The sequence below is a fragment of the Lysobacter korlensis genome, from assembly GCF_042434515.1.
In genome coordinates, this window is sequence record NZ_JBHLTG010000007.1 from 221,686 (window position 1) to 321,559 (window position 99,874).

Here is a 99,874-nt window from a genome sequence, read left to right on the forward strand (position 1 = left end):
ATGTGTCACCCGCTCGCGTAGCGCGGGTCTCTCGTCGGCGACCCGACGCTCCAGGCCCTCCAGCAGCAGCTCCAACCCGTAGTCGAACTCGTCCGCGAACGCGTAACCGCCATCGCCGAACAGTTCGGCGCGCGAGCGCGCGATGTGCGGATACAGCTCCGCCGACGCCGCGACCTTGACTGCGAATGCCTCCTCGGCGCCGTCCCCCGGTTCGAACGGCAGGCTCGTCTCGGTCAGCGCGAACCCGTACACGTAGGCGTCGATCGCCGAGAACGCATGCGTTGCAAGCGCCGCGCTGAAGCCGTCGGTCATCAGCACGCCGAGCAGCCGGTCGTGGTGCTGCAGCAGCGCTGGGCCGGGGTTGGGGCGCGATTCCATCATCCCGAGCGCCCACGGATGAGCAGTGAGCACCGACCGTGCCGATCGTGCCCGGCGGGTCAGCGCCTCCCGCCAGGTATCGCCGACCTCGGGCAGCTCGATCCTCTCGAATACCCAGTCGGCGAGGTCGTCGAGCAGCGCGTCCTTGCTTGGGACGTGATGGTAGAGCGACATCGCCTCAACGCCGAGCTCCTTCGCGACACTGCGCATGCTCACGGCGGCGACACCTGCGCGGTCGGCGACGGCGGCGGCCGCGGCGATGATCGTTTCCCTGCTCAGTGGTGTGCGCCGCGTCATGCTCCCATCCTTGCGCACTTACGGGCGTAAGGCTAGGCTTGCGCGGCGTCCTTACTACCGTAAGGCGAAACCAACCCGTACGTATGCACGCCCAGACCGGCCGCCATTCCGGCGGGCGGACCGCTCCGCTCGAAAGAAGAACCATGACCAACCAAACGATCGTCCCGGCCAACCCCCTGAGTCCGCTCGGGCCCGTCGACCGTCGACTGCTGCGAGGTGCCGGCCTCACCGGCACCGTCGGCAGTCTGCTCATGGTGGCCACATTCGTGTTCGTCGGGGTGCTTGGCCTACCGGACCCCTCCGCCCCCGAGAGCCTGCTCCGCTTCCCCGAGATCCAGTACGCTCGGGCGGCGGAGAACCTGGTCTACCTCGCCGCCATCGTGCTGTGGGCCGTGCATTACGAGCTGCTGCACGGATTGCTGCGCGTCACCGAACCGGTGCTGTCCGCCGCCGCTCGAACCGTCGGCACCCTCGGCGCAGCCGTGCTCGCAGCCAACGCCCTGCTCAACGTCGCCACCGCGACGATGTCGCAGGCCTACCAGCAGGCCGCCGAGGCCGAACGGTCGGTCGTAGTACTGACCTGGCAGGCCGCGCAGGGCGTCCAGGACTCCTTGCTGGCCTCCGGCGCTCTGCTGCTGCCCGCGGCAATCATGCTGTTCGGGATCGCGCTGCTCCGCGGCCTGAGCCCGATCCTGGGCTGGGGCGCGGTCGTCGTCGGCACCGCAGGCATGGCCTCCGTCGTCGTCGTCGTCGCGACCACCTCGACGTCCACGCTGATCGCCGCCAGCATCCTCGGCGCGCTGGTCTTCCACCTGGTCGCAGGCATCCGCTGGCTCCGGCTCTCGCGCAGCTGACCGCCGTCGAGCTCGCCGAGCCGAACCCGACGTTCGAGCTCGCCTGGCAGCTGCGTAAGCAGCGTTCGCGCTGGCGCTGCCAGGCGCTCGGCACCGCTTTCATCGGCGCTGCGCTGGCGGCGCATGTGAGCCGCCTGGCTCGTGTGGCTGCTTGCGACCGGCATACGGCTGGTGCGCGCTCGCACAGCCGACCGGGCAACGCATCGACCTCCACGCGCTGAACGGCGGTCCGGTCGCGAAGCGAGCGGCGATGCGCCATCCACACGTGCTCGACACGGTCAGCGGCGCGGCGCTGAGTTCGGCGCGCGAGTGCGCGATGTGCGGATACAGCTCCGCCGACGCCGACCTTGACGGCGAATGCCTCCTCGCGGTTCGAACGGCAGGCTCGTCTCGGTCAGCGCGAACCCGTACGCGTAGGCGTCGACCGCCGAACGCGTGTGTTGCGAGCGCGACGCTGAAGCCCTCGGTCATCAGCACGCCGAGCAGCCGGTCGTGGTGCTGCAGCAGCGCGGGGCCGGGGTTGGGGCGCGATTCCATCATCCCGAGCGCCCACGGATGAGCGGTGAGCACCGACCATGCCGATCGCGCCCGGCCGGCTCGCATCCTTGCGCACTTACGGGCGTAAGGCTAGGCTTGCGGCGCGCCCTTACGACCGTAAGGTCCGGATCTCACAAATCAAGCCAAGGAGCATTGTGATGAGAACGCCTCAAGCCCACACCCCGCTGGAGAACCCGCCGTCCCAGAGCACGCTGGACGATCGGCGCATGCCAGTGCAGGCCAAGCTCGCCGCCGCATGGACGAGCCTCATGTTCTTCATCATCTACATCGACTACTTCCACCTCTACCAGCCCGGCGAAATCGATGACATCCGCAATGGCGTCATCTTTGGGCTCGACATCAGCGGGAATCTCATGTCCATTTTCTTCGTGATCATCGCGATCCCGACCCTGATGATCATGCTCTCCATGACGCTGCCCGCCCGTGTGAACCGCGTCACGAACCTCGTCGTTGCGTCCCTGTACAGCCCCCTCCTGATCCTCAACTTTGTGGGGGCGCCCTCGGGCTATGGCTTCTACTACGCCCTCACCATCGGAGTCGAGGTGCTGATCGTGGCCTTCATCCTGCGCTCCGCCTGGACCTGGCCAAGCCGCACCGCATCACCGGCGACCATGGCAGCCGACCTCGACAGAGAGGCACACCGCACGCCGCAGCAGGCGTAACTACCCACGCGCCCGACCATCCTTCGCTCGCGCCACCCGCGAGCACGGTGACCTGTCTCAGCGTTCGCTGTTGCGCAGCGTCCCATCCCATCCCATCCCATCCCCGAGAGGTTCACCATGACCAGAACCAGCACACCCACCCAGTCAAGCCAGGGAGCATCGCAATGAAAACGTCTCAATCCCACACCGCGCCAGACAAGGGCGATCTCATGACGACCCTGCGGCGTTGGGCGCGCCTGACCGCTCTGGCCTACCTGGTGCTCTTCGTCGCGGGCACCGTCGGCTTCCTCCTGATTCGGCAGCCGCTCTACGTGCCGGACGACGCCATGCGGACCGCGGCCAACTTCGTGGCCCATGAGGGGCTCGCCCGACTCGGCATCTCCCTGGACCTCGTCACGGTGCTCGCTCAGGCTCTGGCGGCGATCGGGTTCTTCGTCGTCTTCCGGCGCGTGAACTCCGTCGGCGCAGCCTCGATTACGGCGTTCGGGCTGTTGAATTGCGCGGTCGTGCTCATGGCCGCCGCGTTCTCAGCGACGGCGCTCCAGGTGGCCCTACGTGGCGGGCCGACGTCGGCGAGCGAGGCCCTCACACTGTACGACCTCAACGCCGGGACGTGGACTGCGGCGGGCCTGTTGTTCGGGCTGTGGCTCATCCCGATGGGATGGCTCACTGTGCGCTCCGGAATGCCCCGCGTACTCGGATGGATCCTTGTCGTCGGGGGCGTCGGAGGCGTTCTGAGCACCTTCGTGAGCGTCCTCGCGCCTGATGCCTCCGGTCTCGCTGGTGTGCTGCCGCTAGCCGTCGTCCCCGGGGAGGTTTGGTTGATCGGCTATCTGCTGATCAAGGGGATGCCGGAACGGCCCCAGGGGCCGGATGACGAGCTTCCGAGGGTCCCGGTCGGCGAGTCATCGCGATGACTCGCCGGGCCGGGGTCGCGACCAAGCGCGTCGGAGGGTTCTCCCTCGGCATGGGCCAGCGCCTGGGCATCGCCGCCGCCCTCCCAGGCGACCCCAGAACGCTCATCCTGGACGAGCCGGTCAACGGGCTCTACCCCGAGGCTCGCTGAGAGCGATGAAGGCGATAACCCAACACCGCTACGGCGGACTTGACACTCTCGAATACGAGGCTGTTGCCCGGCCCGTACCGGCGAAGGACGAGGTCCTCATCCGGGTTCAGGGAGCATCCATCAACGCGGCCGATTGGCTGCTCATCCAGGGTGAACCCTTCGTTGCGAGGTTGGCGTTCGGCCTGCGGCGGCCAAAAGTCACTACGCGGGGCAGGGATGTGGCCGGTGTGATCGAGGCTGTGGGCGACAACGTGCGCCGCTTCAGCGTGGGCGACGAGGTGTATGCAGAGGTGGAGGCCGGCAGCTTCGCCGAATACACCGTCGCCCACGCGAAGCGCCTCGCTCACAAACCCTCGCGAATCAGCTTCGGCGAGGCGGCTGCCGTGCCGATCGCCGCAACAACGGCGCTGCAGGGCGTGCGGGATGTCGCGAAGATCAAGCCGGGCGACACGGTGCTCATCAACGGAGCGTCCGGCGGAGTCGGCTCCTTCGCCGTGCAGCTGGCCAAGGCTTACGGAGCCGAAGTGACCGGCGTCTGCAGCACCGCAAATCTCGAGTTCGTGCGGTCGTTGGGCGCAGACCATGCCATCGACTACACGCGTGAGAACTTCGCGACGGGCGAGTGTCGCTACGACGTGATATTCGACCTCGTCGGCAACCGATCGCTGGCCGAGTGCAGGCGGGCCCTCACTCGTCGCGGAACACTGGTGCTGGCGTCGGGAAACGGGGGACGCGTGCTCGGCCCGATCCGACGCATGCTCGCAGCGATGCTGCTGGGCATGCTCGTGACCCAGCACCTTCGACCCCTCACCGCGGTCGCGAGCGGCGCCGACCTCGAGGTGCTTCGCGAGCTCATCGAGGCCGGCACCATCACGCCGCCGGTCGACCGCAGCTACCCGCTCGCTCAGACGCCTGAGGCGATCCGCTCCTTCGTTGAGGAGCACCCCAGGGGAAAGATCACCATCACCGTTCCCAGCCTGAACACCACCAAGGAGCAGCACCAGTGAACACCACCGCCACAAGTCTCACCCCGCCCGTGCTCGCGGCCCGCGACATCCGCAAGTCCTACGGCAAGGGCACCGCCCGCTTCGACGCGTTGGCTGGTGTGTCGCTGTCGGTGCATGCCGGGGAGTCGATCGCGATCGTGGGAAAGAGCGGGTCGGGCAAGTCGACCCTGATGCACCTGCTTGCGTTGTTGGACCAACCGGATGAGGGCACCCTGATGGTCGGCAACACCAACGCCGATGAGTTGTCGGTGCGGCAGCTGAATCGGTTACGCAACCAGGACTTCGGGTTCGTGTTCCAACAGTTCTTCCTCACCCCCAACGCCACCGTGCTCGACAATGTGGTGCTGCCCCTGAAGATCGCCGGTGTTGGGGCCCGGGAACGCAAGACCCGCGGCATGGCAGTGCTCGAACAACTCGAAATGGCGGACAAAGCCAAGAACAAGGCAGTCGCCCTCTCCGGCGGACAAAAACAACGAGTCGTCATCGCCCGCGCCCTGGTGAACAACCCGAAGGTCATCTTCGCCGACGAACCCACCGGCAACCTCGACACGGTGACCGGTGCCCTGGTCGAGAACATCCTCTTCACCCTCAACCGCGACCACGGCATCACCTTGGTGATCGTCACCCACGACCCCGAACTGGCGGCGCGATGCGACCGCCAGCTCTTCATCCGCGACGGACGCGCTGTGCGCTCCCTCGACACCCAGGAGTAGCCGCATGAATCCCCTTGACATCACCCGAGCTGCCATCGGCAACACCTTCCGCAGCAAAACTCGCACCGCCCTTACCGTCACGGCCATCTTCATCGGCGCCTTCACCCTCACCATCACCAGCGCCATCGGAACCGGCATCTCCACCTACATCGACAACCAGATCTCCTCCGTTGCGGCATCCGACGCGCTGTCGATCACAAAAGCTTCGGATGAGGCTCCCGGTTCGCAGTCGGGGCCGGCCCCATACGATCCGGAGTCCGCTGTGGTCGGCGGACGGTTCGAAGGTGACGGGTCGGAGTTCGCGAGCGGCATCATGACAGTTGCGGATGTGGACGCCGTTGCCGGTGTGGATGGCGTACTGGAAGTTCATCCGATCCTCCATCTCGCTCCGCTGTATATCGAGCACGACAGCACCGGCAAGTATGAGCTGGACATCAATCCCAGCATCCAGATGATCACTCCGGATCTGGCCGCAGGCTCCCCGATGCCCGAAGACGGCAATCATGTTCTGCTCACAACCGCTTACCTCGAGAGCCTCGGATTTGCCGACGCGAAGTCGGCCGTCGGGCAGCCCGTGAGCATTGGCATTGCCGACCACAGGGGCGAGATCCACGAATTCGAGGCAATCATCTCCGGCGTGCAGAACGAGACGCTGTTCGACAGTGGGATTGGGCTCAACCAAACGCTCTCCGACGCGCTGCGGGAGGCACAAGCCATCGGCAGTCCCGCGGATACCGAAGTCGGCTTCTTCTCCGCCACTGCGCGATTCGATCCGCGCATCGGCGAAGAAGCGGTCAGCGCGCTGAAAGCGGATCTGGCGGAACTCGGCTACGACGCTATGACGGCTGCCGACCAGATCGGCATCTTGCGGGCTGTCATCGGCGGCATCATCGGTGTGCTGAACGCCTTCGCCGTGATCGCGCTGATCGCAGCCGGGTTCGGCATCATCAACACGCTGCTGATGAGTGTGCAGGAGCGCACTCGCGAGATCGGGCTCATGAAAGCGATGGGGATGGGCGGCGGCCGGATTTACACGCTGTTCAGCGTTGAGGCGGTCTTCATCGGCTTCCTCGGCAGCGTGATCGGTGCACTCGGTGCGATGGGCGTCGGAGCCGTCGCGAACGTGATTCTCGCCGAAACGGTGATTGCCGACCTCGAGGGGCTCGAAGTACTGATCTTCGCACCCATCCCCATGCTCGCAGTCGTGCTCCTGGTGATGGGGATCGCCTTCCTGGCCGGAACGATCCCAGCCCGGCGCGCAGCGCGCCAGAACCCGATCACCGCGCTCAGGTACGAGTAGCTGTCATGAGAACGGCTGGCCATCGTCACGACACCCTCTATCGTCCCCGAGTTCCCTTCACCATCTGGCTGCTCCGCACGGGCTTCAAGCGATCAGCCGCGGTGCAGCGCTGACCGGAGACTGAAAGGACGAAAAACATGCGAACCGTGAAGCAAGCCAAGCGCACACAGCGCCGGACCAAACGCGATAGCCGGCCGACGCCCATCACCGCAGCGATGCAAGGCCGCCACCTCCGGCTGACCCTGACAGGAAGCGGTGAGTCGTTCCTGGTACCGCCGCTGCCGGCGAAGCGCGGGCAAGCGCTCGCGCGCACGCTTCTGCAACTCGGGAGCCACGACGAGCCGGGCAGACGGAGCCAGGTGTTCGCTGAGGCCCTTGGTCCAGGAAACTATGCACTCATCACTGGAGACCACGTTCAGGAGTTCGGTGAGCTCGGAAACTACGTGCACACCTGGTTGCCAGGCGCTCGCATGATCGAGCCCGCAGAGGCCGTGCCGGCCCCGGCTGCGGGAGAACGCATCCGCATCATCCCGGCGCCGTGGGACGGCCTCAACCTTCGGGAGGAGGAAGTGGAAGCTCTTGCCCTGGCGGCCTATCGCTGGCAGAGTCCAGCGGGCTGGCGTGGACTCGAACTGCTCCTGCGTGGCCAAGCGAGCCAAGAGGCGACCGCTATGGCCCCTCTGCTGCTCTTGGCTCCATAGAGTTTCGCGGGGCCGCGCTGCCTCAACACCGGACCGCCTCGTCGAGACCGACCAGCACACCAACGACAGGATCAACGACGCGCCAGCCACGATGCTGGTCACGCTCGTCTGGCGACCCGAAATAGCTGTCGTGCCCGGAGCGCGAGCTGGATGCCCTTGCGGCTGACCGAGGAGGACAGGTCCGTATCCGAAATCGCTTCGACGCTGTACCTGGCGTCGGGGACCGTCCGCAACTATCTGTCCTCAGCGATGCAGAAGAGGAGGCACTCACTCGCCTCACCTCGCGGCTCGCCACGCACGGGAACGCGGCTGGCTCTGAGAGCACGACTCTGCGCGGTCCTCCCCGTCCTTCGACCGCTCAAACAGCATCGACGAGCCGGCGTCTGTAGTGCCTACCGTTCGATCGCTATGGCGCATCAGCCGCCGAGGCGAGTCGCGACGGGAGGGCTGAGCTCGCCGAGCAGGACCTGCAGAGCGGCAACAGTCCCGGCCCTGCCGGCACCGGCCTCCAAGTAGCTGTCAACCGCCTTCAATCCCCCGACGCTCTGCCAGTAGAAAGCAGAAAGGCAGAGCGCTTCCACCTCCTCCGCGCGAAGACCGATGTCCTCCCAGGGTGAGGCGATCACGCGGAGACGCTGGCCAGGCGCAGCCGGCGGAATATCTCCCGGAGGTTCCACCATGAGAGTCTCCGACATCCACGTGCGGATGTAGCGGCCACCCTCATCGAACTCCTGAACGTGTTCGCCGGTGATCAGGGCGTAGTTCGCTGCTCCGATCGCCTCGGCGAACAACTCCTCCGAAGTGCTTGTCCCCGTGAACCCAGCCGCAAGCTCGATGAAGGACCACGTGAGTGCCCTTCCCCGCTTCGCGGACAACGGTTCGACGAGGAACACCTGATCGGCGCCCTCCACAACGAGTCGAAGGCGCCGATCGATCTCGACTGCTGACAACCACATCTCCGCGTAGCTCCGATCTGCCCTCAATGGACGAGCGCGTTCTGTCTCGGTACGTTTCAGCCCTCGGCGATTGCGTCCAGGACGCGGATTCTGGCCGCGTTTTCGGCCGGCCATATCCTCGCGGCCAGGCGGCAGCTACTGATCCGAGCGGGGCCCAGCGCCCGGTTGCAGGCGCCGAGGTCTGCGGACCAGGAGAAGGTAGAAGACGGCGCCTCCCACGACCATGCTCAGGAACGCGTACACGGGGTCGAGACCGACGACCTCCCAGATCCCGACCGTCGCGAGCGAGCCGCTTGCCTGCGTGACGATCAGTGCTGCGAACAGATTGTTGGCTGCGTGTGCGCCGAGCACCAGCTCGAGTCCGCCGTCATGGATCGTGATGACGGTGAAGAGGGCGCCGACGGTGAAGTAGAACGCGATGACGATCGGGTTGGTCGCAACTTCAGGGTTGAGCAGGTGCGGGAGGGTGAAGAGGACTCCGCCGACGATCGACTGGATCCAGGTTCGACGGAGGAACAATCCGGCGGTCTGCAGCAGGTAGCCGCGAAACAGCACCTCCTCCGAGGTCGTCTGGATCGTGGTGAGCACCAGGATGAGCGGAAGCGTCATGAGCCATCCGGCCGGGTCGAAGACCAGGCGGAAATCGGTCGGGTCGATGAGCGCGGCGATCAGGGCAGACGCCACATACACCCCGAAGTACACGGCGAAGCCGAGCAGGATGCGCCTGAACCGTACCTTCGGGAAAGCGGTGAAGAGGGTGCGCAACGGTCGCCGGTGAATGAACCGCACGGCGACCAGCACGGAGATCAGAAGGAACGGGAACGAGATGTTCTGGACCAGGTAGCCACTCGCTGTCCGGGTGACGCCGGCGGGGGCGTTCGGGTCCAGCGCATCGGGAAGCAGGGCCACCGTGACCATTGCAGCGGCGGCTCCGACGACGACGAATCCGAACAGGATGGTGACCGCCGCTGCGAGGTGCCGCTTCCAAGACGTTCGTCCCTTCCGCGCCAGCTGGGTGAAATCCTCGGGAGAAGCCGAGGACCGTGGGGAACGAGCCGGGTTCTGCTGGTCGGATTTGTGAGTTGTCAATGGTTGTCTCCTGTCTTGGATTCGGATCTCGGATCGGTTTCGCCGCTGCGGGGGTCGCGGTCAGGGATGTAATGCTTGGAGGGGCTGAGGGCGACGCCAGCCAGAGCTGCCGGCCGGAGGAACAGCGTCACGACCGCTCCCCCGTCTCATAGCCGCGGCGTGCGCGGCGAAGCGCTTTGCGCAGCCGCGTCCGAGGGTTTGCGATCATCCAGGTGGCGATTCCTGCCCCGGCGCCCAGCAGGACGATCGCAGCGGTCAGCACGACGAGCCTTCCCGGGAAGGCTGCACTGGCAGTCACGTCGCGGACCGGGTACTCGATGTACTTGGCCAGCGTTCGCGCAGTCGCCGCGTCGGTCGTGTCCGCAAGGTCTCTCAGGAATGGGGCGAACGACGACTCGGACGCGGAGGGGTGCTTGGACACGAACACCGGGATCGAGTTGGCCTCGATCCAAACCTTGAGGGGCGCGAGGGACGGCGTGTCCTCGCCCGGGACGACGACCCGATCCGGGTGCGCTTCGAGGTCGGCGGGTGTCGCTGCAAGCAGGGTCAGCCCGTTGTGCGTCTCGACAACCGGTGCCGTGCTGATCGGCACGAGCTTCGTCGCGAATGAACTGCCGGAGTAGACCTCGAACGCGGCTGCGATGTCGATCTCGTCGGATGCCTCGGTGATCGCGACGGCATACGTGGGCTTGAACCATGGCACGGCAGCGCCGAGCAGATACGGGTAGTCCTCCGGGCCGATGGTGTTGACCGGGATGGTCGTGTCGTCGAAGTCCTGCCACTCGTGCGCTCCCACCTCCTGGCCGATGCGTTCCGCCTCCGCACGGCCGGCGAATCGCTCGACGAGATGCAGCGAGGCCGCGATGCCGGAGGTGACGCCGGCTGTGGTCGTGATCCGACCGTCGTCCACATAGCGGTGGCCCCGGACCCAGGTCGTTTCCGGATGATTGCTGCTCAGGCTCCCGAGCTCTGCGAAGTGCGAAGTGGCGGTCCTCCCCTCCAGCACTCCCGCAGCAGCCAGGACCTGCGCCCCTGCGCATACCCCGAGAATCGTCGCGCCGGCCGAGTGCGCCTCCTGGATCCACTTCCGCACCGGCGCGTTGGCGGCGCCGGCCGGGTCGGCGAAGGCAGGGACCACCACGATGTCGGGCTCTGGCGCCCTGTTGGATCGAAGGTCGGCGATTGAGTAGTCGGGAACTGCGGTGAGGCCACCGGAGAGGCCGACGGGCGCGCCGTCGCTGGAAACCGTGAACACGTTGAACTTCTCGGACTTGGCGAAGACGCCGTATGGCGCAAGCGCATCGGCGACCACCGAGCCGCCCACCCCGAACGCGACCGCCACCTGAAGTTTGTCGCCACTGTCCGGCCGGGCATCCGCGGGGGGCAGCTGGAGATCAGCGGCCGCCCGGGTGGCGAAGCTCTGCGCCATGGTCTGTAGGACGCCGAGCCCGATCACCGAGCCGACGACGATCGCTCCGACCAGAACCCCTGCGGCGACGCTGAGCAACGCACTCAGCCGTACCCGCGGAGCCCCCGGGGGCGGGCCGGACTTTCTGGTGGACCTGAGATTGACGCGGCTTCGGTCGTTGGACACGACACTCCATTCGTTGGTGGGGATGGGGAGGGGACGTTGCTTCAGTTGGTCAGCAGCTGGTGGGCCGCGAGCGAGCGGTAGAGCGCTGTGGTGTCGAGGAGTTGCTCGTGCGTGCCGATGCCCACCACTCGTCCGCGGTCGAGCACGATGATCTGGTCGGCGTCGACAACGGTGGCCAGACGGTGGGCGATCACGAGAAGCGTTCGGCCTTCAGCGACAGCGTCGATCGCTTGCCGCATCCGTTGCTCGCTGAGACCGTCGAGGTTGGAGCTCGATTCATCGAGGAGGAGGATGGGAGGTGAGGCGAGCAGGCACCGCGCGATCGCCAGCCGTTGCCGTTCTCCGCCGGACAGCAGCACTCCCCCGTCGACGACCTGCGCGTCGAGCCGCTCGGGATCACGCTCGAGCACGTCGTTCAGGTTCACGGAGGCGAGTGCGTCGACGCACTCCTCGTCGGTGGCGGTCGGGTTCCCGAGCAGCAGGTTGTCACGGAGCGTTCCGGCAAGCACCGGTGCGTCCTGTTCGACGTAGCCGAGTTTCTCCCGCAGCTGTTCCCGTCCGAGACTCCGGATGTCCACACCGCCGACTCGCACCGCGCCTTCCGACGGATCGTAGAAGCGCTCGAGCAACGAGAAGACGGTCGACTTCCCCGCACCGGACGGTCCGACGATCGCGGTCCGCTTGCCCGCCGGCGCGGAGAACGTGAGCCCGTGCAGCACCTCCCGTGTCTGCAGGTCCCCTACCTCCGAGTCCGGAACTGACCCGTCGTTCTCGTCGCTGGTCTTCCCGGCGCTCAAAATCTCGGGGGCCGACGTGTACGCGAAGGTCACGTTCTCGAACTCGACGCTGAGGCCCTGGTGCCGGCTTACGGGATCCGGCGTCATTCCCGGGAGAACGGCGGGCGCCGCAACGTCGAGGTCGGTCTCGCTCGGGAGGTCGAGCACCTCGTGAATGCGACCGAGCGCACCGAAGGCCTCGTTGAGCGCGGTGATCGCGCTGAAGAGTTGGACAAGCGGAAGCAGCATCAGGAAGAGGAAGAGCACGAAGGCCACGAGGTCGGCGACGGCGATCGCTCCGCTCGCCACGCGGTAGCCGCCGACGCCGAGGATCACGAGGATCGAGACCTGGAGAGCGATCCCGCCGACCGGGACGACCAGCGCGGAGATCTTCGCCACCTTGACCCCGACCCGCCAAGCGGCTCTCGCGCGCCCGTCGATCTCGGACAGTTCCCGGTCCGTTGCGTTGGCGGCTCGGATCGTCCGGATCGCGCGGATCGCCCGTTCGAGGGCGGACGTGAGGGCGCCGACCTCGACCTGTGCCTGCTCGATAGCCGGCCGGATGCGGGCGGACAGGACGATCACGATCACGCCGGAGATTGCGACGACGGCCGCCGTCAGCCCGAGCAGGACCGGGTCGAGAATGAGCATGGCGATGAACGCGCCGAGCACGGTGATGGCGGCGCCGACCGACTCGACGACGCCCTGGCTCAAGACTCCTCGAAGCAGGGTGGTGTCGGAGCTGACGCGAGCGATTAGGTCACCGGTGCGGCGCCGGTCGAACTCGCTCACCGGCAGCCGCAGGAGCTTGGATGCGAGCCTCCGCCTCGCGGTCAGCACGACCCCTTCTCCGGCGCGCTGGAGCAGGTAGGCCTGCACTCCAGCCGCGGATCCCGCCGCCACCACCAGTCCGGTTAGCAACCAGACGAGCGATCCCGGCTCCCCGCTCGCCTGTACTGCCGAGATCAGCGCGCTGACGAGCAGGGGCTGGGTGAGGGATGCTGCCGCGCCGAGCAGGCTGAGCAGCACCGCCGCGAGAAGCGCCTTCCAGTGCGATGAGATGTAGGGGGTGAGGTGTGACAGCTTCGGCCGTGGACGGGCGGGCAGCTCCTCGATCCGGTCAGACACGGGGCTCCCAACGCAGCAGCGCACGGCCGGCCAGGACCGCGACGACGGCCCAGATGAGGCTCGGCGCAAGCATGCCGGCGAGGCCATCCAGCTCTCCGCCGTTCCAGGCGAGCATTGTCAGCTCGGCGACCGCGCCACCCGGCAGTGCGAGCTTCAGCCAGGAGAGCCACTCGAAGTCGGTGGTGACCACCAAGAACGCCGCCCCGATGGCGGTGAACAGGAGCGGCAGTGTCGTCACCTGCGCGTGTTCCGGCGAGTTCGTCGCGCCGGCGGTGGCGAGCGCTAACCCGGCGAACATGAGCTGCGCGCTGACCACGGCGACGCCCAGCAGCCATGGATGCGTCGGCGGCGAGGCCAGGAACCCCAGCGCGGCGAGGACGACGGTGACCTGCGCTGTGCTGAGAAGCACGACGGGCAGCACGAGGCCAGCGAGGATGCCGCCGTCGCGAACGGCTCCGCTGCGGAGCCGCTTGAGGAAGAGCGTCTGCCGGCGAGCCGCAAGTGTGGTGGTGCCGGTCAAGTAGACCCCCATTGCGCTCATGATCACGACCTGCAGCACGGCGATCACGCCTGTGGCGTCGCCTGAGGGTTCGTTGAGCAGCAGCACCGCGCCGAGTGCGAGCGGTGTGACGATTCCCAGGAGGGCGACGAGGCGGTTGCGCAGCAGCATGCGGAATTCGGCCGCGGCGATGGAGAGCATTGTGTTCCTTTCCGGCCGGGTGATCAGGAGTTCGTGAGTGCTCGGAAGACGTCGTCGAGCGTCGATGTGCTGGTGCTGAGCCGCTCGAGACGGTGGCCCCCCAGGTCGGCCCAGCGGAGCAGGATCGCCATGTCGCGTTGCACGTCGGTCGTCTCGATCCGGGAGAGGCCGTTGACCGTCGACGTGACCGGAAGTGGGAGCGAGACGCCTCGTGGGGCGAGGAACTCGATCCGGGAGGAGAGGCCGGCGAGGAGCTCGGTCACCGTTCCTTCCCGGCGCAGCTCGCCCCTGTGCAGGAACCCGATTCGGTCGGCGTGAAGTTGCGCCTCCTCGAGGTAGTGCGTGGTGAGCATCACAGTGGCACCGTCTCGGCGCAGTTCCGCGACCGCATCCCAGAGGTCTTCGCGTGCGCTCAGGTCGAGCCCGGTGGTCGGTTCGTCGAGGAACACCAGATCGGGCCTTCCCCAGATGGCCATGCCGAACTCCAGCCTGCGCTTCTCGCCTCCGGACAGCTGACCGACCCGCACATCGCTCTTCGCGTGCAGACGCACCCGCTGGACGATCCTCCGGACGTCGTCGTCGCGGCCGGACAGTCTGCCCGCGAGGCCGAGCGTCTCAACGACGGTGAGGTCGGCGGCGAAGCCGGTTTCCTGCAGCATGATGCCCACCCGGGGTCGCACGCCTCTCCGGTCGAGCGGGCTGCGGCCCAAGACGGCGACGCGGCCGGACGTCGGTGAGCGATGCCCCTCCAGGCATTCCAGGGCCGTCGTCTTCCCCGCACCGTTGGTGCCGAGCAATGCGTACAGCTCGCCCTGACCCACGTGCAGAGTGAGGTTCCGCAGCGCCGAGAACCTCCCGTATGAGTAGGAGAGCGCCTCGACGCTCACGATTTGCGTCGACGCGGCTTCGGCCCGATTGCTTGCCATGCCTCAACCCTGATAACGCCGATGGACCGGCTGTAGTGCCGCGAAGCACGACCCGCGCGTGACATTTGTCACGTATCAGCGTTCATTCCCCGGTGGAGTCCGCACACCCGGGCTGACCGGCGCTATCGTGAGCCGTGGCCACCGAAAACCCGGCCAGAACGGCCGACGGGGAACGCGCACTCCGGCGGATGCGCTATTACACGACGTTCTCAGGATGCATTCTCGCCGGTGGGGCGGCAGGCCTGGCCGCGCTCGGCAATCTCTCCCCCATCACGCTCATCGGCACCCTGATATCCGGGGCCCTGGCCACCTGGTTCGCCGCGCACTGGGAGCGGCGACCTCCGGTGGCGCTGACCGCCGCAACGCTGTTGCTCTCCTTCGCCAACTGGCTGGCGACACTGGTGCTCTTCGAGTCGCCGATGAACGCCGTACCCCTGGCCGTGACGATCACGCTGCTGGTCTCGCAGGCGAGGCACCTGCTTCGGGCGGCCGCCGCTGGACTCCTCTTGATGCTGCCGCCCGTGGGCGTCGCGGCCGCCGTGGCTCCTTCTCTCAACTGGTCGGACCATGTGCTCATGGCGGTGGTGACGTACGGGATCTGGCTCGTCGGATTCCTGCTGAACAGGTACGTCTGGAACCTCACCGTCGAGATCGATGCGGCGCGCCGCGCGAGCGCTGATCTGGCGATCGCGCAGGAGCGCTACCGGTTCGCGGCGGATCTCCACGACATCCAAGGCCATACCCTGCATGTGACTCAGCTCAAGCTGAAGCTCGCACGCCGGTTGCTGGACAAGGATCCGGACGGCGCTCGGGTGCAGCTTGAGGAGGCACAGGAGCTGATCGCGGAGACATTGGCGAATACCAGGAGCCTGGCGTTCGGGGATCGCACCGTCAGTTTCGCCAGTGAGCTGGCGAATGCGGAGGCGCTTTTCAGCGCCGCCGGCATCGACTGCTCGGTGATCCCGGATCACGCCGACAGTCCCGATGACGAGCTCTTCGGGCTGGTCATGCGCGAGGCGACGACGAACATCCTCCGTCACAGCCAAGCAAGGTCCGTCACCGTGTCGGTGACGCCGACCCGACTGACGGTCACGAACGACGGGGCTTCAGGCCCACCTGGTTCCTTGAGCGGGCTCGCGCGTCTCGCGAACCGTTTCCAGGCGGCAGGCGGCGTGCTGCGCACCTTCTCGAACGACGGAACGTTCGTGACCGAGGCGGAGAAGCGATGATCCGAGTCCTCATCGCAGACGACGAGAAGCTGCTGCGGTCGGCCCTCGCGGCTCTGCTCAACCTTGAAGACGCCATCACCGTCGTCGCTCAGGCAGACAACGGCCCAGAGGCGGTCGCGCTTGCGGCATGTCACCAGCCCGATGTGGTGCTGCTCGACCTCGAGATGCCGGGACAAGACGGGGTGGAGGCCGCCGGCGAGATCCTCCGGCAGCGGCCGGATCAGGCTGTAATCCTGCTCACACGCCACGGCCGCCCCGGCGTGTTGCGCCGTGCCCTCCGTGCCGGGATACGCGGGTTCCTCAATAAGTCCATCGATCCCGAGGCGCTCGCCCGGGTCATCGCGCTGGTCCACGCTGGGCAGCGCTACATCGACGCAGAGATCTCGACCGCTGCGATGATCGACGACTGCCCGCTCACGGAGCGGGAGCTCGACGTGTTACGGCTGACCCAGAGCGGGAAATCCGTAAGCGAGATCGCGTCCGAGCTGTACCTCGCCGCCGGAACGGTGCGCAACTACCTGTCCTCGGCGATGCAGAAGACCGGCACGCACTCCCGCCACCTCGCTGCGCGGTACGCCGTCGAGCGCGACTGGCTCTGAGCCCGGGTCGGTTTCCACGCTTTCGGGCACGCCACGCGGCAGTGGCGTGCCGTCACCGCTCACTCCTCGGCGCCGGAAACGTCCCACTCACCGAACTGAACGAATCCCGCCGCCCTCGCCAATGCGACGGAGGGCGCGTTGTCGATCTGGCAGCGGTACTGCGGTTCGTAGCCCATCTCGATGGCACGAGCGCTCATGGCACGCACCGTGACCCTCCCCAGCCCGCGCCCGCGGTAACCGGGCAGAGTGATCACGCCGAGGTCCGCGAGGGGGGTGTCGCGCCACGGATACATACTCGCCGCAGCAGCCAGCCGCCCGTCGACGAACGTCCCGAACACCAGCCAGTGGTCGAGTTCGACGAACGCGTCGTCCAGATCCGCCTCGGGCGCTTCGCGAGCGAAACGGGCGAACGCCTCCGCGTCGTCCGTTGTCAGCTGCCGCGTCCCGTCGGGAACCGGCTCGGCTTGGACGACACCCTGCTCCGCGGCCGGAAGGTAGTAGACGTAGTCGGGACCGTTGAACGTGATGCCGGCCCCCCTGATCCGATCAGCCAGCTGCTCTGCACTCACAGAGCCGGTCGAGGACAGCGACAGCTGCTGAGCCCGCGCTGGAGTGAGGGTGACCACGTTGGGGCCGTTCACGACTCTCAGAAGCGTCATGGAACGGTCGCCCTCGAGTGACGGGTCGACGACGACCTGGAACTCCCCTTCGGCACGGTGGCCCACCAGTTCGGGAATCCAGTGCTCAAGCACAACGGAGGAGAACACGACTGGAGTACTGGCCATCACACGCTCGATTCCTGTACGCGCCGCCGTTTCGTCGGCGCTCTCGTTATTCGTCAATCCACAGTGGCGGCGGCGAAGCAGCGACTGTAGTGCCGTTGGACACCATCCGGCCATGACACTTGTCACGCTTCACGCAAGTCCACTGGGGTAGTCAACCTGCGACTTCTGCGCCGGGATTCGCGTCGGCGTCGCGCTCTTGTCCCAGCGCATCGAGGACGAGGTCCAGCTCGAACTCGAACTTTGCCGAAGCGGTATTCGGAGCGCAGCACATGCTCCGCCTGGAACGCGTGGAGGCCGGGCACCCGTTCGGACGGAGGTGGCGCCGTCATTGGCGAGAGAGAACCCGGCGTGATGGCGCAGCGTCGCCTAGCCGGATGTCGCGGCTGAGTCCATCACCCCGTTGGCCCATGCGTGCTTCTTTGGCATGCCACGGAGCAAGAGGAATTCCTTGCGAAGGACCGTCTCCCACTCGTCAATGTGCGACGGCAGCACCACCTCGCGGAACACGGCGTCGATCATCCCGAAGAGTCGTACGCGGGGACAGATCCTGGCCTTGACCGGCCTTCATTGCTGGGGTACCAGGACTCGAACCTAGAACAACTGAACCAGAATCAGCCGTGTTGCCAATTACACCATACCCCAAGGGGTTCGACGGGCCGCTGGGCGGCTCCCGAATCGCCTGGACAAGCATACGGCATCCGTGCGGGCTTCCCCGCCCGCGCGGCTGGCACCGCGTCAGCGTAGGGCTGGGTTGTCGAGGCCGAGCAGCATCCGGTTGATCGCGCTGCCCGCTTTCGCGCCGGCCCCGGCGGCGACGATGAGCTGCTGCGGTCCCGGCGGGGTGGAGTCGCCGACCGCGAACACTCCCGGCAGATTCGTGCGCCCCTCAGAGTCGACGACGAGAAGGCCTGCGTCGTCGCGCTTCAGCTTGAGCGGGTGCGCGTAGTCGATCGCGGGAACCCAGACCGGGCGCACGAAGGCGCCGCTCCGGGGCACCACCTCCCCGTCGGCGAGCCGGATGCCGGTGAGGCCCGAGCGGTCACCCTCGACGTCGGCGAGCGGCCGGCGTTCGACCCGCACGCCTCGTTTCGCGAGCTGGTCCTCCTCGTCGGCGGTCACCGCACTGGATCCGTTGGTGAAGACGATCAGGTCGTCGGTCCACTGGGTGAGCAGAACCGCGCGCTCGGCGAGATCCGCGGATTCCCCGATCAGGGCCAGCGGTTCATCACGCTTCTCGTATGCGTCGCACTCGATGCAGCTGTGGATGCTGGTGCCGTAGAACGCGCGCAGCGTCGGCAACTCCGGCAGCACCTCGGTGAGTCCAGTGGCGATCACGACGATCCGCGCCCGTCCCTGAACCGCGCCGGTCCGGGACATGGCAGCCAGCGTGAACCGGTCGCGGCCCCGCCGCACGGACTCCACTACGGCTTGGGTGAAGGTCACCTGCGGATACTGCGCCAGCTCCTCACGGCCGAGCTTCCGAAGCTCCAGTGGCGAGATGCCGTCCCTCGTGAGGAATCCGTGTGAGGCGAGCGTCGCGGCGTTCCGCGGGCGGTTGCTGTCCACCACCAGCACCGAGCGTCGCGCGCGGGCGAGGACCAACGCCGCACTGAGACCGGCCGGTCCCGCCCCGACCACGGCGACATCGACGTCGATCTCGTCGGCCGGGTCGGTCGTCGCCATCTCGTCCCTGTCTGTGTGCGTATGGGCGCGCGGAAGTGTGTGGCCGGGGCTGCGGATCCGTCTACTCCGCTGGCTTGTCTCGGAACCGTGCCGGGTTCGACAGGGTGCCGATTCCGGAGATCGTGATGTCGACGGTGGATCCGTCGGTGAACCCGCCGAGCCCGGCGGGCGTTCCGGTCAGGATGAGGTCGCCGGGCAGCAGGGTCCAGACGCCGGAGATGAACTCGATCAGCTCCGGCACCTTGTGCAGCATGTCGGCGGTGTTCCCGGCGCGGCGAGGCTCGCCGTCGACGTAGGTCTGGATCTCCTGGTTCGACGGATCCAGCTCCGTCTCGATGAACGGGCCGATCGGGCAGAACGTGTCGTATCCCTTCGCCCTCGCCCATTGCCCGTCGGCGAACATCTGGTCGCGGGCGGAGACGTCGTTGGCGATCGTGTAGCCGAAGACGTAATCGGCGTAGTCAGCCGCCTTCACCTGTTTCGCGATGCGGCCGATCACGACGGCGAGCTCGCCCTCGTGCACGATTCGCCCCTCGACCGGTGGGATCTGGATGCTCTCGCCCGGCCCGATGATGGCGGTGTTCGGCTTCAGGAAGATCAGCGGGGTGCTGGGGCCCTCGTAGGCGAGCTCCGCCCGGTGCTCCGGGTAGTTCATGCCGACGCAGACGACCTTCGACCGCGGGATGACCGGGGCCAGCAGCCGCGCCGACTCCAGCGGCACCCGCTCCCCCGTGGTGTCGAATCCGCTGTACATCGGGTCGCCCGAAAGCACGACCAGCTCGTCCCCGTCGACGATGCCGTACCGCGGGTCGCCGCCCGTCGAGAATCTCGCGATCTTCACTGTTCGAACCTTACCCGAGCCGTCCTGACCGCCCGGGGTCAGGCGTCCAGCCGGGTGAGCCAGCCGTGCCGGTCCGGCAGGCGGCCGTACTGGATGTCGGTCAGCTCCGAACGCAGCGACATCGTCAGCTCACCGGCCGGCGCATCCGCATCGCCGATCGTGAAGTCGGCGGCCTTCAGCTGGGCGATCGGGGTGATCACCGCCGCGGTGCCGCACGCGAACACCTCGACGATGTCGCCGGATGCGACCCCGTCGCGCCACTCGTCGATGCTGACGCGGCGCTCCTGCACGTCATGGCCGCGGTCGCGGGCGAGCTGCAGAACGGATGCCAGTGTGATGCCCTCGAGGATGCTGTCGGAGGCTGGTGTGACGACGCGGCCGTCCTTGTAGACGAGCACCACGTTCATGCCGCCGAGCTCCTCGAGGTACTTGCCCTCCACCGAGTCGAGGAACAGCACCTGTGCACAGCCCTGCTCGTACGCCTCGGCCTGCGCGACGAGCGAGGCGGCGTAGTTGCCGCCCGTCTTCGCGGCGCCGGTGCCGCCCTTGCCGGCGCGGGAGTAGGAGGTCGAGAGCCAGATCGACACCGGTGCGACGCCGCTCGGGAAGTAGGCGCCCGCCGGGCTGCCGATGACGTAGTAGTTGACCTTCTCGGCCGGGCGGACGCCGAGGAACGCCTCCTTGGCGAACATGAACGGCCGCAGGTACAGGCTCGTCTCCGGCGCGGACGGCACCCAGTCGCCGTCGATCGCTATGAGCTGCCGCAGCGACTCGAGAAAGTACTCGACCGGCAGTTCCGGCATGGCGAGCCGGCGCGCGGAGCGCTGCATCCGGAGCCCGTTCTGCTCGGCGCGGAAGGTCCAGATCGAGCCGTCCTCGTGCCGGTACGCCTTCAGCCCCTCGAACACCTCCTGCGCGTAGTGCAGCACCGCGGCCGCCGGGTCGAGGGCGATGGGTCCGTACGGCTGCACGCGAGGGCGGTGCCACCCGCCTCGGGCGGACCAGCAGATGTCGACCATGTGGTCGGTGAAGTGCTTGCCGAAACCAGGGTCGGCGAGGATCGCGTCCCGCTCCTCGGTGCTCTTCGCGTTCGGGTTCGGTGTCACGGCGAACTGCAGCGGCTGTGTCGCCATGGGAAGCGTGATGGCCATCGGAATTCCTTCAGGTGTTCGTTAGCGGTGCGCGAGCTCTGCGATCGCGTCGCCGACCTCGGTGGTGGACCGGGCGGCCGAGCCGCGCGACTCGAGATCGGCGGCCACGGCGGCGTTCACCCGGTCGCGTTCCTCGGGCAGTCCGAGGAAGTCGAGCAGCAGCGCGGTCGAGAGGATCGCAGCGGTCGGATCGGCGAGGTTGCGTCCCGCGATGTCGGGCGCCGATCCGTGGACCGGCTCGAACATGCTCGGGAAGGCGCCGTCGGGATTGATGTTGCCCGAGGCCGCCAGGCCGATGCCGCCGCCGATTGCGGCGGCCAGATCGGTGAGGATGTCGCCGAAGAGGTTGTCCGTGACGATCGTGTCGAATCTAGCAGGATCCGTCACGAGGAAGATGGTGGCGGCATCGACGTGCAGGTAGTCGACGCTCACATCGGGATGCTCGGCCGCGACCTCGTCCACGATGCGCTGCCACAGTCCCCCGGCGTGGGTCAGCACGTTGGTCTTGTGCACGAGCGTCAGCCGGCCCCGGCGGGAGGCGGCGGTCCTGAACGCGAACCGCACCACTCGCTCGACGCCGAATGCGGTGTTGACGCTCACCTCGTTGGCGATCTCCTGCGGGGTGCCGCGGCGGAGCGTGCCGCCGTTGCCGACATACGGGCCCTCGGTTCCCTCGCGGACGACCACGAAGTCCACGTCCCCGGGCGCCTTCAGTGGTGACGGCACGCTGGGGAACAACCGCGTCGGGCGAAGGTTGACGTAGTGGTCCAGGGCGAACCGCAGCCGCAGCAACAGGCCGCGTTCGATGATCCCGCCGGCGAGCCGGGGGTCGCGCGGGTCGCCGCCCACGGCGCCGAGGAGGATCGCGTCGTGGCGGCTCAGGCTCGCCAGGTCCGCGTCCGTCAGCACCTCACCGGTTCCGAGGTAGTGGCCTGCCCCGAACGGGTACGTGGTGGTGTCGAGCCTCACCGCCCCGGCCGTGGCGGCGCGCAGCACCTTCAGCGCTTCCGCGATCACCTCGGGGCCGATCCCGTCACCCGGGACGACGGCGAGCGACACGGTGCGTTCCACGTGGGTTCTCCTGCTTCTCCTCGGCCCCGGGCGAACTATCAGCGCGCTCTCAGATAAGGCGGAGAACGGCGGAAATCCGCGCCTGCACGGGGTGGATCAACCCTACCGCGGTCGCGCAGTGTCGCCCGAGCACTGTTTTCCTGACCGCTGACTGGATACTCTCTGAATTAGAAGCAGGCGGCCGATGATGTCCGCCCTTCGGACCGAAAGGACACAACCGTGAGCATCGGACTTGGAATCTTCCTGTTCGTCGTCGGGGCGATCCTGACCTTCGCCCTCAACCTCGAGAGCGAATACGTCAACATCGATCTGGTCGGCTACATCCTCATGGGTGCCGGTCTCGTCACCGTGATCATCGGCATCGCACTGCTGGCACGGCGCCGCCAGTCCGTCAGCACCACCCGCTCGGCGGTCGACCCGGCGAGCGGGGAGCGTGTCACGCAGCGCTCGACGGACAGCGACCCGCTGGTCTAGGCCACACGGCGAAACGCCCCGGCGCCCGAACGGTCGCCGGGGCTTCCCCTGCCGTTCGGCCAAAACGTCAGTCGGTGATGTCGATCTCGCGCATGAGCTTCGCGTCGATGGCAACACGCACCGTCTCGAGCAGTCCCTCGGGGACCGGCGAGTCGACGGTCAGCACGCTGAGCGCCGGTCCGCCGGCGGTGCGCCGCGCGATCTGCATGCCGGCGATGTTGATCGCTGCATCGCCGAACTCCTTGCCGTACACCGCGACGATCCCCGGGCGGTCGGTATAGAGCATGACGATGTGGTGCTTCGCGATCGGCACCTCGACGTCGTAGCCGTTGATCTCGACGATCTTCTCGATCTGCTTCGGACCGGTGAGGGTACCCGACACGGAGAGCTGCGTGCCGTCCGTCAGTGCACCGCGGATGGTGAGCACGTTCCGGTATTCGTCGCTCTCCTTATCCGTGATCAGCCGCACGGGAACGCCGCGCTGCTCCGCGAGGAGCGGCGCGTTCACGTAGCTGACCTGCTCGCTCACGATGGGCGAGAAGATCCCCTTCAGCGCCGCGAGCTTCAGCACGCTGACGTCGTAGTCCGCCAGCTCGCCGCGGATCTCGACGTCGATGCCGGCCAGGGAGCTGACGGCGAGGCCGGAGAACACCTGCCCCAGCTTCTCCATCAGCGGGATGCCGGGCCGCACATACGGGTCGATGACGCCGCCTGCGACATTGACGGCATCCGGCACGAGCTCGCCGCCGAGCGCAAGGCGCACGCTGCGGGCGACCGAGACTCCGGCCTTCTCCTGCGCCTCGTCGGTCGAGGCGCCGAGGTGCGGGGTCAGGATGATGTTGTCGAGCTCCAGCAGCGGCGATCCGGTCGGCGGCTCTGAGACGAACACGTCGAGGCCGGCACCCGCGATCCGCTTCGACTTCAATGCCGCGTAGAGGGCGTCCTCGTCGATGATCCCCCCGCGGCTGGCGTTGACGATGCGCAAGGACGGCTTCGCCTTCGCGAACTCGTCGGCGCTGATCAGCCCGGTGGTCTCCGGCGTCTTGGGGATGTGGATGGTGATGAAGTCGGCCTGCTCGACCAGCTCATCGAGCGAGACGAGGGCGATGCCGAGCTGCTGCGCGCGGGCCGGCGTGACGTACGGGTCGTACGCGATCAGCGTGGCGCCGAATCCGGCGAGCCGCTGCGCGACGAGCGTGCCGATGCGGCCGAGCCCGACGATGCCGATGGTCTTCTCGAACAGCTCGACGCCGGTGAAGCGCGACCGTTTCCACTCCCCCGCCTTGGCGGACGCGTTGGCATCCGGGATGTACCGGGCGAGCGCCAGCAGGTGTCCGATGGCGAGTTCCGCTGCGCTGACCACGTTCGAGGTGGGCGCGTTCACCACCATCACGCCGGCCGAGGTGGCGGCGGGCACGTCCACGTTGTCGAGGCCGACACCGGCGCGGGCGACGACCTTCAGCTTCGTTCCGGCCGCGATCGCCTCCGCATCCACGTGGGTCGCCGAACGGATCAGGATCGCGTCCGCCTCCGGCAGCGCCGAGAGCAGTGCGGTCCGGTCGGTGCCGTCCACCTTCCGCACATCGAAGTCGGGCCCGAGTGCTTCGACCGTTGCGGGAGAGAGTTCTTCGGCGATGAGCACGACGGGCTTGGCCACGGAGGAGATCCTTCACGTTGAGGGCACGGAGCACCCTCACTTTAGTGCAGGCCGGAAAGCCGTCCCGACCGGGTGACGGTCGATGACGTCGAGCGCTCCGGGCGGGACTGACGCCCAGCGTGCCGACGGGAGAATGAACGGATGACCGCCGACGGACTGCAGGACCTGCTGCGTTGGCTGCTGGCCGCGGTGTTCGCCGGCATGGGGATTCTGCATTTCATGCCGGCCGTCGTCCGCACGATGGCGGCGATGATCCCGCCGGTGCTGCGCCGGCCCGGTCTGCCGAGCCCGCGCGCACTCGTCTACGTCACTGGGCTCTGCGAGATCGCGGGCGGGGTCGGCCTGCTCATCCCCGGGGTGCGGCTGGCGGCCGGCTTCGCACTCATCGTCTTCCTCGTCGCGGTGTTCCCCGCCAACGCGCATGCCGCGGCGCACCCGGAGCGGTTCGGCCGGGTCGCGGTGCCGTTCTGGCCGCGCTTCGCAGGCCAGCTGGCGCTCGTCGGGCTCGTCGGCGTCGCGCTCGTCTAGCGGGCGATCGGGTCGCCGATGACGTTGATGAAATCCGGCGCGGCGACAAGGGTCAGGGTCAGGGCGCTCAGCAGGCACAGTCCCGCGGCGAGCAGCAGCGCCAGCATCCCCGTGGAGCGGCGCGCGCCGAGGAGCAGCGCCACGCCGTAGCAGACCGGGGCGGCCAGGATGTTGAGCACCAGCACGACCCAGCCGGACGTGTTGATCCTGAGCCCGTACAGGTTCGCGACCGTGGTCGGGAACTGCACCGCCGTGCCGATGGCCTGCCAGAGGTAGTACGCGTAGATCAAGCCGAACCCCACCATCACCACGGTGCGCAGGGTCTGTGCGGTGCCGGCCGAACGGGGCCGGCGTGCCGTGTCGCTCATCCGAGACTCCCGGTGATCAATGGCCACGGCGCGACGAGCAGCATCCCGAGCACCAGCCAGACGATCCGCTGCCACGGCGGCCGTCCGCGGGTCAGCCAGAAGGCGATCCCGAACCACATGCCGGGACTCGCGATGGCGAGGAGAGTCGAGACCCGCTGCATGAATCCGCCGAGCGGGTCGTCCGTGGTCGGCTCGTAGCGGAGAGCCGTGGCGATCCAGCCGATGGTCATCAGCAGGAAGATGCCGCCGAAGGCGCCGTAGATGATGAGCAGGGCCGAGCCGGACGCGGCGCCACCGCCCCGCTTCCCGCGGGCAGGGACGGTCGACCCAGCGGGCACAAGCCGTTCGGTCGGATCGTCGCCGTCCCAGCGCAGCGCCTCCTCATCGGCCGGGTGCCCCAGCCGCACCGTGGAGTCGTCGGCGTCCGCGTCGGGGACGACCGGGTCGAACCGGCGGGTCGCGTCGGGCTTGGCGGCATCGGCCGACGCGTCGCGCTTCGGGTCAGCGGGCGTCGCGCCCGGGTTCGGCTCCTCTGGTTCGGTGGCCATGGCAGCTCAGCCGGCGAGCCGGCGCTCGAACACCTCGACGACGGAGGGGAACAGCGGATGGTCGGCGCCCAGACCCGTGATCTCGGCGGTGAGGTCGGCGGCCGGCCGGCCGCTGGACAGCAGCTTCTGCAGCTGCGCGCTCTCCGCATCCTCGGGGACGTCGAAGGCGAGCGCCGCGCCGACCGCGGCCAGCAGGTGCTCCGCCGCGTGCCCGCGCTCGGCCAGCTGCGCGGCCGGCCCGATGAAGCGCTCGTGCCGGCTGAGCTTGCGCAGCGGGCCGCGGCCGACCCGCTCGCAGGTGTCGCGGAGATTCGGGTCGCTGACGCGGTTGAGCGTCTTCTCGATGTAGGCCTGCTGCTCCTCGGCTGAGAAGCCGTGCTTCTCGACGAGGAGCTGCTTCGTCTCCCCGAGGACGGCGCGGACCTCCGCCTCGAGCTCCGGCTCGGCGAGCGCCTCCCGGATCGTCTCGAGACCTCGTTCGGCGCCGGAATAGGCGGTGGCTGCGTGCCCGGTGTTCACCGTGAAGAGCTTCCGCTCGATGAACGGCGTCAGGTCGTCGACCCAGGTGACGCCGACGATGTCGGGCACGTTCCCGTCGAAGGGTGTGCGGTCGACCACCCACTCGAAGAAGGACTCGATCGTCACATCGAGGGTCCCGGCGGCCTGCTCTGGGACGATGCGGTCGATGGCGCAGTTCGCGAAGACCGCGTTCCCGGCCGATGCGTGCGTGCGGACCTCGTCCGCGAGCATGTCGGAGCCGCCGATGGCGTTCTCGCAGGCGAGAACGGCGAGCCGGTCCGCTGAACCGGATCTCGCCTGCAGCCCATTCGCGATCACCGGCGCGACGGCTGCGAGGATGCGCGCGCCCACCGCGGTGGTGACGAGGTCCGCCTTCGCGATCTCGGCGACCACATCCGCCTCGTCGGTGCCCGAGTTGATGGCCCTGTACCCGTCGACGACATGCGTCTTCGCGTCCTCGCCGACCTCGCGCACCTGGTAGCTCGGCTGCCGCTGCAACGCACCGATCAGCTCCTCGCTGACGTCGGCGAACACCACCTCGTATCCGCTGGCGTGCAGGAACTGGGCGACGAACCCGCGGCCGATGTTGCCCGCCCCGAAGTGCACCGCAGTCTTCGCCATGAAGCGATCCTACGGTCGGCGCACACTCGGCGAGCCGGACGGGAGAGGCTGGTCAGCCAGTTCCAGGGCGATCGATGGCGAGCGCACGGCCGTGTCTTCGCATCGCATGGGAGATACGGATCGCCGGGACCTTCGACTCAAGCGAGATCACCGCGTTGCGGGCGTACTTCCCCATCACGAGCATGGTGCAGCAGCTGCGGGACGCCGCCCGCATCGCTGCCGCCTGAGCATCCGCTCGGGTCGTGGCGGGAAAAGCGACGTCGGGGCGGGGAACGTTCCTCCCGCCCCGACGTCAGAGCTTCAGCTGTGACCGGTGTCGGCTCAGCGCTCGGCCGAACCCTCCGTGTAGTCCTCGTCGGTCTGCTTCCAGGCGAACAGGGCACGGAGCTGGCGCCCGGTGGCTTCGATCGGGTGCGCCTGGGCCTGCTCACGCAGCTGCTTGAACTCAGGGGCCCCCGCGTCCTGGTCGGCGATGAAGCGTTCCGCGAACGCGCCCGACTGGATGTCGGCGAGCACTGCCTTCATGTTGTCCTTGACGCGCTCGTCGATGACCCGCGGGCCGGAGACGTAGTCGCCGTATTCGGCGGTGTCGGAGACGCTCCAGCGCTGCTTCGCGATGCCGCCCTCCCACATCAGGTCGACGATGAGCTTCAGCTCGTGCAGCACCTCGAAGTAGGCGATCTCCGGCTGGTAGCCCGCCTCGGTCAGCACCTCGAAGCCGTACTGCACCAGGTGCGACGTGCCCCCGCAGAGCACGGCCTGCTCGCCGAACAGGTCGGTCTCGGTCTCCTCGGTGAAGGTGGTCTTGATGCCGCCGGCGCGGAGGCCGCCGATGCCCTTCGAGTAGGACCAGGCGAGGTCCCAGGCCGAGCCGGTCGCGTCACGCTCCACCGCGGCGATGACGGGAACGCCGCGTCCCGCCTCGTACTCGCGACGGACGGTGTGGCCGGGACCCTTGGGGGCGACGAGGATCACGTCGACGCCCTCGGGCGCCTGGATGTAGCCGAAGCGGATGTTGAAGCCGTGACCGAAGACGAGGGCGTTGCCGTCGGAGAGGTTGTCGCGGATGTCATCGGCGTAGAGGCCCCGCTGGTGCTGGTCGGGCGCGAGGATCACGACGACGTCGGCCCACGCGGCGGCCTCGGCGGCCGGCAGCACCGTGAAGCCCGCCTCCTCTGCCTTCGGCTTCGACTTGGAGTCCGGCTTCAGGCCGACGACGACCTCGACACCGGAGTCGCGGAGGTTCAGCGCGTGCGCGTGGCCCTGCGAGCCGTAGCCGATGACGGCGACCTTCTTGCCCTGGATCAGGCTGAGGTCGGCGTCCTTGTCGTAGAAGATTTCAGTTGCCACGGGTGTTGCTCTCCTTGGTGTTGGGGATCTTGGTCTAGCTCTTGAAGACGCGCTCGGTGATGCTCTTCGGTCCGCGCCCGATGGCGAGCAGGCCCGATTGCGCGAGCTCGCGGATGCCGTAGGGCTCGATCACCTTGAGGAACGCGGTGATCTTGCCCGAGTCGCCGGTGACCTCGATGACGAGGGCATCAGTCGCCACGTCCACGACCCGCGCGCGGAACAGGTTCACCGCCTCGAGGACGGCGGACCGGCTCGAGTTGTCGACCCGCACCTTCACCAGCAGGTGCTCGCGCTGCACCGACTGGCCCGGGTCCAGCTCAACGATCTTGATGACGTTGACCAGCTTGTTCAGCTGCTTCGTCACCTGCTCGAGCGGCAGGTCCTCCACGTCGACCACCACGGTGATCCGCGAGAGCCCGTCCACCTCCGTGGGTCCGACGGCGAGGGAGTTGATGTTGAACCCGCGGCGGGCGAACAGTCCCGCGACGCGGGTCAGCAGGCCGGGCTTGTCCTCGACGAGGAGGCTCAGGACATGAGTCGACAAGGTCACTCCTCTTCCCATTCGGGCGCGTGCTGCCGGGCGTACTGCACCGACGAGTTCCCGACGCCCTGCGGCACCATCGGCCACACCATCGCGTCACGGCTGACGACGAAGTCGATCACGACCGGCCGGTCGTTGGTTGCGATCGCCAGCTCGATGGCCTTGTCGATCTCCTCCTCCTTCGTCACCCGGATGCCGAGCGCGCCGTACGCCTCGGCGAGCTTCACGAAGTCGGGGATCATCACCGTCTCGGCGCCGGTGTTGAGGTCGGTGAACGAGTGGCGGCCGTCGTAGAAGAGGGTCTGCCACTGACGCACCATGCCGAGCGAGGAGTTGTTGATGATCGCGACCTTGATCGGGATCTTGTTGATCGTGCAGGTGGCGAGCTCCTGATTCGTCATCTGGAAGCAGCCGTCCCCGTCGATCGCCCAGACCAGCCGCTCCGGCTCGGCGACCTTCGCACCCATTGCGGCGGGCACGGCGTAGCCCATGGTGCCGGCGCCGCCGGAGTTCAGCCAGGCGTGCGGCCGCTCGTAGCCGATGAACTGCGCGGCCCACATCTGATGCTGCCCGACGCCCGCGGCGTAAATCGCCTCGGGACCGCTCAGCTTGCCGATCCGCTCGATCACCTGCTGCGGGGAGAGCAGCCCGTCGTCCGTCGGCGCGTAGCCGAGCGGGTATTGCTTGCGCAGCGTGTCGAGGCGGTCCCACCAGTCCGACAGGTCGGGTCCGCCGTCGCGCGCCGCCTCCGAGAACGCGGGGATGAGGTCGGTGAGCACATCCCGTGCGTCGCCGACGATGGGCACATCCGCGAACCGGATCTTGCCGATCTCCGCGGGGTCGATGTCGACGTGCACGACCTTGGCGTTCGGCGCGAACTCGCTCGTCTTGCCGGTGACGCGGTCGTCGAAGCGGGCGCCGAGGGAGAGAATGAGGTCGCTCTCCTGCAGGGCGAGCACCGCGGGCACGGTGCCGTGCATGCCCGGCATCCCCAGGTGCTGCTTGTGGGAGTCGGGGAACGCGCCGCGCGCCATCAGCGTGGTGACGACGGGCGCCCCGGTCTTCTCCGCGAGCGTCAGCAGCTCCTTGTGCGCGCCGGAGCGGATGACGCCGCCGCCGACGTACAGCACCGGTCTCTTCGACTGCACCAGCAGCTGCGCGGCCGCAGTGATCTGCTTGCCGTGCGCCTTGGTGACGGGGCGGTAGCCGGGAAGCTCCACCTTCGACGGCCACACGAACGGCGCCCTGTTCTGCTGCGCGTCCTTGGTGACGTCGACGAGCACCGGACCGGGGCGTCCGGTGGAGGCGATCTGGTAGGCGGCGGCGAGTGTCGCCGGCACCTCTTCCGGCTTCGTGACGAGGAAGGAGTGCTTGGTGATCGGCATGGTGATGCCGACGATGTCGACCTCCTGGAACGCGTCCGTTCCCATCACGGTGGAGAACACCTGGCCGGTGATCACGAGCAGCGGAACGGAGTCCATGTGCGCGTCGGCGATCGCCGTGACCAGGTTCGTGGCGCCCGGGCCGGAGGTCGCGATCGCGACGCCGACCTTGCCGGAGGCTGCGGCGTAGCCCTCGGCCGCGTGCCCGGCGCCCTGCTCGTGCCGGACGAGGACGTGGCGGATGGTGGTCGATGCCATCAGCTCGTCGTAGAACGGCATGATGGCTCCGCCCGGGATGCCGAAGACGTCGGAGACGCCGAGCTTCTCGAGGCTGCGAAGGATGGCTCCGGATCCCGTGAGGATCTCGGGGCCGCTGGGTGCCGGAGTGGGCGCCGCCGGCTCCGGCCGGGGGGCTGTGCTGGGTGTCGCTGGAAGAGTCATGGCAGAACTGGTCCTTGGCAAGAGGTGGGTGAGGCGCGGCTAGACGGCGACCGGGCCGACGGTGCGGACCGGTGCCGTGGAGTTCGGGACGCCACGGGCTGAGCGCGGAAGAATCGGAGCCCGGCTGTCGCGGCGGGCTTCCAGCTCGCACCTGGCGACCAGTGGGTCGGCCCGGCGAGCGGCGATATCGACCCGTATCAGATCACCATCGCGCACGAGGGCGGCGGATCGTGGGTCCATCGCCTCGGGAGCTCTGCGGCAGCCCAGTCCGGTTGTGCCGATCCGGGACCCGCCGCGCACCAACACTACTGCATCCGCACGGTGCGCCGTGGCCCAGGACCCGTGCGTCGGGGTCGCGGCCGGAGCGGCGAGCAACCCGCGCGGATCCGGCATGAGTCCAGGGTACAACTTCCGTGCAGACGCCCGAGTCCCGGTGGTCGACGAGCGCCCTCCAGGGCGCTTCCGGAGACCACCCGTGCGGTGTTCGTGGTTTCGAGAGGCCACCGGGTTCAACGGGCGACCGGCACCAGGTCCAGCGCCCTGGCGCTGCGCCGCCGTGATGTGATGAGCGCCGCGACGGCGAGCGCGGCCACGGCGTATCCGGTGAGCTGCAGCGCGCCGCCGACGACCGCGCCGGCTCCCGCCCCGGTGAGGATCGCCTGCATGCCCGCGACAGCGCCGGTGAGTGGCAGCACCGGGCTGATCGCCTGGAACGGAGCGGACACGACCTCGATCGGGTAGAGCCCGCCGACCGAGGTGAGCTGGAGCGCCAGCAGCACGACGGACAGAATCAGTCCGCCGCGCCCGAACGCCGTGACGAGACCGAGGTGGATGGCGGTGAACGACACCGCGATCAGGAGGGAGAACCCGAACGTGGCGGGCAGCAGCGCCGGCTCGACGCCAAGCGCCACATGCAGCAGCACGACGAGCGGCAGCGCCTGGACGACGGCGAGGAGCGCGGCCCGGCCGAACGCGTGCAGCGTGATCCGGCCTGTGGAGACGGATGAGGCGAGCAGCCGGCGGGCGGGCCCGGCGAAGGCCAGGAAGATCGCCAGCGCGCCGAGCCACAATCCCGCGGGAACCAGAAGGGAGGACATCGCCTGCGCCAGGCTGTCCAGCTGCCGCAGGCGGGAGCCGGCGAGGCCGATCGGCGCCGACGCGACACCCGCGATCCGGTCCACCTCGGATTCGCTGTACTCCGGCACCTGAGCGGCACCTGCCGAGAGCCCATCGGCCAGCTCGTCACCGCCGTCGGCGAGCTCGTCGGCGCCCTCCGCCGCGCCCGCGGCGCCGCCGGCCAGGGTGTCCAGTCCGCCCGCGAGCGAGTCCAGGCCCCCGGCGAAAGAATCCGCGCCGGAAACCAGCCCCACCGATCCGCCGGCCAGCTGCGCCGCTCCCCCCGCGGTCTCCGCAATGGCGCTCTGCACCTGCGCCGCACCCTCCGCGCCGGTCACGAGCCCCTCCCCGCTTTCGCTGAGCTGCCTCAGCCCACCGGCGACCTGCTCGAGCGCCGCCCTGGTCTGCGGGTCGAGCGCCGCCATCCCCGGACTCGCCAACACTTGATCGAGGCCCGCCGACGACTGTGCCACGCCATCCGTGTAGTCCCGGGCCCCTTGCGGCAGCGACTGCAGGCCGGCCGAGGAGTCCCGGAGCCTCGCGAGGCCGGCGCTCAGCTGGTCCACGCCGCCGGTGTACTGCCGCACGCCGCCCGCGAGCTGCTCAGCCCCCGCGGCCGAGGATTCCGCGCCAGCGGCAGCCGACCGGGCACCCTCGGTGAGCTCGTCGAGCCCCGCGCCGAGCTCCCGGGTGCCCTCCGCGAGCTGGGCGGCGCCGTCGGCTGCGTCGCCCAGGGACGAGCCCAACGTGCCGAAGCCGGAGAAGAGGCCCGCGATGAACTGCTCGGACAGCTGGTCGCCGAACACCGCGGCGAGCCCCTCCCCGGCGGCGTCGGTGATCTGACCCGCCAGATAGCCGTGCGTGTCGTCGGTCTCCACGGTGAGGCCCGCCTGCTTCGGGTCTTCGGTCGACAGGGACACGACCGACTCGGAGAAGTCCTCCGGGATGGTGAGCACCGCGTAGACGTCGCCGCGCTCGAGCGCCTGCTGCGCCTTCTCCTCGTTGGTGATCTGCCACTCGACGCCTGCGCCGGCATCCCCGGAGGTCAGCTCGGTGACGAGCAGGCGCCCTGCGAGCACCGGCGTGGTGGTGCCGTCCTCGTTCCGCTGCTCGACCAGCTCGTCGTTGTTGACGATCGCCGCGGGCACCGTCGCCTTCCCGGCGCTCGCGTCGGTGAGGGAGCCGGCGAACAACCCGGCGACGGCGAGCGGCACGGCCAGCACGACGGCGGTGAGGAGCGCCGTGCGGCGGGTGCGGGTCGGGATCTGCTGGATGGAGGTCATCGGGAGAGCACCTTCGGGGTGAGGTCGATCGGAACGATGTCGCGCGCGACGGGCGCGGGAAGCGAGCGGAGCCGGAGGTCGTCCGGCACGCCGAGCAGCACGGTCACCGAGGACGGGACCGTGTCGCTGACTGCGGCGAGGAGATCGGCCGCGCTGTCGTGGGCGACGTCGGGTGCGTCGAGGGCGAGCACCGGGGCTCCGGATGCTGCGGCGAGCGCTGCCTCGAACACGGCGCGCTCGAGCGGCGCGAGCGCCTCGGGGGCGGTGTCCGGGTCGAGGGTCGGGCGACCGCGAGCGGCGAGGGCGCGATCCGCCCGGTCCAGCCACGCCTGCGCCCTGCGGGCGCCGCCGCCGATGCGGTGCCACGGGTCGGAGATGCCGACCCGGTCGCGCAGCAGGCCGGCGAGCGTCCCGCCGGGTTCGGCACCGGAGAGGGTGGCGAGCGTCACCAGACGACGGATGCCGCCGGCATCTCCCGGGGCTGGCACGCCGAGCACCTGCAGGCGGCCTCCTGCCGGCTCCAGCCGCCCAGCGACGGCGGCGAGGACCGCCCGCCGCTCGGCGGGCTCACCCGACAGCACGGCGAGCGTCCCGGCGGGCACCCTGAGGTCGAGCGGGATCCCGCCGCTGCGTGCGCGCAGGCCCTCCGCACTCACGGCGAACCCCCGCTGGGTCTCGGCCCAGTCCTCGCCGTGCCGGCGCTCGGCGAGCCCCTCACCCTCGATGTCGACATTCGGCAGGATGCGCCCGAGCCAGGCCGGCAGGTACCACGCGGTGCGCCCGGCGAGGGCCATCGCGGCCGGGACGAGCGTCATCCGCACGAGGAACGCGTCGAACGCGATGCCGACGGCGAGCGCCAGCGCGATCGGCTTGATCGCACCGGAGCCCTCCGGCACGAACGCGAAGAAGACGAAGAACATGATGAGCGCCGCCGCCGTCACGACGCGTGCCGCGTGCGCGAATCCGGAGCGGACCGCCTGCTGCGCGTCGCCGGTGCGGACATACTCCTCCCGCATCCCGCTGACGAGGAACACCTCGTAGTCCATCGCCAGGCCGAACAGGACGGCCATGAGCAGGATCGGCAGGAAGCTGAGGATCGGCCCCGGCTCGACATGCAGCAGGTCGGCGAAGAGACCCTGCTGGAACACGAGCACGACCACACCGAAGGAGCCGATCACCGAGAGCAGGAACCCGAGCGCCGCCTTGACCGGCACGAACAGCGAGCGGAACACCATCATGAGCAGCAGCACGGAGAGTCCGACGACGATCGCGCCGAACGGGAGCAGTGCGTTGCCGAGCGTCGTGGAGATGTCGATCATCACGGCCGTGGTGCCGGCGACGGAGATGGGCAGGCCGTAGCGGTCCTCGATCTCCGGCGCCAGGTCGCGGATCCGCTCCACCAGCGCGGTGGTCTCGGCGGAGTCCGGCGCGCTTCCCGGGATCACCTGGATCACGGCGGTGTCGACGGTCTGGTTCGGCAGCCCGTCGCTCACGGCGCGGACGTCGTCGAGGTCGCGGAGCTCGTCCGCAACCCGCCCGAGGTCGCCGAATATGTCGGTGGTCTGCGTGATGTCAACCAGCACGACCAGCGGCCCGTTGCGGCCGGGGCCGAACGCCTCGGAGACGAGGTCGTACGCCTCACGCTGCGTGCTTCCCGCGGGCTCGGATCCGTTGTCGGGGAGGCTGAGCTGCAGCTGAAGCGCCGGAATGAGCAGGCTTCCGAGCAGTGCGACGACGGCGAGCACCGCGACGATCGGCGCCTTCAGGATGAGCCCAACCCAGCGCATGCCGAGCGACGGCGTCGGCGCGTGGCCGTGCGTCCCCGCTTCTGCGACGCCGGCGGTGGCGAGCGCGCGCCGGTGGGTGCGCGACCCTGGCTTCGGCGCGAGCCGGGTGCCGGCGAGGCCGAGCATCGCCGGGAGGAGCGTGACGGCGGCGACCACCGCGATGAGCACGGCGGCTGCGGCGGCGACCCCCATCACGGAGAGGAAGGGGATGCCGACGACGAGCAGCCCGAGCAGCGCGATGATCACGGTGAGGCCCGCGAACACCACGGCGCTGCCGGCTGTGGCGACCGACGTCGCGGCGGACTCCGCCGGATCGGTCCCCAGCGCGAGCTGGGTGCGATGCCGGGAGAGGATGAAGAGGGAGTAGTCGATGCCGACCGCCAGGCCGATCATCAGCGCCAGCATCGGGGCGGTGTTCGACACGGTGGCGAATGCGGCGACCGACAGGATTCCGCCCATCGCGAGCCCCACCCCGACCAGGGCAGAGAGCAGCGGAAGGCCTGCGGCCAGCAGCGAGCCGAAGGTGATCACGAGCACCACCCCGGCGAAGAGCACGCCGAAAACCTCGGTGATCGTGATGCCGAAAGTGTTGTCCTGGAACACCTGACCGCCGAACTCGATCCGGAGTCCCGATGCCTCGCCGGTCGGCGCCGTGCCGACGAGCGCCGCGATCGTCGCATCCGAGACCTGGTCGGATGCCTCGTCGAACTGCACCTGGGTGATCCCGACGCGGCCGTCGTCAGACAGCGAATCGGTGGCGTACTCGGAGAACGGCGTGGTGACGGCGGCGACCCCGTCGAGCTCCTCGATATCCTCCGCCAGCTCCTCGATGGCCGCGCGATGATCATCGTCGCCGACCGACTCGCCCTCCGGAGCCTGCTGCACCACCTGTGCGCTGCCGCCCGAGGTCTGCGGGAATACGGCTTCGAGCTTGTCGATGGCGTTCTGCGACTCGGTGCCGGGGATCGCGAACGACTCCTGCATCTGGCCGCCGAGTCCGACGCCGAGCCTGAGCAGGGCGCCCAGCGCGAGCAGCCACACGACGAGCACCCGCCAGGGGCGGCGATAGGAGGACAGGCCGAGCCGGTGCAGCAGGGAAGCCATGGGAGGTGCTCCTTCCGTCAGCGGGTCGTCGGCGCCGCGATGGCGGCCAGCAACTGGGAGACGACCTCGATCAGCGCGGCACGGGTCTCTTCGACCGGCACGTCGTCTTCGCCCCAGTTGAAGCCCGCCGCGAGGATGTAGGCCGCTCCACCGAGGGCGACCCCGAACCGCACCCGATCGACCGTGCTGGGCAGGTCGTTCGTGACGGTCCGGCCGAGCCGTTCGGCGGCGGCGTTGGCGCGGTCGATCACCGGCACACCGCGCAGCGACTGGCCCTGATTGATGAACGTGTGCACCTCGAGGCGGCGCTCCAGCAGGAAGTCGATGAAGTCCTCGACGAATCGGTTCCGCTCCTCGGCAGGCGCGCCGGCCGCAGGGACACGGTCGACGAGCTGCTCGATCCGGTCGACGGCAGGCCCGATGGCCGCCTCGAGCAGCGCCTCCTTGGAGGCGTAGTGATACAGCACGCTGGACTTCGACAGCCCCGCCGCCTCGGCGATCTGGGCGAGCGAGGTGCCGGCAAAGCCGACGGATGCGAATTGGTTCAGCGCGACCTGGCGCAGCTCTGCCGCGGACGTGTTGTTGGGCACCGGACGACAATACCTGACCGATCGGTCGGGAAACTGCACGATCGGTCAGCCGGCTAGTCCTCCCGGACGTTTGCCAGGAAGGCCCCCACATCGGTGAACTGCGCCTCCGACATCCAGTGGTCCAGCTCCGGGTAGCGATGGGCGTCCAGAAGGGTGTGCCGGCGAAGCCAGGCTTCGAGGCGATCGGCGTCCTGCGGGGGTATCACGTCGTCAAGGCCGCCGTGCCCGAAGAATGCCCGATGCGGGTGCGCGCGGAGCTCGACGTCGCCCGCCTGCCGCCCGGGAGCCCGGAAGCCGGCCAGCGTCACGATCGCACGGATCGCCGCCGGATCCCGGCGCAGGGCGTGCACCGCCACCGATCCGCCCTGGGAGAAGCCGAGGAGGTCGACCGCGGGATGACCGGTCTGGTCCCGCACCCAGCCGAGCAGCGCATCCGCCGCCCGGTTCGCGATCGCGGAGAACGTCAGTTCGGAGGTGCGCGGGACCCGCGGGTACCACGCCCACCCCCGGTTGTGTGCGAATGGGGCGCGCACGGACGCGATGGAGTAGTCGTCCGGCAACAGCGGGAGGAACGGGTCGAAGTCATGCTCGTGCCCACCGAACCCGTGCACCAGCACCAGCAGCGGTCGTCCCGCACGGCCTTCGGGCGGCCGGCTCCAGACGACGGCGTCGGCGTCGAGCGTCGGTGCGTCCACCCGCTCAGGCTAGCGACCGGCAGTCAGGCCTGGAGCTCGGCCGCCGCACACGCCAGAAAGCACGCGGAGCCCTCGGACAGTCGCCCGTCTTCCAGCACGGCGACCCTCGATGGCCGCTCCTGCAGGATTGTGCATGCCAGCGTCAGCAGGTCTTCCGCGTCCCGCGCCGGGATGCTGAGCGACCTCGCCACTTCGGCGCTCAGGATCTCCATCGGCGCGGTCGTCACGTCGTCGAACAGCTTCGTCGGCGTCGTCGCCATTGTCGATGCGACCGGAGTCCGGTCCCGCTTCCACATGCCCTCAGCCTCCTCTCCGCCACCGACATCCGGCGGCATGACGCGCGGCGCGTCGTCATCCCGCGCAAGTGTTCCCGTTTCGGCTCGATGTGCCCGCCGCGGCGGGTGCAATGAGCCGAAATGGGAACTTTGAGCGGGGTCAGCCGGTGACTGCGCCCTCGGCGGCGGAGCGCACCAGCTTCGCGTACTTGGCCAGCACGCCACGCGTGTACCGCGGGGGCAGCGGCGCCCATCCGACCTTGCGGACCGCGAGCTCCGCCTCACTCACCAGCAGGTCGAGCGACCGGTTCGGGATGTCGACGCGGATGCAATCGCCGTCCTGCAGGAAGGCGATCGGTCCGGCGTCCACCGCCTCCGGCGCGATGTGACCGATGCAGAGGCCGGTGGTGCCACCGGAGAAGCGACCGTCGGTGAGCAGCAGCACATCCTTGCCGAGACCCGCGCCCTTGATGGCGGCGGTGATGGCGAGCATCTCCCGCATCCCCGGACCGCCCTTCGGCCCCTCGTAGCGGATGACGACGACGTCCCCCGCGACGATCTCGCCGTTGGTCAGGGCGTCCATCGCGGCACGCTCCCGCTCGAACACGCGCGCGGGACCCTCGAACACCTCCGCGTCGAACCCTGCGGTCTTCACCACCGCGCCCTCCGGCGCCAGCGTGCCGCTCAGGATGGTCAGACCGCCCGTAGCGTGGATCGGGTTGTCGAGGGAGCGCAGCACCTCCCCGTCGAGCGGGTCCGGATCGATCTCGGCGAGGTTCTCCGCGAGCGTCTTGCCGGTCACCGTCAGCACGTCGCCGTGCAGCAGCCCGGCGTCCAGCAGCGCCTTCATCAGCACCGGCACGCCGCCGTGGCGGTCGACGTCGTTCATGACGTACTTGCCGAACGGCTTCAGGTCGCCGAGGTGCGGCACCTTCGATCCGACGCGGTTGAAGTCGTCGAGGGTGAGCTCCACCTCCGCCTCGTGCGCGATCGCGAGCAGGTGCAGCACCACGTTGGTGGAGCCGCCGAGCGCCATGGCGACCGCGATGGCGTTCTCGAACGCCTCCCTGGTGAGGATGTCGCGCGCCGTGATGCCCTTCTCCAGCAGATTCACCACGGCTTCGCCCGAGCGGTGGGCGTAGTAGTCCCGACGGCGGTCCGCGGATGCGGGCGATGCGGAGCCGGGAAGGCTGAGGCCGAGCGCCTCGGCGACGCTCGCCATCGTGTTGGCGGTGTACATGCCGCCGCAGGCGCCCTCGCCTGGCGCGAACGCGCACTCGATCCGCTTGGCGTCGGCCTCGCTCATGATGCCGGCCTTCACCGACCCGACCGCCTCGAACGAGTCGATGATCGTGATGTCCTTCTCGGTGCCGTCGCTGAGCTTCACCCAGCCGGGTGCGATCGACCCGGCGTAGAGGAACACCGACGCGAGATCCAGCCGGGCGGCGGCCATCAGCATGCCGGGGATCGACTTGTCGCAGCCGGCGAGCAGCACCGAGCCGTCGAGCCGCTCCGCCTGCATCACGGTCTCCACGGAGTCCGCGATCACCTCGCGGCTCACCAGGGAGAAATGCATGCCCTCGTGGCCCATGGAGATGCCGTCCGAGACGGAGACGGTGCCGAACTGCAGCGGGTAGCCGCCGCCGGCGTGCACGCCCTCCTTCGCCGCCTGCGCGAGGCGGGCCAGCGACAGGTTGCAGGGCGTGATCTCGTTCCAGGAGCTCGCGATGCCGATCTGCGCCTTGTCCCAGTCGCCGTCGCCCATGCCGACCGCGCGGAGCATGCCGCGCGAGGTCGTCGCCTCGATGCCGTCGGTGACGGTGCGGGAGCGGGGCTTGTGGTCGTGCGTGGAGCGGCTGCGGTCGAGCATGCAACGAGTTTAGGCGCGCGCGAGCGCTGCCAGGATCAGAGCGGGGTGACGTACGCCGAGCTGATGCCCCCGTCGACCAGGAACGTGGACGCGGTGATGAAGGAGGCGTCGTCGCTGGCGAGGAACGCCACCGCGGCGGCCAGTTCCTCCGGCTCCGCGAAGCGACCCACGGGCACATGCACGAGCCGCCGCTGTGCGCGCTCCGGATCCTTCGCGAACAGCTCCTTCAGGAGCGGCGTGTTCACCGGGCCGGGGCAGAGCGCGTTCACCCGGATGCCCTGCCGGGCGAACTGCACGCCGAGCTCCCGCGTCATCGCGAGGACACCGCCTTTCGATGCGGTGTAGCTGATCTGACTCGTGGCCGACCCGAGCACCGCGACGAACGATGCGGTGTTGATGATCGCGCCTCGCCCCTGCGGCACCATGTGGCGCAGTGCCGCACGGGAGCAGAGGTAGACACTCTTCAGGTTGACGTCCTGCACCCGCTGCCAGGCGTCGAGCTCTGTGGTCTCGATCGAGTCGTCGTCGGGCGGCGAGATGCCGGCGTTGTTGAAGGCGATGTCCACCGAACCGAGCTCCGCTGCGGCCCGGTCGAACAGGGCGTCGACCTGACCCTGGTCCGCGACGTCGACCTGCACGAAGCGCCCGCCGACCTCCGCCGCGGCGGCCTCTCCGGCCTCGACGCCGACATCGCCGATGACGATGCGTGCGCCCTCGGCCGCCATCCGGCGGGCCGTGGCGAGTCCGATGCCGCTGCCGCCTCCGGTGATCACGGCGACGCGCCCCTTCAGGCGCTGGGTGAGATCGATGGGCTCGATGGCCATGCAGACTCGCTTTCCGGCCGCAGACGGCCTCTCGGTGATCTCCGCCCGACGGTCAGGACGAGGCGAAGAAGACGTTCTTGGTCTCGGTGAATGCCTCGGATGCGTCCGGGCCGAGCTCCCGGCCGAGTCCGCTCTGCTTGAATCCTCCGAACGGCGTGCTGTACCGCACCGACGAGTGCGAGTTCACGGAGAGATTGCCGCTCTCGACCGCCCGGGCGACGCGGAGCGCGCGACCGAGATCGCGCGTGAAGATGGAGCCGGAGAGCCCGTAGATCGACGAGTTGGCCAGCGCGATCGCGTCGGCCTCGTCGTCGAACGGAAGCACCGAGACGACCGGCCCGAAGATCTCCTCGGTGACGACGCGGTCGCTCCGTGATGCGGGCAGCAGCACCGTGGGCGGCATCCAGAAGCCGGGGCCCGCCGGTGCCGAACCCTGGAACGCGATGCGGGCATCCTCGTCGAGGAAGGACTGCACCGAGTCGAAGTGCCGGCGGGACACCAGCGGCCCCATCTCCGTCGCCTCGTCGGCCGGCTGCCCGACCCGGACCGCCTTCACGGCCGGTTCGAGCAGCTCGAGGAAGCGGTCGTAGACGCTTCGCTCCACCAGGATCCGGCTGCGTGCGCAGCAGTCCTGCCCCGCGTTGTCGAACACGGCGGAGGGCGCGGTCGCCGCGGCGAGCTCCAGGTCGGAATCCGCGAAGACCAGGTTGGCGCTCTTGCCGCCGAGCTCGAGCGTCACCGGCTTCACCTGCGCCGCGCAGCCGGCCATCACGCGCTTGCCGACGGCGGTCGACCCGGTGAACACGATCTTCTTCACGAGCTCCGATGTGACGAACCGTTCGCCGACCACGGCGCCGCGGCCGGGCAGCACCTGGAACAGGTGCTCCGGCAAGCCGGATTCCCGGCCCAGCTCCGCCAGCCGGATGGCGGTGAGCGGGGTCCACTCGGCAGGCTTCAGCACCACGGCGTTGCCGGCGGCGAGCGCCGGCGCGAAGCCCCACGACGCGATCGTCATCGGGAAGTTCCACGGCACGATGACACCGACAACACCGAGCGGCTCCAGGAAGGTGACGTCGATGCCGCCGGCCACCGGGATCTGCTTGCCGAGCAGCCGCTCGGGCGCGGCGGCGTAGTAGTTGAGCACGTCACGGACGTGGCCCGCCTCCCAGCGCGCGGAGCCGATGGGATGACCGGAGTTGCGCACCTCGAGCTGCGCGAGCTCCTCGACCGCTCCGTCGACCGCCGTGGCGAAGCGGCGCAGGGCTGCGCCGCGCTCGGCCGGCGCGAGGGCGGCCCAGTTCCGCTGGGCCGCCGCGGCTCGCGCGATGGCCTCGTCGGCCTGCTCGACGGAGAACGCGTCGACCGTGCCGAGAACCGTCTCGTCGGCCGGGTTGATCAGGGTGGTGCTCACGCGATCGCCCCGATCCGCCGGTCCGCGTGCACGCGGGCCGCGTCGACCAGGGCGTCGAACAGCCGCAGATCCTCTGCGCTCTCCTCCGGGTGCCACTGCACCGCGATCGCGAACTGCGACGACGAGAGCTCGACCGCCTGCACGACACCGTCGTCGGCGCTTGCGCTCACCACGAGGCCATCGGCCAGACGGTCGATCGCCTGATGGTGGTAGCTGAGCACGCTCAGCCGATCGTGGCCGGCGAGGATCGATGCCAGCCGGGTGGCCGGCTCCAGCCGCACCTCGTTCTTGGTGAAGATCCCGCCGCCGGCGTTGTAGCGGCTGCTTCCGATCACATCCGGCAGGTGCTGGTGGAGCGTGCCGCCGAGTGCGACGTTGAGCACCTGAAGACCGCGGCAGATGCCGAAGAACGGCACCCGCCGCTCGAGGGCGACGCGCAGCAGCGCGTCCTCCCACTCGTCGCGATCCGTCCGGGGTGCATCCGTCGCCGGGTGCGGGTGCTGCCCGTAGCGCGCCGGGTCGACATCCTTGCCGCCGGTGAGGATCAGCCCGTCCAGCCCATCCAGCACCCGCTCGGCGATGCCGGGACCCACCGGCTGCGGGGGGAGCAGCACGACGATGCCACCGGCTCGGGTGACGGCGTCGAAGTAGACCTTCGGCAGGAAGGCGGCGGGCACATCCCAGACCCCGGTCTTCGCCCGCTCGAGGTAGGTGGTCACGCCGATCACCGGCCGCGGCGCGTCAGAGTCGTTCGAAGCCACGGATCCGCTCCCAGTCGGTGACGGCGGCGTCGTATGCCGCCAGTTCCACACGCGCGTTGTTCAGATAGTGCTCCACCACGTCGTCGCCGAAGGCGCTCCGCGCCACCTCCGAGGCGCCGAACAGCTCGGCCGCTTCGCGCAGCGTGGTGGGCACCCGCGCGACCGACGATGAGTAGGCGTTCCCCTCGAGCATCGGCTCCAGCTCCAGCTCCCGCTCGATGCCGTGCAGCCCGCCGGCGATCATCGCGGCGGTCGCGAGGTACTGGTTGACGTCTCCACCCGGCACGCGGAGCTCGGGCCGCATGCTCTTGCCGTGTCCGACGACCCGCACCGCGCAGGTGCGGTTGTCCATGCCCCACGCGACGGCCGTCGGCGCGAAGCTGCCATCGACGAATCGCTTGTACGAGTTGATGTTCGGCGCGTAGAGGAGGGTGAACTCGCGCAGCGTGCCGAGGATCCCGGCGATCCAGTGCTCCATCAGCGGCGAGAAGCCGTGTGCGCCGTCGCCCGGCATCACCGCGTTGCCCTCGGCGTCCCGCACGCTGAGGTGGATGTGGCAGCTGTTGCCCTCCCGCTCGTTGAACTTCGCCATGAAGGTCAGCGATTTGCCGTGCCGGTCCGCGATCTCCTTCGCGCCGTTCTTGTAGATCGAGTGGTTGTCGCAGGTGGCGAGCGCGTGGTCGTAGCGGAAGGCGATCTCCTGCTGACCGAGGTTGCACTCCCCCTTCACGCCTTCGCAGTACATCCCGGCGCCCTCCATGGCGAGCCGGATGTCGCGAAGCAGGGGCTCCATCCGGGTGGAGGCCAGCAGCGCGTAGTCGATGTTGTAGTCGCTCGCGGGGGTCAGCCCGGTGTACCCCTTGGCCCAGGCGTCCCGGTAGCTGTCGTCGAAGACCATGAACTCGAGCTCGGTTCCGGCATACGGCACGAGGCCGCGCCCGGCGAGACGCTCGACCTGATCGGCGAGGATCCGCCTCGGGGACTGCCGCACCGGCTCGCCGTCAAGCCAGGTCAGGTCGGCGAGCACGAGCGCGCTGCCTGGCAGCCAGGGGATCCGGCGGAGCGTTCCCATGTCCGGCACCAGCACCATGTCGCCGTACCCGCGCTCCCAGCTGGAGATCGCGTACCCGTCGACGGTGTTCATCTCGACGTCGACGGCGAGCAGGTAGTTGCACGCCTCTGCGCCGTGTGCTGCGACGTCGTCCTGGAACAGCCGTCCGGAGACGCGCTTGCCGACGAGGCGGCCCTGCATGTCGGTGAAGGCGACGATCACCGTGTCGATCTCGCGATCGTCGATGGCGGTGAGCAGTTCGTCGAGCGAGAGATTCCCGGATCGGACGTGCACGGCGCTCCTTCCGGTGGGGGTCGAATCGCACCATTACACCACAGGGGGAAAACCCGTGGTGGGGGCCGCTTTACGAGCTCGTTACACGCGGATTGTGGACACGGACACCCGCGGACCGCCATGCTCTCCCTGGGAGCCGTCAGAGTGGACGCTCCACGGGTTGGACCTTTGGCGAGAAAGGGCAGCACATGGCAGACACCAGGAACGCAACGGGAGGCGTGCGCTACACGCAGGCCGACGCAGGCTACTTCGAGAAACGGAGCCTGAAGCGATCCGCCGGCCTCTGGGGCCTCTGGGGGCTCGGGGTCGCCGCCGTCATCTCCGGCGACTTCTCCGGCTGGAACTTCGGCCTCGACTTCGCGGGATTCGGTGGCATGACGATCGCGTTCCTCGTCGTCACGCTGATGTACTTCGGGATGCTGTTCTCGATCGGCGAGATGTCCGCCGCGATGCCGCACACCGGCGGTGCCTACTCGTTCGCGCGCGGTGCAATGGGCCCCTGGGGCGGCCTGGTCACCGGACTCGCCGAGACGATCGAATACGTGGCGACGACCGCGGTGATCGTCTACTTCTCGGCGTCCTATCTCAACGGGATCACCGGCGTGCTCTTCGGCTTCGAGCTGCCGGGCCTGGTCTGGTGGGTGATCCTCTACGCGGTCTTCGTGGGCCTCAATGCGGCAGGTGCCGCGATCTCGTTCCGGTTCGCGCTCATCGTCGCCATCCTCTCCCTCGCCATCCTCGCGATCTTCGCGGTGATGGCGATCTTCTCCGGCGTCTGGAGCGCGGACAAGCTGTTCGACATCGCCCCCGACCCCGGGCAGTCGACGTTCCTGCCGCACGGGTTGCTCGGGGTGCTCTTCGCGCTGCCCTTCGCCATGTGGTTCTTCCTCGGTATCGAGGAGCTGCCGCTCGCCGCGGAGGAGGCCCACACCCCGGAGAAGGACATCCCGAAGGCCGGGATCACAGGCCTCATCACGCTGGTGATCAGCGGCGCGGTGGTGCTGATCCTGAACCCGGGCATCACCGGTTCCGAGGCGCTCGGCACGGCAGGCGAACCGCTCCTCGACGGATTCCGCGCGATGGTGCCGGAGAGCCTCGCGGCGGTGCTGTCCCTCTTCGCGCTCATCGGTCTGCTCGCCTCGCTGCAGGGGATCATGTTCGCCTACGGCCGGAACATGTACTCCCTATCCCGCGCCGGGTACTACCCGAAGTTCCTCTCTCTCACCGGGACGCGACAGACCCCGTGGGTCGCGCTCGTCGTCGGCGCCGTGATCGGTCTGATCGGCCTGATCATCGTCGACGCGACGGGTGGGGCTGAAGGCACGGCCGGCGCCGTGATCCTGAACATCGCGGTCTGGGGCGCGGTGCTCGCCTACCTGCTCCAGATGGTGTCGTTCGTGCTGCTGCGCCGGAAGTTCCCGAACGCGGTCCGCCCGTACCGGAGCCCGTGGGGCGTGCCCGGCGCGGTGGTCGCCGGAGCGATCGCGCTGATCATCTTCGTCGGCCTCGCGATCAACCCCGCGTTCTTCATCGCCATCGTCGCGATCGCGATCATCTACGCGATCGGCCTGGTGCTGTTCGCGCTCTGGGGCCGCAAGCAGCTGGTGCTGTCACCTGAGGAGGAGTACGCCGTCAGCGGTGGCCTGCACCGCGATCCGAAGACGGAGCACTACGGGGACTGACGCTCCTCGCCGCCGAGGGCATCCGGGTCGTGCGGGAGCACATCCGGATGCTCCGGCAATCCCTCGGCCTCCTCCATCTCGTCGATGAGCATCGAGGCGTGGTCGACGTTGTCGGAGCGGTGTGCCGCCCGGCCGATCATGTGGGCCGAGATCGGTGCGGTGACGAGCTGGAAGACGACCACCGGGGTGAGCACCAGCAGGGTCGACCAGCTCCGGGCGGCGAGCGCCACGGCGATCACGACCAGCAGCAGACCGAGGATCTGCGGCTTCGTGGCTGCGTGCATGCGGCTGAGGACGTCGGGGAATCTCAGCAGACCGGCTCCTGCCGCGAGCGACAGGAATGCACCGAGCACGAGCGCGATGCCGGCGGTGATGTCGAGCAGGGAATCGAAGGTCATTCGTCATCAGCTCCCACACGCTCGCGCCAGGCGACGTAGCGGGCGACCGTCACCGTCGCGAAGATCGCGGTGGTGGCGAGCACCAGCATCACCGGGACGGTGCGGGTGTGCCCGCTGAAGACCATCTCGGAGCCGACCGCCAGCATCAGGGTGGTCAGCAGCACGTCCGAGGCGATCATCCGGTCGAGGATCGACGGCCCGCGGACCACGCGGTACAGGGCGAGCAGCGCCCCGGCGGACAGCAGCACCATCACCAGCACGATCACGACGGTCATCCGTTCACCGCCCGGACGTCGTTCGCGTCGCCGAGGGCGAGCGCGATCCGCCGTTCGTATTCCAGCGTGTGGCGGCGGACCTTGGGGATGTCGTCGATGGAGCGGGTGCTGAGCGAGTGCAGATACAGGATCGAGTGCTCACGATCCACGTCCACCACGAGCGTGCCCGGGACCAGTGAGGTCGCCATCGACGTGAGGCTCAGGATGAGGTCCGAGTTGGTGCGCATGTGCACCGCCACGATCGACGGATGCGGGTCCCAGCGCGGGTTCAGCGCCTGGAACGCGACCTGGAACGACGCCACGAACAGGTCGGCGGCGAAGGTCAGCGCGAAGACGGCGAACCAGTACGGATTGAACCGGCCGGAGAGCGCCACCGGAGGGAGGTAGAAGACCCGCGTGACCGTGAACGCCACCACGACGCCCGTGAGCAGGGTGAGCCAGGAGATGGAGCCCCAGAGCAGCGCCCACAGCCCGACGAGCGCGACCACGAGGGGCAGCTGCAGCAGCAGCTCTTTGAGCAGCTCGCGCCGGTCGGACTTCACTGCGCAACCTCCTCGTCGATGATGTCGACGTAGGTGCGACCGCCGTACAGGTTGAAACCGGCCCGCTCGCTCATCGCATACAGCGGTCCAGCGAAGACGGTCAGCCCCACGCTGACGGCCACCATCCCTGCGGTGGCCGCGACCATCAATCCGGAGGTGTGCCGCCTGCCCTCCTCGCTGTAGCCCGCCGGGTTCTCCGCCAGCGAGTCTGCGATGGGCGAGCTGTAGGTCTCGACCTCCTCCGTCCGACGCCAGAAGGCGAGGTTCCAGACCCGCGCGAGCGCATACAGGGTGAGCAGCGAGACGAGTGCGCCGGCGCCGATCAGCACGTAGGCGAGCCAGCTGCCCTGCTCGGCGCTCGCGCGGAAGAGTCCGAGCTTGCCGATGAACCCGGAGAACGGCGGGATCCCCGCGAGGTTCAGCGCCGGCAGGAAGAAGAGCACCGCGACGACCGGCGAGGAGCGCAGCAGCCCGGCGAGCCGGTTGATGGAGGTGCTGCCGCCCTCCCGCTCGATGAGGCCGCTGGCGAGGAACAGCGTGGTCTGCACGACGATGTGGTGGGCGATGTAGAAGATCGCCGCGGTAACTCCGGCCTGCGTGCCCAGTCCGATGCCGAGGATCATGTATCCGATGTGACTGACCAGGGTGAACGAGAGCAGCCGTTTGATGTCCGCCTGCGCGACGGCGCCCAGGATGCCGACGAGCAGCGTGAGCAGCGCGACCACCAGGATCGGCTCGTTCAGCTCCTCCGTCGGGAACAGCACCGTCTCGGTGCGGATGATCGCATAGACGCCCACCTTCGTCAGCAGACCGGCGAACACCGCCGTCACCGGAGCCGGCGCCGTCGGGTAGGAGTCCGGCAGCCAGAACGACAGCGGGAACACGGCGGCCTTGATGCCGAACGCGATGAGCAGCATCAGGTGCAGGATCGTCTGCACCTCGATCGGCAGGTCCGCCAACCGGGCTGCGATGTGGGCGATGTTCACGGTGCCGGTGGCGCCGTAGATCATGGCGATCGCGGCGAGGAAGAGCAGCGACGAGATCAGGCTGACCACGATGTACGTCGACCCGGCACGGATGCGCGGCTCGGTGCCACCCAACGTGATCAGCACGTAGCTGGAGACGAGCAGGATCTCGAATCCGACATACAGGTTGAACAGGTCGCCCGCGACGAAGGCGTTGAACACCCCCGCCGCGAGCACCAGGTACGTCGGGTGATAGATGGAGATCGGCGTGTCCGTGGTGTCGCCGTCGGCGAGGCCCTGCCCGATCGAGAAGAGCAGCACGCCCAGCAGCACGATCGAGCTGATGAGCAGCATGAGGGCGCTCAGCCGGTCCACGACGAGGAGGATCCCGAACGGCGCATCCCAGCCGCCGACCTCCATCACCACGGCGGTGTCCGCATCGACGGCGAACAGCAGCACCGCGCTCAGCGCGAGCACGATCGACAGCGCCAGCACGCTCACGATCCGCTGGAGCCGTTCGCTCCGGCCGACGATGAGGGTGCCCGCGGCGGCGATCAGCGGAACCAGCACGACCAGTGGGACCACGAGGCTCATGAGTGCGCCCCTCGCCCCGGCGGGACCGCGGTGCCGCCCGGGTCCCCGCTGTCTGCCGCGTCGTCCGCCTGCTCCTCTTCCCGCTCCTCCAGCTCCCGCGGGAGTGACAGCGGGCCGGTGTCGATTCCGGGGTCCCCCGTCGGCTCGCGCGTGCGCTCCGCCGAGACGGCGACCGCCCCCCTGGCGACCGCGATGTCCTCTTCGTCGATCTCGAGGTCGTCCTCGCGGGCGAGGCGCCACGACCGGTAGATCAGCGCCATCATGAATGCGGAGACGGCGAAGGTGATGACGATCGCCGTGAGGATGAGCGCCTGCGGCAGCGGATCGGTCATGTCCGCGGCGTCGACGCCCTCCGTGACGATCGGCGCGAGACCCGCCCCGCCCGCCATGAGCAGGAGCAGCAGGTTGGTCGCGTTGCCGACCAGCAGGAAGCCCAGCAGCACCCGGGTCATGCTGCGTTCGAGCATCAGATAGATGCCGCAGGCGTACATCACGCCCATGGCGAGGAGGAGCACGAAGGAGATCGTCACGTGACCACTCCCCCCGTCGGCGCACCGCGGCGCTCGACCTGACGGTCCAGCTCCGCACCGAGGCTGCGGAGGACGTCCAGGACGAGTCCGACCACGACGAGGTAGACGCCGATGTCGAAGATCGTCGACGTGACGAACTCGACATGCCCGAACAGCCACACCTCCGCCTCCCACCAGGTGGAGGTCAGCGCATCGGCTCCGAAGAGCAGCGGCACGGCGGCCGTGCCGGTCGCGATGAGCAGGCCAGCACCGAGCACCTTGCCGGCATCGACGGGCGTCGCCGCGCCGAGCTCGAGACGCCCACCCGCCAGATAGCGCGCGACCAGGGCGAGCCCGGCGACGAGGCCGCCCGCGAAGCCGCCACCGGGCGCGTTGTGCCCGGCGAACAGCAGGTACACCGACACCACGATGATCGAGTGGAAGATCAGCCGGACGGCGACCTCCAGGATGATCGACCGCTCACGGGGGTCGACCAGGTCACCGGCGATCAGCCACGCCGGTCCCGCCGGGGCCGGCGTGCGGTCGCGCGACAGCCGGTCACGGATGCGGCGGCGGCTGCGCAGCGGACGCTCGGCCTCGTCGACCCGGCTGCGCAGGAAGATCAGGCTCGCGACGCCGGTCGCTGCGGCGAGCACCACACTCAGCTCACCCATCGTGTCCCAGCCCCGGATGTCGACGAGGATGACGTTCACCACGTTGGTGCCATGCCCGCCTTCCACCGCGAGGCGGGGCAGCGCTCCGGAGATGGGGTTCGCGATCCGGCTGCCGAGCGCCAGCGCGGCGACCACCATCATGACGAGCCCGACCAGTGCCGCCAGGACCGCGCGGACCTTGCGCCGTGTCGAGCCGTGTTTCGTGCCCAGCCGCGCGGGCAGCCGGCGGAGCACCAGCACGAATGCGACGAGCGTCACGGCCTCTACGAGCAGCTGGGTGAGGGCGAGATCGGGGGCGCCGTGGATGGCGAACACTCCCGACATCCCGAACCCGGTGACTCCCACCAGCAACGCTGCCTGAAACCGCCTGGACGCGACCGTCGCCGCGATCGACGCGATGATCATGAGCAGGGCGAACGTCAGCTGCCCGGGGCTGTCCCAGGCCACGATCGAGAGGGGCCAGTCCCGCACCAGGGCGAGGGCCGCGCCGACCGAGCCGATCAGCACCAGCAGGATCACGCCGAGATACCGCGGCAGGGAGCCGGTCTGGGTCACCGAGGTGATGCGCACGGCGGCCTGGTCGATCCCGCGCAGCGTCAGCCAGTACCCCTCGGACGCGCGGGGCATCGCCGGCGCCGCATCCTGCATCGCACCGACACGACGTCGCGACACGTGCAGCCCGATGCCCGCCGCGATCACGAGCGCCGAGATCCCGAGCGCCGGCTCGAGCCCGTGCCAGAGCGCGAGGTGATAGGCCTCGGGGGGCGCACCGCCGTGCCGGGCCGCGTCGCTGAACACGGGCAGCGCACCCGAGTAGCCCTGGACCCAGCCGTCGACCACGAATGCCAGCGGCCCGAAGACGAGGCCGCCCACCGCGAGCAGCGCAGGCACCACGACGAACAGTGGATCCCGGTGCGCGGGCTCGGTCCGCTGAACCTCCGGCTTCCGCGCGAAGGCGCCCCAGAGGAAGCGGAGGGTGTACGCCACCGTGAGCGCGCTTCCGATGGCGACCCCGACGAGCGCGACCCAGCCGAGCGGCGCCCCGGCGAGGGCGTCGGTCAGGAGCGACGTGAACACGGCCTCCTTCGCGACGAACCCCAGGGTGGGCGGGAGCCCAGCCATCGACGCGGCGGCGACGATGGCGACCGCTGCGAGCACCGGGGCGCTCCGCCCGAGGTCCGACAGCTTTCGCAGGTCGCGGGTGCCGGTCTGGTGATCGACAACGCCGACCACCAGGAACAGTGCCGCCTTGAACAGCGCGTGCGCCAGCAGCAGCGCGAGCGCGGCGAGGCCGACGTCACGGGTGCCGTACCCCGCCACGACGGTGAGGAACCCGAGCTGACTGACGGTGCCGTAGGCGAGCAGCAGCTTGAGGTCGTGCTGGCGGAGGGAGCGATAGGCGCCGAGGAGCATGGTGACCACGCCGAGCGCGACGAGCACGCTCCGCCACCCCGGCGACTCCGCGAAGCCTGGCGCCAGCCGGAGGAGCAGGTAGATCCCCGCCTTCACCATCGCGGCGGCGTGCAGGTAGGCGCTGACCGGCGTCGGCGCCGCCATCGCGGCAGGAAGCCAGAAGTGGAAGGGGGCGATCGCGGACTTCGAGACGGCGCCGACGAGCACCAGGAGGATCGCGACCGTGGGCAGCGTTCCGGTGGGCGCGGCATCGACGATCTCGCTGAGGCTCGCGGTGCCGGTGTGGACGACCAGCAGCACGAATCCGACGAGCATCACAAGGCCGCCGGCGGTGGTCACGAGCAGCGCCTGAAGCGCGGCGCCGCGGCTCGCCTTGCGCCCCGTGCTGTGCCCGATGAGCAGGTAGGAGAAGACGGTCGTCGCCTCCCAGAAGATGAAGAGCAGGAACACGTCGTCGGCGAGAACCAGCCCGTACATGGCGCCGGCGAAGGCCAGGAAGAACGCGGCGAAGCGGCCGAGGCCGTCCTCGTCGCGGGAGAAGTAGCGTGGGCAGTACAGCAGCACGAGCGTGCCGACCCCGGTGACGACGAGGGCGAGCACCCAGGACAGCACGTCGAGCCGGAGCGACAGCGCCAGCTGCAGCTCGGGGATCCAGCGCATCCGCTCCTCGACCGTGCCGCCGCCGAGGACGGCGCCTCCCGCGACGACCGCGTGGACGAAGGCGGCGAGCGGAACCACCGCGGCGATCCGGAAGACCGAGAGACCGGCGACCCTGACGAGCGGCCGGAGTACGATGGCGACGACGCCGAACATCGCCAGGAGGAGGAACATGGGGCCTCCTCGTCACGTCGGGCGATGGGGTGCTACGGCCTGGCGAGGATCGGTCGGCTGCGCGGTCGTGTCTTGGAAGTTTACCGAGCGGTGCCTGAACTACTGCTCATGAGGTCCGCCTCGCTCCCGGTACGTCGCCAGCAGGCTCAGCACCTGCGCAACCTGCGGCGGACCGCCGACCCGGTGTGCGGCGAGGGTTCGCCCGGTGCCGCACTTGAGGCCGAGGTCGCCGGCGCCCAGCGCGGCGAACGCGTCCTCGTCCGTGACGTCGTCGCCCGCGAAGAACACGGCATCCGCCTTGGTGTAGCGGCGGAGGTGCTCCACCGCCTCACCCTTCGTGGTGGAGCGCACCGCGAACTCCAGCACGTTCTTGCCCTCGCGGATCTTCAGGTCGTCGAGCTCAGCCTGCGTCTCGCTGAGGGCGACGAGGTGAGCGACCCGGCTGTTGTGCTCGCTGGCAAGCCTGGTGTGCAGGGCGAACCCAGCCGGCTTCTCCTCCAGCCACACGTTGTCGAACGAGTCGGCGACCTCTTCGAGCACCTCGTTCAGCAGCTCACGTCGCTCCTCCTCCTCGGCGTCCAGCACGAACGCGTCGTCCGGATTGTCCAGACGGATCTCGATGCCGTGCGAGCCGATGAGGAGGGCGTTGTCCGGCAGGCCAGAGACGTGCTCGAGGCTCGCGAGCGAACGCCCGGAGATCAGGGCGACGCGGGTGGATGACAGCGCGAGCAGGCGCAGCACCGCCTCCCGGGCCTCCGGGAGCGCGCGCGCCCGCTCCGGATTGTCGACCTCGGGCGCCAGCGTGCCGTCGAAGTCGAGCGCGACGAGCAGCCGCCGCACCCTCGCCAGTTCCCTGAGGTCGCCGACCAGCGCCTCGGGCAGTCCCGCCTCGGTCACTTCGCCCCTGACTCCCCGAGCTCCGCGAGGAAGCGGCTCGACCACTTCGACACGTCGTTCGCCATCACCCGCTTGCGCATGCCCCGCATCCGGCGACGCCGCTCCGGCTCCGGCATCTCCACCGCCCGCATCATGGCGGCCTTCAGCCCGTCGATGTCATGCGGGTTGATGAGGAGCGCATGCTTCAGCTCGTCGGAGGCCCCGGCGAACTCGCTCAGCACCAGGATCCCGTCCTCGTCGTAGCGGCTCGCGACGTACTCCTTGGCGACCAGGTTCATGCCGTCACGCAGCGCGGTGACCAGCATGACGTCGGCGGCCAGATACAAGGCAGCCATCTCCTCCCGCGGGTACCCGTGGTGCAGGTAGCTGATCGCCTGATGCCCGATGGAGCTGTAGTCCCCGTTGATCCGGCCGACCGTCAGCTCCACCTCATCCCGCAGCAGCCGATACGTCTCGACCCGCTCGCGACTGGGGCTCGCCACCTGCACGAGCACCACATCACCGACCTGGAGCTCACCGTCTCCGAGCAGCTCGCCGTAGGCCTTCAGCCGGTGGGCGATGCCCTTCGTGTAGTCGAGCCGGTCGACACCCAGCATGACGACCCGCGGGTTCCCGAGATCGGCGCGGATCTGCCGCGCGCGCTCCTGCACTTCGGGCAGCCGGGCCATCGACTCGTAGCTGGCCGAGTCGATCGAGATGGGGAATGCCTTCGCCGTCACCAGACGCTCGCCGTCCCCTTCCGGAACACGGATCTCGCCGGTCTTCGTCTGATGGCCGAGCAGCCGTCGGACGGCGCGCTGGAAGTTGCCGGCGTCCGCGGGTCGCTGGAAGCCCAGCACGTCGGCGCCGAGGAGGCCATCGACGATCTGCGTGCGCCACGGCAGCTGGGAGTAGATGCCGTACGGCGGGAACGGGATGTGGTTGAAGAAGCCGATGGTGAGGTCGGGGCGCGCCTCGCGGAGCAGCCTGGGCACAAGCTGGAGCTGGTAGTCGTGCACCCAGACGGTCGCACCGTCCGCGGCAGCCCCGGCCGCCGCCTCGGCGAACCGGCGGTTGACCTCCACGTAGCTCTCCCACCACAGCCGGTGATAGCGCGGCGGCGCGATGACGTCGTGGTAGAGCGGCCACAGCGTGTCGTTGCTGAACCCCTCGTAGTACTGCTCGACCTCGATCGCACTGAGAGAAACCGGGATGAGGTGCACGCCGTCGGAGTCGAACGGCTCGAACTCGAGGCCGGGCTGCCCGACCCAGCCCACCCAGGCGGCGTCGGCCTGCCGCATCACCGGCTGGAGTGCGGTCACGAGCCCCCCTGGGGACGTCTGCCAGCTCGCGTCGCCCTTGCGGTCGACCACGCGGTCCACGGGAAGCCGGTTGGACACGACGACAAGGTCGTACGATGCGTCGGCCATGGCGCCCACGGTATCAGCCGGTGTCGTGCGCCGGCCCGGAGTCCAGGATCGGCACCTGCACCACCCGGCGGTCCGGCGTCAAGAGCGGCGGCGCAACCCTCGGTGTTCCCCGGTCTTTTGCAATCTGACGCACAGGAGGCGGGCATAGGGTCGGACGAATGATCCGCGTTGGCATGAGCACCTCCTGCGTCTATCCACTCGGCGCCGAGCACGCATTCCGGATGTCGCATCTGGCCGGATTCGACGGCGTGGAGATCATGGTGACCGGGGAGGATCTGACCCGGGATGCCCCGCGGCTTCGCGAGATGAGCGAGCGCTACGAGCAGCCGATCCTGTCGATCCACGCACCCGTGCTCTTGCTGACCCCCTTCGTCTGGGGCCGGGACCCGCAGGGCAAGCTCGAGCGCGCGGCAGAGCATGCCGCGGCGGTCGGCGCGCCGAGCGTGGTGGTGCATCCGCCATTCCGCTGGCAGGCCAGCTACGCCCGCGACTTCCTCTCCATCGTGCGGAAGACCGCGAGAAACCACGACGTCGAGATCGCGGTCGAGAACATGTTCCCGTGGAAGATGGCGAAGCAGAGCCTCCGGGCGTACGCCCCGAGTCCTGATCCGACCCAGATGGACTGCGACGCGATGACCCTCGACTTCTCGCACGCCTCGCTGGCCGGCCGCGATTCGCTGGAGCTCGCGATGGCCATGGGCTCGAGGCTCCGGCATGTGCATCTGTGCGACGGGTCCGGCTCACTGGACGAGGGGAAGATCTTCGACCAGCACCTCGTTCCCGGAGTCGGCACCGAGCCGGTCGCGGAGGTGCTCGAGTACCTCGCACGTGAGAACTGGGACGGCTCGGTCGTCGCCGAGATCAACACCCGGAAGGTGCGCAACGAGGAGCAGCGCCTGGCCCTGCTCGGACAGACGCTCGCATTCGCACGGGCGAAGCTGTCACAGGAGCCGCCGGTGCAGCGGACCCGCGCTCCGCGGCCGCTGAAGCGCTCGTTCCAGGGCAAGCAGGCCTCGTAGCGCCTCCGAATTCACGCATTTCGCATTCAGCGGACATTCAGCTGATGCCGATGTGCTTGGCTTGGCCCGACGGGGCGGGAACACCGGTCCTCCCCCACGCCGCGAGGAGACATCATGCGCAAGATCCTGTTCAACAGCGCCATCATCAGCGCCCTCATCGGCGCGTTCAACGTCATCGGCGTCACCCGCAAGGGTCCACGCGACTGGCGCCTCATTCTGATGTGGATCTCGTGGGCGGCGACCACCGCGATCGCGGTGGGCACGATCGTGAAGCAAGCCAGCGACAAGGACGACCAGCTCGAGTTCTGACCCGTCACCGAACTCTGGGCGTGTGGTGAACTTCGGCTGTACGAAGGTGCTCCGCGGCTAGGGTCGGATCATGGCAGAGAACCTCCCCGAAACCACGGACAGCGCCTTCGGCCCTGGCGTCACCGCCGCCATCGACGGGGTCGCCAGAAGCCACGCCGGCCATCCGCTGGACGAGATCATCGCCGTGCTGCGTGAGGCCATCGGCCAGGTGGACCCGAAAGCGCCGGACACCATCCCCCCGCACCGGTTGCGGGATATCGCACAGTCGATCTCCGACGACCACCACCGCCCGTGGCGGCCCTGACTTCAGGGGCACGTGAAGCACTGAGGAGGAATCCCGCATGACCGAGAACCAGAACGACCAGAGCTCCGGCGGCGCCGGCGAGGAGGGCACGATCCCGGAGTCGGAGACCGGCCTCGCGGTGAACGTCGCGGACGGCTCAGGCACGACGTTCGAGCCGGAGGAAGACCCATCGGGCGCTGCCACTCCCGGCGAGGACGCCGACGGCAAGCCACGCCCCGACTCGCACAACGCAGAGACCAACGAGGACACCGTGTCTGGAGGACCGGCATGAGCGACGACAAGGACTACGGCTTCGCCGCAGGCGAGCACAACAGCGGCGAGTACGTCTCGGAGGCCGACAAGGCCCAGCCGGGCATCAGCGGCTGGCAGGGCGGCGTGCAGGATCAGAGCGAGACCGACGGCGAAGCGGTCGACGAGGACGAGCCCGCCGTCGAGTAGTCAGATCGCGAAGAGCTCCCAGCTCACCGACACCGTCTCGCCCGCCTCGAGCCGGATCACATCGGTGCCGGAGTTGAGCGCGCCCGGCGGGCACGTCATCGGCTCGACCGCCAAGCCGATCCGGCTCGACTCGGGTGCCTCCGGCAGATCGCCGGTGTGCACCTGCACCCATGGCGAGTCGGCGCCGAACCGCATGCCTGCACCCTGGCCGCTCGCCGGGTCGATCACCCTGACCGTCGCGACGCCGGCCGCGTCCCGGGCGATGCCGGTGTAGGCGTTGTCGAGGAACGTCCCCCCGACGTTCCGCCGGGCCCGGAAGTCGAAGGCCCCGCCGTCCGCGCCGACGTCGACGACATCGACCGGCACCAGCCGGTCTTCGGTCACCGTCTGCACCTGCGCGGCCGGCACCTCGAGGGCCCAGTCGTCGACGAGCCCCGGGCCGGCGACCAGATACGGATGCGGTCCGGCGCCGAAGGGGGCTGGGCGCGAGCCGAGGTTCGTGCCCGACACCGACCAGCTCAGCCCCGTGTCCGCGAGTTCGAAGGTGACGGTCAGCGAGATGCGGTGGGGATAACCGGCCTGCGGCTGCACCGTGGCGGTGAGCACCAGCCGGCTCGCGGTGTGCTCCACTCGCCGGAACTCGAGCCACGACGCAAGCCCGTGCAGCGCGTGCCCGCGCTTCGGCTCCGTGATGCTCAGCTGCAGGTCCTCCCCGCCCCACCGGTACCGGCCGTCGAGGACCCGGTTCGGCCACGGCGCGAGGGTCGCCCCACGGTAATACGGTCGCAGCTCGTCCGCCTCGAACGGGACCACGAGGTTGCGGTCGCCGAAGGTGAGCATCCGCAGCGTGGCGCCCACGCCGGCCACGACCGCTCGGTAGCCGAAGCCCGAGATCTCGTACTGCTCGCCACTCATCGGCGTCTCGCTGGCCGGTTCGCGCTCGTCGCCCACGGAACTCCTCTCGATCCGGTTCACCGTACCGTGAGCGTCCAGATGGCCGGCAATCCTTCCGCATGCGGAAAGAATGGCCGATCTTTCCGCGCACTCGGCCCGCACGTCGCCCACGGTGGTCCTCACACTCGAAGAACCACCGATTGCGAAGGACACCGATGACATCTCCCAGCCTCGTCCGCGCTTCCGCCTCCACCGCACCGGACTTCGCCGACACCGCCGTGGTCGAGTGGGTGCAGCAGATCGCGGAGACAACTCGTCCGGAGCGCGTCGTCTGGTGCGACGGCTCCGTCCGGGAGCGCGATGAGCTGCTCCGCGGGCTTGTGCGCACCGGCACGCTGCTGCAGGTCAACCCCGATCTCCGGCCCTACAGCTTCGTCGCCCGCAGCCACCCGGAGGACGTCGCACGGGTGGAGGACCGCACCTTCCTCTGCACCGAGCGCAAGGCGGATGCCGGACCGACGAACAACTGGGAGGAGCCGGCACGGATGCGCGCCCGCCTCGACGAGCTGTTTCAGGGCAGCATGCGAGGCCGAACCCTCTACGTGGTCCCGTTCTCGATCGGTCCGATCGGATCCCCGCTCGCCAGGCTGGGGGTGCAGGTCACCGACTCACCGTACGTCGTCGTGAGCATGGGGATCATGACCCGGATGGGCGCCGACGCGCTTCGCGCGATCCGGCCGGACACCACCTGGGTGCGCGCCGCGCACACGGTCGGCTGCCCGCTCGAGCCCGGTCAGGCCGACACCCCGTGGCCGTGCAACGCCACCAAGTACATCTCCCACTTCCCCGAGTCGCGCGAGATCTGGTCCTACGGCTCGGCGTACGGCGGAAACGCGCTGCTGGCCAAGAAGTCGTTCGCGCTGCGCATCGCGTCCGTGCTGGCACGCGACGAGGGATGGCTGGCCGAGCACATGCTCATCCTGAAGCTGACCTCGCCGGACGGGAAGGTGTTCCACCTCGCGGCCGCGTTCCCGAGCGCCTGCGGCAAGACGAATCTCGCGATGCTGCAGCCGACCCTGCCCGGCTGGAGCGTCGAGACCATCGGCGACGACATCGCCTGGATGCGCGTCGACGAACTCGGCCGCCTCCGCGCCATCAACCCCGAGGCGGGGTTCTTCGGCGTCGCGCCGGGCACGAGCACCGCCACGAATCCCGTCGCGATGGACACCATGTGGGGCAACACCATCTTCACCAACGTCGCGATGCGCGAGGACGGCGACGTCTGGTGGGAAGGCATGACCACGACGCCGCCGAGCGGCCTCGTCGACTGGCAGGGCACCCCGTGGACTCCTGCGTCGGGGCGGCCCGCCGCGCATCCCAACGCGCGCTTCACCGTCGCGGCCCGGCAATGCCCGACGATCGCGAGCGACTGGGAGGACCCCGCAGGCGTGGTCATCGACGCGATCGTCTTCGGCGGGCGCCGCGCCTCCAACGTGCCGCTCGTCGTGGAGGCGAAGAGCTGGGAGCACGGCGTCTTCCTCGGCGCCACCATCTCCTCGGAGCGGACCGCCGCCTCGGGCGGCACGGCCGGGGAGCTCGAGCGCGACCCGTTCGCCATGAGAGCGTTCTGCGGCTACAACATGGCCGACTACTTCGGGCACTGGCTGGAGATCGGCAAGACGATGCGGGCGCGCGGTGGCGTTCCGCGGATGTTCCAGGTCAACTGGTTCCGGAAGGACGACGACGGCAGCTTCCTGTGGCCCGGGTTCGGCGAGAACATCCGCGCCCTCGCCTGGATGACCGAGCGTATCCGGGGCGTGGTCCGCGCACGCGACACCGCACTGGGCCTCATGCCGCTGGACGGCGACGTGAACCTCGACGGCACCGGCGTGGACGCCGGCACGTGGGCCAAGCTGAATGCCATCGACCTCGACCGGTGGCGAGCGGAGGCGGACAGCATCGAGCGGTTCTTCGCTACGTTCGGCGGGCGCGTGCCCGAGGCGTTGTACCGCCAGCTCCACCGCCTGCGCGACGCGCTGGGCGATCCGGCCCTGGAGGAATGGACCGACCAGGTTCGCGGCGCGGCCTGAGCCGAGAACGCTCCGGCCTGCTTCTGCCGGGCCGCGCGGGCCTCAGGCGTAGAGCTCCGGGCGCCGGTCGTGGAAGACGTCGTTCCGTTCGCCGATCTTCGTGCGGGTGGGCGACAGCGAGACCGTCACGTCGAGGACGCCGTCGCCGTTCTTCCGGCCGACCAGCCAGCCGTCCGAGCCGACCGCCGCCGTGCCCTCGGTCCATTCGCTGCCGCGCTCGGCGCCCCGCCGGTCGCAGCACAGGATCGGGATGGCGGATGCGCGGGCGGCCGCCATCGCCTGGATCACCTCCGGCGGATGCTCGCCGTCCGGCCGGGGCACCAGCGGCCAGTTCGTCGGGACGGCGATCAGGTCCGCGCCGGCGAGCGCGAGACGACGCGGCATCTCGGGGAACTCCAGGTCGTAGCAGATGAGCAGGCCCAGCCGGCCGACCGGCGTGTCCACGATCGGCGGTGCGAGATCCCCCGGCCGGAAGAGGTCAGCCTCCGCGTCCCACAGGTGCGTCTTCCGGTAGACGCCCGCGACCCCGGCCGCTGTGATCACGGCCGCACTGTTGAACAGCACGCCACCATGCCGCTCCACGAAACCCGTGACGAGCACGCCGTCCGGCGGCAGGATCCGCGCCCATCGCGCGAAGTGCGGGGCATCGAGCTGGAACGCGCACGCCTGCGCTTCCTCCGGCGTCAGGTAGTACCCGCTCGTCGCGAGCTCGGGCAGCACCAGCAGCCGCACGCCCGAGGCGACCGCATCGGCGATCGACGCCTCGATGACCGCGAGATTCCGCTCCAGCTCACCCGCCACCGGCGCGAGCTCGTGGCATCTCGCGCGGATCGACCGAGCGCGCGGGTCGTCCTCGGGGGTCGGTGTGCTCACCTCTGCACCCTAGACGGCGGAGGCCGGTTCCCGATCGGCCGGCCTCTCCCCCGCTGATTCCGCCGCCAGCCGGTCCAGCCGCAGCGTCGCGGTCGCCTTGTGCGCCGCCATCCCCTCCGACTCCGAGATCACCTCGACGGCCGTCGCCAGCTGCGGCGTCGCCTCCTTGGCGATCTTCTGATAGGTCAGCGGCTTCACGAACCTGCTCACCGACAGGCCGGCGCTGTGCTTCGCTCCACCCGCGGTCGGCAGCACGTGATTGGTGCCGGCCATCCCCTTGTCGGAGTACGCGACGGTGCTCCACGCGCCGAGGAAGAGGGACCCGTAGTTGCGGAGGCGGCTGTGGTACCAGTCGTCATCGGCGGTGAGCAGCTCCAGATGCTCGGGCGCGAGGTCGTCCATCAGCGTCGCGGCGGTCTCGCGGTCGTCGGCCACAGTGATGGAGCCGTAATCGCGCCACGCAGGCCCGGCGATGCTCGCGGTGGCGAGCGTCTCGAGCTGTCGGTCCACCTCGGTGAGCACCGCGCGGGCCAGCACCTCGGAGGTCGTCACGAGGGCGGCGGGCGAGTTCGGACCGTGCTCCGCCTGACCGAGGAGGTCTGCGGCGACGAGCACCGGATCCGCAGTGTCATCGGCGAGGACTGCGACCTCGGACGGCCCCGCGAGCAGATCGATGGCCACGGTGCCGAAGAGCTGCCGCTTCGCCTCGGCGACGAACGCGTTGCCGGCGCCGACCAGCATGTCGACGGGAAGATCGGCGACCAGGCCGTACGCCATGGCGGCGAGCGCCTGCACACCGCCAAGCACGAACACGCGGTCGACGCCCGAGAGGTGCGCGGCGTAGAGCACCGCATCGTTCGCCGACCCGTCCGGCTGCGGCGGGGTGCACGCGACGACCGCGGGCACGCCCGCCTCCTTCGCGACCCCGACCGTCATGAACGCGCTGGCGGTGAGCGGGAAACGGCCGGCAGGCAGGTACGCGCCGACACGCGCCACCGGCACGTACCGGACGCCGGTCACCAGTCCCGGGATCGGCTCGGTCTCGAAGTCCACCATGCGGCGCCGCTGCTCTCCCGCGAAGGCTCTGGTGCGCTCGCTGCCGAGTTCGATCGCCTCGCGGAGAGCCGGGTCGAGCCGGCCGCCGCTCGCGGCGATCGTCGCGGCATCGAGCTCGATGTCGCGGCCGTCCCAGCGGTCGAGCTTGCTCGCGTACTCGAGCACGGCATCCATGCCGCGCTGCTGGATGTCCAGCAGCATCTCCGAGACGGTCCGCACGACCGCCGGCTCGCGTTGCGCCGCCGGGGCGTTCACGAGCGGCGTCTTGACGAAGGAGAAGCGTCCGTCGAGCTGTGCGAGGACCGCGGGCGAGTAGAGCATGCGGGGAAGCCTAAGAGGCGCATCGCCGAAGGACAAGGCGCCCGAAGCAAGCGTCAGCCATAGGCTTTCCCTATGACAACGATCACGCAGCTCCGCGCGTTCCTCGCGGCGAGCACGTCCGGCTCCTTCAGCGCGGCCGGGCGGGAGCTCGGCCTCACACAGCCGACGGTGTCGGAGCTGGTGCGGAAGCTGGAAGTGGAGCATTCCCTCGATCTGTTCGTGCGCACCGGGCGGCGACTGATCCTCACGGCGGCCGGCGAGGAACTCTTCCCGTGGGCTCGCCGCGTCGTCGAGGGTGCGGACGGTGCGGATGAGGCGATGCGGTCCCTCCGCGGCATCGAGGGCGGCGTCGCGTCGTTCGGCGTGCTGCGGAACGCACCGTTCTACTTCCTCTCCGACCTCGCGGAGCGGTTCCATCAGAAGTACCCCAACGTGCGCACTCGGCTGGTGGGGCAGAACTCCGTCGAGGTGGCGGACGCGGTCCGCAGCGGAACCCTGGAGGCGGGACTCGTCGTGCTGCCCGTTCCGGATGAGGATCTCGATGTGCGCCCCCTCATGCGCGACGAGGTCCTGTGGGCGAGCGCCGATCCTCGACGCACGTCGTCGCCCATGACGATCGCCGCGATCCCGGCGGCGCCGCTCATCCTCTACGACGCGTACTACGGCTGGACCGACCCGACCCGAAGGCAGCTCGCGGACCGGGCGCAGGCGGCGGGCGTGCGCCTGGAGCCGATGATCGAGGTCGAGAACATCGATTCCGCGCTCGGCCTTGTCGCTCGCGGGGTCGGCGACACGATCGTGTCGACCGCGGTCACCAGGCACGCCATGTTCCCGGCGGGCGTGACGACGACGCCGTTCGCCGAGCCGCTCTATGACGTGATCGCGCTGGTGACGCGGCGGAACGCCGTGCTCTCGCCGGTGACGGCGGAGCTCGCACGGATGGCGAGGCGGACGATCCTCCGGATGCGCGACGAGAGCGGCGTCGACGCTGCCATCGGGGAATCCGATACATAGCAAAGGTTGATGGCGGCTTGTGCCGATGGAAGCCGCTCAGTAGCGTCGGGCGAGATCTTGCCGCGGACTCGATCCGCGACCGACCACTCAGCGAGGAGCATCCATGGCGCACACACCGACGGAGTCCGGGGTCGCGACCCGGCCGCACACGCCCGAACGGGTGGAGTCGCGGTCGATCGACTGGGTGCCGCTGACCGAGCGGCACGGCAAGCCGTGGTCCCTCTTCCCCCTGTGGTTCATGTCGAACGCCAACATCACGACGCTGGCCACCGGGATGCTTGGCGCCGCGCTCGGCGCCAACCTGACGACGTCGCTCCTCGCCATCGTCGCCGGCGTCGCGGTCGGCACCATCTTCACCGCGTTCCACTCCGCGCAGGGACCGCAGCTCGGCCTGCCGCAGATGATCCAGTCGCGGGCGCAGTTCGGCTACCGCGGCGTCATCCTGATCTGCGCCATCGTCGTCTTCAGCCTCGTCGGGTTCAACATGTTCAACCAGATGCTCGGCGCCGAGATCCTCACGATGACGACCGGGGTATCGGCGAACTGGCTCTGGTATCTGCTGATCAGCGGTCTCGCCGTGGTGCTCGCGATCTTCGGCTACGACTGGATCCACGCGACCCAGAAGTGGCTGACGCTGCTGTTCCTCGTCACGTTCGGCGTGTTCACGGTGGCGGCGCTGTTCGTCCTGCCGCTCGACCCGGCGCAGGTCGCGTTCGGGAATTTCAACTGGACGGCCTTCCTGGTGCAGTTCGGCGCCGCCGCCGCGTATGCGCTCGGCTGGGCGCCGTACGTCTCCGACTATTCCCGCTACCTGCCGCCGCAGACGAGCCCCGCCAAGGCACTCTGGTACACCTACGGCGGCGTCTTCGTGGGCGCGACCTGGCTCATGGCACTCGGCGCTCTGGTCGCCGCCGCCTTCACCGGTGCCGCGCCGCTCGCCGGCGTGCAGGAGGCAGCCGACACTGTCCTCGCCGGATCCGGTTACTGGCTGCTCCTGGCCGCTCTGCCCGGGCTGGTCGCCGTCATCACCGTCAACATCTACGCCGCGAGCATGGAGCTCATCACCATCCTCGACTCCATCAAGTCGGTGAAGCCGACCCGCGCGCTCCGGGTGGTCGGGTGTGTGATCATCGGCGCCGCCGCGTACATCGGCTCCATCCTCAGCACCGGCGAGTTCCTGGCGAACTTCGGCAGCTTTCTCGTGGTACTGCTGTACGTGCTCGTCCCATGGACCAGTGTGAACCTCGTCGACTACTACTTCGTGCGCCGCGGCCACTACGCCATCCGCGACATCTTCACCCCGAACGGCATCTACGGCAGCTGGGGCTGGCGTGGGCTGACCGCGTACGCGGCCGGCATCGTGGCGATGATCCCGTTCGTCGTCACCGCGTGGTTCACGGGGCCGATCGCGGAGGCGATGAGCGGCGCCGACCTGGCGCTCTTCGTCGGACTGGCGGTCTCGGCGGTCGTCTACCTGCTGCTGGCACGGAGCATCGACCTCCGTGCCGAGCAGGATGCCGCGGCGCGCGAGAGTGCCACGTCGGGCGAGTCGGCGGTGGCGTTCGGCACCGGAGCATCCAGGAGCTGAACCCCGGGACCGATCCGGCACGGGCGTTCCGCCAATAGTGAACGAGTGGATACACTCCCCGCATGCAGCGTCGCGCATCGACCCTCGTCGCCCTGCTGGTGGCGACGGCGCCGCTGATCGGGGGATGCGCCGCAGACCCCGACCCACGGCCTGAGCCGAGCGGGCCGCGAGCGGTCGTGCTCGCGGAGCATCCGGTCGCCCTGGAGAGCGACCAGCAGGACACGGTGGTCTGGCCGATCTGGGGCGGCGCGTTCACCCCCGATGAGGTGACGCTCCGCGGACGCCTCGAGCCGGGCGGCGAGGGCGCGAGCGGGCTGGTGATCGCCGGCCCAGGCGACCCCGAGGCACGCGTCACGGTCGAGCTCGTCGCCGCGGACGGGGCGTGGTCGGTGCGCGAGACCGATGGCTCGACCGTCCTGCAGGAGGAGCCGCTGGCGGACGGAACCACTGGCGAGCTCGTCCTCGACATCACGGCCGACTCCGTCACCGTGGCCGCAGGGGGCGACGAGACAACGCTGGAGCTCGCCGGTCCGCTGGCCGCCGACGGTGAGGCGGCCGGCCTGTACGCCTACCTCGAGCCCGGCGCGACGCTCGACCTGCTGGAGCTGGAGCTGTCGCAGCCGCTGCCGCGGCATCCCGAGCTCGGCACTCCCCTGCGCGAGCTGGCGGCCGGCAAAGGCATCGACATCGGCAGCGCCCTGGACATCTGGCCGCCGCTGCACGACATCGGCTTCGAGTCGATGCTGGGCGAGCAGTTCAGCTCCGCCACCCCGACGGAGCTGTACTGGGCGACCACCCGCGGTGAAGACGAGGACTACTTCTTCGTGCCGGCCGATCTCAGCATGAACTATGCGACCGTGCACGACCTGTCGGTCACCGCCATGTTCCTGGTGTGGGACTTCGAGCTGCCGCAGTGGGTGCTCGACATCGCGGCGACCGGCGACGCCGAGACGCTCGGCGCGGTTTACGACGACCACATCACCACCCTGGTGTCCCGGTATCGGGACCAGGCGGACGCCTGGGTGGTGGTGAACGAGGGCATCTGGGGACCGTTCGACACCGGTGAGAGCGAGGCACGGCTCGCGCAGACGATCTGGCAGGACGTGCTCGGCGACGAGCACATCGAGCGGGCCTTCCGCGTCGCCGACGAGGCGGACCCCGACGCGGTGCTGATGTACAACGAGACCGGTGCGGAGGTGCTTGGCGACAAGGCCGACTTCCTCTACGACATGGTCTCCGACTTCATGGAGCGCGACGTGCCGATCGACGCGGTCGGCCTGCAGTTCCACATCGACTCGGCGAACCCGCCCGACCTGGAGAGCGCCCGCCAGAACATGCAGCGCTTCGCCGACCTGGGGCTCGACGTCTACATCACCGAGCTCGACGTGATGATCTATGGCACAACCGACGACCAGCTCGAACTGCAGGCGGAGATCTACGCGGATGTCGTGGACGCCTGCCTCCAGGTGTCGGCCTGCAAGAACACGACGGTGTTCGGCTTCAGCGACCGCTACTCGTGGGACGAGCTCGGCGAGGCGGCGCCGCTGATGTTCACTGAGGACTACGTCGCGAAGCCGGCGTTTCCGGCGGTGCAGGAGGCGCTGCGATAAGGCCGTTCGGCGCGATCCGGAACGCTGCGACGATCGCGAGGGCCACCGGCGGCCCGTCCTCGACCAACGGTCCGTCCTCATCCGCCCGCTCTCCGAGAACCGGCGGTGTCACTCCGCTCTGTCCCCGTCGGCTGCACTGGGCCGTCGACCGTGACCGTCGTTCCAGACCGCGCGGATCGTTCCCACCATGCCAACGACTGCCAACACGCCGAGGACCGTCATCACCACTGCGACACCCATCCGCCACCGCCTAGTTGTACGTTCGCCTAAGTTATGCGATCGTATAACACACCGATCGACAATGGAGGCGGACATGACTACGAGGGCGGAAACAGGCCAGTCGGCGCAAGTTGATCAGCCTGACCCGGTGTATGGCGCCGGGGCGACCGGGCCGGAGAAGAACCTGGCCCGCGTGGCGGGCGTCACCGGCGCAGTGCTCACCGTCGGCAGCGTCGGTGTCGCCGCACCGGACGCCTGGACCTGGTGGCAGTACGCGGTTGCCGCGGTGCTCGCGTTCGACCTCATCGGCGGTGTCGTCGCCAACGGGTTGAACTCCGCCAAACGCGATCACTTCGCCGCCCCCGGCCCGGCTGCCGGCTGGCTCGGCCGGCTGGTGCGCCGCCCGGTGCTGTTCGCCGCGGTCCACATCCAGCCGATCCTGATCGGGCTGCTGTTCCCCGGAGCGGCATGGTGGTGGGGCGCGGCGTGGTACCTGATCGCCTTGCTGACCGTCGCGCTGGTGAGGGTGACGCCGCTGTACCTGCAACGCCCGGTCGCGTTGTTCTGCTGCACGGTCGTCGCCGTGCTTGCCCCGCTCTCGGCCGCACCGTTCGGGCTGTGGTGGGTGCCGGTGATCATGGTGCTGAAACTGACGCTCGCGCATGCGGTCCAGGAGGAGCCGTACCGGCCGGAAGGACGGTGACCGGCATGACCGAGCCGCCGGTGTACGACGGACCCTTCGCCGGGGCAGCGCTGGTCGCCGCCGTGCTGGTGACCGCGGTGCTGCTGTTGCGGCCCCCTCGGAGCTGGGACCACGACCAAGACGATGAGCGACGAGACAGCCGATGAGACCTGCGGCCGGGCGTGTCGAGCCACGCCATCGACCGGGGAGGCGGACACAGGACCCGCCCGAGGGTGGCGCCAGGTTGCTCCGGCGCCACCCTCACTTGCCGCCACTACGGAAGGATCTGGATGACTGCGCTGAGGATGCGGTTCCACCGGACGCTGGTGAGAGCACCGAACTGGCTCTACCGCGCCCGTCTGGGCTGGCTCCTCGGCCACCGATTCCTGATGATCGAACACCGCGGCCGCATCACCGGCCTCACCCGCCGCACCACCCTGGAAGTCACCCGGCGCGGCCCGGGCAGCGAGTGGGTTGAAGTGGTCGCCGGGTTCGGCGCAACCACAGACTGGTACCGCAACGCCGTCGCAGCCGGCGAGGTCCGGGTCCACCTGGGCACCCGGCAGTTCACAGCCGATGTCGCGGAGCTCGACGAGGGCGAGCGCCTGGCGTTGCTCACCGACTACCAGACCAACCACCCGAAGTCGGCCGCCGTCCTTGGAACAACAGTGGTGCGACAACCGTTCACTGGCGCCGATCACGACCTCGCTGCGCTTGCGCGTCAGCTCCCGGCCCTGCGGCTGACGAACCGCCAGTTCCGCCTCGACCCCGCGCCAGTGTTAGCCTCCACCGAAGCCGATGACGAACCGCACCCCTGAACGAGTCGCCCCCGAGGGCCGCGGCGACCGCCGCCGCGCCGAGCTGCTGCAGGCCGCCATGGACTGCGTGGCCCGCGAAGGCTGGCCAGGGCTCACACACCGCAAGGTCGCTCAGCATGCCGGCGCGAATGCGGGACTGGTCCACTACTACTTCGGGAATCTGGCCGGACTCCGTTCCGCCATCGCCCGGCACGCCAGCGACCATCTCATCCTCCCCGTCGCGGAAGCGCTCTGCGCCACCACCACCGTCGACCAGCTCATCCACACGGCGGTGCAAATCACCGAAGCGTCGCTCGACGACCCGGACGGGGTCAGGCTGCTCACCCAAATGATCACCGGCGCCGCCCATTACCCCGACGTCGCCGCAGTTGTAGCCGCCGACATGACCGCGGCGAAGGCCAGATTCGCCGGTCATCTCGTCGACCTGGACAGCGAGTGGTCGATGCCCGGAGCGATCACCGCCGCCGGGCTGTTCATCGGCGCGCTCGACGGCATCGTCCTGCATGCGCTGACGTTCGGCCCCGACGCCGCCGCTCCGGCGGCGCAGCTCGAACGACTGTTCCGAGCCGTGCTCACGGCCCCGCGATGAGGTCGGCAGCCGTCACCCGGTCAGCCTGTGAGCCCGATCGCCACCGGCCGGGCAGGTCGGCGGCGGTTGCGCGCCCTCGGGCCCGCCCGCACAACAAGCTGACGCCGGGACCGAGGCCGATTTCGGCGACTCCTCCGTCAAGGCCGCCGATCCCTCACCTGTTCGAGTTCTTTGCGGATAACTCAAGTGGCATCTTCACGCTTGCCTCATGAGCGACGACGACGCGGCCAGAGTGCGCATTTCGAGCTAGCCCGACGCTCGGTCGGCCTCGTCGGCCATCGCGCCGGCAATACCCTTTCGCGCGCCCTACACGGCATCCGATCGCGGTGAAGCGCAGAGGGATGCGCTACTGCTCGCGCAGCGCGGCGCTCTCGTCGGCGACCCGACGCTCCAGGCCCTCGAGCAGCAGCTCCAACCCGTAGTCGAACTCGTCCGCGAACGCGTAACCGCCATCGCCGAACAGTTCGGCGCGCGAGCGCGCGATGTGCGGATACAGCTCCGCCGACGCCGCGACCTTGAGGGCGAATGCCTCCTCGGCGCCATCCCCCGGTTCGAACGGCAGGCTCGTCTCGGTCAGTGCGAACCCGTACACGTAGGCGTCGACCGCCGAGAACGCATGCGTTGCGAGCGCCGCGCTGAAGCCGTCGGTCATCAGCACGCCGAGCAGCCGGTCGTGGTGCTGCAGCAGCGCTGCGCCGGGGTTGGGGGGCGATTCCATCATCCCGAGCGTCCACGGACGGCTCTCGCCCGCCGGTCTATGGGCGAGCCGACGGAAGAAGTGCCCTCAAACACCGACACCGATCAGGCGAAGACGCGATGTCACCAATCAAACGAAGGAACACATCTTTGAAGTACACCCCCCGGGACTTGAACCCGGAACCCACTGATTAAGAGTCAGTTGCTCTGCCAATTGAGCTAGAGGTGCGCGACCCGAGAACCCGGGCCGAGAAGCAAGATTAGCATGAGCAAAGACGCACAGCGAGACGAGGAGAACCATGGCAGACGCGAGGCTCGATACAGGCGCAACGGCACCCGAATTCACGCTCCCGGACGCCGATGGCAACCAGATCTCCCTCGCAGACCTGCGCGGCCAGAAGGTGATCCTCTACTTCTATCCGGCCGCCAGCACCCCCGGCTGCACCACCGAGGCGTGCGACTTCCGCGACAGCCTCAACTCGCTGAGGGGCGCCGGCTACACCGTGCTCGGCATCTCGAAGGACGAGGCCGAGCCGCTCAAGAAGTTCCGCGACGAGGAGCACCTCAACTTCCCGTTGCTGAGCGACACCGACCTCACAGTGCACCAGCTGTACGGTGCCTACGGCGAGAAGTCGATGTACGGCAAGACCGTGACCGGGGTACTTCGCTCCACGTTCGTGATCGACGAAGCGGGCACCGTGACACTGCCGCTCTACAACGTCAAGGCCACCGGGCACGTCGCAAGCCTGCGCAAGAAGCTCAAGCTCGACGCCTGAGTCCTGGGCGGGTTGTACCCCGTCGGCTAGTGCCGGCGGGTCCACTCGACTACGGGCCTGCTGAACAGCAGCACCAGCGCAACGAGCGCCGGCACGAGCAGCAGCCAGCCGACCTCGGCACGGGCGAACGATCCCTGGAACGCCCCGACCGCCACGGCGATCTGCAGCACCTGCCAGACGACCGCCGCTCCCCTGCTCCACGCCCGTCCGCGGAGCAGCCCGACCGCGATGGCGAGAACCCAGACCGCGGCCAGAGCGGTGAGCACTGTCAGCGCGAGCGCGCTCGCGAGGCTCTGCGGAGTCATCGTCATCAGCTCGAAGACGAGGAACGCTGTTGCCCCCACAACGAGGGCGGCCTCGAGGAAAATTAGTGCAGAAAGCACAACGACCGGCACCGTTCTTGGTCGTTCGCTCACAGCTATCTCTCCGTAAAAAGGGTTGACCTCGATGCACAGGTATGAAAACCTGAATGAGGTTGCGACGCCCACAGGGTAGTGGACGGGCCCCGGGAACACATCCTCTGTTCAGGCTTCCCGGCTGGCGACCACCGTCCGCACCGAGCACCCTCGTGTTCGCGTGTTCATGCAACATCCGAAGGAGTACCACGTCATGGATTGGCGCGACAAAGCCGCCTGCCTCACCGCAGACCCCGAGCTGTTCTTCCCGGTCGGGAACACCGGCCCGGCTGTCGACCAGATCGAGAAGGCCAAGACCGTCTGCGCCCGCTGCAACGTCACCGAGGTGTGCCTCCAGTACGCGCTCGAGACCAACCAGGACTACGGCGTGTGGGGCGGCCTCAGCGAGGACGAGCGCCGCGCGCTCAAGCGCCGCGCGGCCCGCGCGCGCCGCGCCTCCTAGCTCCAACCGCATCGGCGATCCCCGGAAAACGGGGTACAGCGCCGCGTGCTCAGCCGGCAGCCCGCTGTCGACGGCGTCCGTACCGAAGTGGCGCCTGTGAGCTAGCGGCCGGCGCCGACCGGAACACCGTCGCGACGTGCGAGGTGGAACAGCGGCACGTCGATCGTGACCTCGGTTCCCTCGCCGTGCAGGGTGTGCCAGTCGATCGTCCCGCCCAGCTCACCCTGGATGAGCGTGCGCACGATCTGCGTGCCGAGGCCCGAACCGACCTTCCCCTCTGGCAGGCCACCGCCGTTGTCCCGCACCTTCACGGAGAGCGCGTCGTCGCTGCGCTTGGCGATGATCTCGACCTCACCGTCACGGCGGCCGGCGAGCCCGTGCTCGACGGCGTTGGTGACGAGCTCGGTCAACGCGAGCGCGAGCGGCGTCGCGTACTCGCTCGGCAGGTCCCCGAAGCTGCCCGTCGACTTGGGACGGACCGTGGTGGTGTGACTCGACGCCACCTCCGCGATGAGCAGCAGCACCCGGTCGAACACCTGGTCGAAGTTCACGTCCTGGTTCAGGCCCTCGGAGAGCGTGTCGTGCACCACCGCGATGGCCGCGACTCGGCGCATGGCCTGCGTGAGCGCCTCCTTGGCGCCCTCACTGTGGGTGCGTCGGGCCTGGATGCGCAGCAGCGACGCCACGGTCTGCAGGTTGTTCTTCACCCGGTGATGGATCTCCCGGATGGTGGCGTCCTTGGTGATGAGCTCGCGCTCCTGGTGCCGCACCTCGGTGACGTCGCGGGAGAGCACGATCGCACCCTTCCGGTCACCGCGATCCCGGATCGGGATTGTCCGCAGGGACACGGTCACCCCGCGCGACTCGATGTCGGTGCGCCACGGCGCCCGGCCGGTGACCACCAGCGGCAGCGACTCGTCGACCACCATCTTGCCGGTGAGCAGGCTCGTGGTGACCTCGGCGAGCGACTCGCCCTCGAGCTCCCCGGCGAAGCCCATCCGGTTGAACGCCGACAGCGCATTCGGGCTGGCGAAGGTGACCATGCCGTCGACGTCGAGACGGATCAGGCCGTCGGAGGCGCGCGGGGCGCCGCGGCGCGGACCGCTCGGTGCGTTCAGATCAGGGAAGTCGCCGTTCGCGATCATGCGGAACAGCTCGTTCGCGCACTCGTTGAAGGTGAGCTCCTGACGGCTGGGTGTGCGGGTCTCACTGAGATTCGAATGCCGCGTGATCACACCGATCGGGATGTCCGTGGTCGCCGCACCGCTCGGCCGCAGCCGCCGCAGCACCGGCACCGCGCGCACCCGCGTCGGAGTCTCCTCGTACCAGTCGGGCGCCGACGAGTCGACGATCTGGCCGGTCTCGAACGCCTGCGTGATCTGCTGCCGCCACTCCGGCTTCACCTCGTGGCCGACGAAGTCACGGTAGAACAGCGTCGCGGCGCTCGACGGACGAGCGTGCGCGACGGCGACGAAGCTGCCGCCCGCGGTGGGCACCCACAGCACGATGTCCGCGAAGGCGAGATCCGCGAGCAGCTGCCAGTCCCCCACCAGGAGGTGCAGCCACTCGACGTCGGCCTCGCTCGAGCGCCCCTGCGCGAGGACCAGATCGGAGAGGGTCGACACGCTCCTAGGGTAGCCCGCCCAGCCGGGCGTTCAGGCGGCGCCGAGATTGTCGGCTGGCGGGAGTTGCGACGGGAGGCAGGATGCGTTTCACGGCCAGGTCGCGGATGGCGGTGCGGGCAGCGGAGCGCGGCGCGGCGTCGGGGAGCGTACGGGCGCTGAGCAGGGCGGCGTCAACCGCCTGGCGGTCGTATGGGATCAGAACCGGTGAGGCGATCCCGCCGAAGCGGTGCAGGGTGGAGGCGATCTGGCTGTGCGGGGTCATGCCGATCGCGCTCGCCCGCACCTTGTTCACCACGACGGTGATCGTGTCGGTGGTCGCGGTCTCGAGCAGGTCCACATGGCCCCGAAGGAACCGGGCGAGGCCCAAGGGGTCCGCGGCGCCGACCGCGATCACCTCGTCGGCGGTGCGCACCGCAGTGATCGTGGCGGCGTTCCTTCGCGGTGCCGCCAGGTCGCTGGTGAGCTCCTCGTCGTGCTCGAGGCTCGCCGAGATATCGAGCACCGTGTAGTCGGCGGCCCGCCGGCACTGCTGGAGGGTCTCCTCCACCCGCTCGGCCGAGAGCTCGGGCCAGCGGCTCGGCCGGCCGATGCCGGTGAGCACCCGGAATGCGCCCGTGGAGGATTCGTAGCGCTGCGAGACCCGGTCGAGCTCCCGCGCGGTCAGCGTGCCGTTGCCCGCGAGCCGGCACGCGGCGGCGAAGCCCGGGGACTCATCGAGGAGCCCCAGCGCGGGCGCGATCGAGGCGCTGTGGGTGTCGGCGTCGCAGAGCAGCACGTCCGCCCCGGTCGCGGCAAGCTCGGCGGCCAGGCTGACCGCGATCGTGGTGCGTCCTGGCGCTCCCGGCGGCCCCCAGATGGCGATCACCCGACCCGGCGCGTTCCGTCCAGCACCTGGGGCGGCCGACGTGGCGGCGGTGGCGAGCGCCTCGATGCGATCCCAGCCGGCCGTCGCCTCCACGGTCTCCAGAAGGCCCAGCTCCGCCACATGCCGGCGCTCCGCCGCGCTCGCCGTCAGGGCGACGAGTCGCGCGCCGACGGCGTCGCTCTCGGCGAGGAGCCGTGCGTTGAGATAGCGGTGTCCAGCGGAGGCGAGGACGGCGTCGGGCGACGAATCGGCCAGCCGGGATGCGAGCTCGTCCGCGGCGTCGGAGCGCACCACGATCCGGTGCCCGCTCAGCACGGCTTCGCGCGCGAGCTCGTTCTCGAGCGCGACCGGGAGACAGAGCGCGATGCGCACGTTCAGTTCCCGAGCGGCACAGACACGGGCACCGCGGCCACGGCGTCCTCGTTGGAAACCGCCTCGAGCAGGCGGGCCACCGATGTGCGCGGCACGAGCACCTCCAGCGCGACACCGGAGCCGGCCATGAGTCCGTCCTCCTCGACGACACGGACGATCGTGGCGCCCGGCACGAGCACCGCGGGCGGGCCGAACCGGGAACTCTCCAGCCGCTCGGCGGCCCACAGGTCGACGGCGGTCCCCGGGCGCGCCGCACCGCTCAGCGGTCCGGACAGCTGCACCACCACGGCGGCCGAGCTCGCTCCTTCGGCCGCCCCGACGGCGGCTGACGGCAGCAGCTCGCCCTCCCCGACGGCGCGGCTGATCACGGCGCCGTCCGCGGGCAGGTCGGCGACGGAGAGGTAGCGCTCCGCTTCAGCACCGAGGCGCACCCGGGTGACCGCGAGGTCCCCCGCGGTGACCCGGTCGCCCGGATAGAGCGCCGATCTCGCGGCGTAGACCGCGACGGTCCGGTCCGCAGAGCCGACGATCCAGCTGACGCCCGCAACCGACCCGGCGACGAGGATCGCGCCGACAACGAGCCGGGGGTCGATCGCGAACCGCCGACGCGGTCCCGGCGTCCGCCCATCCACCCGCCCTCGTGCCGCCCACCGGAACCTCACCATGGGTTCATCGTCGCCGGATCGGGGAGCGGAGCCCGCGACTTATCCACATGCCGGTGCGGGAGGAGACGCGGTGCTCATAATCGGTGCATGACGGAGACCGACTCCAGGGGTGTGCCTGGACGCTTCCTGACGCTCGCCGACACCGCTGAGGTGCTCAACATCTCGCTGGGCCAGGCATACGCGCTGGTGCGCTCCGGCGAGCTGCCCGCCATCAAGGTGGGGGCCGGCGGTGGCCGCTGGCGCGTCGAGCGCAGCGTGCTGGAGTCGTACATCGAGGCGATGTACGAGGAGAGCCGTCGCCGCAGCCTCTGGAAGCAGTCGGACTTCGCGAGCCTTCCGGAACTGTCCGGCGGTCAGATCCGCACCAGCACCAGCTGAGCGAACGGCACCAGCCTCACCTGCCGGACGGCGTCTCGGCGGCGTGGCAGGCCGGGCTCGTGGACCGCGAGATCGAGGTGGTCCCGCCCGACCCGGTCCACCGTGCCGTGCACGCGGCCGTCCGTCAGCACCAGGTCGACCGCCGACCGCCTCCGGCACACGGTCCGCAGCACGAAGGCGAGACCGAGCCGGTCCGCGAGCGGAGGGGACGCCCCCGCCGGGGCGGCGGTGAGGCTGTGCCCGAGCTGATCCGAGTCGAGCAGCACCGTTGCGATCGACCCGAGGGGCACCACGACGGGACCGTGCCGCCGCAGCTCGCCGACCGCCTCGCCCGCGACCCAATCGCGCCCGTAGGCGGTGAGCCGCAGCTCAAGGCGTGCGCCGTCGCTGAGGACGAGCCGCAGCGGCTCGACGGACGTGCCATCACCGGACGCGGCGACGATCCGGTCGCGGAGCGTCATCCGGCCGATCCTCAGGCGCTCCTCCTCCGCGCGCAGCTCGAGCTCCTCGGCGTCGAGCTCCTGCTCCAGCTGCCCCTCGAGGTCCTGGAACAGGTTCTCCCACCGCATCAGACGCCGACCGGCGGCTCGGGAAGACTCACGCGGCGACCGTAGCGCCACGCGGACCGCGGCGCAGCGGTTCTCCACAGCGGCGGCGGAGGCGCCGGCCGGCGGGCAAACTATCCCCAGCCCCCTAGCGGGGGCGTGGACATCACATCGGCCGATGCTGTTGAGTGTCCTCACCCCGACAGGGGCACGCGACCCGAATCCGACCCGAAGGACATCGGCGATGACCGACCCACTGCCTCGCGACCCCGGATCAGGAGCGCGCGGCCCAGTCCGCGCGCGCACCAGGATCATCCCCGACGAGTTCTTCGGGCAGCAGCCCGCGTCGACGGCCACGTTGCCGAACCCGGCGCCGCTGCTCGAGAACCTCACAAGATGCGCGGTGGAGATCCTGGCGGGCGCCCGTGATCTCGAGCAGATCGCCCGGTGGGTGTCGGATGACGTCTACCGGCACCTGCTGAAACGGGTGGTGCTGGCGACGCGAGCACGACAGGCCCGCGGGCAGGCGCCGGCACGGCCCGCGTTCTCGATCGGCGCCACGCGCATCTGCGAGCCGTCGGACGGCGTGGTGGAGGCGGTCGTCATCGTCCGCGGTCGGGCGCGCACCCGCGCCGTGGCGATCCGGCTGGAGGGACTCGACTCGCGCTGGCGGGCGACCGCGATCCACGTGCTGTGAGCCGGCGCGCATGCGCCCGCCCATTCCGGATCCGCTTGAGGAGCGCCTGCCTCACCACTACGCTGGCGGCCACTTCGGCGAATGGAGCAGGACGATGCCACCCCACGTGATCGGACCGCGAGACGGCACCACGCTCGACCTCGTGAGCCTCGGCGTCCGGTTTCTACTCGCCGGCGACCAGGCGAGCAGCCCCGTCTCCATCGTCGAGCATCCCGTCCCCGCACGAGGGCTGGCCGCGCCGCTGCATCGGCACAGCCGCGAGGACGAGTACTCCTTCGTGCTGGAGGGGCGAATGGGAGCTGAGCTGGACGGATCGGTGGTGACCGTCGAAGCCGGCTCCCTGCTGGTCAAGCCCCGCGGCCAGTGGCACACCTTCTGGAACCCTGACGACCGGCCGTGCCGCATCCTCGAGATCATCGCCCCAGGCGGGTTCGAGCGCTTCTTCCAGGAGCTGGGCGGCCTCGAGGGCGAGCCGGAACCCGACCACCTGGCCGCCATGGGCGCCCGGTATGGCGTCGAGTTCGACTTCGAGAGCATCCTCAGGCTGTGCGAGGAGCACGGCCTGCGCTACCCGGAGCCCGACCCGCCCAGCTGAGCGAAGCAGCTCGGCGACGGCCACCGCGGATGGGTGCCCGCCGGCGGTCCGGGCTGCGCTAGCGGCCCTTCTTCTTCTCCTCAGCGCGGCGCTGAGCGCGGTTCACGGGCGCGGCGGCCGGCTGGCCGGACTCGCGCTGGCCGAACGCACCGCGCTCCGTCGGTGCTTCCTGCGTGGCGGTCGCTGCGCCTCCCGGCGCACGGCCGGCGCCCGGGCGGAGCTGTGCGCTCTGCACAGCCTGCGCCTGCTGGGCGCGCGCGGTGGCGGCCTGCTGCACCTGTCCGCGCTGATTGCGCACCTCGACCTCACCCTGAGCGTCGGCGCTCGGCGCCGAGTACTGCAGCCGCTCGGCCGGAGCGGCGGAGCCGGCGAGGCCCTTGGCCGCGACCCGCGCCTGGCCCTCGGCACCGGTCACCTCGACCTCGAGGTTGAACAGGAACCCGATGGTCTCCTCGCGGATCTGCCCCATCATGTTCTGGAACAGGGCGAAGCCCTCGCGCTGGTACTCGACCAGCGGGTCGCGCTGCGCCATCGCGCGCAGACCGATGCCGTCCTTGAGGTAGTCCATCTCGTACAGGTGGTCGCGCCACCTGCGGTCGATCACGCTGAGCACCACCCGGCGCTCGAGCTCCCGCATGGCGACCGAGCCGAGCTGCTCCTCCCGCTTGGCGTAGGCGATCTTCGCGTCGGAGAGCACCTCCTGGGAGATGAAGGAGCTGGTGATGCGGTTGCCCGCCTCGCTCAGCACCTCGTCGATCGTGATGGACACCGGGAAGAGCGTCTTCAGCTCCGTCCAGAGGGCGTCGAGATCCCAGTCGTCGCTGGTGCCCTCGGAGGTGTGGGCGTCGACGACCTCGGTGATCACATCATCGAGGAACTTCTGCACGCGGTCGTGCAGATCGTCGCCCTCGAGAATGTGGCGGCGGTCGCTGTAGATCGCCTCGCGCTGGCGGTTCAGCACGTCGTCGTACTTCAGCACGTTCTTCCGGATCTCCGCGTTCCGGGCCTCCACCTGCGACTGTGCGGACCGGATGGCGCGGCTGACGACCTTCGACTCGATGGCGAGGTCGTCGGGCACGTTGCTGCGGCCCATCAGGCTCTCGGCCGCGCCGGCGTTGAACAGCCGCATCAGGTCGTCCTGCAGCGAGAGGTAGAACCGGCTCTCGCCAGGGTCGCCCTGACGGCCGGAGCGGCCGCGCAGCTGGTTGTCGATGCGGCGGGACTCGTGCCGCTCGGTGCCCAGCACGTAGAGCCCACCGACCGCGATGACCTTGTCCGCCTCGGCCTGCACCTCTGCCTTGACCCGGTCGAAGACCGCATCCCACTCGGCCTCGTACTCCTCAGGCGTGTCCACCGGGCTGAGGCCGCGACGGTTCATCTCCGCGACGGCGAGGAACTCGGCGTTGCCGCCGAGCATGATGTCGGTGCCGCGGCCTGCCATGTTGGTGGCGACGGTGACCGCGCCGAGTCGTCCGGCCTGCGCGATGATCGCCGCCTCGCGGGCGTGGTTCTTCGCGTTCAGCACCTCGTGCTTGACGCCGCGCTTCGCCAGCATCCGCGACAGATGCTCGCTCTTCTCGACGCTCGTCGTGCCGACCAGCACAGGCTGCTGCTTCTGGTGGCGCTCGACGATGTCCCCGACCACCTGGTCGAACTTCGCCTGCTCGTTCTTGTAGACGAGGTCCGACTGGTCCTGCCGCAGCATCGGCTTGTTGGTGGGGATGGCGACCACACCGAGCTTGTAGGTGCTCATGAACTCCGCCGCCTCGGTCTCGGCGGTGCCGGTCATGCCGGAGAGCTTCTTGTAGAGACGGAAGTAGTTCTGCAGCGTGATGGTGGCGAGGGTCTGGTTCTCGGCCTTGACCGCGACGCCCTCCTTCGCCTCGATCGCCTGGTGGATGCCCTCGTTGTAGCGACGGCCGACGAGGATGCGGCCGGTGTGCTCGTCGACGATCAGCACCTCGCCGTTCATCACGACGTAGTCCTTGTCGCGCTTGAACAGGGCGCGGGCCTTGATCGAGTTGTTGAGGAAGGAGATCAGCGGGGTGTTCGCCGACTCGTAGAGGTTGTCGATGCCGAGGTAATCCTCGACCTTCTCGATGCCTGGCTCCAGCACGCCGACGGTGCGCTTCTTCTCGTCGACCTCGAAATCCTCGCCCTCGACCAGGCGGGTCGCGATGTTGGCGAACTCGGTGAACCAGCGGTTCGCCTCACCGGACGCGGGACCGGAGATGATGAGCGGGGTGCGGGCCTCGTCGATGAGGATCGAGTCGACCTCGTCGACGATGGCGAAGAAGTGGCCGCGCTGCACCATGTCGGTCGCCTGCCAGGCCATGTTGTCGCGCAGGTAGTCGAAGCCGAACTCGTTGTTGGTGCCGTAGGTGATGTCCGCGGCGTACTGCTGCCGACGGACCTCGGGTGTCTGGCCGGAGAGGATGCAGCCGGTCGTCATGCCGAGTGCCCGGTAGATGCGCCCCATCAGCTCCGACTGATAGCCGGCGAGATAGTCGTTGACGGTGATGACGTGCACGCCGCGCGATGCGATCGCGTTGAGGTAGGCGGCGAGCGTCGCGACGAGGGTCTTGCCCTCACCCGTCTTCATCTCGGCGATGTTGCCGAGGTGCAGCGCGGCACCGCCCATCAGCTGCACGTCGAAGTGCCGGAGTCCGAGCGTCCGCACCGACGCCTCCCGCACCGCGGCGAACGCCTCCGGCAGCAGGTCGTCCAGCGACTCGCCGCTGGCGTAGCGCTCCCGCAACTCCACGGTCTCGTGCTTCAGCTCATCGTCGGTGAGGTGCTTGAAGTCCTCCTCGAGGGAGTTGACCGCCTCCGCATACGCCTTCAGCCGGCGGAGGGTGCGGCCCTCGCCGACGCGCAGGACCTTTTCGAGAACGTTTGCCACCGATTACTCCCATCGGGCGAGGGCCAGCCGACCGGCGCAGGGCTCGCGTCGGCTCTTGGGTCCCGGGCGGAATACCGCCCGCCGCGGGGCACAGCCCCGCCGCGTAATCGTAGCAACTCCACTTGGTCGGCGCCTCCGAGTGGCCGTTCACGACACGCCACGCCGGTGTTTCCCGTTCCGGTCCGGTGTCACCGCCCAGGCGGGCACACCGGACCGGAACTGGACCTGTGGTTCAGTGCCGCCCGGTCAGCGCGACCCGACGCGGCGGAGCTCGCGGGTGTCCTCGACCTCCCCGTTCGGGCTCTGCTCCTCGAGCCCGATGACGCCGTAGTCCCAGCCCTTCCGGCGGTACACGACGCTCGGCCGGTCGGTCTCGCTGTCGATGAACAGGAAGAAGTCGTGGCCGACGAGCTCCATCCGGTCGACCGCCTGGCTCACGGTCATGTGCTCGGACGCGAAGACCTTCGTGCGGATCACGACGGGGTTGTAATCCGGCTCCTCGGCGCCGGTCTGAACGGGAACCGAACCGGTGGCGACCTTCTCGATCAGCTCGACCGGCGCCGGGGTGATGTCGATGACGCTGAAGTCGCTCTCCTGCGCCTCACGCAGCGAGGTCGGACGGTTGTGGCCCCAGTGGATCTTGCGGCGGTCCTTCGACTGCCGCATCCGCTCGAGCAGCTTCTCCATCGCCAGGTCGAACGCGACGTACTTGTCGGAGCCTTCCGCCTCAGCCCGCACGATCGGACCCTTGCAGATGACCGTAAGCTCCACACGGTCGTCCCCCTTGGCCCCTCGGGACTCGGCTCGCCGGATCGCCTTCACCTCGAAGGCGAGCGCCTTCGGATCGAGATGGGTGACCTTGTCGGACTTCTCCGTCGCGTAATCGCGGAAGCGATCCGTGATCTCCACGTTTCGCCCGGTGATGGTTACGTCCACTGCGACCTCCTCGTTCCCTCAGCGCCCCGCCCGAGGTGTCAGGCGGAGTTCAGCGCCTTGGGACGAACCTAGTCGTCTGGGCCGGGAAAGTCCCTGGGGATTCTGGAAGAGGATCCGCGCGCCCGGAGCGGAGCGGTGTCGAGGCGAGCGCGGCCGCGCCGACGACCACCCCGCCGGCCGCCCGGACGGCCCGCACGCACTCCTGGAGCGTCGCGCCGGTGGTGAGCACGTCGTCCACCAGCACGAAGGTGCGGCCGCCGAGCGGTCGCCTGGCGCGCATCGTTCCGGCGGCGTTCCGCCGTCGTTCGCCGGAGCCGAGCGCCTTCTGCGCGATGCGTCCGCGGGTGCGGCGCAGCACCCTGCACGCGGGCAGCCGGGCGCGGCGGAGCAGCAGCCGGACGGGGTCGTACCCCCGCCTGCGATAGGCGGCGGCGGACGTGGGAACCGGAACGAGCTCCGCGGCCGCGCCACCCGGAAGGTCCCGGGCGGCGGCGACCGCCATCGCGAGCGGACCGGCCAGCACGCGGGCGGTGTCCGTGCGGTCGCCCTCCTTGTAGCCGAGCACCATCGCCCGGAGCACGCCGGTGTAGTCGAGCGCCGCGACGGCAGGCGTCCCGTCGGGAAGCGACCGGCGAACCAGAGCCGGCTCGAGCGCCGCACGACACGAGCGGCACACCGCCCGGTCCGGCCGCCCGCACCCAGCGCACTCGACCGGCGCCAGCACCGCCCAGGCGTCGAGCAGTGCGCTCCGCACTGCGTGCGGCAGGGCGGCACGAGCGGCGGACGTCATCCCTTCAGCCTGTGCCGCTCCCGCACGGGCAGCCGGCGCGGCGTCGGGTTCGGGGACCGGCACGCGGCGAAGCGGCGGGTGGAGGAGGGGCGGTCACCTCTGCTCGGCCAGCACGGACGCCTCGACGCGGGTCGGCAGCCACGAGGTGCCGCGCCGCTGCAGGAGCACCCCGTCGGCCAGCACGCGAAGGCCGCCGACCCCACCGTTCCCGCCCGCGATGACCGTCCCTCCCGCCGCGACGCCGAGCCGCTCGCGAGGTCCGCCGACGTCGAAGCGGGTGACGGTGCGAGCGGCCGCCTCGTCGGCCAGGAGCGCGACGGACCGCTCGTCCACCCAGGCGGCGTCGAGCGGTGTTCCGTCGGCTATCGGGAACGCGAGCGTCTCGGCGGTGAGGCCGACCGGCACGGTGCCCTCACGCACGATTCCCTTCACGATGAGCCGCGGACCGGTCGAAGTCTCGAGCGCCAGCAGCATCCGGGCGCCGTCACGCGACACCCGCATCGCGACGATCCGCGCATCCGACGGCAGGTTCGACCGGATCTCGTACGACCCCCTGGCGAAGTCGAACGCCTTGATCGAGGTGGCGCTCGCTTCGCGGGCGGACCAGACGAACCCCATGGGGTCGAGGGACGGCGGCACGAGTCCGGCGCGCTGGTCGATCAGCAGCGGCTCGGTCCCGGTCCGGACGAGGACCACGCCGTCCGCGTTCCGCACCACGGCGACGGATGAGTCCCCGGCGTAGGTGACCGCGGTCGGTTGGAGGCTCTCCACCTGGCCGCTGATGCCGGCGATGGGCATCGTGCTGTCCCCGGTGGCATACCCGAACTCGCCGTCGCGCAGCACCAGCGGCGACCCCTCCACGTTGGGCTTCGTGATCGCGTCCGGACCCGGGACGTCCGGCGTCGGCAGGGCGATGCCCTCGACGGTGATCTCGGCGCCCGTGACGTTGAACTGGCCGCGCAGCGTCTCCGTGAGCTGTTGACGCATCCGGTCCCGCTCGAGCTCCGCGGTCTCCGCCGCCTCCCCGCTCAGGTCGACCGTCGCGGTCCCGTCGTCGATCTCCACGACGTCTCCGCGGACGGTCCCCGGCGGGAACGCGGTCACCACAGCCCCCTGGCCGAGGTAGGGCGCGGGGCCGCCGAGCAGCTCACCGACGACGGCGGACTCGAGGTCCGACCGGCCGGTGGCGAACCAGCGGACATCCGGCACGAGGTAGGCGAAGCTGGGGTCGAAGAACCAGAGCGGGAAGTCGTCGAACACCGAGTCGAACCGCACGGAGGCGAGCACGATGCCGTCGGGCACGTCGCTGATCCGCCATTCCCCGTCCTCGTTCTCCGTGAACTGGACCTCGAACCGCTGGGTGGTGGGGGCCTCCTCGCTGTAGATGCCGTCCGGGTCCACGTAGGCGGACGCGACGAACGAGTACGACAGCGTCGTGCGGTTGGTCCGCGTGATGGTGCCGGCGTCATCCCGGATGCTGACGAGCTCGTTCGGGTTCCATTCCTCCCGGATGCGCTCGTCGAGGAACTGGCGGGCGATCTGGTAGCGCCGGCCGGGTGCGACCGCGGCCTGCAGGAAGCCGTTCAGGATCTCCTCCTGCGTGGCACCCTCCTGCGGCCCGTCTGGCCCGAACACGATCCCGGAGTCGAACTCCTCGCTGATCACCTCGCCGATCCCCACACCGCCGCTCGTGGGGAATCCGGCGCACCCGGTGAGGGCGAGCAGCAGGGCGAGGGCGGCGACGGCGGCTCTACGCATCATCCTCGTCCTTCCGTGGCGGGACTTCGTCGTGCGGCGGCAGCGGCAGCGGCGACGACTCCAGTCTCTCCCCGCGGACCCTGGGAAGGGTGAGCCGGAAGCAGGATCCCTCGCCTTCCTGCGACCACGCCTCCAGCCACCCGCCGTGCAGCGCCGCGTCCTCGAGCGAGATGGCGAGGCCGAGGCCGGTGCCGCCGGTGGTGCGCTGCCGCGATGGATCGGCGCGCCAGAAGCGGTCGAACACCTTGGCGACGGCGTCCGGCGGCATGCCGACGCCGTAGTCGCGCACCGCGATGGCGACGGCGTGCTGGTCGCTGTCGACGTGCACGACGATCGGCTTGCCCTCACCGTGGTCGACCGCGTTCGCCAGCAGGTTCTGCAGGATGCGGCGGATCCGCCTGGCGTCGACGTCGGCCTCGAAGTAGCCGCCCGGCGCCACCATCCGCAGCGCCGTGCCCTTCGACGCGGCGAGCGGGCGCATGGCGTCGATGCTGTCCTCGACGAGCGGCACGAGGCTCGTCGGCTCGGTCTCCAGCTGCACCGCTCCGGCGTCGTAGCGGCTCATCTCCAGCAGGTCGGAGAGCAGCAGCTCGAACCGGTCGATCTGGGTGCGCAGCAGTTCCGCGGTCCGCGCCGTGGTCGGCGGGAAGCCCGCCCGCTGGTCGTACAGCACATCGCCGGCGAGCCGGATGGTGGTGAGCGGCGTCCGCAGCTCGTGCGAGACGTCGGACACGAAGCGCTGCTGCACCTGTGAGAGCGTCGCCAGCCGCGTGATCTGCTGCTGGAGGCTCTCCGCCATCCGGTTGAAGGAACGTCCGAGCGTGGCGATCACATCCTCACCCCGCACGGGGATGCGCTGCTCCAGCTGCCCGGCGGCGAGCCGCTCACTCGTCTCGGCGGCGAGCCGCACCGGCGCGATGACCCAGCGCACCACCACCCAGGTGACGGCCGCGATGAGGAGGACGAGCGCGAAGCTGCCGAGGATCAGCGTCTGCTGCACGAGGTCGAGGGTGCGCTGGGCCTCACTGAGGTCGTAGACGAAGTACAGCTCGTAGCGGTCGGAGTCCAGCACGTCGATGGGTGTGCCGAACGCTAGGGCGGGAATCTCCCGGTCGCTGTCGAGAGGGAGGGACACCGACTGGCTGTAGATCCGGCGCTCGGTGTCCGCTCGCACCGCCGCGCGGAGCTCCTCGGTGATCACGTTCTCCGGCTCGAAGCCCTGGCTCGCGAGGTCCACCAGCAGCCGCTGTCCGTCCTGGTCGGCGCTGCGCATCAGCGCGACCGCCGTCTCACTGCCGGGAACGGCCGCCGTCCGCTGAATGGCGAGGAAGGCCGGGTCGCTCGCGGCCTCGAGGGCGGCCACCCCACCCTGCTCCACCGCGGTGTTGAGCGCATTCTGGAACTGCGTTGCGGCCGTCTGGCTGATGCTCTCCAGCTGATCCAGGCGGAAGTCGAACAGGTTGTTCCGGATGCTCGTCGACATGTAGCTGCCGATCAGCGTGACCGCGGCCCCCGAGAGCAGCACCGTGATGGCCACGGTGCGCGCCTCGAGCGACGACCGCCACAGCCTGGTCACCCGATCCAGTGCAGCCCGCCAGCGGATCGTGCGCATCGAGACTCACGTGCTGACGCCGGCGCGGTAGCCGACGCCCCGCACCGTCATCACGATCTGCGGGTTGTCCGGGTCCTCTTCGACCTTCGCCCGCAGCCGCTGCACATGCACGTTCACGAGCCGCGTGTCGGCTTTGTAGTGGTAGCCCCACACCTGCTCGAGCAGCATCTCGCGGGTGAACACCTGCTGCGGCTTCATCGCGAGCGCGAGCAGCAGCTCGAACTCGAGCGGGGTGAGGTTGATCTTCTGGTCCGCACGCCGCACCTCATGCCCGGCCACGTCGATCACCAGGTCCCCGATCTGCAGGGTCTCCGCGGCGACCGCCGGCGTCTCCCGGAGCCGGGTGCGGATGCGGGCGACCAGCTCCTTCGGGTTGAACGGCTTGACGACGTAGTCGTCGGCACCGCTCTCGAGGCCACGGACCACATCCATCGTGTCGCTGCGTGCGGTCAGCATGATGATGGGGACTCCGCTCTCGGCCCGGATGCGCCGGCACACCTCGATCCCGTCGACGCCCGGCAGCATGAGGTCGAGCAGCACCAGATCGGGCTTGGAGGAGCGGAAGTCGGCGATCGCGGCCTCGCCGTCGGCGGAGAAGCTCGGATCGAAATCCTCGGCGCGCAGCACGATGCCCAGCATCTCGGCCAGGGCGGTGTCATCGTCGACTACCAGGATTCGGGCGGTCATGGTCCTCTGCTCGGGTACGGGGCCTCAAGAATTCCAGCGTATCGGTAACCATCGGGCGCCACAGGCGTGTGAAACCATAGGGTCGGCGACCGGACGGCGCCGGTGGCGAGGAGGTTCCGTGAGCGACGACCAGCAGTGGCAGGCGCCGGGCAGCCCAGTCCCGCCGCCGCCCGGCGACTGGAGCGCTCCGGGTCAGCCGGCGCCGCCATCCGGCTGGGGCGCTCCGGGCCAGCAGCCGCCCCCGCCCGGTGCGAGCCACCCGGGTGCCTTCCCCCCGCCGAGCCCCGCGAACGGCGCCGCGTGGGCGCCGCCGCCGAAGCCGGGGCTCATCCCGCTGCGGCCGATGAGCCTGGGCACCATCCTCACCGCGTCGTTCCAGGTGCTTCGCCGGAACCCGAAGCCGACCTTCGGCGCCGCGCTGCTCGTCCAGGGCGTTGTGACACTGGTCACGGTGCTCGTGGTGGGCCTCGTCACGGTCTACGCGGTGGGCCGGGCCGCGTCGGCGGCCACAGAGGATCAGGAGGCCCTCTTCGCCGGCGCGATCAGCGCCGTGCTGCTTGCGAGCATCATCCCGGTCGTGTTCTCCCTGATCGCCGTCGCGCTGCTGCAGGGCGTCATCGTGCTCGAGGTCGCGCGCGGCACCGTCGGTGAGAAGCTGCGGCTCGCCGGCCTCTGGCGACTCGGCCGTGGGCGCATCTGGGCGCTCGTCGGCTGGGTGCTGGCCGTCACCGGCATCGTGGTCGTCGGACTCGCGATCCTCGTCGGGATCGTGGTCGCGATCGTCGCCGTGGGCGGGCAGGCCGGGGTCGTCGCCGGTGTGCTGCTCGGCATCCTGCTGTTCATCGGTGTCGTCGTGGTGTTCTTCTGGCTCGGGACCAAGCTGTCGCTCGTGCCGAGCGCGATCATGCTGGAACGGTTGACGATCGGCGACGCGGTTCGCCGCTCCTGGTCGCTCACCCGCAACTTCTTCTGGCGCGTCCTCGGCATCACGCTGCTCGTGGCCGTCATTCTGGGCGTCGCCGGCAATGTGATCACCGCACCGTTCTCGGTGGTCTTCGCGATCCTCCCCGGCATCTTCGCGCCGACGGGCGATCCGACCCCCGTTCTGGTGATCGGCGGCCTGTCGTACCTGCTGCTGCTCATGGTGTCCGCGCTGATCGCGGCCGTCACGTCGGTGGTGCAGTCTGCGACGGCGGCCCTCATCTACATCGACTTGCGGATGCGCAAGGAGGGCCTGGACCTGCGGCTGCAGCACTTCGTCGAGGAGCGCGCAGCGGGCAACCCTGCCGCCGCCGACCCATACCTCCTGCCGGGAGGCGCCGTGGCGCCGCCGGCCGGTGCCCAGGGCGAGGGCGCCGCCTGGGCATGATCCCGATCACCGTCCCGGTCGAGCCGGACGCACCCGACGCGCGGGAGTGGCTGCTCGACGAGCTGTCGAAACCCGCCTACGAGCGCGCGAAGCCGAACTGGTTCGACCGGGCGTCCCAGGCTGTCTGGGACTGGATCACATCGCTCTTCGAGGGCGGCTTCGGCGGTCCTCCCGTGCTCACCCTGGTGCTTCTCGGGCTCCTGATCCTCGGCGGCGTTGTGCTCGCCTTCGTCCTCTTCGGCTCGCCGCGCCTGAACCGCAGGAGCTCCGCGTTCGGTGCGGTGTTCGGCGAAACCGACGAGCGTGATGCTGCGGAGCTCCGGCGCGCGGCGGATGCGGCCGCCTCACGGGGCGACTGGACCCTCGCCATCGAGGAGCTGTTCCGCGCGATCGCGCGGGGCCTGGCGGAGCGCGCCGTGCTGACCACGAGCCCGGGTACCACCGCGCACCACCTGGCCGAGCGGGCGGGCGCCGCCTTCCCCGCGTTCGCCGACCGTCTGCGGGGTGCCGCCCGGATCTTCGACGAGGTGCGCTACCTCGGGATTCCAGGGTCGGCAGACCGCTTCGACGCGGTGCTGTCGCTTGAGCGCGAGCTCCGCTCAGCCCGCCCCGCGGCCCCGAGCACCGCGGCGGTCCCGGCGTGAGCGGCCCGCCCCCGGCGGCGGGAAGCCACGTCCTCACCCCCACCGTACGCACGACCGCCCGCCGCTGGCTGTTCTGGATCGCCGCGGCGCTGTTCACCCTGCTGCTGGCGCTCGTGTCGATGGCGATCGCCGGCGCCGGCGTGCCCGGGGCATACCTCTCCCCCGAGAACGCCGCGCCCGCGGGCGGCCGCGCCGTCGCGGAAGTGCTGCGCAGCCAGGGCGTCGACGTGCGCTTCACCGAAAACCTCAGCGAGACGCTCGATGCGGCTGAGGACTCCGAGTCCGCCACGGTCCTGCTCTACGACGAGGGCCTCCTCGACCGGGAGATGCGCGAGCGGCTCGCGGGCACCGGGGCCGACCTGATCGTGGTGAACCCCGGCCAGGCGGAACTCGACGATCTCGCACCGGGCGTCGAGCTCGGCGACACGCCGGACGGGGTGCTGCGCGCCGATTGCCGCGTTCCCGCGGTGCAGCGCGCGGGAGAGGTGACCCGCGCGACCGAGGGGTACACCCTCACGGACACGGCGGACCGGGCCACCACGTGCCTCGAGGGCGAGTCCGGCTCCTTCTCACTCGTCCAGCTGCAGGACGGGGACCGCACCGTCACCGTGCTCGGCGCCGGCGACGCCCTCACCAACGAGTTCGTGGTCGAACAGGGCAACGCCGCCCTCGCACTGGGACTGCTGGGCCGTACGGACGTGCTCGTCTGGTACCTGCCCGGCCTCGATGACGTCGCCGCGCCGCCGTCCCTCGGCGAGCTGTCGCCGCGCTGGGTGACCCCTTCAGTGGTGCTGCTCGCCCTCACGGTGCTCGCGGCCGCGTTCTGGCGCGGACGCCGGCTTGGCCCCCTCGTGGTCGAGAACCTGCCCGTCGTCGTCCGCGCCAGCGAGACCATGGAGGGTCGCGCGCGCCTCTACCAGCGCTCCTCCGCCCGGCGGCGCGCCCTCGACGCGCTGCGCGTCGGCACGGTCTCGCGCCTCGCGTCGGCGCTCCGGCTCGGCCGCTCGGCGTCGGTCGACGATGTCGCGTGGGCGACCGCGGAGCGCACCGGGCGGGACCCGCAGCAGGTGCGGCACCTGCTGCTCGACGCGGACCCGGCCACCGACGGCGAGCTGGTGCGGCTGTCGGACGACCTCCTTGTCCTCGAGCGCGACCTGCGGGCCGCGCTCGCAACCGACACCCGACCCTCGGGTTGAGCAGCCGCGCGGCGGCGTTTCGAAACCACCGGGAGAATGAGCACATGACAGATACCGAGCTCCGCCAGTCGCTCGCACGGGTGCGCAGCGAGGTCGGCAAGTCGGTCGTCGGGCAGGACGGGGCCGTGACGGGCCTGATCATCGCCCTCCTCGCGGGAGGACACGTCCTGCTGGAGGGCGTCCCGGGTGTCGCGAAGACGCTGCTCGTGCGCACCCTCAGCCATGCGCTGCGGCTCGACACCAAGCGCGTGCAGTTCACCCCCGACCTCATGCCGGGTGACGTCACCGGATCCATGGTCTACGACGCGAAGGCCGGCGAGTTCGAGTTCCGTCAGGGCCCGGTGTTCACGAACATCCTGCTCGCGGACGAGATCAACCGGACGCCGCCGAAGACGCAGTCCGCGCTGCTCGAGGCGATGGAGGAGCGCCAGGTGTCAGTGGACGGCATGACCCGCAAGCTGCCGGCGCCCTTCCTCGTCGCGGCCACCCAGAACCCGGTCGAGTACGAGGGGACCTACACGCTGCCAGAGGCTCAGCTGGACCGGTTCCTGGTGAAGCTGGTGCTCGATGTGCCGGCCCGTGACGCGGAGATCGAGGTGCTCACCCGGCACGCCGCCGGGTTCGACCCGCGGAACCTCGCGGCCGCCGGTGTCACTCCGGTGCTCGACGCGGCGGAGCTCGCGGCAGCCCGCGAGGCGGTCGGCCGGGTCGGCGCGAGCCCCGACGTGCTGGGTTACGCGGTGGATCTCGCCCGCGCGACCCGGCAGAGCCCGTCGGTGAAGCTCGGGGTGAGCCCCCGCGGCACCACGGCCCTGCTCGCCGCGTCGAAGGCGTGGGCGTGGCTGCAGGGCTTCGACGCGATCACGCCGGACCACATCCAGGCGATGGCGCTGCCGGTGCTGCGCCACCGCATCCAGCTGCGCCCGGAGGCGGAGCTGGAGGGGGTGTTCCCGGATTCGGTGCTTCGGGGCATCCTGCAGCAGGTCCGGGTGCCGATCTGACGATGGCGGTCTCCGGGTGGTTCGTGCTGCTGCTGGCGGTCGGCGTCGTGCCCACCGTGCTCACGAACCTGCCCGTCGTCGCCGTGGCCTGGGCAGCGGCTTCGCTGCTGCTCGCGGTCGTCGACGTGCTGCTCGCCGGGTCGCCGCGGCAGCTCACATTCACCCGCGAGCTCCCGGCGCGCATGCGTCTCGGCGAGACCGTCGAGGCGCGGCTGCTCGTGACGAACCCCGGCCGCCGGACCGTCCGGGGTGTGCTCCGGGACGGCTGGCCGCCGTCCGCCGGGGCGGCCGCCACGCGGTCGTGGATCACGATCCCCGCCGCGGAGCGCCGCTGGACCGTCACGACGCTCCGCCCCTTCCGTCGCGGCGAGCGCCGCGCCGCCCACGTCACCGTCCGCTCGTTCGGCCCGCTCCGGCTCGCCGCCCGGCAGGCCACCGCCGTGGTCCCCGGCGCCATCCGGGTGCTGCCGCCGTTCGCCTCCCGCAAGCATCTCCCCTCGCGGCTCGCCCGCCTGCGCGAGCTCGACGGCCGCACCAGCGTGCAGATCCGCGGCCAGGGCACCGAGTTCGACAGCCTGCGCGACTATGTGCGCGGCGACGACGTCCGGTCGATCGACTGGCGGGCGACCGCGAGACGCAGCGACCCGGAAGGCGGCGGTCAGAAGCTCATGGTGCGCACCTGGCGGCCCGAGCGCGACCGCCGCGTGGTGCTGGTGGTGGACAGCGGCCGCACCTCGGCCGCCCGGATCGGGAACGAGCCGCGCATCGACACCGCATTCGAGGCGAGTCTGCTGCTCGCGGCCCTTGCGAGCCGCGCCGGAGACCGCGTCGACCTGGTGGTGTACGACCGCCGTGTGCGCGGTCGGGTGCAGGGCGCCACGGGCGCCGAGTTGCTCTCCGCCATGGTCGACACCATGGCGCCGCTCGACCCGGAGCTGCTCGAGACGGACTGGTCGGGCGTGCCGGCGCTCGTCCGCTCGGTCACGGCGCACCGTGCCCTCGTGGTGCTGCTCACCTCCATCGAGGCCCCAGGGGCGTCGCGCGGCCTGCTGTCGGTGCTGCCACAGCTCACCCGATCCCACACCGTCGTGGTCGCATCCCCGACCGATCCGGCCGTGCTCGAGGCGACGCGCGCACGGTCGAGCCGCACCGAGGTGTACCGGGCGGGGGCCGCGGAGCGGGCGCTCCTCGACGCGGAGCGCGTCGCCGCCGCGATCCGGCGGCTGGGCGGCGACGTGGTCACCGCGTCGCCGTCGGAGCTTCCGCCCGCGCTCGCGGACCGCTATCTCGCGCTGAAGGCCGCCGGCCGGCTCTGACGGGCGCGCTCCGAGTCGATCCTGGATGCGCTCTCCGCGCCTCCTGGGTGCACGGCCGGGTCTGCGATACCCTGCGGATGTCCACACCAGCTCCCGGAACGGAAATCCTCACCATGGCTCAGGACTCGGCCCCCTACGGCCTCACGCAGCGGCTCATCGCGGAGGTGTTCGGCACCTTCACGCTGGTCTTCGGCGTCATCGGGACGGCCCTCTACGCGTCGGACAACACCGGGTTCCTCGGTGTCGCGCTCGCGGCGGGTCTCGCGGTGCTTGCCGCCGCCTACACGGTCGGTCACATCTCCGGCGGCCACTTCAACCCGGCCGTGACGGTCGGCGCCGCAGCCGCAGGGCGGATGCCCTGGCGCGACGTCCTGCCGTACATCGTCGCGCAGCTGGTGGGGGGCCTCGTCGCCACGACGCTGCTCTTCGCCATCGCCGCGAACGGCCCGGACGGGTTCCTCTCGGCAGCTCAGGAGGGCGGGTTCGCGTCCACCGGCTTCGACAACCTCTCCCCCGACGGGTTCGGCCTGATCGCCGTGCTCCTGGTCGAGTTCATCCTCACCGCGGTGTTCCTCTACGTCATCCTCGGCGTGACCGCCCCCGGGTCGACGACGGCCGGGTTCGCGCCGCTCGCCATCGGTCTGGCGCTGGTGCTCATCCACCTGGTGGCGATCCCGGTGAGCAACGCCTCGGTGAACCCGGCGCGGTCCGTCGCTACGGCGGTCTACGGCGGAACCGACGCGCTGGCCCAGGTGTGGGTGTTCCTGGTGTTCCCCATCCTCGGCGCGCTCGTTGCCGGCTTCACCTACCGGATGCTGTTCGCCGAGCGGCGCGCTGTCGCCGCGGGCGCCCCGCGGCGCCGCTGAGGGACCTCAGCCGTCCCGCGCCACGGCCGCGCCGCTCTCCGGCGTGTGGTCGGGGCGCGGGAGCTCCCGCATTCGGGTGAGCGGCGAGAGCACGACCGGCGCCGCCCCGAGCACGGTGCCCGCGACCGAGATCCACAGCGACGCCTGCATCCCTGCGGCCACGCCGAGCCACCCGCCGAGCAGGCTGCCGAGCGGGAGAACGCCCCAGACCACGAAGCGGATCGACGCGTTCATCCGGCCCAGCAGCCGCGGCGGGCACAGCCGCTGGCGGAGCGTGACCTGGGTGATGTTGTAGACCACCACGAAGAACGCGATGAGGAAGTTGCCGGCGGGCAGCAGCACGATCGCGAGCTGCGGTGCGAAGAGCGACAGGGGCAGTGGCACCATCGCGACCCCGAATGCGATCGACGAGATCGACAGCGCCGCGCCCTCGCCGAAGAGCTTGGTGAACCGGGGAGTGAGCAGCGCCCCGAGGAGGCCGCCCACCGCGCCGAAGGAGAACATCACGCCGAGCACCGCGGGTCCGAGGCCGAGGTCCCGGAGCACGAGCAATGGCAGGAGGGTGAACGCGATCCCGGAGAACAGGTTCGTGATCGAGGTGGTGCCGGTGATCCGCCGGAGCAGCGGCTGGTGCCAGACGAACGCGACGCCCTCCGCGATCTCGCGCAGCAGCGGCTGCCGCGCGGCACGGTCGGGCGGCGCCTCGGTGTCGCGCACACGCCCGAGGCTGAGCGCGGACGCCAGGTACGTGCCCGCCGTGAAGAGCAGCACCGCCGGAGCCGTGATCAGGCTGAGGAGCCCGCCGGCGATCCCGGGGCCCGCGATGTTCGCGACCTGGGCGGTCGCCTCCAGCTTGCTGTTCGCCTCCCCGACCTGACGGTCCTCGACGAGCAGCGGGATGTAGCTCTGGTAGGAGACGTCGAAGAAGAGGGTCGCGACGCCCACGGCAGCGGCCACGGCGATCAGGTGCCAGAGCTCCAGCACGCCAGTCAGCGCGAGCACCGGCACGGCGGCGAGCAGCAGCATGCGAGCCAGGTCGGCCGCGATCATCACGCGGCGCTTGCGCATGCGGTCGACCCAGGCGCCGGAGGGCAGCCCGAGCACGAGGAAGGCCGCGGTCGACGCGGCGACGAGCAGCCCCATCTCCCACTCGTTCGCGCCGAGCAGCGTGATCGCAACGACGGGAAGGGCGAGCTCCGTGAACTGCGCGCCGAACTGGCTCACGCCCTGGCCGGCCCAGAACCAGCGGAAGTTGCCAGAGCGGGCGAGCGAGTCGGGGGTCACCCGGCCAGTATCCGCTCAGTGATTGGGATAAGTCAATCACTTGCCGGAGATGTCGCATACTGGGGAGGTGACCACTGGTGCGCCCGACGGGACCGGCGCCCGGCAGGATGCCGGCGACGCGGCCGTCGAAGCGCGCGCCCGCGCGCTCAGCTCGCCGCTGAGGCTGCGCATCCTGCGACTCTGCCTGCATGAGGCACGAACCAACCGGGAGCTGGCGGATCAGCTCGGAATGAACCCCGGCACGACCCTGCACCACGTCCGCTCCCTGGTCGATACCGGCTTGCTCCGAGCCGAGGAGCCGCGGCGCGGCAGGCGCGGCGCCCGGGAGGTGCCGTACCGCGCCACCGGGCTCAGCTGGCGGACGCCCGTCCCGCGGGGGTCACAGCTGCTCCTCGACACCTTCCTGATGGAGATCGACGGGCTCGACCCCGAGACACTCACCGCCACCCGTCTCGGCCTGAAGCTCAACCCCGCGGACCGGCAGCAGCTCCTCGACCGCTTCCAGGCGCTGTTCGACGAGTACGCCGCCCGGGAACCCGACCCCGACGGAACACCGATCTCCCTCTTCTTCGCCGAGCACCCCGACCCGCGCGCCTGAGTGTTCCCATTCCGGCCCATTGCGCCCGCCGCGCCGGGAACAATAGGCCGGAACGGGAACAGTGAAGCCAGCTAGGAAGCGACGAGGCGCTTCGCCCCGGCCTCGAACTCGTCGAGATCGCCGGTCTGCCCGGCCCGCGTCGCGATGCGGCCGAGCACCCACTGGTAGAGCAGGAACGCGACGAGGGCGCCGGTGCCGATGAGGATCTTCAGCGGCCACGGCCACTCCTGCCGCGTGACGAAGCCCTCGATGAGCCCGGAGATCAGCAGCGAGATCACCAGCCCGATCACGACCGTGAAGAGGGCGCGCCCGTCCTCGGCGAGGGCCTGCGACCTGGTCCGGCCGCCCGGCGCGACCCAGGCCCAGAAGATCATGAGGCCCGCGGCCGCCGACACGAAGATGCTGTACAGCTCGAGCTGGCCGTGCGGTGCGATGTAGAGGAAGAACTGGTCGAGCCGGCCGAACTCCGCCATGATGCCCGCCGCCATGCCGATCCCCTGCGCGTTCTGGAGCACCACGAACGGCACCCAGACGCCGGTGATGCCGAACGCGATGCACTGGGCGCAGATCCAGGCGTTGTTGGTCCACACCTGTCCCGCGAACGACAGCTCCGGATTGTCGGAGTAGTAGGCGGTGAACCCGTTCTCGGCGTAGTCCCGCAGCTCCTCCTCGGTGCCGAGGTTCGCCAGCACGAGGGGGTCGCTCGCCACCCAGAACGCGTAGCCGGCCGACACCGCGGCGAAGACGAAGGCGACCGCCAGGGTCAGCCAGCGGATCCGGTAGAGCGCCGCAGGCAGCTGGGCGCCGAAGAACACGGTCAGCTGGGCAAGCACGTTGGAGCCCGCGCCGCTGAAGCGCAGCCGCGCGCGGGAGAGCGCCAGGGAGAGCCGGTCGCCGTGCACGGAGGAGCCGGTGGTCGACTTGATCTGCGACAGCTGGGTGGCGCCCGACTGGTAGCGCTCGATCAGCTCGTCGGCCTCGGCGCCGGTGAAGCGCCGCTGCTTGCCGAGCTCGGCAAGCCGGTCCCACTCATCGCGGTGCGCGGCGGAGAAGGCGTCGAGGTCCATCTGCTTCAATGATGGCATGGCGCGCACCCCCGGACCGGAGGCGATCGCGCATGCGGACGACGACTTCGAGCTCGTCACCGGCGAGGCCGTTGCCCTCGATGTGCGGCCCGCGGGATTCGTCCTCCGGGCGGCCGGCGCCATTCTCGACTGGCTGGTCTACTTCGGGTCGTACATCCTGCTGCTGCTCCTGATCTCGAACCTCGCGGGAGCGATCGCGCTGGACGACGCCGCGACCGCCGCGATCGCGATCAGCACCCTGGTTCTCTGCATCGTGGTCGCCCCCATCGCGGTGGAGCTCGCCACCTCCGGCAAGTCGCTGGGCAAGCTCGCGGTCGGTGCCCGCATCGTGCGCGACGACGGCGGCGCCATCACGTTCCGGCATGCGTTCATCCGCGCGCTCACCGGAGTGCTGGAGATCTATCTCACCTTCGGAGGCTTCGCGGCGCTCTTCGCGCTGCTGAGCGGCAAGTCCAAGCGGATGGGCGACTACCTGGCCGGCACCTACGCCCAGCATGAGCGGCTGCCGAAGGTGGTGCCGAACGTGTTCGGTGTTCCGGTGCCGCTGCAGGAGTGGGCCATCACCGCCGACGTGGGGCGGATCCCCGACCGGCTCGCCCGGCGGATCGCCCAGTTCCTGTCCCAGGCGGGCGATCTGGTGCCGGACACCCGAGCCCGGATCGCCGCCGAGCTTGCCGCGGAGACCGCGGCTTGGGTCTCCCCGGTGCCTGCCGCGGACCCTGAGCTGTTCCTCGCCGCCGTCACCGCCCTCCGCCGCGACCGCGACGCCGTGGCGCTGCGGCTCGAGGCGGAGCGCCTGGCGTCACTCGACCCGGTGCTCCACGGCCTCCCGCACGGATTCCCCGACCGCGGCTGACGAACCTCGGTCCCCGAGCCTGGAGACGGGTCATCCGAGTCATCCCATCGGGCGCTTCGACAGGCTCAGCGACCGACTTCAGCCGCCGGGGTTGCTTCGACGCGCTCGAGCACCGCTCGAGTCAGTAGCGGTAGTGGTCGGGCTTGAACGGGCCCTCGGCCGGAACGCCCAGGTACGCCGCCTGCGCCGGGGTGAGCTCCGTGAGCTCGACGCCGAGCGCATCGAGGTGCAGCCTTGCCACCTTCTCGTCGAGCACCTTGGGCAGCACATAGACCTGGTTTTCGTACTCGTCCCGCTTCGTGTAGAGCTCGATCTGAGCCAGCACCTGGTTCGAGAACGAGTTGCTCATCACGAATGAAGGATGACCGGTGGCGTTGCCGAGGTTCATCAGCCGGCCCTCGCTGAGCACGAGCACGCTGCGGCCCGTCGGCAGGCGCCACTCGTGCACCTGCGGCTTGATCTCGATCCGCTCGGCGCCCGGGATGCGGGAGATGCCGGCCATGTCGATCTCGTTGTCGAAGTGGCCGACGTTGGCGATGATCGCGAGGTGCTTCATCCCGAGCACATGGTCGACCGTGACGACGTTCTCGTTCCCCGTCGCCGTCACCACGATGTCGACCTGCTCGAGCACGCTCTCGATTCTGGCGACCTGATAGCCGTCCATCGCCGCCTGCAGGGCGCAGATCGGGTCCACCTCGCCGACGATCACCCGGGCGCCCTGACCGCGCAGCGCCTCCGCAGCACCCTTGCCGACGTCGCCGTAGCCCGCCACGTAGGCGACCTTGCCGCCGACGAGCACGTCGGTGGCGCGATTCAGGCCGTCGGGCAGGGAGTGGCGGATGCCGTAGCGGTTGTCGAACTTCGACTTGGTGACCGAGTCGTTGACGTTGATCGCCGGGAACAGCAGCTGCTCCGCCTTCGCCAGCTCGTAGAGCCGGTGCACACCGGTGGTGGTCTCCTCGGTGACCCCCTGGATGGCCGCGGCGACGCGGGTCCAGCGGTCCGGAGACGCCGCGAGCGACCGGCGCAGGAGGCTCAGCACGATGCCGAACTCCTCGCTGGTGTGCTCGTCCGCCTCCGGGACGGCGCCCGCGAGCTCGAACTCGCGGCCCTTGTGCACGAGCAGGGTGGCGTCTCCGCCGTCGTCGAGGATCATGTTCGGACCGTCGAAGCCTTCGGCGCTCCAGTCGAAGATCCGCTCCGCGAGCTGCCAGTACTCCTCGAGGGTCTCGCCCTTCCAGGCGAACACCGGCACGCCGGCCGGCTCCTCGGCGGTGCCGCTCCCCACGACGATCGCCGCCGCCGCCTCGTCCTGCGTTGAGAAGATGTTGCAGCTCGCCCAGCGCACCTGCGCGCCGAGGGCGACGAGCGTCTCGATCAGCACCGCGGTCTGCACGGTCATGTGCAGCGAACCGGCGATGCGGGCTCCGGCGAGCGGCTGGGCGCCGGCGTACTCGGCACGGAGCGCCATCAGTCCGGGCATCTCATGCTCGGCGAGCCGGATCTGGTGGCGGCCGGCCTCGGCGAGGGCGAGGTCGGCAACCTGGTACTGCAGTGTCGTCGCGGTGGGCATTCCCCGATTCTCGCATTCGCCGCCTGCGCGTTACGCGTGCTGAACGGGCCACTTCGGCGCAGATGGCCCGCCGCGGCGGCCCGGATACGCCGAAACGGGCCGCTTTCGGGTTCAGGCTCGGATCAGCGCGAGCACGCGGTCGCGGAGCGCGGCCATGACCTCAGGGGTGCCGGCCTCGACGTTGAGGCGCAGCAGGGGCTCGGTGTTCGACGGGCGCACGTTGAACCACCAGAACGCGTCGCCGGTGGCGCCGCTGACGGTCAGCCCGTCGAGCTCGTCGAGGGTCTCCCCCGCGAACTCCCGGACGATTCGCTCGTACGCCGCCGGGATGTCGTCCACGGTCGAGTTGATCTCGCCGCTGAGGGCGTATGGCGAGAACCGCCGGCCCAGCTCGGAAAGCGGCTCGTCATCCGCTCCGTACTCGGCGAGCAGGTGCATGGCTGCGAGCATGCCGTTGTCGGCGCCCCAGAAGTCCCGGAAGTAGTAGTGGGCCGAGTGCTCACCGCCGAAGATCGCCCCCGTCTCGCGCATGACATCCTTGATCAGCGAGTGCCCGACCCGGGTCCGCACGGGAACCGCGCCGGCCCGCTCGATGGTCTCCGGCACCGCCCGCGAGGTGATCAGGTTGTGCAGCACGTGGATCTCGGAGGGTTCGTCGCCCTGCGCCGCCCGCACGCGGGTGATCTCGCGAAGCGCCACGATGGCGGCCACCGCGCTCGGAGTCACCGGCTCGCCGCGCTCGTCGACGACGAAGCAGCGGTCGGCGTCACCGTCGAACGCGAGGCCGAGGTCCGCCCGGTGCTCGACCACGGCATGCTGCAGGTCGACCAGGTTCTCGGGCACCAGCGGGTTCGCCTCGTGGTTGGGGAATGTGCCGTCGAGCTCGAAGTACAGCGGCACGACTTCGACGGGCAGGGCCGGGAGGCCCGCCCCGGTGCCGAGGACGGCAGGCACCGTTCTTCCGGCCATCCCGTTGCCCGCATCCACCACGATCCGCATCGGCCGGACGGAGCGCAGGTCCACGAGCCCACGCAGGTACGCCGCGTAATCGGCCAGCACGTCGAGCTCCCGGTACGGTCCGACGGTGATCGGGGCGGGCAGACCCGAGTCGAGATACGCCTGGGCGCGGTCGCGGATGGCGGCGAGTCCCGTGTCGAGGCTGATGCCCTGCGCGCCGGCGCGGCTGAACTTGATGCCGTTGTAGGAGGCGGGGTTGTGGGACGCGGTGAACATGGCGGCGGGCGCCCCGAGCGAGCCGCTCGCGAAGTACGACTCGTCGGTCGAGCACAGCCCGACGAAGATCACCCCGGACCCGCGGGCGCGGATGCCGTCGGAGAACGCCTGGGCCAGCTGTGGGCTGGAGTCCCGCATGTCGTGCCCGACGACGATCTCGACTCCTTCGCCGCCGACCTCGTCTGCGAACGCCGCGCCGAGCGCAGCGGTGACCTGCGGGGTGATCTGCGAGCCGACCAGGCCTCGCACGTCGTAGGTCTTGACGAATGGGGTCAGATCGATCGGCGCACGGGTCACGCCCTCGAACCTATATCGCGCACCACTTCGTAGCGGACGATCTGCCACCCCTGCGGAGCGGAGAGCCGTTGGGAGTGGCGCTCGCAGAGGTCGTAGCTGTGGGGATCGGTCGAATTGCTGAGCGGGCCGAGCACCGCCATGGAGTCGGCGTAGACATACGTCAGCGTCGCCACCGCGATGCGGTCGCAGGCGACCTTGCTGCACGTTCTCACCGGCATGTGCGACCCGTCCTCATTTCGCCAAGAGTAACGCCGACCGAGCGCGCCTAGGATTGCGACATGCCACGATCCACCCGTCGCGTGCCCGCCCGGCGCGCCGGACGAGGCGACCGCCACGGCCGCTCGCTGCGGTCCAGCGTGGCGGGGCCCCATCTGCCGCCGCTGCGCACCCGTCAGGATGTCTTCGAGCTGACGGTCGCGTCCGCCGTGGAGTACCTGCGCGAGGCCTGGCCGGAGGAGCTCGAGTCGGTGCGGATCGAGGTCGCCGGCATGCCGGCCGCACCGGCGGGCGCTCGGGGGGTCGAGCGCTGGCGCGTCGTCCCGCGGGAGCGCACCGTGATCCTCTACCGGCTGCCGATCGAGCGGATGGCGCACCTGCACAAGAACGACGAGTGGCACCGCCGCTCGTTCATCGAGAGCTGTGTGTTCCGCGCGGTGGCCGAGCTGCTCGGCAAAGACCCGTGGGACCTCGCCCCCGAGCGGTTCCGGCACTTCTGAGGCGCGGAGCGGTTCAGCCCGGGTACACCGTGACGGGCTCCGCCGCCGGGCGCTGAGGCAGCACCGGGTATCCGGCGACCGACCCGTGTCGGAGGTAGGAGACCGCGCCGCGGAGCTCGCCGTCGGCCTGCAGACGGTACGTCTGCCTGCGGGCGACCGGCACCACGGTGGTGGCTCCCGGGTCGACCGCGATCTCGATCGCGGTGCCGTCCGCCGCGGTGAGCGTTCCGCTCGCGGCGGCGGTGCCCGGGTTGTGGAGGAACAGTCTCGGCCCGGGGCCCGGGGTGATGCTCACCCAGGCCTCGACGCCGGCCTGCAGCGCATCCACCGCGGCGAGCCACGCGAAGTCGGTCTCACCTGCCGGGCCGAGCTGCGACTGCCTGACCGCCGCGACGACCGGCAGGTCGGCGTCGACGGTCACCGTGTAGGTGCCGTCCGCGAGCGCATCGAGGGGCACGTCCACGACCTGGTCCGGCTCGATGTGGAACGCCAGCGAGGCGCCCTCCTGCCGCGGATCGTCGGCCACCACGCCGATGCGGACTTCGGTGTGCTCGTCGCCGGGCACGAAGAGGCGCACTACCGTCTGGAGATCCTCGTACCCCTCGACGGACATCCTCTCGAGCAGCGCCTGCCCGTTCGCCACGCGGACGCCGGGGATGTACTGCCGTTGCGCGGGCGCCGCCGTCGCGCCGAAGGTGTCGATGCCACCCGCCTCGATCCCGCGGACGATCGACTGCTGGAGGGCGGCGACGACCTGGCCGCCGCGGCTCTCGACGTGCACGACGGGTGAGGCGAGGTTCGGCGCGAGCCCGGACAGCGGCACGACGACCTGCTCGCCAGCCGGCACCGAGATGCCGGACGCACCGGGCGGGCTGACGGGGCCGTCCTCGCCGATCAGGGTGAGATCCACGGTGGCGGCGACGTCGGTGGGGTTCAGCAGGTTGAGCAGAGTCGTGCGGCCGAGATCCGTCGAGCCGCCGACGAGCCACTCGGCGGCGGCCGGTGCGGGGCACGCGGAGGCGACCAGCCCGACGAGCCCCGCCGACCCGTACTGGGACTGCGCCGCCGACCCGAGCACCCCCGTGCCCGCCGGGTCGGGCACCGACTCCACCGCGAAACCGCGGCTCTCGGTGCCGGACAGCGCCGCGGAGAGCGGTCGCTCGGTCAGGGCAGCGCTGGCACCGGCGGCATGCACGGGCACGCCGACCGCGGTGACCGCCGCCGATCGGCCGGGCGCGGACTCGGCGAGCTGGAGCAGCGGTCCAGCACAGGCCAGGCGAAGGCCATCCGCGGACGGGACGACCGACGCCCGGACCGGGGTTGCGTCGACCCGCGGAAGGGTGAGCAGCGAGGATGCGGCGACGGTGCCGCCCAGGGCGAGGACGGTCGCCGCCGCGAGCAGCATCCGCCCGGTCGCGCGACGCCCTCCCGCGGGACGGGCCGGGCGCGCGGCTCGGCTCGCCCTGCGGCCCGTCGCCCGTGTCGCGAGCGCAGCAGCCGGCGTCGGGGTGGCAGC

Annotated in this window: 101 protein-coding genes, 2 tRNA genes and 1 pseudogene (1 of these 104 cut by a window edge); 41 read left to right on the forward strand and 63 right to left on the reverse strand. The window is 69.7% G+C overall.

The genetic code is table 11. The features are described from left to right. Window positions 1–675: the 5' portion of a TetR/AcrR family transcriptional regulator C-terminal domain-containing protein gene (locus ACFFGH_RS25955; RefSeq protein WP_386673771.1), read on the reverse strand. 12 nt of this gene lie to the left of the window's left edge; only the first 675 of its 687 coding nucleotides appear in the window; it begins with the start codon at window positions 673–675; its stop codon lies beyond the left edge, outside the window. 143 nt (window positions 676–818) lie between these two features. Between ACFFGH_RS25955 and ACFFGH_RS25960 the strand changes: the two genes are divergently transcribed. After that, a complete protein-coding gene (locus ACFFGH_RS25960) occupies window positions 819–1,529 on the forward strand; it encodes a hypothetical protein (RefSeq protein ID WP_386673773.1) in 711 nt (236 codons plus the stop codon). A gap of 99 nt (window positions 1,530–1,628) precedes the next feature. On the opposite strand, the gene ACFFGH_RS25965 is transcribed toward ACFFGH_RS25960, so the two are convergent. Further along, window positions 1,629–2,132: a TetR/AcrR family transcriptional regulator C-terminal domain-containing protein gene (locus ACFFGH_RS25965; RefSeq protein WP_386673775.1), complete on the reverse strand. Its 504-nt coding sequence runs from the start codon at window positions 2,130–2,132 to the stop codon at window positions 1,629–1,631. Between the two features lie 92 nt (window positions 2,133–2,224). Between ACFFGH_RS25965 and ACFFGH_RS25970 the strand changes: the two genes are divergently transcribed. From ACFFGH_RS25970 to ACFFGH_RS26000, 7 genes are all read left to right on the forward strand, one after another. Next, a complete protein-coding gene (locus tag ACFFGH_RS25970) occupies window positions 2,225–2,749 on the forward strand; it encodes a DUF6326 family protein (RefSeq protein ID WP_386673777.1) in 525 nt (174 codons plus the stop codon). Window positions 2,750–2,913: 164 nt separating this feature from the next. Next, window positions 2,914–3,666 carry a DUF4386 domain-containing protein gene (locus ACFFGH_RS25975; protein ID WP_386673779.1) on the forward strand — a complete coding sequence of 251 codons (753 nt, stop codon included), beginning with the start codon at window positions 2,914–2,916 and terminating at the stop codon, window positions 3,664–3,666. Continuing rightward, on the forward strand, window positions 3,663–3,815 hold the full coding sequence (locus ACFFGH_RS25980; protein ID WP_386673781.1) for an ATP-binding cassette domain-containing protein: 153 nt from the start codon (window positions 3,663–3,665) through the stop codon (window positions 3,813–3,815). Before ACFFGH_RS25975 ends, ACFFGH_RS25980 begins: the two co-directional genes overlap by 4 nt. A gap of 5 nt (window positions 3,816–3,820) precedes the next feature. Continuing rightward, window positions 3,821–4,822: an NAD(P)-dependent alcohol dehydrogenase gene (locus ACFFGH_RS25985; protein WP_386673783.1), complete on the forward strand. Its 1,002-nt coding sequence runs from the start codon at window positions 3,821–3,823 to the stop codon at window positions 4,820–4,822. Further along, complete coding sequence (locus ACFFGH_RS25990; RefSeq protein WP_386673785.1) at window positions 4,819–5,535, forward strand: ABC transporter ATP-binding protein; 717 nt, start codon at window positions 4,819–4,821, stop codon at window positions 5,533–5,535. Before ACFFGH_RS25985 ends, ACFFGH_RS25990 begins: the two co-directional genes overlap by 4 nt. A 4-nt stretch (window positions 5,536–5,539) precedes the next feature. Then, entirely contained in the window at window positions 5,540–6,835 is a 1,296-nt protein-coding gene (locus tag ACFFGH_RS25995; protein WP_386673787.1) for an ABC transporter permease, read from the forward strand. 137 nt (window positions 6,836–6,972) lie between these two features. Beyond that, complete coding sequence (locus ACFFGH_RS26000) at window positions 6,973–7,536, forward strand: hypothetical protein (RefSeq protein WP_386673789.1); 564 nt, start codon at window positions 6,973–6,975, stop codon at window positions 7,534–7,536. A gap of 416 nt (window positions 7,537–7,952) precedes the next feature. Here ACFFGH_RS26000 and ACFFGH_RS26005 read toward each other — a convergent pair whose 3' ends face one another. From ACFFGH_RS26005 to ACFFGH_RS26030, 6 genes are all read right to left on the reverse strand, one after another. Next, complete coding sequence (locus tag ACFFGH_RS26005; protein WP_386673791.1) at window positions 7,953–8,429, reverse strand: hypothetical protein; 477 nt, start codon at window positions 8,427–8,429, stop codon at window positions 7,953–7,955. Between the two features lie 198 nt (window positions 8,430–8,627). Further along, on the reverse strand, window positions 8,628–9,581 hold the full coding sequence (locus ACFFGH_RS26010; protein ID WP_386673793.1) for a CPBP family intramembrane glutamic endopeptidase: 954 nt from the start codon (window positions 9,579–9,581) through the stop codon (window positions 8,628–8,630). Between the two features lie 127 nt (window positions 9,582–9,708). Further along, window positions 9,709–11,088, reverse strand: a complete 1,380-nt coding sequence (locus ACFFGH_RS26015; protein ID WP_386673795.1) for a DJ-1/PfpI family protein — start codon at window positions 11,086–11,088, stop codon at window positions 9,709–9,711. 128 nt (window positions 11,089–11,216) lie between these two features. Further along, a complete protein-coding gene (locus ACFFGH_RS26020) occupies window positions 11,217–13,079 on the reverse strand; it encodes an ABC transporter ATP-binding protein (RefSeq protein WP_386673797.1) in 1,863 nt (620 codons plus the stop codon). Next, window positions 13,072–13,779: an ABC transporter permease gene (locus ACFFGH_RS26025; protein WP_386673799.1), complete on the reverse strand. Its 708-nt coding sequence runs from the start codon at window positions 13,777–13,779 to the stop codon at window positions 13,072–13,074. Before ACFFGH_RS26025 ends, ACFFGH_RS26020 begins: the two co-directional genes overlap by 8 nt. Window positions 13,780–13,802: 23 nt before the next feature. Then, complete coding sequence (locus ACFFGH_RS26030; RefSeq protein ID WP_386673801.1) at window positions 13,803–14,705, reverse strand: ABC transporter ATP-binding protein; 903 nt, start codon at window positions 14,703–14,705, stop codon at window positions 13,803–13,805. Between the two features lie 134 nt (window positions 14,706–14,839). Here ACFFGH_RS26030 and ACFFGH_RS26035 point away from each other — a divergent pair, with 134 nt between their 5' ends. Next, window positions 14,840–15,934: a sensor histidine kinase gene (locus tag ACFFGH_RS26035; RefSeq protein ID WP_386673803.1), complete on the forward strand. Its 1,095-nt coding sequence runs from the start codon at window positions 14,840–14,842 to the stop codon at window positions 15,932–15,934. Then, the gene (locus ACFFGH_RS26040; RefSeq protein ID WP_386673806.1) at window positions 15,931–16,533 is read left to right on the forward strand and encodes a response regulator; all 603 of its coding nucleotides are present in this window, start codon (window positions 15,931–15,933) and stop codon (window positions 16,531–16,533) included. Before ACFFGH_RS26035 ends, ACFFGH_RS26040 begins: the two co-directional genes overlap by 4 nt. Window positions 16,534–16,592: 59 nt before the next feature. Here ACFFGH_RS26040 and ACFFGH_RS26045 read toward each other — a convergent pair whose 3' ends face one another. From ACFFGH_RS26045 to ACFFGH_RS26075, 7 genes are all read right to left on the reverse strand, one after another. Next, window positions 16,593–17,318: a GNAT family N-acetyltransferase gene (locus ACFFGH_RS26045; protein ID WP_386673808.1), complete on the reverse strand. Its 726-nt coding sequence runs from the start codon at window positions 17,316–17,318 to the stop codon at window positions 16,593–16,595. Between the two features lie 366 nt (window positions 17,319–17,684). Next, complete coding sequence (locus ACFFGH_RS26050; RefSeq protein WP_386673810.1) at window positions 17,685–17,837, reverse strand: hypothetical protein; 153 nt, start codon at window positions 17,835–17,837, stop codon at window positions 17,685–17,687. A gap of 51 nt (window positions 17,838–17,888) precedes the next feature. After that, window positions 17,889–17,960: transfer RNA gene (locus ACFFGH_RS26055), tRNA-Gln, on the reverse strand. Between the two features lie 93 nt (window positions 17,961–18,053). Beyond that, window positions 18,054–19,001: an NAD(P)/FAD-dependent oxidoreductase gene (locus ACFFGH_RS26060; RefSeq protein WP_386673812.1), complete on the reverse strand. Its 948-nt coding sequence runs from the start codon at window positions 18,999–19,001 to the stop codon at window positions 18,054–18,056. 61 nt (window positions 19,002–19,062) lie between these two features. Continuing rightward, the gene (locus tag ACFFGH_RS26065; RefSeq protein ID WP_386673814.1) at window positions 19,063–19,842 is read right to left on the reverse strand and encodes a fumarylacetoacetate hydrolase family protein; all 780 of its coding nucleotides are present in this window, start codon (window positions 19,840–19,842) and stop codon (window positions 19,063–19,065) included. Between the two features lie 38 nt (window positions 19,843–19,880). Further along, window positions 19,881–20,975: a branched-chain amino acid aminotransferase gene (locus tag ACFFGH_RS26070; RefSeq protein ID WP_386673974.1), complete on the reverse strand. Its 1,095-nt coding sequence runs from the start codon at window positions 20,973–20,975 to the stop codon at window positions 19,881–19,883. A gap of 39 nt (window positions 20,976–21,014) precedes the next feature. After that, entirely contained in the window at window positions 21,015–22,064 is a 1,050-nt protein-coding gene (locus ACFFGH_RS26075) for a 3-isopropylmalate dehydrogenase (RefSeq protein WP_386673816.1), read from the reverse strand. A gap of 219 nt (window positions 22,065–22,283) precedes the next feature. Between ACFFGH_RS26075 and ACFFGH_RS26080 the strand changes: the two genes are divergently transcribed. Beyond that, on the forward strand, window positions 22,284–22,538 hold the full coding sequence (locus tag ACFFGH_RS26080) for a DUF6458 family protein (protein ID WP_386673818.1): 255 nt from the start codon (window positions 22,284–22,286) through the stop codon (window positions 22,536–22,538). A 67-nt stretch (window positions 22,539–22,605) separates the two neighbouring features. On the opposite strand, the gene serA is transcribed toward ACFFGH_RS26080, so the two are convergent. Beyond that, window positions 22,606–24,195, reverse strand: coding sequence for a phosphoglycerate dehydrogenase (gene serA / locus ACFFGH_RS26085; protein WP_386673820.1), 1,590 nt, complete (start codon window positions 24,193–24,195; stop codon window positions 22,606–22,608). A gap of 141 nt (window positions 24,196–24,336) precedes the next feature. Here serA and ACFFGH_RS26090 point away from each other — a divergent pair, with 141 nt between their 5' ends. Continuing rightward, a complete protein-coding gene (locus tag ACFFGH_RS26090; RefSeq protein WP_386673822.1) occupies window positions 24,337–24,723 on the forward strand; it encodes a DoxX family protein in 387 nt (128 codons plus the stop codon). Here the strand turns inward: ACFFGH_RS26090 and ACFFGH_RS26095 are convergent. The 3 genes from ACFFGH_RS26095 to ACFFGH_RS26105 are packed head-to-tail and all read right to left on the reverse strand — an operon-like array spanning window position 24,720 to window position 26,779. Further along, window positions 24,720–25,091, reverse strand: coding sequence for a hypothetical protein (locus ACFFGH_RS26095; protein WP_386673824.1), 372 nt, complete (start codon window positions 25,089–25,091; stop codon window positions 24,720–24,722). The two genes, ACFFGH_RS26090 and ACFFGH_RS26095, sit on opposite strands and share 4 nt — an antisense overlap. Then, window positions 25,088–25,639, reverse strand: a complete 552-nt coding sequence (locus ACFFGH_RS26100; RefSeq protein ID WP_386673826.1) for a hypothetical protein — start codon at window positions 25,637–25,639, stop codon at window positions 25,088–25,090. Before ACFFGH_RS26100 ends, ACFFGH_RS26095 begins: the two co-directional genes overlap by 4 nt. A 6-nt stretch (window positions 25,640–25,645) precedes the next feature. Next, a complete protein-coding gene (locus ACFFGH_RS26105; protein ID WP_386673828.1) occupies window positions 25,646–26,779 on the reverse strand; it encodes a mannitol-1-phosphate 5-dehydrogenase in 1,134 nt (377 codons plus the stop codon). A 74-nt stretch (window positions 26,780–26,853) separates the two neighbouring features. Between ACFFGH_RS26105 and ACFFGH_RS26110 the strand changes: the two genes are divergently transcribed. Then, window positions 26,854–27,006, forward strand: a complete 153-nt coding sequence (locus ACFFGH_RS26110) for a hypothetical protein (protein WP_386673830.1) — start codon at window positions 26,854–26,856, stop codon at window positions 27,004–27,006. 94 nt (window positions 27,007–27,100) lie between these two features. Here ACFFGH_RS26110 and ilvC read toward each other — a convergent pair whose 3' ends face one another. From ilvC to ACFFGH_RS26175, 14 genes are all read right to left on the reverse strand, one after another. Continuing rightward, entirely contained in the window at window positions 27,101–28,129 is a 1,029-nt protein-coding gene (gene ilvC, locus ACFFGH_RS26115; protein WP_386673832.1) for a ketol-acid reductoisomerase, read from the reverse strand. 34 nt (window positions 28,130–28,163) lie between these two features. Further along, window positions 28,164–28,673, reverse strand: a complete 510-nt coding sequence (gene ilvN / locus ACFFGH_RS26120; RefSeq protein WP_386673834.1) for an acetolactate synthase small subunit — start codon at window positions 28,671–28,673, stop codon at window positions 28,164–28,166. A 2-nt stretch (window positions 28,674–28,675) separates the two neighbouring features. Continuing rightward, window positions 28,676–30,493 (reverse strand): acetolactate synthase large subunit, encoded by a 1,818-nt coding sequence (locus tag ACFFGH_RS26125; protein ID WP_386673836.1) that lies wholly within the window; start codon window positions 30,491–30,493, stop codon window positions 28,676–28,678. A 39-nt stretch (window positions 30,494–30,532) separates the two neighbouring features. Beyond that, on the reverse strand, window positions 30,533–30,886 hold the full coding sequence (locus tag ACFFGH_RS34520) for a hypothetical protein (protein ID WP_446686179.1): 354 nt from the start codon (window positions 30,884–30,886) through the stop codon (window positions 30,533–30,535). Window positions 30,887–31,002: 116 nt separating this feature from the next. Then, window positions 31,003–32,892 carry a YhgE/Pip family protein gene (locus ACFFGH_RS26130; protein ID WP_386673838.1) on the reverse strand — a complete coding sequence of 630 codons (1,890 nt, stop codon included), beginning with the start codon at window positions 32,890–32,892 and terminating at the stop codon, window positions 31,003–31,005. Beyond that, the gene (locus ACFFGH_RS26135; protein WP_386673840.1) at window positions 32,889–35,783 is read right to left on the reverse strand and encodes an MMPL family transporter; all 2,895 of its coding nucleotides are present in this window, start codon (window positions 35,781–35,783) and stop codon (window positions 32,889–32,891) included. Before ACFFGH_RS26135 ends, ACFFGH_RS26130 begins: the two co-directional genes overlap by 4 nt. Window positions 35,784–35,800: 17 nt before the next feature. Beyond that, complete coding sequence (locus tag ACFFGH_RS26140) at window positions 35,801–36,373, reverse strand: TetR/AcrR family transcriptional regulator (RefSeq protein ID WP_386673842.1); 573 nt, start codon at window positions 36,371–36,373, stop codon at window positions 35,801–35,803. A gap of 53 nt (window positions 36,374–36,426) precedes the next feature. Further along, entirely contained in the window at window positions 36,427–37,068 is a 642-nt protein-coding gene (locus tag ACFFGH_RS26145; protein WP_386673844.1) for an alpha/beta hydrolase, read from the reverse strand. 23 nt (window positions 37,069–37,091) lie between these two features. Then, window positions 37,092–37,364, reverse strand: a complete 273-nt coding sequence (locus ACFFGH_RS26150) for a hypothetical protein (protein ID WP_386673846.1) — start codon at window positions 37,362–37,364, stop codon at window positions 37,092–37,094. 139 nt (window positions 37,365–37,503) lie between these two features. Further along, window positions 37,504–39,213, reverse strand: a complete 1,710-nt coding sequence (ilvD, locus tag ACFFGH_RS26155; protein WP_386673848.1) for a dihydroxy-acid dehydratase — start codon at window positions 39,211–39,213, stop codon at window positions 37,504–37,506. Window positions 39,214–39,248: 35 nt separating this feature from the next. Beyond that, on the reverse strand, window positions 39,249–40,037 hold the full coding sequence (locus ACFFGH_RS26160; RefSeq protein WP_386673850.1) for a 3-oxoacyl-ACP reductase: 789 nt from the start codon (window positions 40,035–40,037) through the stop codon (window positions 39,249–39,251). A 52-nt stretch (window positions 40,038–40,089) separates the two neighbouring features. Further along, entirely contained in the window at window positions 40,090–41,448 is a 1,359-nt protein-coding gene (locus tag ACFFGH_RS26165; protein WP_386673852.1) for an aldehyde dehydrogenase family protein, read from the reverse strand. Next, window positions 41,445–42,209, reverse strand: a complete 765-nt coding sequence (locus tag ACFFGH_RS26170) for a gamma-glutamyl-gamma-aminobutyrate hydrolase family protein (RefSeq protein WP_386673854.1) — start codon at window positions 42,207–42,209, stop codon at window positions 41,445–41,447. The genes ACFFGH_RS26165 and ACFFGH_RS26170 overlap by 4 nt, the downstream gene beginning before the upstream one ends. Further along, on the reverse strand, window positions 42,190–43,554 hold the full coding sequence (locus ACFFGH_RS26175; protein ID WP_386673856.1) for a glutamine synthetase family protein: 1,365 nt from the start codon (window positions 43,552–43,554) through the stop codon (window positions 42,190–42,192). Before ACFFGH_RS26175 ends, ACFFGH_RS26170 begins: the two co-directional genes overlap by 20 nt. Window positions 43,555–43,742: 188 nt before the next feature. On the opposite strand from ACFFGH_RS26175, the gene ACFFGH_RS26180 reads away from it, so the two are divergent. Then, window positions 43,743–45,236, forward strand: coding sequence for an amino acid permease (locus ACFFGH_RS26180; RefSeq protein ID WP_386673857.1), 1,494 nt, complete (start codon window positions 43,743–43,745; stop codon window positions 45,234–45,236). Here ACFFGH_RS26180 and mnhG read toward each other — a convergent pair. From mnhG to ACFFGH_RS26220, 8 genes are all read right to left on the reverse strand, one after another. After that, on the reverse strand, window positions 45,224–45,634 hold the full coding sequence (gene mnhG, locus ACFFGH_RS26185; RefSeq protein ID WP_386673859.1) for a monovalent cation/H(+) antiporter subunit G: 411 nt from the start codon (window positions 45,632–45,634) through the stop codon (window positions 45,224–45,226). The genes ACFFGH_RS26180 and mnhG overlap by 13 nt on opposite strands. Continuing rightward, a complete protein-coding gene (locus ACFFGH_RS26190) occupies window positions 45,631–45,909 on the reverse strand; it encodes an MrpF/PhaF family protein (RefSeq protein ID WP_386673861.1) in 279 nt (92 codons plus the stop codon). Before ACFFGH_RS26190 ends, mnhG begins: the two co-directional genes overlap by 4 nt. After that, window positions 45,906–46,451: a Na+/H+ antiporter subunit E gene (locus tag ACFFGH_RS26195; RefSeq protein ID WP_386673863.1), complete on the reverse strand. Its 546-nt coding sequence runs from the start codon at window positions 46,449–46,451 to the stop codon at window positions 45,906–45,908. The genes ACFFGH_RS26190 and ACFFGH_RS26195 overlap by 4 nt, the downstream gene beginning before the upstream one ends. Further along, on the reverse strand, window positions 46,448–48,010 hold the full coding sequence (locus ACFFGH_RS26200; RefSeq protein WP_386673865.1) for a Na+/H+ antiporter subunit D: 1,563 nt from the start codon (window positions 48,008–48,010) through the stop codon (window positions 46,448–46,450). The genes ACFFGH_RS26195 and ACFFGH_RS26200 overlap by 4 nt, the downstream gene beginning before the upstream one ends. After that, the gene (locus tag ACFFGH_RS26205) at window positions 48,007–48,540 is read right to left on the reverse strand and encodes a Na(+)/H(+) antiporter subunit C (protein WP_386673867.1); all 534 of its coding nucleotides are present in this window, start codon (window positions 48,538–48,540) and stop codon (window positions 48,007–48,009) included. Before ACFFGH_RS26205 ends, ACFFGH_RS26200 begins: the two co-directional genes overlap by 4 nt. Next, window positions 48,537–51,437: a Na+/H+ antiporter subunit A gene (locus tag ACFFGH_RS26210; protein WP_386673869.1), complete on the reverse strand. Its 2,901-nt coding sequence runs from the start codon at window positions 51,435–51,437 to the stop codon at window positions 48,537–48,539. The genes ACFFGH_RS26205 and ACFFGH_RS26210 overlap by 4 nt, the downstream gene beginning before the upstream one ends. Window positions 51,438–51,536: 99 nt before the next feature. After that, window positions 51,537–52,334 carry a trehalose-phosphatase gene (otsB, locus tag ACFFGH_RS26215; RefSeq protein ID WP_386673870.1) on the reverse strand — a complete coding sequence of 266 codons (798 nt, stop codon included), beginning with the start codon at window positions 52,332–52,334 and terminating at the stop codon, window positions 51,537–51,539. Then, window positions 52,331–53,743 carry an alpha,alpha-trehalose-phosphate synthase (UDP-forming) gene (locus ACFFGH_RS26220; RefSeq protein WP_386673872.1) on the reverse strand — a complete coding sequence of 471 codons (1,413 nt, stop codon included), beginning with the start codon at window positions 53,741–53,743 and terminating at the stop codon, window positions 52,331–52,333. Before ACFFGH_RS26220 ends, otsB begins: the two co-directional genes overlap by 4 nt. Before the next feature lie 173 nt (window positions 53,744–53,916). Between ACFFGH_RS26220 and ACFFGH_RS26225 the strand changes: the two genes are divergently transcribed. The 5 genes from ACFFGH_RS26225 (at window position 53,917) to ACFFGH_RS26245 (ending at window position 55,813) form a co-directional block, all read left to right on the forward strand. After that, the gene (locus ACFFGH_RS26225; RefSeq protein WP_386673874.1) at window positions 53,917–54,762 is read left to right on the forward strand and encodes a sugar phosphate isomerase/epimerase family protein; all 846 of its coding nucleotides are present in this window, start codon (window positions 53,917–53,919) and stop codon (window positions 54,760–54,762) included. Between the two features lie 114 nt (window positions 54,763–54,876). Next, window positions 54,877–55,071: a hypothetical protein gene (locus tag ACFFGH_RS26230; protein WP_386673876.1), complete on the forward strand. Its 195-nt coding sequence runs from the start codon at window positions 54,877–54,879 to the stop codon at window positions 55,069–55,071. A gap of 70 nt (window positions 55,072–55,141) precedes the next feature. Further along, window positions 55,142–55,375, forward strand: a complete 234-nt coding sequence (locus tag ACFFGH_RS26235) for a hypothetical protein (protein ID WP_386673878.1) — start codon at window positions 55,142–55,144, stop codon at window positions 55,373–55,375. 37 nt (window positions 55,376–55,412) lie between these two features. After that, on the forward strand, window positions 55,413–55,646 hold the full coding sequence (locus ACFFGH_RS26240) for a hypothetical protein (protein WP_386673880.1): 234 nt from the start codon (window positions 55,413–55,415) through the stop codon (window positions 55,644–55,646). After that, window positions 55,643–55,813 carry a hypothetical protein gene (locus ACFFGH_RS26245; RefSeq protein ID WP_386673882.1) on the forward strand — a complete coding sequence of 57 codons (171 nt, stop codon included), beginning with the start codon at window positions 55,643–55,645 and terminating at the stop codon, window positions 55,811–55,813. Before ACFFGH_RS26240 ends, ACFFGH_RS26245 begins: the two co-directional genes overlap by 4 nt. Here the strand turns inward: ACFFGH_RS26245 and ACFFGH_RS26250 are convergent, their stop codons facing one another. Then, the gene (locus ACFFGH_RS26250; RefSeq protein ID WP_386673884.1) at window positions 55,814–56,764 is read right to left on the reverse strand and encodes an aldose 1-epimerase family protein; all 951 of its coding nucleotides are present in this window, start codon (window positions 56,762–56,764) and stop codon (window positions 55,814–55,816) included. It lies immediately after the preceding gene. A 158-nt stretch (window positions 56,765–56,922) separates the two neighbouring features. Between ACFFGH_RS26250 and ACFFGH_RS26255 the strand changes: the two genes are divergently transcribed. Beyond that, window positions 56,923–58,797 carry a phosphoenolpyruvate carboxykinase (GTP) gene (locus ACFFGH_RS26255; protein WP_386673886.1) on the forward strand — a complete coding sequence of 625 codons (1,875 nt, stop codon included), beginning with the start codon at window positions 56,923–56,925 and terminating at the stop codon, window positions 58,795–58,797. A 42-nt stretch (window positions 58,798–58,839) separates the two neighbouring features. Here the strand turns inward: ACFFGH_RS26255 and ACFFGH_RS26260 are convergent, their stop codons facing one another. Then, on the reverse strand, window positions 58,840–59,670 hold the full coding sequence (locus tag ACFFGH_RS26260) for a nitrilase-related carbon-nitrogen hydrolase (RefSeq protein WP_386673888.1): 831 nt from the start codon (window positions 59,668–59,670) through the stop codon (window positions 58,840–58,842). A 9-nt stretch (window positions 59,671–59,679) separates the two neighbouring features. Continuing rightward, window positions 59,680–61,047: a histidinol dehydrogenase gene (gene hisD, locus ACFFGH_RS26265; RefSeq protein ID WP_386673890.1), complete on the reverse strand. Its 1,368-nt coding sequence runs from the start codon at window positions 61,045–61,047 to the stop codon at window positions 59,680–59,682. A 72-nt stretch (window positions 61,048–61,119) separates the two neighbouring features. On the opposite strand from hisD, the gene ACFFGH_RS26270 reads away from it, so the two are divergent. The 7 genes from ACFFGH_RS26270 to ACFFGH_RS26300 all read left to right on the forward strand — a co-directional run bounded on the left by ACFFGH_RS26270 (window position 61,120) and on the right by ACFFGH_RS26300 (window position 67,567). Continuing rightward, window positions 61,120–62,061 (forward strand): LysR family transcriptional regulator, encoded by a 942-nt coding sequence (locus ACFFGH_RS26270; RefSeq protein WP_386673892.1) that lies wholly within the window; start codon window positions 61,120–61,122, stop codon window positions 62,059–62,061. 103 nt (window positions 62,062–62,164) lie between these two features. Beyond that, window positions 62,165–63,649 carry a purine-cytosine permease family protein gene (locus tag ACFFGH_RS26275; RefSeq protein ID WP_386673894.1) on the forward strand — a complete coding sequence of 495 codons (1,485 nt, stop codon included), beginning with the start codon at window positions 62,165–62,167 and terminating at the stop codon, window positions 63,647–63,649. 62 nt (window positions 63,650–63,711) lie between these two features. Next, complete coding sequence (locus ACFFGH_RS26280) at window positions 63,712–65,259, forward strand: endo-1,4-beta-xylanase (protein ID WP_386673896.1); 1,548 nt, start codon at window positions 63,712–63,714, stop codon at window positions 65,257–65,259. 313 nt (window positions 65,260–65,572) lie between these two features. Then, the gene (locus ACFFGH_RS26285) at window positions 65,573–66,181 is read left to right on the forward strand and encodes a hypothetical protein (protein WP_386673898.1); all 609 of its coding nucleotides are present in this window, start codon (window positions 65,573–65,575) and stop codon (window positions 66,179–66,181) included. A 5-nt stretch (window positions 66,182–66,186) separates the two neighbouring features. Next, window positions 66,187–66,327, forward strand: a complete 141-nt coding sequence (locus ACFFGH_RS26290) for a hypothetical protein (RefSeq protein WP_386673900.1) — start codon at window positions 66,187–66,189, stop codon at window positions 66,325–66,327. A gap of 123 nt (window positions 66,328–66,450) precedes the next feature. Further along, on the forward strand, window positions 66,451–66,978 hold the full coding sequence (locus tag ACFFGH_RS26295; RefSeq protein WP_386673902.1) for a nitroreductase family deazaflavin-dependent oxidoreductase: 528 nt from the start codon (window positions 66,451–66,453) through the stop codon (window positions 66,976–66,978). Beyond that, complete coding sequence (locus tag ACFFGH_RS26300; protein WP_386673904.1) at window positions 66,959–67,567, forward strand: TetR/AcrR family transcriptional regulator; 609 nt, start codon at window positions 66,959–66,961, stop codon at window positions 67,565–67,567. The genes ACFFGH_RS26295 and ACFFGH_RS26300 overlap by 20 nt, the downstream gene beginning before the upstream one ends. A 346-nt stretch (window positions 67,568–67,913) precedes the next feature. Here the strand turns inward: ACFFGH_RS26300 and ACFFGH_RS26305 are convergent. Further along, window positions 67,914–68,294, reverse strand: a pseudogene (locus ACFFGH_RS26305) (TetR/AcrR family transcriptional regulator C-terminal domain-containing protein); the annotation flags it as partial. Window positions 68,295–68,419: 125 nt separating this feature from the next. Beyond that, window positions 68,420–68,492: transfer RNA gene (locus ACFFGH_RS26310), tRNA-Lys, on the reverse strand. 70 nt (window positions 68,493–68,562) lie between these two features. Between ACFFGH_RS26310 and bcp the strand changes: the two genes are divergently transcribed. Continuing rightward, the gene (gene bcp / locus ACFFGH_RS26315) at window positions 68,563–69,039 is read left to right on the forward strand and encodes a thioredoxin-dependent thiol peroxidase (RefSeq protein ID WP_386673906.1); all 477 of its coding nucleotides are present in this window, start codon (window positions 68,563–68,565) and stop codon (window positions 69,037–69,039) included. A 26-nt stretch (window positions 69,040–69,065) separates the two neighbouring features. Here bcp and ACFFGH_RS26320 read toward each other — a convergent pair whose 3' ends face one another. Then, window positions 69,066–69,455, reverse strand: a complete 390-nt coding sequence (locus ACFFGH_RS26320; protein WP_386673908.1) for a hypothetical protein — start codon at window positions 69,453–69,455, stop codon at window positions 69,066–69,068. 193 nt (window positions 69,456–69,648) lie between these two features. On the opposite strand from ACFFGH_RS26320, the gene ACFFGH_RS26325 reads away from it, so the two are divergent. Beyond that, entirely contained in the window at window positions 69,649–69,897 is a 249-nt protein-coding gene (locus ACFFGH_RS26325) for a WhiB family transcriptional regulator (RefSeq protein WP_386673910.1), read from the forward strand. A gap of 101 nt (window positions 69,898–69,998) precedes the next feature. On the opposite strand, the gene ACFFGH_RS26330 is transcribed toward ACFFGH_RS26325, so the two are convergent. From ACFFGH_RS26330 to ACFFGH_RS26340, 3 genes are read right to left on the reverse strand one after another with little or no spacing between them, the layout of a single operon-like run. Next, the gene (locus tag ACFFGH_RS26330; RefSeq protein ID WP_386673912.1) at window positions 69,999–71,522 is read right to left on the reverse strand and encodes a sensor histidine kinase; all 1,524 of its coding nucleotides are present in this window, start codon (window positions 71,520–71,522) and stop codon (window positions 69,999–70,001) included. A 4-nt stretch (window positions 71,523–71,526) separates the two neighbouring features. Continuing rightward, window positions 71,527–72,759: a CpaE/TadZ family protein gene (locus ACFFGH_RS26335; protein WP_386673914.1), complete on the reverse strand. Its 1,233-nt coding sequence runs from the start codon at window positions 72,757–72,759 to the stop codon at window positions 71,527–71,529. Window positions 72,760–72,761: 2 nt separating this feature from the next. Further along, window positions 72,762–73,424, reverse strand: a complete 663-nt coding sequence (locus tag ACFFGH_RS26340) for a hypothetical protein (RefSeq protein WP_386673916.1) — start codon at window positions 73,422–73,424, stop codon at window positions 72,762–72,764. A gap of 87 nt (window positions 73,425–73,511) precedes the next feature. Here ACFFGH_RS26340 and ACFFGH_RS26345 point away from each other — a divergent pair, with 87 nt between their 5' ends. After that, on the forward strand, window positions 73,512–73,802 hold the full coding sequence (locus ACFFGH_RS26345) for a helix-turn-helix domain-containing protein (RefSeq protein WP_386673918.1): 291 nt from the start codon (window positions 73,512–73,514) through the stop codon (window positions 73,800–73,802). Here the strand turns inward: ACFFGH_RS26345 and ACFFGH_RS26350 are convergent. Next, window positions 73,778–74,371: a hypothetical protein gene (locus tag ACFFGH_RS26350; protein ID WP_386673920.1), complete on the reverse strand. Its 594-nt coding sequence runs from the start codon at window positions 74,369–74,371 to the stop codon at window positions 73,778–73,780. The genes ACFFGH_RS26345 and ACFFGH_RS26350 overlap by 25 nt on opposite strands. 220 nt (window positions 74,372–74,591) lie before the next feature. Here ACFFGH_RS26350 and ACFFGH_RS26355 point away from each other — a divergent pair, with 220 nt between their 5' ends. Both ACFFGH_RS26355 and ACFFGH_RS26360 read left to right on the forward strand, forming a co-directional pair. Continuing rightward, entirely contained in the window at window positions 74,592–75,044 is a 453-nt protein-coding gene (locus ACFFGH_RS26355; RefSeq protein ID WP_386673922.1) for an Rv3235 family protein, read from the forward strand. A 94-nt stretch (window positions 75,045–75,138) separates the two neighbouring features. Then, complete coding sequence (locus ACFFGH_RS26360; protein ID WP_386673924.1) at window positions 75,139–75,639, forward strand: cupin domain-containing protein; 501 nt, start codon at window positions 75,139–75,141, stop codon at window positions 75,637–75,639. 58 nt (window positions 75,640–75,697) lie between these two features. Here ACFFGH_RS26360 and secA read toward each other — a convergent pair whose 3' ends face one another. From secA to mtrA, 6 genes are all read right to left on the reverse strand, one after another. Beyond that, window positions 75,698–78,541, reverse strand: coding sequence for a preprotein translocase subunit SecA (secA, locus tag ACFFGH_RS26365; protein WP_386673926.1), 2,844 nt, complete (start codon window positions 78,539–78,541; stop codon window positions 75,698–75,700). Window positions 78,542–78,787: 246 nt separating this feature from the next. After that, on the reverse strand, window positions 78,788–79,477 hold the full coding sequence (gene hpf / locus ACFFGH_RS26370) for a ribosome hibernation-promoting factor, HPF/YfiA family (protein ID WP_386673928.1): 690 nt from the start codon (window positions 79,475–79,477) through the stop codon (window positions 78,788–78,790). Between the two features lie 49 nt (window positions 79,478–79,526). Then, on the reverse strand, window positions 79,527–80,267 hold the full coding sequence (locus ACFFGH_RS26375) for a ComF family protein (protein ID WP_386673930.1): 741 nt from the start codon (window positions 80,265–80,267) through the stop codon (window positions 79,527–79,529). A 93-nt stretch (window positions 80,268–80,360) separates the two neighbouring features. Beyond that, the gene (locus tag ACFFGH_RS26380) at window positions 80,361–82,025 is read right to left on the reverse strand and encodes an LpqB family beta-propeller domain-containing protein (RefSeq protein WP_386673932.1); all 1,665 of its coding nucleotides are present in this window, start codon (window positions 82,023–82,025) and stop codon (window positions 80,361–80,363) included. After that, the gene (gene mtrB, locus ACFFGH_RS26385) at window positions 82,018–83,637 is read right to left on the reverse strand and encodes an MtrAB system histidine kinase MtrB (RefSeq protein WP_386673935.1); all 1,620 of its coding nucleotides are present in this window, start codon (window positions 83,635–83,637) and stop codon (window positions 82,018–82,020) included. Before mtrB ends, ACFFGH_RS26380 begins: the two co-directional genes overlap by 8 nt. A gap of 6 nt (window positions 83,638–83,643) precedes the next feature. Further along, on the reverse strand, window positions 83,644–84,324 hold the full coding sequence (gene mtrA / locus ACFFGH_RS26390; protein ID WP_386673936.1) for an MtrAB system response regulator MtrA: 681 nt from the start codon (window positions 84,322–84,324) through the stop codon (window positions 83,644–83,646). Window positions 84,325–84,442: 118 nt separating this feature from the next. Between mtrA and ACFFGH_RS26395 the strand changes: the two genes are divergently transcribed. The 6 genes from ACFFGH_RS26395 (at window position 84,443) to aqpZ (ending at window position 90,716) form a co-directional block, all read left to right on the forward strand. After that, the gene (locus ACFFGH_RS26395; RefSeq protein ID WP_386673938.1) at window positions 84,443–85,693 is read left to right on the forward strand and encodes a DUF7847 domain-containing protein; all 1,251 of its coding nucleotides are present in this window, start codon (window positions 84,443–84,445) and stop codon (window positions 85,691–85,693) included. Continuing rightward, window positions 85,690–86,337 (forward strand): DUF4129 domain-containing protein, encoded by a 648-nt coding sequence (locus ACFFGH_RS26400; RefSeq protein WP_386673940.1) that lies wholly within the window; start codon window positions 85,690–85,692, stop codon window positions 86,335–86,337. The genes ACFFGH_RS26395 and ACFFGH_RS26400 overlap by 4 nt, the downstream gene beginning before the upstream one ends. After that, window positions 86,334–87,533, forward strand: coding sequence for a DUF4350 domain-containing protein (locus ACFFGH_RS26405; RefSeq protein WP_386673942.1), 1,200 nt, complete (start codon window positions 86,334–86,336; stop codon window positions 87,531–87,533). Before ACFFGH_RS26400 ends, ACFFGH_RS26405 begins: the two co-directional genes overlap by 4 nt. Before the next feature lie 44 nt (window positions 87,534–87,577). Beyond that, the gene (locus ACFFGH_RS26410) at window positions 87,578–88,534 is read left to right on the forward strand and encodes an AAA family ATPase (RefSeq protein WP_386673944.1); all 957 of its coding nucleotides are present in this window, start codon (window positions 87,578–87,580) and stop codon (window positions 88,532–88,534) included. 2 nt (window positions 88,535–88,536) lie between these two features. After that, window positions 88,537–89,850: a DUF58 domain-containing protein gene (locus ACFFGH_RS26415; protein WP_386673946.1), complete on the forward strand. Its 1,314-nt coding sequence runs from the start codon at window positions 88,537–88,539 to the stop codon at window positions 89,848–89,850. 113 nt (window positions 89,851–89,963) lie between these two features. After that, the gene (gene aqpZ, locus ACFFGH_RS26420; RefSeq protein WP_386673948.1) at window positions 89,964–90,716 is read left to right on the forward strand and encodes an aquaporin Z; all 753 of its coding nucleotides are present in this window, start codon (window positions 89,964–89,966) and stop codon (window positions 90,714–90,716) included. A 6-nt stretch (window positions 90,717–90,722) separates the two neighbouring features. Here aqpZ and ACFFGH_RS26425 read toward each other — a convergent pair whose 3' ends face one another. After that, window positions 90,723–92,000, reverse strand: a complete 1,278-nt coding sequence (locus ACFFGH_RS26425) for an MFS transporter (protein WP_386673950.1) — start codon at window positions 91,998–92,000, stop codon at window positions 90,723–90,725. Window positions 92,001–92,067: 67 nt separating this feature from the next. Between ACFFGH_RS26425 and ACFFGH_RS26430 the strand changes: the two genes are divergently transcribed. After that, on the forward strand, window positions 92,068–92,598 hold the full coding sequence (locus ACFFGH_RS26430; RefSeq protein WP_386673952.1) for an ArsR/SmtB family transcription factor: 531 nt from the start codon (window positions 92,068–92,070) through the stop codon (window positions 92,596–92,598). 71 nt (window positions 92,599–92,669) lie between these two features. Here the strand turns inward: ACFFGH_RS26430 and ACFFGH_RS26435 are convergent, their stop codons facing one another. Next, entirely contained in the window at window positions 92,670–93,683 is a 1,014-nt protein-coding gene (locus ACFFGH_RS26435; protein ID WP_386673954.1) for a stage II sporulation protein M, read from the reverse strand. Between ACFFGH_RS26435 and ACFFGH_RS26440 the strand changes: the two genes are divergently transcribed. Next, window positions 93,682–94,539: an RDD family protein gene (locus ACFFGH_RS26440; protein ID WP_386673956.1), complete on the forward strand. Its 858-nt coding sequence runs from the start codon at window positions 93,682–93,684 to the stop codon at window positions 94,537–94,539. The two genes, ACFFGH_RS26435 and ACFFGH_RS26440, sit on opposite strands and share 2 nt — an antisense overlap. 121 nt (window positions 94,540–94,660) lie before the next feature. On the opposite strand, the gene ahcY is transcribed toward ACFFGH_RS26440, so the two are convergent. From ahcY to ACFFGH_RS26455, 3 genes are all read right to left on the reverse strand, one after another. Next, on the reverse strand, window positions 94,661–96,112 hold the full coding sequence (gene ahcY, locus ACFFGH_RS26445) for an adenosylhomocysteinase (protein WP_386673958.1): 1,452 nt from the start codon (window positions 96,110–96,112) through the stop codon (window positions 94,661–94,663). Between the two features lie 111 nt (window positions 96,113–96,223). Further along, window positions 96,224–97,642, reverse strand: coding sequence for a phosphomannomutase/phosphoglucomutase (locus ACFFGH_RS26450; protein ID WP_386673960.1), 1,419 nt, complete (start codon window positions 97,640–97,642; stop codon window positions 96,224–96,226). Further along, window positions 97,639–97,860, reverse strand: a complete 222-nt coding sequence (locus tag ACFFGH_RS26455; protein WP_386673962.1) for a DUF3499 family protein — start codon at window positions 97,858–97,860, stop codon at window positions 97,639–97,641. Before ACFFGH_RS26455 ends, ACFFGH_RS26450 begins: the two co-directional genes overlap by 4 nt. A gap of 60 nt (window positions 97,861–97,920) precedes the next feature. On the opposite strand from ACFFGH_RS26455, the gene ACFFGH_RS26460 reads away from it, so the two are divergent. Beyond that, complete coding sequence (locus ACFFGH_RS26460; RefSeq protein WP_386673964.1) at window positions 97,921–98,358, forward strand: metallopeptidase family protein; 438 nt, start codon at window positions 97,921–97,923, stop codon at window positions 98,356–98,358. Between the two features lie 13 nt (window positions 98,359–98,371). Here the strand turns inward: ACFFGH_RS26460 and ACFFGH_RS26465 are convergent. Beyond that, window positions 98,372–99,874 (reverse strand): DUF5719 family protein (locus ACFFGH_RS26465; RefSeq protein WP_386673966.1); only part of this gene is annotated, 1,503 nt, incomplete at its 5' end.

What these genes read in the sequence shown, in the direction of transcription:
- ACFFGH_RS25960 (WP_386673773.1), top strand. Translation starts at nt 819, where the DNA reads ATGACCAACCAAACGATCGTCCCGGCCAACCCCCTGAGTCCGCTCGGG.
- ACFFGH_RS25965 (WP_386673775.1), bottom strand. Translation starts at nt 2,132, where the DNA reads ATGCGAGCCGGCCGGGCGCGATCGGCATGGTCGGTGCTCACCGCTCAT.
- ACFFGH_RS25970 (WP_386673777.1), top strand. Translation starts at nt 2,225, where the DNA reads ATGAGAACGCCTCAAGCCCACACCCCGCTGGAGAACCCGCCGTCCCAG.
- ACFFGH_RS25975 (WP_386673779.1), top strand. Translation starts at nt 2,914, where the DNA reads ATGAAAACGTCTCAATCCCACACCGCGCCAGACAAGGGCGATCTCATG.
- ACFFGH_RS25980 (WP_386673781.1), top strand. Translation starts at nt 3,663, where the DNA reads ATGACTCGCCGGGCCGGGGTCGCGACCAAGCGCGTCGGAGGGTTCTCC.
- ACFFGH_RS25985 (WP_386673783.1), top strand. Translation starts at nt 3,821, where the DNA reads ATGAAGGCGATAACCCAACACCGCTACGGCGGACTTGACACTCTCGAA.
- ACFFGH_RS25995 (WP_386673787.1), top strand. Translation starts at nt 5,540, where the DNA reads ATGAATCCCCTTGACATCACCCGAGCTGCCATCGGCAACACCTTCCGC.
- ACFFGH_RS26000 (WP_386673789.1), top strand. Translation starts at nt 6,973, where the DNA reads ATGCGAACCGTGAAGCAAGCCAAGCGCACACAGCGCCGGACCAAACGC.
- ACFFGH_RS26025 (WP_386673799.1), bottom strand. Translation starts at nt 13,779, where the DNA reads ATGCTCTCCATCGCCGCGGCCGAATTCCGCATGCTGCTGCGCAACCGC.
- ACFFGH_RS26030 (WP_386673801.1), bottom strand. Translation starts at nt 14,705, where the DNA reads ATGGCAAGCAATCGGGCCGAAGCCGCGTCGACGCAAATCGTGAGCGTC.
- ACFFGH_RS26040 (WP_386673806.1), top strand. Translation starts at nt 15,931, where the DNA reads ATGATCCGAGTCCTCATCGCAGACGACGAGAAGCTGCTGCGGTCGGCC.
- ACFFGH_RS26045 (WP_386673808.1), bottom strand. Translation starts at nt 17,318, where the DNA reads ATGGCCAGTACTCCAGTCGTGTTCTCCTCCGTTGTGCTTGAGCACTGG.
- ACFFGH_RS26050 (WP_386673810.1), bottom strand. Translation starts at nt 17,837, where the DNA reads ATGATCGACGCCGTGTTCCGCGAGGTGGTGCTGCCGTCGCACATTGAC.
- ACFFGH_RS26060 (WP_386673812.1), bottom strand. Translation starts at nt 19,001, where the DNA reads ATGGCGACGACCGACCCGGCCGACGAGATCGACGTCGATGTCGCCGTG.
- ACFFGH_RS26070 (WP_386673974.1), bottom strand. Translation starts at nt 20,975, where the DNA reads ATGGCGACACAGCCGCTGCAGTTCGCCGTGACACCGAACCCGAACGCG.
- ACFFGH_RS26090 (WP_386673822.1), top strand. Translation starts at nt 24,337, where the DNA reads ATGACCGCCGACGGACTGCAGGACCTGCTGCGTTGGCTGCTGGCCGCG.
- ACFFGH_RS26095 (WP_386673824.1), bottom strand. Translation starts at nt 25,091, where the DNA reads ATGAGCGACACGGCACGCCGGCCCCGTTCGGCCGGCACCGCACAGACC.
- ACFFGH_RS26100 (WP_386673826.1), bottom strand. Translation starts at nt 25,639, where the DNA reads ATGGCCACCGAACCAGAGGAGCCGAACCCGGGCGCGACGCCCGCTGAC.
- ACFFGH_RS26105 (WP_386673828.1), bottom strand. Translation starts at nt 26,779, where the DNA reads ATGGCGAAGACTGCGGTGCACTTCGGGGCGGGCAACATCGGCCGCGGG.
- ACFFGH_RS26110 (WP_386673830.1), top strand. Translation starts at nt 26,854, where the DNA reads ATGGCGAGCGCACGGCCGTGTCTTCGCATCGCATGGGAGATACGGATC.
- ACFFGH_RS26125 (WP_386673836.1), bottom strand. Translation starts at nt 30,493, where the DNA reads ATGACTCTTCCAGCGACACCCAGCACAGCCCCCCGGCCGGAGCCGGCG.
- ACFFGH_RS34520 (WP_446686179.1), bottom strand. Translation starts at nt 30,886, where the DNA reads ATGCCGGATCCGCGCGGGTTGCTCGCCGCTCCGGCCGCGACCCCGACG.
- ACFFGH_RS26130 (WP_386673838.1), bottom strand. Translation starts at nt 32,892, where the DNA reads ATGACCTCCATCCAGCAGATCCCGACCCGCACCCGCCGCACGGCGCTC.
- ACFFGH_RS26135 (WP_386673840.1), bottom strand. Translation starts at nt 35,783, where the DNA reads ATGGCTTCCCTGCTGCACCGGCTCGGCCTGTCCTCCTATCGCCGCCCC.
- ACFFGH_RS26150 (WP_386673846.1), bottom strand. Translation starts at nt 37,364, where the DNA reads ATGTGGAAGCGGGACCGGACTCCGGTCGCATCGACAATGGCGACGACG.
- ilvD (WP_386673848.1), bottom strand. Translation starts at nt 39,213, where the DNA reads ATGCTCGACCGCAGCCGCTCCACGCACGACCACAAGCCCCGCTCCCGC.
- ACFFGH_RS26160 (WP_386673850.1), bottom strand. Translation starts at nt 40,037, where the DNA reads ATGGCCATCGAGCCCATCGATCTCACCCAGCGCCTGAAGGGGCGCGTC.
- ACFFGH_RS26180 (WP_386673857.1), top strand. Translation starts at nt 43,743, where the DNA reads ATGGCAGACACCAGGAACGCAACGGGAGGCGTGCGCTACACGCAGGCC.
- mnhG (WP_386673859.1), bottom strand. Translation starts at nt 45,634, where the DNA reads ATGACCTTCGATTCCCTGCTCGACATCACCGCCGGCATCGCGCTCGTG.
- ACFFGH_RS26190 (WP_386673861.1), bottom strand. Translation starts at nt 45,909, where the DNA reads ATGACCGTCGTGATCGTGCTGGTGATGGTGCTGCTGTCCGCCGGGGCG.
- ACFFGH_RS26200 (WP_386673865.1), bottom strand. Translation starts at nt 48,010, where the DNA reads ATGAGCCTCGTGGTCCCACTGGTCGTGCTGGTTCCGCTGATCGCCGCC.
- ACFFGH_RS26210 (WP_386673869.1), bottom strand. Translation starts at nt 51,437, where the DNA reads ATGTTCCTCCTCCTGGCGATGTTCGGCGTCGTCGCCATCGTACTCCGG.
- ACFFGH_RS26220 (WP_386673872.1), bottom strand. Translation starts at nt 53,743, where the DNA reads ATGGCCGACGCATCGTACGACCTTGTCGTCGTGTCCAACCGGCTTCCC.
- ACFFGH_RS26225 (WP_386673874.1), top strand. Translation starts at nt 53,917, where the DNA reads ATGAGCACCTCCTGCGTCTATCCACTCGGCGCCGAGCACGCATTCCGG.
- ACFFGH_RS26230 (WP_386673876.1), top strand. Translation starts at nt 54,877, where the DNA reads ATGCGCAAGATCCTGTTCAACAGCGCCATCATCAGCGCCCTCATCGGC.
- ACFFGH_RS26235 (WP_386673878.1), top strand. Translation starts at nt 55,142, where the DNA reads ATGGCAGAGAACCTCCCCGAAACCACGGACAGCGCCTTCGGCCCTGGC.
- ACFFGH_RS26240 (WP_386673880.1), top strand. Translation starts at nt 55,413, where the DNA reads ATGACCGAGAACCAGAACGACCAGAGCTCCGGCGGCGCCGGCGAGGAG.
- ACFFGH_RS26245 (WP_386673882.1), top strand. Translation starts at nt 55,643, where the DNA reads ATGAGCGACGACAAGGACTACGGCTTCGCCGCAGGCGAGCACAACAGC.
- ACFFGH_RS26255 (WP_386673886.1), top strand. Translation starts at nt 56,923, where the DNA reads ATGACATCTCCCAGCCTCGTCCGCGCTTCCGCCTCCACCGCACCGGAC.
- hisD (WP_386673890.1), bottom strand. Translation starts at nt 61,047, where the DNA reads ATGCTCTACTCGCCCGCGGTCCTCGCACAGCTCGACGGACGCTTCTCC.
- ACFFGH_RS26270 (WP_386673892.1), top strand. Translation starts at nt 61,120, where the DNA reads ATGACAACGATCACGCAGCTCCGCGCGTTCCTCGCGGCGAGCACGTCC.
- ACFFGH_RS26275 (WP_386673894.1), top strand. Translation starts at nt 62,165, where the DNA reads ATGGCGCACACACCGACGGAGTCCGGGGTCGCGACCCGGCCGCACACG.
- ACFFGH_RS26280 (WP_386673896.1), top strand. Translation starts at nt 63,712, where the DNA reads ATGCAGCGTCGCGCATCGACCCTCGTCGCCCTGCTGGTGGCGACGGCG.
- ACFFGH_RS26285 (WP_386673898.1), top strand. Translation starts at nt 65,573, where the DNA reads ATGACTACGAGGGCGGAAACAGGCCAGTCGGCGCAAGTTGATCAGCCT.
- ACFFGH_RS26290 (WP_386673900.1), top strand. Translation starts at nt 66,187, where the DNA reads ATGACCGAGCCGCCGGTGTACGACGGACCCTTCGCCGGGGCAGCGCTG.
- ACFFGH_RS26295 (WP_386673902.1), top strand. Translation starts at nt 66,451, where the DNA reads ATGACTGCGCTGAGGATGCGGTTCCACCGGACGCTGGTGAGAGCACCG.
- ACFFGH_RS26300 (WP_386673904.1), top strand. Translation starts at nt 66,959, where the DNA reads ATGACGAACCGCACCCCTGAACGAGTCGCCCCCGAGGGCCGCGGCGAC.
- bcp (WP_386673906.1), top strand. Translation starts at nt 68,563, where the DNA reads ATGGCAGACGCGAGGCTCGATACAGGCGCAACGGCACCCGAATTCACG.
- ACFFGH_RS26325 (WP_386673910.1), top strand. Translation starts at nt 69,649, where the DNA reads ATGGATTGGCGCGACAAAGCCGCCTGCCTCACCGCAGACCCCGAGCTG.
- ACFFGH_RS26340 (WP_386673916.1), bottom strand. Translation starts at nt 73,424, where the DNA reads ATGGTGAGGTTCCGGTGGGCGGCACGAGGGCGGGTGGATGGGCGGACG.
- ACFFGH_RS26345 (WP_386673918.1), top strand. Translation starts at nt 73,512, where the DNA reads ATGACGGAGACCGACTCCAGGGGTGTGCCTGGACGCTTCCTGACGCTC.
- ACFFGH_RS26350 (WP_386673920.1), bottom strand. Translation starts at nt 74,371, where the DNA reads ATGCGGTGGGAGAACCTGTTCCAGGACCTCGAGGGGCAGCTGGAGCAG.
- ACFFGH_RS26355 (WP_386673922.1), top strand. Translation starts at nt 74,592, where the DNA reads ATGACCGACCCACTGCCTCGCGACCCCGGATCAGGAGCGCGCGGCCCA.
- ACFFGH_RS26360 (WP_386673924.1), top strand. Translation starts at nt 75,139, where the DNA reads ATGCCACCCCACGTGATCGGACCGCGAGACGGCACCACGCTCGACCTC.
- ACFFGH_RS26375 (WP_386673930.1), bottom strand. Translation starts at nt 80,267, where the DNA reads ATGACGTCCGCCGCTCGTGCCGCCCTGCCGCACGCAGTGCGGAGCGCA.
- ACFFGH_RS26380 (WP_386673932.1), bottom strand. Translation starts at nt 82,025, where the DNA reads ATGCGTAGAGCCGCCGTCGCCGCCCTCGCCCTGCTGCTCGCCCTCACC.
- mtrB (WP_386673935.1), bottom strand. Translation starts at nt 83,637, where the DNA reads ATGCGCACGATCCGCTGGCGGGCTGCACTGGATCGGGTGACCAGGCTG.
- mtrA (WP_386673936.1), bottom strand. Translation starts at nt 84,324, where the DNA reads ATGACCGCCCGAATCCTGGTAGTCGACGATGACACCGCCCTGGCCGAG.
- ACFFGH_RS26400 (WP_386673940.1), top strand. Translation starts at nt 85,690, where the DNA reads ATGATCCCGATCACCGTCCCGGTCGAGCCGGACGCACCCGACGCGCGG.
- ACFFGH_RS26410 (WP_386673944.1), top strand. Translation starts at nt 87,578, where the DNA reads ATGACAGATACCGAGCTCCGCCAGTCGCTCGCACGGGTGCGCAGCGAG.
- ACFFGH_RS26415 (WP_386673946.1), top strand. Translation starts at nt 88,537, where the DNA reads ATGGCGGTCTCCGGGTGGTTCGTGCTGCTGCTGGCGGTCGGCGTCGTG.
- aqpZ (WP_386673948.1), top strand. Translation starts at nt 89,964, where the DNA reads ATGGCTCAGGACTCGGCCCCCTACGGCCTCACGCAGCGGCTCATCGCG.
- ACFFGH_RS26440 (WP_386673956.1), top strand. Translation starts at nt 93,682, where the DNA reads ATGGCGCGCACCCCCGGACCGGAGGCGATCGCGCATGCGGACGACGAC.
- ACFFGH_RS26435 (WP_386673954.1), bottom strand. Translation starts at nt 93,683, where the DNA reads ATGCCATCATTGAAGCAGATGGACCTCGACGCCTTCTCCGCCGCGCAC.
- ahcY (WP_386673958.1), bottom strand. Translation starts at nt 96,112, where the DNA reads ATGCCCACCGCGACGACACTGCAGTACCAGGTTGCCGACCTCGCCCTC.
- ACFFGH_RS26455 (WP_386673962.1), bottom strand. Translation starts at nt 97,860, where the DNA reads ATGCCGGTGAGAACGTGCAGCAAGGTCGCCTGCGACCGCATCGCGGTG.
- ACFFGH_RS26460 (WP_386673964.1), top strand. Translation starts at nt 97,921, where the DNA reads ATGCCACGATCCACCCGTCGCGTGCCCGCCCGGCGCGCCGGACGAGGC.